Raw genomic sequence first — 115343 nt, forward strand, 5'->3', positions numbered from 1 at the left:
TCATTGAAACATTTTTTTGCTCAGGCTTTTCGTTTGGATTATCCTTTTTTCCAATACTGCATCCAGTTATTAATAAACAAACCATCAACATATATATTAAAATCTTCATTATTCTCACCACTTTACCATTCAAGTTTAATCATAAATTTTTTCAACAGCTTGCATTTTCTTCACTTTTTCTTCTGCTCCGCTATTTGCATTAATGAAAATTTGGTACGTATCTTTCCCTAAAGTACCTACAAATTCATAGCAAAGTACTTCATTATGCAAATCATTTACTACGACAGCTTTACGCTCTTCCATAACTTTAACATCTGGATTAATTTTCTTTCTTGCTTCTGCTGCAGTTAGCTTTGCTGATGGAACTGTTCGTTTTTGATGTGATGCTAAATATTCTTTTGCGGAGAATCCAACGATAGAACCATCATCTAATGCAATCTTCATTTGAATTGCCTCTGGATAAATTCGTACACCATTCTCATTTACTACATACGTAAATACACCAACATTATCATATTGTGAGCTATCATAAAGCTCCATATTATGAAACTTATGGTCCTTTAAGAATTTCAAACCTTTACTTCCTGCATCGTTTAAACTAATTTTCTGTTCTTTAATTTCTCGATTATTCATAACCCAAATTGGATATCCGCCTTTTCCGGTAATATCCATATAAAACTCATTATTCGTTGCCTCATCTTTAATTTTTACACTATAGAAAGATTCTTTCGCACCTTTTCCGCTTTTCTCGACTTCTACTTTTTCATTTCCTTTTAAATTTAAAAACGATTTTGCAATTTTCGCCGCTTCATCTTTTGAAATTGCTTTTCCTTCTGCTTCAAATCCACCTTTTTTATTTTTTTGTGCACTTGTAAAGGTAGGTCCGAAATTTGTAGATGAATACGATGTTACATTTTTTTCTACTGTCTTTAATCCGTCAATAATTGTATTGTCTGCAGGATCACGATTTGATGCGAGCGCCATCTCAACATCCATCCAGCGTAAATTGTTTTTCAAAACAAGATGTTGCACTTTTCTTAGTTCATCTTGTATATTTCCTGCATTAGAATATAAAGTTTGTAACGTTTTGTATTCTTGATCATTTAACGGCTCTTTTTCTAAATCACGAATAGCTGCACGGTAACTAAAATCACCGATATTCGCTAAAAATTCTTCCGTTTTATTAAAAGGCATTAATGTTAAAGGAAGTTGCCCTACATCTGAACGAGCTTCAGATGTTAATCTCCATACATCTGCTAATGCAGGTGATAAAGATTGACGTGAATTCATCGCAAGCGTTGTTCCAATTTTATCGTGCAATAAATCTACCTCGTACGCTAAATCGTGAAATGCACGTTGATAGCTATTTTCTGCCCGAATTAATACTGCATTCTTCTCTTGATGCTCTTTATAGCCCCAGTATCCTGTCCCAACTACACCAACTGTTAATAATACGATTATAATACCTCGTAACATAGTTCCACCTCCGCTCTATTTACAGAAAATATGTTTCCCGATCTTTTTAATTTGTGGACGAGTCCAAATCCATTTACTTGTTGCAGTATCTGGATTGAAATAATACAATGCGTTTCCTGTTGGATCCCATCCATTTATTGCATCTAATACAGCTTTTTTCGCTGTTTCATTTGGCGTTAAATATATTTGTCCGTCTGCTACCGCTGTAAATGCTCTTGGCTCAAAGATTACACCTGAAACTGTATTAGGGAACGAAGCGCTTGTAACACGATTCAAAATAACCGCAGCGACTGCAACTTGTCCTAAGTACGGCTCACCACGAGATTCTCCATATACTGCGTTTGCCATAAGCTGAATGTCATTTTGGGAATAACCATTTGGAACATTTGTCCCTTTATTTTGAGGTGGTTTATTTTCTTGTGCTGTACCACCACTATTTCCTTTATTCGTTGTCGTTCCTTTATTAGCAGTTGACCTATCATACTTCGTTGCCTTCACGAGCATTTGCTTCGTTTTAGCTCCAGCTAAACCATCAACCGGTAAACCAAATTTCTCTTGAAAATTCCGAAGTGCCCAGTATGTACCCCATCCAAAAACACCATCTACTTTTCCCGTATAAAATCCGTTATATTTCAAACGAGATTGCAGTTCAATGACATCTTCACCAGATGCTCCCCTTTGAATGACTTGATTAGAAAAGGCTTCTACATTTTTTAGTTGTATACTACTGACCATGAAAGACAGTCCTATGAACGCAAGCAAAACTGCTATTTTAAAAATAGCTTTTTGGCGCATAATTTTCCCTCCTTAATTACGGAAATGATTTCTTGGTTATGTTTTGTAAAAGCCTCGCTTTTATGTAAAGAAGACAAAAAAATCCAAACTAATATCGTAGAAAGAATATGTAAACAATATAAAAAAAGGATAAAAGGAGTTCATCATGAAGAATTTTTTTAAGAGTGTCGCACTCGTCCTTCTGTTCCTAACAACATGTTCAAATGTATATACAGGCTCATCAATTGTTCATGCACAGCCGCCGTATGCCAAATGGGGTAAGCTTGCTGTAGAGAAAACGAAAGAACAGTACCCAAAAGCGGAGATTATTGATTACCTTCATATAGGTAGAAAACCAAAAACCGTTCAAATAACAGTTGAAAAATTTAAATTGTGGCTACGTGAAGACGGAAAAGAATATGGTGTTTTTATTGATGTAGAATTTGAAACGAAGACGGAGAAATTTATTAAAATATCGTTTCAGAAAACGAGTAGATAAAATGAAAGAAACCCGGCTGTTATGAATTTAAACAGCCGGGTTTCTTTCATTTCTAAAATTTCGATTTCCTAAAAATCTTACCAATATACAAATAGCGCCAATTACAACTGCTATCCCTATACTGTATAAAAGTACTCTACCATATCCACCTATTCTCGGATCTAAAAATGGATAAGGATACCAATTCACGATTGGACCACGAATTAAGCTATATAAAACGTAAAAAAACGGGAATAAGAGCCAACTTGAAGCTTGTTTCCAAGTGATTTTCTTATTTGGTGAATTTAAAATCCAATCTAAAAGCATGGCAATTGGCATGATATAATGTAACACCGTATTTACCCATGGTATTGCGGTTTGAAGTGATTCTTCTAACCCTCTTAATAATAAAAAATAAATGAGTCCAGTCGTAAGAATGTATACCGTTGCTGCACCACGAAGTATACCAAACTGTTCTGATTGACCAAATGTAGCTATTCCGATACTACTTAAAAGGAGAATACATGCAACTAAAATGTTACTTTCGATAGTGAAGAAACTAAAAAAGTTAACTGGATTGAACGGTTTCACTTGTGCCGTATTATAAATTGCGTAATGATTGCACTAAATGCTAGAAGGCTTAAACATAGTCTAAATAAAGATAATGTTTTTCCATCTCCCATACAGTCCCTCCTCTTCTTATACAAACTTATAATTCTCCTGTACATGCTCGATAAATAACTTTAATGGAACGAGCCCACGTTTAGGCATATGACTACTTATTACAGCAACTACCTCTAACTGCGGAATGATAAAGATGTATTGCCCTCCATATCCCATAGCAAAGTATATACAATACGGTATGTGAAATCTTTCGTTATTCAATACCCACCAGTGATATCCATATACCCCGACATGTTCATACGTTTCAAATAGAGCCGCACTTGATTCTTCTAACCATTTCGATGATACAATTTCATTCCCCTGCCAATACCCATTCTGTAAACATAATATTCCTAACTTTAATAAATCTTTAGACTTCATTTTCATTCCGAAGCCGCCGACATGTATTCCTTGCGGATCTTGTTGCCACTCATATTCGGTAATTTCTAATGGATCAAATACATATCTTTTCGCAAACTGCTCTGTCGGCATTCCAGTAGCTTTTTGGATAATGTAACTAAGTAAATGCGAAGAACCAGAGTTATAATTCATTTTTGTAGCCGGTTCTTCAATTATTGGTTTTTCTAATATGTACTGCACCCAGTTATCCGATTCTACAAAATCATTTGGGAACACTACTCCATTTCCGAACTCTTTCCAATCCTCACCAGTAGTCATTGTTAATAAGTGATATAGTGTTAAAGCATGTTTTTCCCCAGGTACTTTTTCAATCCACTCTGTAATTGGTGTATGTATATCATTTATATAGCCCTTATCAATTGCAATACCAATTAATAAAGATACGATACTTTTTGTAATCGAATTTATTTTATATAAGTTATTTGCACATTCGGGTGTTTTATAATACTCAGTTGTTAATTCTCCTTTTTGATAAACAAGAAATGTATTCACTTTTTTCTTTTCGAATTTACTTTCTAGTTGCTTGAAATCCAAAAACTTTACCTCCATTTAAATAGTTACTCCATTTATTATATCTTGTTCCTTCATTTTAAACATAATTGTGCTCAAATAAAAATAAACCTGTCAGCCATAATGAACTGACAGGTTTATTTTTATAATTTCGTACGAACATTCCAAAGCTCTGGGAAGAATTGTTGATCAAGTACTCGTTTTAAATAAGAAACACCCGAGGATCCACCTGTACCCATTTTATGTCCAATAATTCTTTCTACTGTTTTCATATGACGGAAACGCCATTGTTGTAGCCAGTCTTCAATATCAATCAATTTTTCAGCAAGCTGATATAAATTCCAATATTTCTTCACGTCCGCATACACTTCTATCCAAGCTGCTTCCACAGTTGCATCTTCTTCATAAGGCTGCGTAATATCACGATTTAACACATCTTTATGAATAGGGAATCCTTCTTTTACAAGTGCTTGAATTGCGACATCATACAAACTTGGTGCATGTAGCGCCGTATGAAGTCGAGCATGTAATTCTGGATCTTTTTCATAAATTTTTAATGCATGTGGCGTTTTATAACCAAGCGCATACTCAATCATACGATATTGATACGATTGAAAACCTGAAGCTTGACCGAGCGAGTCACGAAACTCAATGTACTCAGATGGTGTTAATGTCGCAAGAATATCCCAAGATTGAATAATTTGAGACTGAATTTTTGATACACGTGCTAACATTTTAAAAGCAGGTTGTAATTTATCTTTTTTAATAGATTCAATCGCCGCATTTAGCTCATGTAAAATGAGCTTCATCCAAAGTTCACTTGCTTGGTGAATAACGATGAACAACATTTCATCATGGTGGTCTGATAATCTCTTTTGAGAAGATAGTAAACTATCTAATTGTAAATATTCCCCGTACGTCATATTCTCTTTAAAGTCCGTATGAATCCCTTTTTCCATAATTACCTTTTCATTTTCTTTCATATTAGCCAAACGCCCCTTTTATATATTTCTACTTATATTGGTCTAATAACTGCTCGAACTGGACTTCCATCTGCTTCTGTTAAGGCAAGAGGTAATGCGATTAATTCATAATCACCATCTGTTACGTGATCTAGTACGACATTTTCTAAAATGTGTATTCCATGTTTAAACAATTGATGATGCGCTGCTAATTCTTTATCATCTAACGGATCAACTGACGGTACATCTACCCCGATTAAACGTATACCTTTCTCTGAAAGAAACGGTGCTATATCCGCACGTAAATGCGGGATTACATCTGGGAATTCATTCGCTTTACCATGTGAAGATGTGCGTAACAACAAGCGTTCTACTCCTTCTAAATGAAAGTTTTCTAATTCCTTTTTCCCGATGCTTTCAAGATTAGAAACATCAATGATTCGCGTAGGTCCGACATAAACTTGAATATCTAAATCTATTACTTTTTTTCCATCATTATCAAAATGAAAAGGTGCATCAATATGAGTACCTGTATGAATACTCATCGTTAACTTTCCGACATTTACTGAGCCACTCTCTTCTTTTGACCATGATACTTCATACGAGAACGGTGTATCCCCTGGCCAAGTAGCAATATCATTATTTAGCGGTTGTGAAATATCAATCCACTCTGAAGTTTTCATACTTATGCCACAACCTCTCTCTTATTTTCAAACTGCTTATACTCTTCATCTTTCATGATTTTCTTTAATATTTGTACAGATTTCCACACTTCTTCGTATGTGTTATATAAAGCGACTGGAGCAAGTCTTACTCCATTAGGTGCACGAAAATCAGGGATAACTCCATTTGCTTTTAACGCTTTACATATACGTGCTGCTTCTGCATGCTCTAAATAAATATGCCCGCCTCGTTTTTCATCCTCTAATGGATTTCCAATTGTAAATCCAAAATCTTTTAATTCATGATCAATTAAATTAAGCATGTATCTTGTAATATGTAGGGATTTTTCACGTAAACGTTCTATACCAGCATCTTTAAAAATTTCAAGAGAACCGATTAACGGCGCTGTACTTAATACGTGAGGGGTACCAATTTGATACGCACCTGCATGATCAGCAGCTGTTAATGTATGTTCCATATCAAACTGCTTATCTTTTCTAGAACTAAACCAGCCAGACAAGCCCGGAAGTCTATTAAAATGTTTTTTATTTACATAAAGGCCGGCAACACCACCAGGTCCTGCGTTTAAGTATTTGTAATTACACCAAATAGCAAAATCAACATCCCATTCTTTGAAATGATGCGGAATAGAACCGATTGAGTGACATAAATCGAACCCGATATGAATACCACGCTTATGTGCTTCCGCTGTTAAACGTTTCATATCAAGTATTTGGCCACTTCTATATAGTACAGAAGGTAATAAAATTAACGCGATATCATCTGTCATTGCATGAATAATATCATCTTCAGAAAGTGTTCTACCATCTCGGCTCTTTACTCGTACTAAATGCTCATCTGGATCTAAGCCTTTTAAACGAATTTGACTTTGAAGTGCATATATATCAGACGGGAATGTTAATTCATCAGCAAGAATTTTTGTACGTATTCCTTTCGGTTCATAGAAAGTTGCGATTACTTGATGAATATTCGTCGTCGTGGAACCGGTTACAATCGTTTCTTCCGGTAAAGCTCCAATAAGGGATGCTGTCAATTCACCTAATTTCTCCGAAAGAAAAAACCACGGATGCTCACCCTCAGTCCAGCCGTCAATGCCATACTCTTTCCATGAATCTAGCAAAGTAAGTAACGATTTCTCTGCTCTTTTTGAAAGTAGCCCTAATGAGTTTCCATCTAAATATATAGTTCCTTCTTTTTTATAAAATTCAGTTTGAAAATCTTTCAGTTCATCATGTTTATCACATTCAAGCGCATACTCATAAGTTGGTTGGAATGGTTCTTTATACATGGTGTCACCTTCTTTTAATTTTCTTTTTATTCTAACTAATTGAAATATATCACCTTAGTTGATATAACGTCAATGATATTATGTCAGTTGACTTTATATATGAATTTCTTTTACAATACAGTTATATTTTCAGATATTTCAGTATAAAGAGGTGATTCTTTGAAAAACACTACTCTTTCAGCAAGAAAACACCGCTCCTTAGAAACAAAGAAAAAACTTTTACACTCTGGTTATACGACTTTTATACATAACGGATTTCAAAATACAACAATTACACAAATTATTAAACATGCAGAAACTGGTTATGGAACAGCATATGTATACTTTAAAAACAAAGATGATCTCCTCATCGTTTTAATGGAAGATGTTATAAATCAATTTTACGACATTGCTGAGCGCTCTTTTTCTCCTCAAACAAAAGAAGAAGCACGTAATATGATTCAAAACCAAGTGAGAGCATTCCTCCAACTAGCAGAGAAAGAACGGGCTATTTTACAAGTCGTAGAAGAAGCGATCGGGTTATCAAAAGAGATACGTCAAAAATGGGACGAGATCCGGGAACGCTTTATAAACAGTATTACGCAAGATATTACATACTCTCAAGAAAGTAAATTAGCGCATCCTGAATTAAACAAAGAAATTGTAGCACGTGCTTGGTTCGCAATGAATGAGATGTTTCTTTGGACGATTGTGCAAAATGATAAAAAGATCGACTTAGAAGAAATTGTGCAAACATTAACTGAGATGTATACGACCGGGTTATATAAATAACACACCTTCAATAAGTAAGGTGTGTTATTTTACATCTATAAAAATATACTATCTGGGTATGGTATTGCTAAAGTAGGCTTTTCAGAAAATGAGAAATATTGTAGTTTTAAAGATTCACCATCTATCGATTTCAGTTTTCCACTAGTAATTTCACATTCAAACACAACAACAATATATTCTACTTGATCGCCATTCGGATATATATGGCGGAACCTTTCCCCTCCAAATACCCCTTTTTGTTTTTTTACTTGCACTTTCAAACCCGTTTCTTCCCACACTTCCCGAACTACCGATTTTTCTGAAGTTTCTCCAGGTTCAATTGCTCCAGCTAGCAAGCTCCAGTATTCTCCGCCAGGATATTGAAATAAGATTTCCCCTTGCTCATTTTTAATAACAGCAGCTACACTCGGTATAAAAATTAGTTCATGACCTAATTTCTTCCAGATTTTTTATAATATAGCGACATAGACATATAATTCTCTCCCACTCCATTAATAAATACCTGTATTTTCAGATATCTATTGTATAATAATACCAAAAGTGATTTCTATATGGAAAGGATCAGAAAATGTCTCAAGAAAAACTAGTAAATAAATTTCTATCATTTTTAGGTACTACAAATCAACCTACTAGCTTAAAGTTTTTAAATGAATTTATTAAAGCTCATCAAGAAAAAGTAAAGTGGGAAACTCTTACTAAAATAATTGACTGGAAAAAGGTAATGAAACAGCGGATTATTTTCCTTCCGTTGAGACATATATAGGCCGTATTACAACAAAAGGTCTGGGCGGCACTTGTTGAGTGCACTCGATTGGATTTCATTGGTTATTATCAAACCTTGGTTTTGACGTTTATTATTTGTATATGAATCCCGGACATTTATGCTTGCGGGTTAACTTAGAGCAGCCTTACTATGTTGATGTTGGTTACTGTGCACCTTTATTCCAAGCTTATCCACTTTATGAATCATTTCAAGTAAGTAATGTACGAGAAACTTTCACTTATAAAGTCTCAAATAATAGGATAAAAATTACTAGAAATCCAGGTCCAGCAAAAATTTTACATACAGAGCCAATACATTTATCAAGTATGAAAGAACTCATTTTAAGGTCTAACGATTGGCGTACATCTACTGTATTAAAGAAAATTCAGATTTTCGGTTATATCGATGGCATTCCGACTTCTATTAATAATAATGTTTTAAAACAATATTCCCAAGTTAAGAAAATAGAACAAAGCCTTACATCTTCTGGACTTAATTATTGGATAACAGAAAGATTTTGTATTAATCAAGAAATATGTGAAAGAGCTATTGAGATTTTCAATGAAAAATCTTCAAATTTCTTCAGCAATGTCCTTAGAAATCTCACCACGATTTTCAATAATATCCCAAGCAATATTAATTGAAGTCCATCTCATCAATGAATTCTTTTCAAATTTTAAAAACTCTATTATTTCCTCCTCTTTCATTTCACTTAGAATTGCTTTTAATTCACTTTCTTCTAATTTGCTTCTTTGATCATAATCAGTTTGATTTTGTATTTTTACATATTCCTTACTTTCTTGATAAAAAGCAATCTTTACTTGTTCTGGTGATAAATCCGCTAATAGGTTTTCAATTTCTTCAGCGCCTATTTCTTTACCTTTATTTATACATTTGAAATAAATATGTTTTAATCCTGCTCGGTCTTCTTTGTGATACCAAGATAATATCCCACAACTTAATATCCAAATAGAAATTAGCTCTTCAATATCAGTAGCAATCTCCACAAAATCAAATAATTGATTATATATTAAATTTAAAGAGAAACGAAATTCTTCATCATGTTGTCTAACTTGCCATATATCATTAATCCCACTTTTTACTGCAGCAGTTGCAATTTCTTTTTGTATATCGTACGAGGCTCTATTACTCCCCTTTATATCTGCTACACTAGATAATTTATACAGTTCTAAACCTCGCGTTTTCCATTCTTGTGAATCTTGTTTAATTATCTTTTTAAAACATTTTAGTAGTGGCCATAAAGCATACTCCTTATGATCTACATAACTAACAACATCCCATTTTAACTTTTCATTAATTTCACTCATAAGTTCGGGTATTACTACTTAACCATATTTTTTAAAACATTCATGAGTTTCTTCGTAATTTTAAAATAAAGTTTGATTAAAAATATCGTGTTAGCCCGTATTCTATGGTAAATAAAAAGAATCCATTTTGAAAAAGATTGATCAAAATGGATTCTTATCCAGTAGGTTTATGTTTTGGTTTTATAAAAAGTTTGATCATTTTCTATCAATGAAAACAATTAATTGACTATTTTTATTATGAAAAGGTCGGAGCAGGAAATTCATCAATTTTGATACGAAGTAAACTATAAGGTTTCTGTCGTAAGTCTTTTCCATAATGAAATCTAGGCTGTCGATGTAATTGGTTCACAATGACATACAAATATTGATCCGGACCAATTGAAAAAGTATCCGGCCACAAAATTCTCGGATCATGTGCAATAGTTTCCATTATGCCATTTGGCAATATCTTACGGATACTGTTGTTTTCATAATCTCCAGCATAAACAGTTCCCTTTGCATCGGTAATCATTCCATCAGACGCACCTTTTTCTCCCCAATACTCCACATGATAAGGTAAATTCATGTCCGGTATCGTTCTGTCTCTCAGGGCTTCTGTTGAGATCGAGAACAAATGCCGACTGGTTAGTGGAGCAAAAAATAATATCTTTCCATCGGGAGAAATCGCAAGACTATCAGACGCCAACCTAAATGGAGAAGTTGAACCGTCTTTGTTTCGATTCATTAAAATTTGACCTTCTACTTTCGGTAAAAAATAGGGATCGGGTGAAGTTGAATTTGCTCCATTTAACCGTCTAAACGCGTTTCCATTTGATAAATCTACGACGATAATAGCTCCTGGTCCTCTTGAAGAAGAATCCGTTATATAGGCATAACCTGCTTTTCCAACACGAAAATCAAAACGGACATCATTCAGATAAGTTGTAGGCAGGACAACATCTTCTGTAAAGGTATATACTTTTCTTATTGTATTGGTTTCTAAATCAACAGCGACTAATTTTGCCCCCCCTTTAATAGGTTCAGAAAAATTAGGTGCCGCTGTATCTAATATCCAAAGCGTTCCCCTTCCATCAGCAACTACACTTTGGACACTGATGAAAGTCATGAGGATATTCTCGGGGTTAACCAAATTGGTTTGTAAATTAGGATAAGGCTGCAATTTATCCTCAAAAATTTCCGCCACCGTAAATTTAACATCGTCTCCCCATTTCGGAAAGCAAATGAAAATACGACCGGTTTCTGAAACAGTAACACCTGTAGGCATAGCCCCATAAAATGCATAAACTAGTTCTAAATTACCGAAATATTTTTCACTAGGTAACATAGGTTTCATAATATCCTCCTCAAGCATTCAAACGGGATATCTCCTATATATGATTTATATTTTTTCTAGTGCATGTTTCTTAATAAGTTTTTCTATACGAAAAGATGATTGAATTAATTGTTTTCGAAATTTAATAAGTCTGTCAGAAGAAAGGAAACATTTTAATTTAAAGGTCTCCAGATGAAGTAGAATTCAATTAGCATGTAGCGAAGTTCAATATTCCCGAATCACCGTTAAGCTGGTATAAAAAATGGGGAAATTTCTCCCTTTAAATTTGTGAAAAAATGTACTTCAGCTAATCTGCCCGTTAGTTTAAGTGTAACACTTCACAAACAATCTTTTGAGTATTCTTATTATTCCTGTTTCCTCAACAATCTGGCCCTTTAATTGAACGATACAACTGAAATTTAAGGGGGAAAAGAAAAACCTTATATTAATACAGGGTTTTATTAATCTTTTTTATAAATTATCAAACTTTATTTTAAATCAATACCACACTTCATTCCATGTACCATGAGTGACTAACGGGTGCTTTGAACAAGAAAATAAAGGTGAGTACATATTATACATGACTAATATGCGCTCACCTTTATTTTTTAGGATTTTTAGCTTTTAGGTCTTGATAATAATTTTTAGTGGTTTTATTTACAATTTATATTTAGTAAAATTGCTTTTCATGAATTGGATATAAGTCAAAAGAATTTCCTGGTCAATATAACTACGCGTGCTAGCCCATTTTTTCTTTATCCAGTCTACTTACAATTCCAACTATAAATTTATATTCAACCCTCTTCTTCTTAACCTTTTTAAACCCTTCTTTCGTATCAAAAATTAAACACGTTTTCCGAAACCACATTCGTACGTATAGTGACTCAAAATAAATAGGTTTTATAATTCCTCTTTCTTCAAATTCAGTTCCATCTTTATTTTCAGTTTCTGTTCGAACGAACCACCTATTTCCGAAGCCAATTTCAATATACTTCACATTAGTCCCCCTTTCGGAAATTACTTTCTAACTATTCTATTATTTCCCCGGTAAGCGCACATTCCGACAGAACATGAGCCCACAAAGAAAAAGTAGATTACAAAAATCTACTTTATAGCTTATATTTTTGCATTCGTTTATAAAATGTACTTCGAGGTACATCTAACAGTTTTGCAGCTAACGAAACATTTCCATTCGTCTTTTCTAGCGCTTCAATCATGCTGTCACGCTGTATTCTTTCGCGGAAATTTAATGTGTTCTCTATTTTATTTTCTGCTTGCAATGTAAGTTGATGTTGATTTCCCATCATTGTTTGTAATAAAAAAGGGATTTGTTTTTCGCATATTTCCTGTCCTTGCGATAAAATGTAAATGCGTTCTAATACATTTAATAATTCTCGAATATTTCCGGGCCATGTATGCTGATAAAATTGATTACAAATACTTTTTGGAAATACAACATTCCAATTCTTTTGTTCACAAAAATGTTTTATGAAGTACGGAATATCCTCTTTTCTTTCTATTAACGTTGGAACATAAAGCGGATAAACATGTAACCGATAATATAAATCTTGACGAAATTTCCCTTCTTCTACTAATCGCAATAAATCTTTATGTGTCGCAGTAATAATACGAATATTTACCGGTACCTCTTTTGAACTGCCAATTGGGGTTACTGTTCGTTCTTGCAAAACACGCAATAATGCGACTTGCATCTCTGGAGGCACTTCACCAATTTCATCTAAAAATATTGTTCCTCCGTCTGCTTGTTCGAATTTCCCTTTATATCCTTGGCGCCGTGCACCTGTAAACGCTCCTTCAGCATAACCGAACAATTCACTTTCCATTAATTCTTTCGGTAATGAACCGCAGTTAACAGCTATAAATGGACCATCTTTTCTTGGACTATTTTCATGAATCGCTCTCGCTACATATTCTTTCCCTACACCTGTTTCCCCGCACACATATACACTAGCGTCAGTTGGAGATACAAGCTTAATTTCTTCTAAAGTATGTTGAAATGCACTGCTTGTCCCAATAACTCCAGGGAAAGTAATTCCGTTTATAAGTGAGGCAGTTGAAAATAAATTTCCTTGTTTATTTTCCTTTACATAAATACATTTCCCTATCATTCTATCATTACTATATACCGGTACTTCTAATTTAGGTTTCAATCCATTTTGCATGAAATCTTCAAGTTTCATTCGTGACCAATTAGAAACTCGTTCTCGAACACTCTTGCTTGCAGAAACGATAACATCACGATGATTACAAATAACTACTTGTTCGTCACTATCAATGACATCTATAAAACGATGAATTAAGTGTAATTCATTTTGATGAACTCTTATGCTACACTCACGTTCTATCGCATGTGCAATTGAAGTTACCATACCGAGCATATATGGATGCGAAAATTCAATTGGACAGGAGAAATCTAGAACACCAATTAATTTCCCATCATCATTATGAATAGGAGCAGCTGCACAACTCCAGCTATGAGATGCCACGGAGTAATGTTCAGTACCACTTATCATAATAGCTTCTTCAATTTCTAGCGCTGTTCCAATTGCGTTTGTCCCCACAGCTGCTTCCGTCCATTTTACACCTTCAATAAAATTAATATGTTTTGCTCGCTTTAACGTTTGTTGATTTCCACTTAAGGATAGAACATAACCATCTGGATCGATTAATAATGCCATCATTTGTAGTTCATCAATGGTTTTTCTCATATTTTGTATTTGAGGTAGTGCTATATCAAGGAAAATTTCACTCTTTTTCTTTTGTTCTCGAAAAATACGAGAAGACAAAATTTTCTGACCTTTATTCATATGAGGATTCACATTTGCTTGTTTACATCGATGCCATGACTCTGAAATTCTTTTGTTTATACGGTTCGAATCAAGGACCCCTTCATCAACAAACTTTTTCCATGTATGTAAGTAAAACGGTGAAGCTAACATTGTATCATCTCCCTATTCATTATTTTGGAGATCTGTAAAAACATACTTTTATTATAAAACTGAATAAAAGCGTTTTCAATAAAACTAGAAAGACGACACAAATATGTTAATAATTTGAATATCTTAATGCGCTTCTTTGTGCTTTTTTAATAGCACTATGTTTTGTATAATGGACGCAAAGAAAATACATAACCAAAACCACTTTTGTGGATTACCGTTTATACAGAAAATAATCACGGCTATTGCAAATAAAATAGTGGATGCTACACTAAAATATAATTTTGTTTTCATTCCCCTTATCCCTCACCTCTCTATCACTTTATAGTACATACTAACTCTTCATTTTTCATCTCTACTATATACTCCTGTAAAACATATTCTTTCCCGCCATGTTTTTCATACCATTCATGTATTTTTTTAGTATGCTTCTCGTCACTTCTAATTTTTGATTCAATTTCTTTATACTGTTCATAACTATCATATTCCCATATGGCAAACACTTCAGTCGTACCATTCTTATTATCTTTCATCCAGCGTCCTATTAGCCTAGATCCATGCTTTAACTGATTTGGTAAGTTTGTTTTATTAAAATGCTCATTAAATATTTCTATAAATTCATTCTTTACTATATAGTACTTTCTTCTATAAAACATACATTTCCACCTCTTTTATAAGCACCTCAAATACACCTTCCCATTACTACCGTATTATAATACTTCCCATCCGACAGCCTTTTATCATTTTTTAAAATACCTTCTACTTCAAAACCAAATTTTTTATAAAGCAGAATGGCTTTTTCGTTTGTTTCTAATACTTGTAATGATATCTTTTTAATCTCATTTTCATCAGCCCAATGAATAGATTGTTGCAATAGACTTTTACCTATTCTATATCCCCAAAACTCTTTTAAAATACAAACGCCAAATTCTACTTTATGAGATAATCTCTTCAAATTTGACCCTTCGCATCTTGAAAACCCAATGATTCGGTTGTGCACTTCTGCAACTAAAAACAGATTCTTTGTCTCTTCACTATCTGTTTTTATTATTTTTTGAAACCCTGTCTTATCTATAAATCCCTCCCCAGCTTCTCTATCCATATTTTCAGTTTCTCCATCAATCTGAACTCTAATTTCCGATAACTGTTCCGCATCTGTTTCAGTTGCCGAACGAATTGTATAAACTAATCCATTTATGTGGAATTTTTGTCCTTTTATAATCATTTCAAGCTCCTTTTAAAAGTAGTCTATTGATGCTATTACAATCTCTTTACCTTGTTTCTCAAATTGTTGAATCGTTTCTTTACTAGTCTCTGAATCTGTTATTATAAGGTCAATTTCAATCAGTGATTCTCCTTTTATAAAGTAGTCTATTCCAAGTTTATTATGAGGAGCTAAACAAATATTTCGTCTAGCAATCTTATTTACTGTTTTACTAAAATAAGCAACTTCAGGCGTTGCAGTACTTATACCATTCAATGAAATGCCACCACCTGTAGAGAAATACAGATCAATAGAGAATCTACTTATCAATTCTGAGGCAAGTGTATCTGTCATATTTCCTGATGGTTTCACCTTTCCACCAATTAAGTACGTATCAATGTTCTTATATTCCCGTAACGTACTAGCAATTTCTATAGAATTTGTAACAACTGTAAATGATGTTTCAGGTAAATATTTTAACATGGCATAATGAATAGAAGTCCCACCAATAAAAACGGAATCTCCTTCTTGTATATAAGAAGCTGCGATTTTTACAATTGCGTCTTCATATACAGAACCATTACTATAACGCTCAAATCGCTCAGCAGCTAAATTCCTTACTCTAGCAAGTTCAATTGCACCTCCATGTGTTCTTTTTAACAAGCCATCCTTCTCCATAATAGACAAATCTCTTCTTATAGAATCGATAGACATATCGAAACTTTCCGCAAGATTCTTTGCGATTACCCTTCCATCTTTCTTAAGTAACTCTAAAATTTTCTCTCTACGCTCTTCAGTAAACATGTGCCCACCGCCGTTATTGAAGATTCTGAAATCTCATCCTTATTTTAATTATATGCATGTCTCTTCCGTTTTACAATATTTTCAATTCTTATTCACTCCGTTTTATTCAGCTTTTTCCCTCTTTCTATTCAGTTAACTGGACAACGAAATAAATGCATATTTGCATATTCCGCAAAGATACTTCCATTTATCTTCCTATTGATGTAAAATTATTCCTATGTTTTACTTTTTAACACAGAAAGGAATTACTATGAAATCTATAATGAAAGTAACTTGTACAGCATTATTATTTACAGGACTAATGGCAGGATGTAATGGGAATACTGCACCAAAACAAGAAAAGAGCGCTCTTGAAAAGAATGCAATGCACTATGGGGAAATATTTAAAAACGAATACTATAGAGCAACTGTTGAAAATGCTAAATTCGAAAAAATAGACAAAGAGTGGCGTCTCACAGCTCGCGTTACTATAAATAACGCTCGTGTTGACGGACAAACGATAGATCTTTCAGAAATAAAATATTTCATAAAAGATGACAAAACGGGTGAAAAATACGAAGGTGAAGTTATACAAAATGAAAATGCTAAAAAAGTTCCATCTGAATTTTCTTTAACTACTGACATTGAATTTAATATGAAAACTTCACCAAAAGATTTAAATAATATGTATTTATACATAGATAGCAAAGCCGCGCCGTTAACAGATACATATTGGAAACTTGATAATTTAGCAACTAGATAAAAAACAGTCAAATACGACTGTTTTTTTGTTTGTAAAGTAATCAAGTTTACTAGTAATCTATCTCCAGCAATACATCTTTTGCACAAATCGTTACTGCTTTAGCTTCCCTCCTAAAACATTTTAACATCCAACAAAAGCGATATATCTATTTATTATATCATTCCAATAACTATTTTTTCTAAAGAAAAAATGCAAAACTGTAAATATTCCATCTTTTATTTCTAAAACTTCAGAATATTTACAATAGTTGATAATTAGAATACATTTTACTAGTACAAAGATTCACCTGTACAAAAATCTAAACAAAAAGGGATGGTTATATGTTGAAGAAATTAGTAGCAGGTACATTAGTAGCGGGATTTGCATTAACTGGAGGACTAGGAGTAGCAAGTGCTGAAGAAAAAGGTAACACAATTAAGTCTTTTGATTATTTAAAAGTGGATGAACAGAATGTTAATTCTCTTACAAAATTAAGTGATCAAGATAAGAAAGACATTCAAATTACTATGGTATTACCAGAGCAAAATGAAAATGGAGATTGGCTAGCTTATGGTTTTACTAGCCGCGAAACATTAGATGCTTATATTGAAAAGGATAAAAAAGTACTTAAAAATAAAATTAATCCTTTAGGTAGCGGTGCTGGTAGTACTGATTTTTATGAACATAAAGATAAAGGTGGCCAATATATTTACTGGAGCAGCGGCTTTAAAAACTTACCATCTAGCTGGAACGACAGAATTTCCTCTGTAAGTACAGCATCACCTTCTGCAAGTTATTCAACGACACTTTGGGAGCATACTTCTACACAAGGATATGGAAAAGGTGTTATATTTAAACACGCTGATTGGTACGGTAAAACTGCTAATTTAGCTGCTGATTGGAACGATATTACTTCAGCGATTGACGTAAAAAAATAATAGGATATTCAATTTCTTCTGTAAAAATTCAAACCACTATTCTCTCATACATTTAGAGAATAGTGGTTTATTATAATTCAATTTAAGCATGTACAGCATGTCCTACCGCTTGCAATAGCGCTTCATGAATCGCTTCAGATAAAGTAGGATGCGCTGCAATATAATCTCTCATAATATCGGCAGTAACTTCTGTATGAATCATTACAGTTCCTTGTCCAATCAGTTCGGTTGCACGTGGACCAATAATAGAAATCCCTACAATTTCTTGATATTTAGGTTCCACAATGACTTTTACTTTACCCGTTTGTTCTCCAATAATAAGCGCTTTTCCATTTGCTGAAAAAGGAAACTCTCCGATAAGAATATCACCATATTGCTCTCTTGCTAATTTTTCACTTAAACCGACACTAGCAATTTCTGGAGCTGTATAAATACAGCGAGGTACAGCATGATAGCTTACTTTTACATCTTCTCCACTTGCATGTAATGCTGCTGTCGTTCCTTCATGGAAGGCAACGTGAGCAAGCTGAATTCCACCAATCACATCACCGGCTGCGTAAATATGTGATACGTTCGTTTGCATATGTTCATTCACAGCAATCCCTTTATTTGAAAATTGAACCCCTGCCTTTTCTAATCCTAATTGTTGCACTCGTGGTTTTCTTCCTACAGAAACAAGAACAAATTCTGGAGTTACCTCGTGAGTAATTCCCTCGTATTCAAATGAAGCTTGCTTCTTATAGTTATTTAAGCCTTTTAAAACTGCTCCCGTAAAAATTTTCACCCCATCTTTTTCTAATTTCTCTCTTAAAGTATTCGCAATATCTTCATCTTCACCAGGTAGTAATTGCGGTGCCATCTCAACTATCGATACTTTTGTGCCAAGTCTACTATAAATACTTGCAAACTCGCACCCTATTACACCACCACCAACGATTAACAATGAAGATGGTACACTCTCAAGAGACATGGCATGGCTACTATTTAAAATCCATTTTCCATCGAACGGAGCGAATGGTAATTCTGTAGGTTCGGAACCAGCTGCGATAATAAAGCTCTCTCCATCAATTACTTCTTCTTTATTTCCTTGTACAACTCGCACGCGATGATCTGTTTCGAATTTCGCTTTTCCTTTTACAACTTTAATTTTATTTTTCTTCATTAAATATTGTATTCCTTGGACGAGCTGCATTACGATTTGTGATTTCCTCGCCTGTATTTGATCCCAATCAATTGATATACTTCCTGTATTAAGCATAACCCCATAATCATTCGCTTTTCTCACAATGTCATGTACTTCAGCACTTTCTAACAATGATTTTGTAGGCATGCACCCAACAGTTAAACAAGTTCCGCCAAGATCAGCTTCATCAATAAGAGTCACTTCTTTTCCATTTTGAGCCGCGGTAATTGCTGCTACATAACCAGCAGGCCCACCTCCAATAACGACTAGTTTACTCATTCTCTCACCTTCTTTTTATAAAAGAATTGTTACAGGTTCTTCTAAATAACGTTTAATTGTGCGTAAAAATGCAGCTGCTGGTGCACCATCTAATACACGATGATCGAATGTTAAACTTAAAGGTAACATACTACCTTTTTTTAATTTTTTCCCTTTATATACAGGAACATGTTCAATTGCACCAATACCTAAAATACCAGTCTCAGGTGTATTTAATACAGGTGTGAAATATTCAATACCAAAGCTACCTAAATTACTAATTGTAAATGTCGTTCCATGCATATCATCACCACTTAAGCTACCTGCTCGTGCCTTTTGTGCCACATTCTTAATCTCTTTAGACAACTCTACTAAAGTTAAATTATTTGCAAAGCGAATAGCTGGAACGATTAACCCTTTTTCTAATGCGACTGCCATGCCTAAATGCACATGTTCAAATTGATGAATTGCATCATCTATATAAGAGCTGTTCATTTCTTTATGCTCTCCAAGTGCTAATACAGCAGCACGCGAGACGAAATCCGTAATGGTTAATTTATTATCATATCTTTTTTGTACAACTTTCGCTATTTCTTTATGTAAAGCAACTAAATCTGTAACATCTACTTTCATCGTTAATGTTAATTGCGCACTATTTTGTAAGCTTGCGTGCATACGATTTGCAATTGCTTTCCGCATACCAGTAACAGGAATGACTTTACTTTCTTTTTGTTCAAGTACTTCTGGAATTATTACTCTTTCTTTAATTGCTTTTAATACGTCTACTTTTGTAATCCTTCCGCCAGGTCCTGTACCAACTAATGCTTTGATATCTAGATTTTCAGACTTTGCAATTTTCTTCGCTACAGGTGAAATTTTGATTCTTTGTTTTGTCACATCTATCGCATATGATTCAGGATGTTGAACCTTTTTAGGCTCTAGATTCGGTGTTTTTTCTTGTACAACTTGAGTACTTTCATTTACTTCTACTTTTTCATTTGGTTTACCGATATAGCAAATTATAGTGCCAGGTGGAACTCCCTCATCTTCACTTATAGCTATATCAAGAACAGTTCCATCAGCTGGTGCTTCTATTTCCGTTTCGATTTTTTCCGAGTTAATACTAGCAATTAGTTCACCTTTTGCTACATGATCACCTGCTTTAATATTCCAGCTCGTAATAATACCTTCTTTCATCGCCATACCCAACTTCGGCATTACAACTTCTACAGCCATGTTTCTCTCTCCCTTCTCATCGTTTTATTACACATGTAATAAAGATTGGTCTCCAATCATTTCTGATACAGTTTCAATTACTTTTTCTGGCGTTGGCAAATACAACTTTTCAAGTGGTGGTGAGAACGGAACAGGTGTATGTGGTGCTGTAATTCGTTTAATAGGTGCATCTAGCAAATCAAATCCTTTATCCGCTACAATTGCTGCAATATCTGTTGCGATACTACATCTTGGATTTGCTTCATCAATAACAATAAGGCGATTTGTTTTTTCAACTGATGCTAAAATCGTATCTTCATCCAGTGGTGATAAAGAACGTGGATCAATCACTTCTACTTCAAGTCCTTTTTTCGATAATTGCTCAGCAGCTGCAAGTGCTGTATAAACTTGTTTTCCAATGGCGACGATTGTTACATCAGAACCTTCACGTTTTATATCTGCTTTCCCTAATGGAATTGTATAGTATCCTTCTGGCACTTCACCTTTCATATTGTAAAGTGTTTTATCTTCAAAGAAGATTACTGGGTCATCATCTTCAATTGCCGCTAATAATAAGCCTTTTGCGTCATATGGAGTAGAAGGAACGACAACTTTTATACCTGGAATGCTCGTAAATAACGCATACAAACTTTGTGAATGTTGTGCAGCTGCGCTAAAACCTGCACCATGCATCGTACGTACTGTAACTGGCACTTTCGCTTTACCGCCGAACATATAGCGGAACTTTGCACCTTGGTTTAATACTTGATCAAGACAACTACCGATAAAATCATTAAACATTAATTCAGCAATCGGACGTAGTCCTGTTGCCGCAGCTGCCATTGCTGCTCCCATGTAACCCGCTTCTGAAATTGGTGTATCTAAAATACGATTTCGGCCAAATTCTTGTACAAGGCCTTTCGTAACACCGAGTACACCGCCCCATGCTTCATCATCTTGCAAGTGATCAACTTGTGCACCACCTGCAACGTCTTCTCCTATTAAAATTACGTTTTCATCACGACGCATTGAGATTTTCATCGCTTCATTAATTGCAGTTGACATACTTACTGTTCTAGTCATTATTTTTCACCCTCCTCTTATTTGTAAGAAACGTATACATCTTTTAATAACTCTTCATCCTCTGGATATGGACTATTTTCACTAAATTCAATTGATTCTTGCACCGCTTCATCTACTGCCTTTTCCATATCTACAAGCTCAGATTCAGTTAATAAAGCTTCATGAATTAAATGCTTACGGAAATTCACAATCGCATCTTTTTCATTTAAATGTTCTTCTTTTTCTTCTGAAGTTTTATACGTTTGTGCTTCACCTTCGAAATGACCGTAATTACGATATGTCATACATTCAATTATTGTTGGACCACCGCCATTACGCGCACGTTCTACTGCTTCTTCCGCCGCTTTATACACTGCAAGCAAGTCCTTTCCATCCACTTGAACACCTGGAATATTGTAAGCTTTCGCGCGATCTGCAATGGAATTACAACTTGAAGCATATTCAAATGTCGTTGCTTCACCGTAACCGTTATTTTCTGCGATAAAAATAACTGGTAACTTCCAAATCGCTGCTAAATTAACCCCTTCGTGAAATGTTCCTTCATTATTTGCTCCATCACCGAAGAAACAAACACTTACATCTTTCGTTCCTTTATATTTAGCTGTTAATGCTGAGCCGCAAGCAAGTGGAAACCCCCCGCCTACAATCCCATTTGCACCAAGCATTCCTTTATCTAAATCGGCAATATGCATAGAACCGCCTTTACCTTTACATAACCCTGTCGCTTTCCCAAAAAGTTCAGCCATCATACCGTTTAAATCACAACCTTTTGCGATACAATGCCCATGTCCTCTATGCGTACTTGTAATACTGTCGCTATCCGTTAAGTGGGCACATACACCAACTGCTACCGCTTCTTCACCTGCGTATAAATGGACGAAACCTGGCAGCACGCCTTGCGCAAACACTTCATGTACCTTATCTTCAAACTTACGAATCTCTAACATTTTTTTATACATCCAACGAGCTTGTTCTTTCGTAATTTCATTCCCTTTACTTTCAGTTGTTTTTAACATGTCCAGCCCTCCTATTTTCTTGTTCATCTTTTATTTTGCAAGTACCGTGCCAAATTCTAATTCTTGATTTAATAGGTTTTCTCTTTTCTTTCAAAATAAAAAAGTGGACAAATTGAGACATCTGTCTCGTTTTGTCCACTTTTGTTCACCTAATTTGAGAATTATTATTTTATTCATGATCAAAACTCTTCTGTAACTTCCGAATGTAAATAATTTGACCAATATGATAAGCATTATGAGCTGTGACATTTGCTAGCACTTCCCACAACTTTGCACATACTGGAATACCAACCACATCACTTTCAACCTTTTCTTCATTTATGAGATTTTGCCATTGTAATAGTTTCTCAAGTAGTTTTTCTCGTAATTCATCGAAAGTTTGATTATCTGAAAGCATAAAACTTTTGTTATTATCACCAATAGCAGGCACGGCATTCACATTCGATTCTTTATACCTAGTTTGCCACGTAGAATTCCAATACAGTAAATGTTGTACAATTTCAGCTATACTGTTACTCTCTTCATTCGGTTTCCAGAAAGCTTCCCTCTCAGATAAATCTTTCACTGCATCTGAAAATGGGATATACCAACTAGGATCATTTGCATTCCAACAATTGATCTGCTAATACATCTTTCATATGGGCCATTTTTCTTCCCTCATTTCATAAACGTATTCATACTCACTTCTCTATATACGATAAGTTCGTATAATTCCCTCTTTAAAAACCATAGAATATAGAATTAACATGAATAGCTTTCAAAGAAAGTGTAAGAATAATAGATTTTCTTATCATAACTCGTTATGATAAAAGAAAAAGAAAGCTGGCAGAAAATGAATAAACAAATCGCAGTTATTACAGGAGCTTCAAGTGGATTCGGACTATTAACTACACTCGAACTCGCAAAAAAAGATTATTTAGTTATCGCAACAATGAGAAACCTTGAAAAACAAGGAAACTTATTATCTCAAGCTACTCAACTCAACTTACAGCAAAACATAAAAATTCAACAATTAGATGTAACCGATCAAAACTCTTTACATAACTTTCAATTATTTTTAAAAGAAATAAACAAAGTGGACCTCCTCATTAATAATGCAGGATATGCCAATGGGGGCTTTGTAGAAGAAATTCCAGTAGAGGAATACCGTAAACAATTTGAAACGAACCTATTTGGAGCTATTTCAATTACTCAGCTTGTTTTACCTTATATGAGAGAACAACAAAGTGGAAAAATTATTAATATAAGTAGCATTAGTGGCCAAGTTGGATTCCCTGGTCTATCTCCTTACGTTTCTTCAAAACATGCATTAGAAGGATGGAGTGAATCCCTTCGTTTAGAAGTAAAACCGTTCGGAATAGATGTTGCTTTAATAGAACCAGGTTCTTATAACACGAATATTTGGGAAGTTGGTAAACAACTAGCTACAAATCAATCTGATACTACTTCTCCTTACAAAGAATATATGGATAAAATACAAAAACATATTAATAACGGCAGTGATACATTTGGCAATCCGATAGATGTTGCTAATAAAATTGTAGAAATTGCTGAAGCTAAGCGTACGAATTTACGTTATCCAATCGGTAAAGGTGTAAAATTTATGATCTTTGCAAAGAAAATTCTTCCTTGGAGATTGTGGGAATATCTTGTTTTGAGAAGCTTTAAGAAAATGTAATTACTTTTATTGAAAACCATTTTAAAAGAGGTGCTAAACAAATGCTAGGTTTACCGTACGGGAAAGTATTTTTAGTTCCGTGGACTGAGGAATGGGAATTGGAGTTTATGAAAGAAAAACAATTCATTGAGAAACAAATTGGGAAACATATTTTAGCTATACACCATATTGGCAGTACTGCAATTCCACATTTAAGTGCAAAGCCAATTATTGATATTGCAATCGAATTAGAAGATTATAACGATGGTTTAAACTGTATTAACAAGTTAGAACTGCTAAACTATAAATATAGAAAAGATGTACTGCCTGAACGATATTATTTTAATAAAGGTGAGCCAAGAACTCATCAAATTCATATGTATGAACAAGGGAATTCATATTTAATAGAACAATTACAATTTCGAGATTACTTAATAGACAATAAAACTGCTCGTATACAGTATGAACAGTTGAAAATTCAACTTTCACAAGCTAATCCTAATGATAAACATCAATATGCAGAGGATAAAACAAATTTTGTTACATCCATATTAGCCAAAATAAATAATGAATTTAAATAAGAAACCATTTAGTAGTAAATGGTTTCTTATTTATCAGCTAAATCTGGTTTTGTGCCATCAATAATAAAATCTGTAAACTCATGTGGCTTATAACTTTCTACATACATATCTTCAGCAACCATCCAATTGTTTTCCCACATATCGCGCGCAGCTTCCCCGTCTCTAGCAATCCCTCTTTTTATCCGTGTTTCACGAGGACAATTCACCCATATTTTCAAATCATACACTTCAGCTAGCTCCTGACGCGTTGCATATACACCTTCTATAATAACAATTCCGTTTGCAGGGACAATATGAGATTCCACTAAAGAATCGGTTTCCCAATCGTAACGTTTATAACATCCTTCAACACCATTACTAATTGGATCTAAAACTTCTTGTAAAAGGCGTTTCCAATCAAAATCTGCACCAATCGATTTATTCGTAGGATGTTCATTTACAATTTGTGAAGATGGTAAATAAAAATCATCCATATGTACAACCGTTACTGTGGAAAACTTTCTTTTTATTTTATTAGCTAACGTACTTTTACCTGCACCGCCACAACCATCAATACCTATTATTAGTAGTGATTGTTCTTTCCATTTTTCTTGAACCCATTTTAAAATTAAGTCTAAATCCAAACTAACCCATCCCCTTATATCTCTTACATTCCATTATTAAAGTTTTAAGTTGCAGGTGGAACGAAATAAAATAGTATCGAGAGCATCAATATAAAAGAAACCATTCCCGTTATCGAAAGTATATATTCTTTTGATTCTCTATCATATTTCCATTCCATCCATGCTCTTAAAGTCCATGATATTCCTAAATAAGTGAACATGACATAAGCCATTTTAGCGTTTTCAAATTTAAACATATAATAACAACTACTTATTACATAAATAATAATAAGACCTATTTCTAATTTTACATGTAAACTATTCACATGCTTATATCCAAAGAAGCCTCTTTTCTCCATATTTAATGTTCTTCTTAAAAACTGTTCTAAAAAGTAACCACCTATACCCAGTCCAATAATAATAATTAAAATTGTAGAGGTATCCATTGTTATCCCTCCAATTACTTTATATATTTTTAGAAACAAAGTGGACTATATTATGGTTATTCTCTTCTAAATAACTTACAATTCCTTCAGGATATGTTGGCTTCTCCTTTAATTCCTCTATGCTCTTCCATATTAATATAATATTCTCATGTTCTTTATGCCTTATTTCATTTGTAACCATCTCTTGAACAGTTCCCCAATGTACAATGATGTCCTTTTTCGTTGTTCCACTCGAAAATATGCTCATTTACAACAGCTAGCCCTTGGACATCAATTTTCAAATCGTATTCTTCCATTAATTCTCGTATTATCGCTTCTTTTGCTGTTTCACCAAATTCAATAGAACCTCCTGGAAAACGATAAAACGTTTCACTTAAATCACATTGTACTAGTACTTTAGAATGATCTTTATTTACAATCATTGCTTCAGCACGTAATTTAGGCATTTTCATTTTGTCTCCCCATTCATTCCATATATAATTAAATCCAATATCTATAAAAGAAAAGATTAAGCATAATTCCTGTTATTATTAATAACGGAACCGTTCCGAAAGAAATGACATATTCCCTCGATTCTTTATCAAATTTCCATTCCATATATGATTGAAAGCAGTATAAGGTTATTAAAAATAAAATGGGTAAATTACTAATATAAATAGGATTTAAAGTAGCACATATCAGCGTAACAATTATATAAGAAATGATAAGAGCCCTAGTGCCCCATTTATGAGCGTTGTTTACATATTTACTATTCCAGTCTGTTTGTTTCGGTATATTTAATTTTTTTCTCACTACTTTTTCCAAAACAACTAAGAATATGATCCATACTATTAATAAAATTCCTTTAACTAAAAACAGTGATGTCTCCTCCTTTACTTTTTATCTGGCTGATCACTCGGATAAGTAGCTTTTCCTTTATTATCAATGTCCCAACTAATAATTGTCGCACTATCGCGTCCGAATTGATGATGAACGTGCTCTAATACATGATGAACACTTTCTTCAAGTTTTATATTATTTTTATTCATATCACTATACAGATTTACAGGAGTTTCATACCGACGTTCCCCGCATTCTAATACTCCATCTGTCACCATTACAATTCGATTGTTGCCATTACGTAATTCACGAATGCCTGTTGAATAACAAGGAACAGGTAAATCAAATGTGTTTACATTTCCAATCCATTCGTAAAAATGACGTTGATTTAATGCGTATTGTCCTAATTTGTGTAATTCATCATGAAATACATACACTAAACAGTCGCCAATAGATAACCACCATATGTAGTTTTCTTTTCTTACACATAGTAAGCAAGCTGTTTCACCTTTAATTCTTTGACACTTTTCCTTAAATGAAGAAGATTGAAAGATAGTAAGAATATGATTTTCAATAGACCGAAATACTGTATCAATCGATTCATTCATCATTTCTTTTATATTTTCATATTCTTTTTGAATTGTATTTACTACTAAATCAACACTTTCTGCACTATTATGTCCATCTAATATAGCTGCAAATTCCCAATCACCATTTGACCAAACTAACGCACCATCTTCGTTCTTTTTTGCTCCAGCACTTATATTCCCACCATATGTACCGAGCACGATGTCACCATATTGTTTTACTGAAACTTCGTCTAAACACATTTCACTACTTCCAACCCATGAATGTTGTCTATTATTTGTTGTATGCATATTCACTCACCATATACTTTCGTAATCTTTCGCATAGTTTTTTGATTTTTTCTGCGTCACCATAAGGCGCACCGTTCCATTTCGCTACTTCAGTCGGTGACCAAAACTCTTTTGGTGTATTTTCATAACGCGGTATGATGTGCATATGCATATGTGGTACACCATTTCCTGAAACAAAAGTGTAAATATGTTCCGCACCTTCACTTGCTTTTAGCGCTTTACTTACTCTACTTGTTATAAGTCCGAACGCTTTCGCTTCTTCATCTGTTAGTTCAGCGAGGCCAGGTACATGCCTTTTTATATCTATCATTACATAACCCAAGTATGTTTCTTCACTATCCCAGTGGACATGTCCAACGTAAACCAGTTCATCTTCGTAAATAGCTCCACCTGGAACTATAATATTTCCTTTATGCTTTTCACAAATAAAACAGTTTAGTTTTACTTGATCGTTTGTTGACATATTCATCACCATCCTTTTCATATATAATATCATAAAAAAAGGAAAAACAGGATTTATATTCCGAAGATTCACTCTTTTTATACAGCAATTTTTGAAATGAATTTAAACCTCATTATTTCTTCAAAAACGCAATCCCAATTACGATCCCAATCACAATTCCGATTACTAAATTATTTGTAAAATAACCTTGGACTACACCGATTACAACTCCTATACCAATACCTATTGCCAAAGCATCATTTTTATTATTTTTAGCCAAAATTACATCTCCTCCCATCATTTCTCGCTAAACAACATACACTTACTTGAATGTATTAATATATTCTCTATCTCACTTGAACATTTCTAATAAAATGTACTTTAACTTCACATATAACATTTTCCATTTTCTGTACATACTCCTTTTACACTAAAAAAATTTCAAGTAACCATTAAATGTATATAGACATTTACTATAAGAAAAATCAGTAATTTATTTAAGGGGGAACGATTAAAATACACCCTCATTGGAATCCAAATATAAATCAACAATATGTTTATTCTCCTCATCCCGTAAGGAATACATTGCATCATGATTCACAATATATGATGCAGCGTATTGCAAGTCTTGAAAATCAATTAGCGAAATTAATCTCATTAATTGAAGAAAATAATCATGTAATTGAATCAATGGAACAACAGCAAAACCAAGTTTGTGCGCCAGCTGGCGGTTCTGTTATTGTTTGTATGTAATCTTATTCAAACAAAAAAACACACTTTGTATAATAAAGTGTGTTTTTTTGTTATCTTCTTTTTTGATGAAATCCTTGTGTAATGCGGTCTAATATAATCGCAATGACAACAATAGCTAGTCCGGCTTCAAATCCCATTCCGATATTAACTTGTGTTACAGAGCGGTATACATCAACCCCAAGACCTGGTGCTCCTACAAGAGATGCTGTTACTACCATAGATAAAGAAAGCATAATGCTTTGATTCACACCAGCCATGATTGTTCCAGTTGCGAGTGGTAATTGTACTTTAAATAATTTTTGTGATGCGGTTGAGCCAAATGCATTCGCTGCTTCAATTAAATCCTCTGGAACTTGTCTAATTCCTAAATCAGTAAAACGAATTGTCGGTGGCATTGCAAAGATTACTGATGCAATAATCCCGGGTACTACACCTACTCCAAAAAATGTAATCGCGGGAATAAGATATACGAAAGCCGGCATTGTTTGCATAAAATCTAATGTCGGTTTTAAAAATTTTGAAAAACGTTCATTTTGCGAAGCTAAAATGCCAATTGGGATACCTACAATAATTGAAATAATAACAGATGTAAGTACAAGAGCTAATGTCTGCATCGTCTGTGCCCAGTAGTTAATATTCAAAATAAATAATAATCCGATGAGTGTAAAAATAACTAAAGATACTTTTCTCGTTGTGTACCAAATGAGGAAACACAAAATAATAATCATCAATATAGCCGGTATTATTGTTAAAAAATTAGTGAGTAAATCAACGAATCCGCCGATAATATAAGAGAATCCTCGGAATAAGCCTTCAAAGTGCTCATATAAACTTGCAACAAATGAGTCGACCCATTCCCCTAATGGAATACGCGGTATACTATTCATCGTCTTTCACCTCTTCTTCAATGTTTCCTGCAAGAGCTTGAATGACACTTTCACGTTTAATAATTCCTCTTAGCCTTTTTTTCTCATCGATTACTGGTAACGGATATTTCATCTCCGCCATTTTTGCATATGTCTCTTCCAGTAAAGTATCCAAATACACATGTGGAATATCATTAAGTAATAAATCAGCAATCGGCCACTGTTTTTGTACTGCTTTACTCGCATCATCCGCAGTTAATATACCTAAAAACTCATACTTTTTGTTTACAACATATACAGTTGAGACACCAGCATTCCTCATAATTTGAAGGGCTACACGAGGTCCACGATCAATTAATAAAGTTTCTGGTCGTTTTAAAATAGACTCCGCCGTAATTACTTTTCCTAAATTCACGTCCGCAACAAACTTTTCTACAAATTCATTAGCGGGGCTCATCATAATTTCTTCTGGTGTTCCAATTTGGACGATTTCTCCATCTTTCATTAATGCGATACGATCTCCAATTCGAAGCGCTTCATCTAAATCATGCGTAATAAATATAATCGTTTTTTCCATTTTATCTTGTAACTCTAACAATTCATCTTGCATTTCTTTTCGAATAAGTGGATCTAATGCACTAAATGACTCGTCCATTAGTAATACATCTGGATTATTCGTTAGTGCCCTTGCGATTCCAACGCGCTGCTGCATACCACCACTAAGTTGACTTGGATAATTATCTTTATGATGATCGAGTCCTACTAACTGTAGCGATTCTAACGCTTTTTTCTCTCGCTCTTCAACCGGAACTCCTTGTATTTCTAAACCATATGCAACATTTTGTATAACTGTGCGATGCGGAAATAGAGCAAATTTCTGAAATACCATACTCATTTTCGTTCTTCTTACTCTTCGTAACTCTTCTTTTCCCATCGTTGCGATGTCTTCACCATCTATGTATATATGACCTGCAGTTGGTTTAATCAATTGATTTAACATACGCACTAGCGTAGATTTCCCGCTACCAGACAACCCCATAATAACGAAAATTTCTCCAGAATATACTTCAAACGTTGCTTTTTTCACCCCAACGTTCATTCCTGTCTCTTTTAAAATTTCCGATTTACTTTTTCCTTCTTTTAATAAGGAAAGGGCTCTTTGCGGATGTTTCCCGAATACTTTTGTTACGTTTTCAACACGCACCTTTGTATTATCCATGTCACTACTCCTTTTCTACCCATCTATTCACATAGTGTTGCGATTTTACAAAGAAATATTACATAAAAATGACATTCATAAGATTTCTTTAAAATTCTCGTTTCCGTTCATAATAAGAATGCTTACTTATACATTTATTTTATAAGGCAAACGTTACTTAGGAGGTTTTCGATGCGAAAGAAAATTTGGTTTATATGCCTTGCATTATTTATTACTATGATTTTCACTTCATGTAATGCAACAAATGCAAATTCGAAAGGGAAAATTAAACTTGGTGTAACAAGTTGGAAAGAAAACATTGCAACTGCGAACATGTGGAAAGTTCTATTAGAACAAAAAGGCTACAAAGTTGAACTCATGTATTTAGAAAAAGCGGCAATTTGGACTGGTGTGGCTCGCGGTGATGTTGATGCTAATTTAGAAGTATGGCTACCCGTTACGGATAAACCACTAAATGATCGTTATAAAGATGATATTGTCTTAAAATCAAAATGGTATGAAGGAACCGGACTAGGTTTAGTTGTCCCTTCTTATGTAAAAAACATAAACAGCATTGAAGATTTAAATGCACATAAAGATGAACTAGATAACAAAATTGTCGGTATAGAACCCGGAAGTAGTCTTATGAATTTAACAAATAAAGCAATGAAAGAATATGATATAAAACTAAAACTTGTCCAATCTTCTGAAGCGGCGATGATGAGTGAATTAAAGAAAGCATATACGAAAAAGAAACCAATCGCTGTTACGCTTTGGAATCCGCATTGGGGCTTTTCAGAATTTGATTTAAAATATTTAAAAGACCCTAAGAAAGTATATGGTGAAAAAGATGACATTTATTACTCTGTTCGTAAAGGTTTCGAAAAAGATCATCCAGATATCATAAAATACTTTGACAAATGGAAAATGAACGATGAACAGCTTGGTACATTAATGGTCGAGTTAAATAAAACAAAAGATTCCGAAGAAGCGGCGCGAAAATGGATTAAAAAGAACCAAATGTTAGTTGATCAATGGATTAAAGATTAAAAAACCAGGCTAGAGAATGAGCATATTCTCTAGCCTGGTTTATGTTATTTTTTCTCAACGACCCCATCAACAATCCCATATTCTTTAGCTTCCTCTGCTGTCATAAAATAATCTCTTTCCGTATCATGTGCTATTTTTTCGATTGGCTGTCCTGTTCTATCAGCAATAATCTTATTAATGTCATGCTTTAATTTCAATATTCTTTTTGCTGTAATTTCGATTTCTGTTGCTTGCCCTTTTACACCGCCAAGTGGCTGATGAATCATAATTTCACTATTAGGAAGCGCGAATCTTTTTCCTTTTGCGCCAGCTAATAGTAAAAGGGCACCAAATGATGCTGCTAAGCCCATACATAGCGTTTGCACATCCGGTTTAATAAGATTCATTGTATCTAATATTGCAAATCCCGCTGTCGTTGAGCCACCAGGACTATTAATATACAGAAATATATCTTTCTCCGCGTCTTCCGCTTCTAAAAATAATAATTGCGCTACTACACTGCTCGCAACCTGATCATTAATCTCTGAACCGATTATAATAATGCGGTCTTTCAATAACCTTGAATATATATCATAGGAACGTTCTCCTAATTTCGTTTGTTCTACAACATATGGAATTGCATTCATTTTAAATTCCTCCAATAATTGTTATGCAACGCAAAGCATACAACTGTAGGAAGAAGGTTGTTTCACATTAAATAATAAGACTGGCTGTTTAGATGGTAACTTAGTAAAATCTATTGTCGGAAGAAGTTTCGTTAACAATTCTGGTCTTTCCTCACGAATAGATGTTACAACAACTTCCATATCATCTGTGAATTCGACTATCTCAATCCCTTCTTCACTTACAGTTTTCACCCTATTTCTACTCCGAAACAAAGAAGCTTTTACTGCCCCTTCCGATACGGAACATACTTTAGCAATATCAGCGATACTATATCGAAAAACATCCTTTAATAATAAAATCGTGGATTGCTGTACATTTAATGAAGATAATACTCTCCCTACCATTTCATGCAAATCTGCAATATTCTCTTGTGGCTCTTCAAAAGTGATTTGTTCTCTTATTTTTTCATGAACAGACTTAGACTTCATCTGATCTAACCAACGATTTCTTGCTATTTTATAGACGAGTGTCATACAAATATCTTTATTTCTATATTTTTGAAGTACTTTACACACTGTTTCTTGGGCGAGATCTTCCCCATCCCATTTGTTTTTCGTTAAAAAAGTACAGTATCTTTTTAACTCTCCATATTGTTCAATTAAAAAGTTTATATTTGAATGATTCATATCGATATGGTTCTTTAAAACATGAGTTACTTTTGTGCACAAAATAACCACTCCTTTTCAGCGCTTACTTAATAAACGATTCAACATTAAAAAAAGTTACGGGGATATAAAAAAATAATGTTTATGTTCAATAATTCGCGGTCATAAATATGTTATGTACCATTTTACGTGAGGAGGAACAAATTTGCCAAAATTAACAATTGAAGGTACGGGAACTTTTGATGTAAAAGAAGGCACAAAATTAGTATTAGCAATTGAAGACAACGGTGTAAACATACTCCATCGTTGCGGCGGAAAAGCACGTTGCACAACTTGTAGAGTAGAAATTATAGCAGGTGATTTTTGTGAAGCGAATGCAAATGAAAAAAATGCGATGACGGAAAAAGGGATTGAAGATCATTTACGATTATCTTGTCAAATGCGTGTACATAAGGATATAGTCGTTCGTCCGGTACTTACAGTTGAAAATTCAGGTCTTGATGCTGGACCACGCCCGGCGGAGTAAATCGATGAATTTAAAACAACTCGCTGGTGAATATGCTGCTTACTTTGTAAATGATGGAATGAAGATTGGGCTTGGTACAGGTTCTACCGTATACTGGACGATAGAAAAATTAGGTGAACGTGTAAAAGAAGGACTATCATTTCAAGCTGTCCCGACATCAAAAGAAACTGAAGTATTAGCTCAGCAACTAAATATCCCACTAATTTCATTAAACGACATACAAAGCCTTGATCTTACAATTGATGGAGCGGATGAAATTGATTCAAATTTACAATTAATAAAAGGAGGCGGTGGCGCATTACTTCGTGAAAAAATCGTTGCCTCCTCATCTAAAGAACTACTTATCATTGCTGATGAATCAAAACTTGTAACGCATTTAGGTACTTTTCCATTACCTGTTGAAATCATACCTTTTTCATGGAAACAAACCGAAAGTAAAATTCAATCTTTAGGATGTCAAACAACGTTACGCTTAAAAAATAATGAAACGTTTATAACCGATAATAATAACATGATTATCGATTGTATATTCCCTAATCATATTTCTAATCCTACCCATTTACACACTGAATTAAAAATGATTACTGGTGTAGTTGAAACTGGATTATTTATAAATATGACGAGTAAAGCAATTATCGGGACTGAAAATGGGATAAAGGAGTTATAACGAGGGCTGACTGTTTAAAGTCAGCTTTTTAATATGCTCTTCTTCTCTTAATAGCACTTTATTATGATATACTATGAAAACATACGCACATCACACTAGAAAGGACTGAACAATTTGCACTCCAAACTCATAACAGAACTTACAGATTTAGAAACTGCATTTCACATTCGAAAAGAAGTATTTGTAAAAGAACAAAATGTCCCACTTGAAGATGAATTCGATATGTTTGATGAAATCGGAGAGAAATGTAAACATATTTTAGTTTATTATAATGAGCTTCCTGTAGGTACAGGCCGTATCCGATTTGTTGATGGCGCTGGTAAATTAGAACGCATTTGTATTTTAAAAGACTATCGTAAATTCGGTTTAGGAAAAGTAATCATTCAAACGTTAGAAGAAATTGCTCGTAATGAACAAGCTACAAAAGTGAAACTACATGGTCAAACACAAGCTGAAGGATTTTATAAAAAACTAGGTTATCAAACTTCTTCTAATGTATTTATGGAAGATGGCATTCCGCATATACTTATGACGAAAATGTTATCATAATAAAAAGAGTAGTATATGAAACTACTTTATGTATTCATATACTACCCTTTTTTATTAATAGAAAAATGAATTCTCAAGATGTCCTTTTGCATCAAAGCCCATTATCTCTTAGTTTATATCTTAGTAAAGCTTATACTGTTTTCCATAATGATAAGGCATAAATCCAGTTTGGATCCCCATTTCCTTTATAACTCTGGACTGCTTCATATACTTTTCCCTCGTATAGAACTCTATCTCCCTTTTCATATGCTTTCGTTGCATTCCATTCTTCATATGAAGCGCTTTCAGTTTTTGTAGTAATTGTGAATATATCACTCTGTACAGATTCATTTCCAGCTACATCAACAGCTTTTACTACATATTTATAAGTAGTATTAGAGAGTAAATTTTTATCCATATAAGAAGTCGTATTGGATGTTGCAATCTTTTTCATTGATCCTTCTTCTTCTCTATAAATATCGTAATGGTCTACACCAATGTTATCGTCAGAAGGACTCCACATTAGATCCACACTTGAAGATGTTGTTCCCATACTATGTAATCCTTTTGGTTGTGTTGGTGCTTCTGTATCGGGAGCCTCAACTGCCGTTTTTACTGTAAGCGTTACACTTTCTTTCGAAGCATTTCCAGCTGCGTCAATTGCTTTTACAGTATAAGAATATTCCGTGCTTGGTTGTAATTTTTTATCAATAAAATGAGTGCCCGGTACTGTATCGATCATTTCTCCGTTACGGAAGATTTGATATCCTTTTACCCCTACATTATCCGTAGAATCGTTCCAAGCTAGTTCTATACTATTCGCTGTTACTTTTTGTGCCTGAATTCCATTTGGAATACTTGGAGCCTCCGTATCTGTTTTTATGTCATTGATGAGATTAACATCAATAACATTATAGAATGCATTTGCTGTATCAGCTACATCCCATACTGCTAAAATCACATGATATCCACTACGATCAGTAGGCACATTGATTTTGTGCGTTAAATGATTTGAAGCCGCAGAACCATCATGTTGTACAGTTCCAATTGGTTCAAAATCTGCTCTTGTTAGCGCTTTATTTGGGTTCCATCCTTTTTTAGTAATATAGTAATGCCATTTGCTCGTTAAGTGAGGCGCTGTATACTTCCAAGTAAATGTATTTTCTCCACCAGTGATTGTATTTTTAAACCAACGATCTGCTGTTTGTTGATCTAAAATACCACCAAATTTGCCACCTGCAGAAGCAATTTTTCCATCAATTGGGCCACCCTGCGGGAAGCCTTTTGGAGCTTCTAAACTTTGTGGTTCATACATAATACTTCCGCAGTTTACATTCAGTGCACCATAGGTTGGACTACATAAAGCAGATCGGCTGCCAGGCTTTTCAACAAAACCGTGCGCGTATGCGTTTTGAGGAATAAGTGTCGTGCCAATAATTCCAGCTGTTAATGCAACAGCTCCTAGACTTTTTTTGTTCATTTTCATGTTTTGTAGTTGTTTTAATAATCGATTATTCATATTCCTGTCCCCTTCTTGTTATACTTTGTAGTGTAATGTGGGCTTCGATGTAAAAGAATAACAAGAGACAATCTTGCATCGATGTATGTGTTACTTATGCATACACCGCAGTGAAAATATATTTCTTTTTATGTGAAACATTTCACTTAATGAATATATCATGACATAGAAATCACCAAAACATGTGCAGAAGTTGTGCAGAAACTGTGAAAGCATTACTAACATGTAAAACTATGGCCAGAATTTATAAAACAAGATATTTAATCTTTCAAAACAATTGATTCTCCGCTTCATATAACAGAAGAGTGTCTATATCATTTCATATAGACACTCTTCTCATGTATAATATTCCATTTATTACTGACCTATAAATGTAAAAATCTCATCAGTAGCTTCCTTATAGCCACCAGATTTTCGAAATGACTCCTTCAAATGCAACGCAGCTTCTTTATATGATGGATTATTTAATACAAGTTCTACACTTTTACGTAGTTGTTCTACAGTTAATTCTTTCATAGATAACTTAATTCCAGCTCCTAGATTCTCTACTTGCTTTGCGATTACTGGCTGATCTGCACTTTGCGGAATTACAATGAGTGGAATCCCGTTATATAGCCCTTCATGTGTACTGTTCATTCCACCATGTGTAATAAACAACTTTGTATATGCAAGTAGTTTCGTTTGTGGTACATAGTTTTTCACAATGAAGTTTTTAGGAATGTTACCTAAATCACTTATGTTCGTTTTATTACCAATAGACATCACAATTGTATGCTCGCTATTCTCGAACGCCTTCATACAAAGTTTATAAAAATCAAGCGCTTCATTAAAAACAGTGCCTAGCGAAATGTAAATCGGGCTTTTTTCTTCAATTGAAGTAAAATCAAAGTCTTCATTTTTTACTTGTGCAGAAATAGATGGGCCTACAAATTTATATGTTTCATTAAACGTATCACCGAAAGGTTGAAACTCTTTAACCGTATACACAATAGTGAGTGGCGCTGGGTTACAAAAAACTTCATACGGTGAGTTTATTTCAACACCATATTTTTCTGAAATTCCTTTTGTTAAGCGTTCAAAATCATTATGTATGTTATCTTGAACTTCCACTGGTATATTTTTAGACAAGTGATCTAACATTTGTTCAAATGATCTTTCATCCTGCGCAAAAGATGTACAAGAATTTATTGCTGGAAGCTTTAGAATTTGAGCAATTAAACGACCGCACCCAAACATCGAATCGTGAATGATGTAATCAAACTGCTCCCCTTCAATTTTCTCTAGAACACTAGGTATTACAATATCTGCTGTATATAAGAGACCATTTATTCTTTCTTGCAAATAATTTCGACCACCGGAAAGAAATGCTTTTATAAATCTTTGTTCGTCAATTGTTCTTACAATAGCCCCTGTTTTTTCAATACGTTCTCTGAAAGCTTCTATTGAAAAATAAACTACCTCTTCCCCGCGCGAAACTAATTCTTCTACAACTTGCAACGTTGGATTTATATGTCCTTCTGATCCAGTATTAATGAATAAAACACGTGCCACTTTAAACACTCCTTAATTTAAATCTTCTCTATATTATTTTGCTCTTATAATTCTTCTAAATGGACTTAGCGAGCCTAAATCCAAGGTCATCTATATAAAATGTTGGATGACTACGGCGACGACAAGTCGCGCCACAACCTCTAGCTTTTTCAGCCCAGCTACCACCTCGAAAAATCCGGTATGATCCATACACCTTTTCATCATACAAATCATAGCACCATTCCCAAACGTTCCCTACCATATCATAAAGTCCCCATGCATTCGGTTCTTTTTTACCGACGGCTTGAATTTCTCCATTTGAATTTTCATTATACCACGCTATTTTCTGGAGTTCGCCATATGTATATCCTGGTGTGCCTGCTTTACACGCATATTGCCACTCTGCTTCTGAAGGTAATCGGTACCCATTTGAATCTAAATTACAACTAACAATTTGACAACCGTCATTAATAGAATAATATTCTTTTAACCCCGCTTTTTTTGAAAGTAGATTACAAAACATAATGGCATCATTCCATGAGATATTTACAACTGGTTTGTTTTTATCTTTGGATAAATTTGAGGTATGATTTGTAATCGCATCATACAATTCCATCGTTACAACATACTTTGCAAGAAGAAACGAATTAACTTGGACTTTCCATTCTTTCTTTATTCGATCATCTCTTAATTCTACTTTTCCTGCTGGAATTTTCAACATATTAGAATCAACTAGCCTAATAAATCTATCCAATTCTATACCCCCAGGTTATTTCTTTTTATAATCTAACTATTTATAGCATCGTACTTCTCTAAAAATAGTCTTACTCCATTTGTAGATTTTAAAATAATAACATCTTTATCCTTACTCAATTGATTTAACTTCTTTAAAATTGTAGGTCGCTTCGTCTTACGATATTCCCATATCCATTTAAAAAATTGCAAATCAAACCTTTCTTCACACCCAGCCCCCATATCTGGTCTTGTTTTATTCCGATATTGTACAATCCTTTTAAAAGCTCGATATATACATATTGTTCTATGAATATCAAGAAAGATAATGGTATCAGCTGCGTTCATTCTTATGTCCATAGTCCCGCCATAATTCCCATCAATAATCCACTCATCTTCTTTAACTAATTCATTTTGAACCTTTCTTTGCTCTTCTTTCGGTACCCCTTCCCAGTTCGGTTTCCAAAATAGTGCATCAAGATGATGTACTTTAATATTTAGTTTATTTCCTAGCTGTTTTGCTAATGTAGATTTTCCTGAACCACCAGAACCAATTAATATAATTTTTTTCATTTTCGTACGACCCTTTCTATTGACTCTTCAATAGCCTCTTTATTTGCAAAAATCCAAAAAAATATCTCTTCATTTAACTTTAGTAAATCTTTTAGCTGGACAAAATAAGCAATAAATATAGCTTGAATAGAAAGCATGACATACCAAATAGATTGTAGTTCTTCTTTCGTTAAACTGTTTTGTTTATTATACCCTTCAAAGATTTTGCTGATGATATGTTTCCACTTCTCTCTTAATGCTTCATCACTATATAACTCACTCAAAATACTCGTACAGCAATAACATAAATCAAATAATCTTAAATTACTTTCTACTAGTTCAAAATCTATAAATCCTTGAAATTCATTATCTTTAAAAATCACATTCGATAAGTGCATATCACGATGAATAATTTGTTTTCGTAATGGGTGGACCTTTTCCTTAAAATCTGTATGTATTTGATTCATTTTTCGAATTACATCCTGATGAACATGCTCATTCTTTTCTAAATTAGGTAAAGCCCATTCGTATACCAATTTATACAAATCTCTTTTTGCCAACTCATTATTACTATTCACCGAATTAAGTGCTTGGTGTAGATTAGCTATTTCTTCTCCAATTAAGCTTCCTAGATTTTTCAGATTTTCTGGATCCTTTATTTCAAGTACACTTCCAACAACATATTCGTATAGACAATAATACCTCTCTTTATAAACTACATACTTTTCACTATTACTTGTTTTCACTAATTTTTGTACTTTAACCCCTTTTTCCTCAAGCTGTTCTAATGCGTTTATTTCAACTAAAAGCTGTTTTATCGATCCCTTCTCCTTTAAAATATAGGATTTATTATTACAATGAATCTTTATTACATTTGCTTTTATTTCAGTAGTTGTGACATCATAATCATGAAACCAAAATTTCACAATTTCTAATATATCCTTCATAATAAATATCCCCCATTTAAACTCACTTATTTCTTCCGTAAAATCAACTCAAAAAGAAATCCTATTCCAACACCAATTGTGTAAGCCACTAAATCACTCCACAAAAATCCATAACCTAACACGAGTCCACCTAAAGTCGTTGCACGAATGCTATCTATCCATTCGGCATGGTACAATTGGCTCACTTCAATCCCGTAGCAAAACATTAAACTAATAAAAGCCAATTTCTTCGTTTCTATTTTAGGAAATAAAAATCCGAATCCAATGAAAATCATTAACGCCCATAAAGCATCACCTAAATAATCATTTAATAGAGTCGGCAGCGCAAAAGCAAACTTTCTTGAACTAAGCCCTAAAATAATAACAAGGATTGTAAACGTTGCGTATAGTGTTGCGTATAGTAATCTATTTCGTTTCGTATTCATTTCAAAACTCCTAATTCATCATTTAAAACTGCAAAATAGCTAGTAAAATATAATCATTTTACTAGCTATTTATTAACTGCTTTAACAATAAGAAAATGTGGATTTGTATTTAAATAGTGATAAGATTTTTCATTTACTTCTTTCATCTTTTCAACTGGCCTCGGTTCAACCATTTTTTCTATCACAAAACAATTTGTTGTTTCATTAATTATGTCTTGAAGTGACCTTCTAAAAAAACTAACTTCTATTGTAATATTTGGTTTAACCCAAGTATCTACCAATAGTTGTTTTTCGAAATAATTTTCACAAGTAAACTTTGTAAAGTCCATAAAAGGATGATGAATAGAGTATATAAATTCTCCACCTGGCTTCAGTACGCGACGAAACTCCTGAAATACTTGATTCCAATTTTCTAAGTAATGAAGAGTTAACGAACTTACAATTACATCAAAAGTATGATCTTCAAACGGTAATACTTCTTGCAAGTCATGACAAAGAAACGTTGCCTTATCACCCATACTTTCCTTTGCAGCTTTTACCATTTCAGAACTTACGTCAATTGCTGTTACATTTGCTCCACTTTCTACAAATTGAGAAGTATACCATCCAGCTGCACACCCAGCATCTAACACACTCTTCCCTTCTAATTTCTTTGGAATCATCTCTATCATCGCTGGTCTTTCATAATAGCTGTTATATGGATTTGCGACATCTAGATTTTCTTTATATGTACTCGCTAATTTATCATATGTATCTTTAATCGTGTCTTTCAACATACCCACCCCTTATACATATTAATCTAATAACTCTTGCTGCTTTTTCTTTGAAAATGACTGCAGAACTAAATCATACGACCAATCAATCATCTTATTAATTTGCTCCTGCTCTACATCTTTATGTATATACACTGTATTCCAATGTTTTTTATTCATATGATACCCTGGAATGATTGTTTCTGAATACTCTTCTCTTAATCTTAGCGCAAGTTCTGGATCACATTTTAATGTTATTGCCGCTTTTTCGCCTTCTTCATGGTTCAATATCGCAAATATTTTATTGTTAAGCCTCATACATGTTGCATTCCAACCATCAGGAGAATCTTCTGTCGCTTTTCTTTTCGATAAACAATATGCTCTTGTTACCTTCATTCTAATTCGCACCTCATATTTCTTTCACTATTTGATTACGATGCATCACAATTTGTTTCGTCGCTTGAAATTGCTGTTGACCATAAAACTTTATAAGTTTCTCTCCACAAAATAGGCTCACAATATCGATATGAGATATCTCTTCAAGCAACATTGTAAGCATCTTCTCACCAATACCTTTATTTCTTACACTCTCATGCACAACAACATCTTCTATGTACGCTCGAAAAACACCATCTGAAACAACTCTAGCAAAACCAATTAACTCATTTTCTTTCCATACCCCAATTGCTATACTGTTTTTTAACATTTTTTGAATATCGATTTCTTTTCTTTCTGGCCACCAACCGACAGAATCGTAAAGCCTCTTTAATTTTTCTGAACAGATTGGTTTCTCATCTTGTAATTTATACGTATACATTTTCTTTCTCCCATTTAACATAATATAAATTATTATAAACGATTTTATAAATTTATATTATGGATTTTACAATTGCAATATAAACAATTCTCTAATACCTTTCCTATCTCCTCTATTAAGTTAGATTATTTCAAATTAACGAATTTATGGAAATACAAAACAACTAATAAAATATTTACCTATTAAACTTTGAATCACTTGTAAGAAATGGTAAAGTTAATAAGGTAAAAAATACATTAAGTGAGGCGATTTTTTGAAAAAGTTTAGTTTATTACTAACAGCATTTGTCATGATTTTAACATTGTTCATTCCAAATCTTACAAGTGCTAAAGCTTTCCCAGATGTCCAATCTAATCATTGGGCACTTAAGGAAATTAACTATTTATCGGATAAAGGTATCATTAAAGGTACACCAGAAGGAACTTTTAAACCGGGTGATGATGTAACTCGTGGACAAATGGCCTTAATGCTAGATTTATCATTAAAATTAGAAAAACCATCTAGCTATAATCATATTTTTTCCGATGTAGCCAAAGGTATCTATTACTATGATTCTGTACATAAGTTAGCACATAATAACATTGTACAACGTGAAACAAACTATTTCCCTGACCGTTCATTAACTCGTGCAGAAATGGCAGTAGTTTTAGTTAAAACTTTTAATTTGAAACCTACAGGTGCAGACGTCAATTTCCCTGATGTTCCATCTAATCACTGGGGTTACAATTATGTCAAAATTTTAGCGCAAAATAATATTACCGCTGGATTGCCTGATGGTACATTTGGTCCAGATGTAAAAGTAACTCGTGAGCAATTCGCTGCATTTTTAGCCCGTGTATTAGAACCAAATTTCCGTCCTGCTCTTCCTAAGCCTAAAGGAGAGTTAGAAGTTCATTATATTGATGTAGGACAAGGTGATGCTACTTTTATTAAATCTCCAAGTGGCGAAACGATCCTTATTGACGGTGGTAACAACGGAAAAGGTAAAGTAGTAGCAAATTATTTAAAAGGATTAGGATTCCAAACTATCGATTATATGATTGCTACTCATCCTGATGCCGATCATGTAGGTGGATTGGATGAAGTACTTTATGCTATGAATGTAAAAAACGTTTACGCACCTAAAGTAAGCCATACGACACAAACGTTTAAAGACTTTTTAACTGCAGTAGCTAACAAAGAGTTAACTATTAAAGAAGCGAAGTCTGGAGTAACTTTACCAATCAATGGTTTAAACTCACAATTTTTAGCTCCTGTTAAAGAATACGGTAACGATCTAAATGAGTGGAGTGCTGTATTAAAAGTAACACATGGCAGCAAATCTTTCTTATTTACTGGTGATGCTGAATCTAAAAGTGAAAAAGATATGCTTGCAACATATGGTTCTAACCTAAAATCTGATGTATTAAAACCTGGTCACCATGGAAGTAAGACTTCTTCTTCTCAACCATTTTTAGATGCAGTGAAACCAAGTATCGCTGTGATCAGTGCAGGTGCAGGTAACCGATATGGCCATCCCACACAGGAAACTTTAGCAAAGTTAAATGCAATGTCTGTTAAAATATACAGAACTGATTTAAACGGAACTGTAATTATTACTAGTGATGGTTCTAACATTTCTGTAAGAGCGGAGAGATAATTATGAAAAGAGGTATTATTGACCGTTTTGAAGGCGAACTAGTAGTTATTGAAGTGAATAACGTAACAATTGATGTACCTAAATCCAAACTCCCTTCCACTGCAAAAGAGGGTGATGTTCTTATAATAGAGGATGATACGTATACAATTGATAAGGACGAAACAGATAAAAGAAGACGTGAAATACAAGATTTAATGAATAAGCTATTTGAATAGTAAAAAAAGAAAATCCTTGTAATACGAATCGAACTATTTCTTCGCATAATTGCATCAGATTGATTAGTTTCTATAAACTAAAAAAAGCATCGCCCTATTGGCGATGCTTTTAAAATCCAATTTTCTTGCAAAACACGAATACTATAACCTCTTCTCTAAAAAGTGTTGACTATGCCCTTTAGGATGATCTTCAACAACACCATATTCTCGGTAGCCATGCTTTTTATAAAACTCTGGCGCTTGAAAACTAAATGAATCTAATAATATTAATCTACAACCTTTTTCCTTCGCAATGTCTTCAATTTTATGTAATAGTTGACTACCATAACCATCATGACGAACTGAATCATCAACCCATAAAAAATCTATATGAAGATGATAAAAATACATCGTTCCTGTTACTCCGCCAAAGATTTTCCCAGCCTCATCTTTCAGAACAAAACTTACTTGTTCCATCGGCTGTTTTGCTTCATCTGTTAAAATAGACATGTTATATTGAATGACTTTATTCTTTATATATTCTCCTTCTATGCGAGTACCATTCTCTATGCGTTTCATATATCTCTTCCTTTCAACTTAGTAAGCTACCTCTCATTTTTACTTTTCCTTTTTAAAATACTAATAAATACGAAACCACCATAAATAACAAAGCATGAAAAGCCAATTATACCTGGTACAGAAACATAGCCTATTCTTATGTAACTTATAACTGCAAAACAAGCGATAGACAGTAAAATAGATGGCCAAAATAAAAGAGCTGTTTTTCTTCGTCTCTCTTTCTTCTCAGAAACACGTGTACCAAAAAGTAATACAATACAAATGAGGATCGCTGCAAAATAAATAGTATCTAATGACAAATTGTGATCGTATAGTGCGATACCCACTTCAAGAGCAATAATCGTTACAATTAACATAATGATTGTTGATGTCTTTAAGTTTCTTTTCAATTACTCACTCCTAGCGTACTTTCACTATATTCTTTGTATATGTACTTCAAAGCTACTACAAAAGCTTCATCTACCTCTTTATTTTCACGTCGATTCGGTAAATCTTTTCCCCCAATAACATAAAGAAACGGGAATTCGTTAAATATTCCTATTATACCAATATTTATTGCAGCTGAAGATAGTCCACCTGTCATATGAGCTAAGTGATATGAATGTATCCCTTCATATTCACCTTGCTGTCTTACCATGCCGCTAATAATTGGTTCCCATAATTCTGCTTCTGATTTATAACCCTGAAAAATATGTACTAAAAGTGAAAGAACTTCATTTAATTCTCCAATATTTTTCTCATCTTTAGCGTCCTCTTGTATATGAATTTTTGACAAGTACGTTTGGGCATACATTTTCACAGCATCCCATCCACCACAGTACATTACAACTGACTGTGCAACGTAACTATCATGACATGCTATCATCACTTCTACTGCTTTACTAAGTGTTAAAGTCCTTCTTCCTTGTAAATGTGGATACAACTGCGCACTATCTTCATTTGGATTAAATTTAACATGATGAAGTATATCATGCCAATTACGTTTATTTTCCTTCACCATTTGCGCTACTACAAATCCGATTACTACTTTTGCTGCCGATGCTAACGGAATATTTAATTCACTATTATATGAAGCAACTATACGATTACTTTTTGTAGAATAAATAGCTATCCCAACATGATCAGATTGTATCTCTTTCATTTTTTGAATGACAGTTTCCATTTTCATTCCTCATTTCATATCGTTTTATCACCTTTAATCATTCAATATAGAATGTAAAAACCCCTTTTTTGCAGATTAAATAGGCTTTTACAATAAGAAAAAGGTAGCATGAATTACTCCTTGCTACCTAAAAGATACATGTTTACGAAAAATCTCTATTCTTCTAAAGGATTTTTAGGACCATTAAGCTCCAATTGATAAAAAGCTAAATCTAGCCATTTATTAAACTTATAACCAGCCTTTTTAATCGTCCCTGCATGAACAAATCCATAGTTTTCATGTAAAGCAATACTTTTCTCATTTTCCGCATCAATTCCAGCAATTAAAGTCATATATTCTCTTTCTTTTGCAATTGTGATCAATGCTCTCATCAAAGAAGTTCCAATCCCACATTTTCTATATTCCTTATCAACATACACAGAATGCTCAATTGAATATTTGTAGGCAGGCCAAGCTCTAAACGGACCGAATGTCGCAAATCCTACTACTTTATTATCTAGTTCGTATACAAAAATCGGATAACCATCAGCCTTTTTTTGTTCATACCAATCTATTCTATTTTCAAGGGTTACGGGTTTATACGTATATACAGCAGTTGTATTCAGTATCGCATCATTATAAATATCTAAAATGTATATTACATCTTTTTCCGTTGCTTCCCTTATCATCCTTTTCTTCCTTTCATATACGTTCTCTTTTTAACTACCTATTTGTTACACGAACACTAGCTTTTCGAAAGCCATCATAAATGTTTAATGCAGCAGATAAAACGTAAATGAGAATACCCCCACCAATTAGCCACTTTTTAAGTTCTTCCGGAGAAATAGTGAACACATTTGCCACAAACGTAATAAATCCATCGGTAAATATGTGTGGATTTACTACAATTATAATGAATACTATCGTTCCAGCTATTTGGAGAATAGTATTCCCGATTGCCAATCTTTTCGTCCATTGTCCCTGTACTAACTTATAAAGAGATATCGCTATTTCAAAAACAATTATCATCACAACGATTGGCCAATACTGAAGTAACACATCTTGATTAAACGTTGGTGCGACAAACTTCAATCCACTTCCCGTACCACTGTATACGCCAACGAGATGATTCGCATAAAAATAAAGTGTAGCCCATATTGCCGTCCACATTAACCCTCCAAAAACTTCAAACTTGGAGATTGCTTTTTTCTTCGGAATATGCGAAATGTTTTTCAAATCATCTGGCGTCCACTTTTTTAAATTTGTCGTCAACGGCTCGGTATCTTTGTTTTTATCCGTTCTTTCTAAAATAGCAAATACGAGTGTTAACCAGAAAAATACATGGAGGGCTACTTCAAAAATTTCTCCAATGCCTTTACCTATTACTTGTAAAATAACATTTAATACTGCTTGATCACCAGTATAACTTAAAAAATTTTCTGCAACCATTGCAATGAGGGCGATAACGGCTGCAATTGGAATGATCATTTTTAATAATGTCGTATATACATCAAAATAACGCGGTCCAATTAAATGCATCGGTCTATCCAAATATCCATTAGCTAATGAAACCGGACTCCCCAATTTTTCAAGAACTCTTTTTTCATCATCTTCATTATAATCATCAGGCAACATATCCTCAATTGTTGACCGTAGCTCAAGAATAATATCTTCACGATTTTTTTCAGGTAATCTCTTCGCTACTTCCTCGACATAAATATTAATCAAATTCATTCTTGTCCTCCTCCTTTAATAAGTTATAAAGTTCTTTCGAATCCTTTATCCATTCCTTTCTCAACTGCTGGAATATCTCTAATCCGTATTCAGTTAAAACATAATATTTACGAGGTCTACTCTCTGTTTTATCCCAACTACTCGTCACTAGCTCTTGCTTTTCTAACCGGCGAAGTAGTGGATATAAAGTACTTTGATCGATTACGATTCCTGATTTCTCTAATAATTGGACAAGTGAATATCCATACTGCGGCGTTCTTAATTGGCTTAAAACTGCTAATGTTAATGTACCTCTTCTTAGCTCAGTAATTAATGAATTTAATAAAGTATCCATGTATTCACCTCATTTCCATTACTATATGTCATACAGTATATGTTTTATACTATGTATCGTACAGTATTATCGTGACAAAAACAATAATTATTTACCAAAAAATAGATAATAAAAAGCACAAACTATACGATTTGTGCTTTTCTAACTAAATTATTAGTTTATACCATTCTTATTTTTGTACCTATGGTAAGGTAAACTCTCCGTTTTCTTTAGGTAATGTAACAACATCTATAATCGCATCAACATTAATTACTCCATATACGTGCGGATATTCTTGACCATTAGAAGCAGGTTCATATTTTGTTTCTGCTTTTACAAGGGCTGGATTAATTGTAAGTAATAAAACATCTTCTTCATGAACGAAATGTTTTTGAGCAACGTTTAAAGCTTGTTCTAAAGATGAACAGTGTATAAACCCCTCTTCTTTTAGTGAAACTTCATTAATCTCTCCATTTATCTTTGCGATTTCCCAATTTCTCTTTGTTATTACTTTTGTAATCATAGTTATTCTCTCCCCGTACCTGTATATAGAAAAACAAGTGGTCCTTCTTTTTGTTACTAGAAAAGCCTCTTGCGTTTCATTTTTATTTTAATCCGTTAATTAAAGACGATGCTTCTCCGCTATGGAAAATCCATAAATCATGAAGTGACCTTGTACATCCGACATACAATAACTTTGCATCGTGTTTTGTATTTTTGTAATGTTCTTCATCAACATCAATTAGTAGAACAGCGTCAAATTCTAGCCCTTTCGCCAAGTATACAGGTACTACTGAAATACCACCTTCATATTTACTTTGACCTGCTTCAATGACGTTTACAGCTACTCCTGCCTTTGTTAATTTCTCATATATATCGCGACATTCATCATCTGTTCTTCCTATTACCGCAATTGTTTTCACATCATCATTTTGTAAATGCTTTAACGTCTTCATAATCTCATTTAACTGATCTTCTGCTTGGATTACTTTGACCTCTTCACCACTACGAAAAACTGGTGTCGCAAGCCCTACTGGAATCTCGGCATTTTTAATTATTTCGTTCGCAAATTCAATAATTTCTTTTGTAGAACGATAGCTTCTCGTCAGTTCATAATAGCCTGTTTCTTGGAATACTTCCTTAAAAGCACTCCAATCGTCAATCCCTTGGTAATCATAAATCGCTTGAGATAAATCACCTAATATAGTGAAAGAATTACCTAGTGTAATTTCTTTTAATACATACACTTGGAATGGTGAGAAATCTTGCGCTTCATCAATAACGACGTGATGAAACTTTTGCCCAATTTCAATACCTGTGATGCGGTGATGTATGTATATTAAAGCTGGTAAATCTTCTACATACACTTCTTTTTTACGACAACTCTTTTCAGTTTCTTTCACAAGTTCTTCAGGTAATACTTCGAGTATTTCTTTACTTTTCAATATTGAACTATATATTGAAAGTGAGCTCATTTTCGGCCAAAACTTCATATAACTGTTCAATCTCTTTGTCGCTTCTTTTTTTAATAATTTCTTCTCGTTTGTTTCTCCATACTTTTTCAGTTCAATTTCAATCCAGCGTTTCATACGGCCAACTAAACGTTCTCTTCTTTTCTTTAATGGATAATGTTTATACTCAACTTGCATCCATTTTTTTATATCTTCCACTGGAATAACAGCGTTATCCCATGCCTCAAAATTACTTGTTGGTACTAGTTCTTTTTCAAATTGAACCATTTGCTCTTCAATAAAGGACTTAAATTCTAGCGTACCTTTCAATTTGCCAAGCATAACCTTTCTTTCATCACGATTAATAGAAAATGCTTCTTTCAATTTTTCATCTGTCTGCTTTAGTTTCACCGAATCATCTAACGTACGTAATGCCCAGTCCGGAAATGTTGTTTGACTAATATTCCCGACACCTAATTCAGGAAGCACACTCGAAATATAATCTAAAAACAAACTATTCGGAGCGAATACAATCATTCTTTCAGCTTCTAGCTGCTCACGATATTCATAAATTAAAAAAGCAAGGCGATGTAAAGCGATCGTTGTCTTTCCGCTCCCTGCAACGCCTTGAATTAATAATGGCAAGTTTCTTTCTGCACGAATAATATCATTTTGCTCCGATTGTATCGTCGAAACAATATCCTTTAGTTTATTATCTTTATTCTCACCTAATCGATATAGAAGAAAATCATCGGCATGCGAGACATCTTCATTTCCTTTTACATATGTATCAACAACACGTTCTAATTCTCTTTTTCGAATAGAGATATTTCGCTTTAAATAAACATCACCTTCTACTAATCCATCCGGTGATTGATAAAACGCTAATTCTTCACCGCCGGTAAATGAATAAAACATACTTGCGACAGGTGCCCGCCAATCAATTACAATTGGTTTCATCGTATCTTTATGTGAAACACCTACTTTACCGATATAAATCGGCATAACGTCTTCCTTTCCATCCTCCTGAAAATCTAATCTTCCAAAGTATGGCTCTTGTACACCGATACGTAAGTTTTGCCTATTAGATTCTCTCATACTTTCAAGAATTTGTTCTTTAAAATCATCTCCATAATAAACTGGAATTTTTTCAAGCTGTTCTAATTGATCATCCATCGTACGTAATGTATCTTTCATTTTTTGTAACTCTTCTTCAAAAATGTTGTTCATTTGATGATTCCCTCCTGTCCGTTCTAAATTTTCAGTCGAAATACAATTGTATTAAAAATCTTTTTATAAAGTCAAGGGTTTTAGTTAGAATTTTTCGAACAAAAAAGAGTAGAGATTAATCCCTACTCTTTTCTATTTTAATTCGATACGCCAAACATTCGTTTAAAGTTGCTAATTCTTTATATTTTCGCTTTTCAAAGTCATATGCTCCTCCTGGAAAGAATCCTACAATACTTAGACCAGCTTCAGCACATAAATTACTAATCTCATCTACCGTATAACAACGTAAAGACTGTGTAACTATATCATTTGGATTATTAGGATGCCACCAATGATCTAACATTCTTTCATTTATGCTATCATATTCATATTTTCGCATAGCTGAACTTAAGGGCATTTCTTGTCCACTTACCTTTTTCCAATACAATGGTTGATAAATATCAATAAGTGCACATCCATCATCCTTCATCCAATTTTTAATCCGTTTTAATAGAATCAATTGTTCATCATCTGTTCCTACACCAAACCCATCTAAATAACTAACAACATCAAACTTTTCTTCGAAATTAATTTTATAAAAATCAGCGCAATGAATAGCAATATCATTAGTAGAATGCTCTTTTGCAAACATAACTAACTCTGGTACAAGCTCAACAGTAGTCATCTTTACACGTAACTTAGACATCGCCCTTGCAAAACCGCCATTTCCTGCTCCCAGTTCTAACATCGACTGAAATGGATGTCCAATTTGCTCTTTAACTTCTTTCGCAAGCTGCTCTAACCAGCTTTCTGTATTTATATCGTAATTCGACAATTCAAATTGTTTTTGGTAAAATTCCCTCACATCTAATTCTTTCATTATTCTCCTCCTGCAATAAGTTTTCCCGTTGTAGGTGACCGACTAATTTTCTGACACCTATGAAAAAACATATTTTATTTCCCCATATTTACAATTTATCAAAATAATAAGAATTTTGGAAGTAGTAAAACGAAAAGCAGATAATAGGAAATCCCATTATCTGCTCTACGGCTGCTCTTATTGTCCTTTTTGATATTCTACCCAATCACCAGAAATGATAACTTTCTTCAGCATCTCTTTGTCTTGAGCAACATACACAAATGCACGTATTTCGCTATCACCTAAATATATTGTTTCGGTGATTCGGTCATATAAATCACTCTCTGCATTACCTGTGTATTCTTCCAATTCATCTAATTTTTGCAGAACATCATCATTTACTTCATAAACTTCTCCATATACCTTATCTTTATTTGAACAAATCATCGCTGGATACCCTTCGTTTGTATCAAATAATTTCCCATACGTCCATGCTTCGTCTGTAATGCATATTGCACCTTGCATATAATGAGCATTCGCTTGCTCTTTTCTTAACGTGCCATACACAAAAACGTGATGCATAAATCCCTATCCCCTTTACATGGCACTACTTTCTAATTTGTAAATAAGCACGAATCATAAAGTAACTCACTTCATTCGGAAGTTGTTCCTTAATCGATTTCAGGCCACCATCAGCATTTTGCACAGCAGTTTCAATCAGTTGTTCGTATTCTGCAGGAACAAAACTGTTCCAGTCTACTTCCATTCCATCTTCAAAACAACGAATTAAATGATTTTCAATCGTTTGTCTTGATAATCCACGTTCTTTCGCAATTTCATCTAGATTAATACCTTGTTTATACATTTCATACGTTTCCAAATGAGAATTTGCTGAAGCTTTCCCTGACTTCTTCCGCTCTGACACCACTTCTGTTTTAATAGTTTCAGCATAGTTTGGGTTTGCATCAATAAAGTGCTGAACTGCTTGTAAGAAATGCGAACCATACTTCACAAGTTTATGTTCACCAATCCCTTTCACAGTTAAAAGTTCAGAGTCACTTTGCGGCATTTTTGCGCACATATCTTTCAACGTTTGGTCAGAGAAAATAACGAATGGCGGTACACCTTCTCCTTGCGCAATTTCTTTACGTACTTCACGAAGTACTTCAAATAAAGGATGATCTTGAACGATTTGTCTTGTCTCTACTCGTTCTTTACGTAATACATTCTCATTACCTAGTAACACTTCTTTCCCTTTTTCCGTTACTTTTAATGTGGGATAAGTACCATGTTCAACTGCAATTAGCTCGTCTGAAATTAAAAACTCAATAAATTCACTCACTTCTTTTACACTACGATTTGATAAAAGTCCGTAAGTTGGCAAAGTATGAAAATTAAATTCAATGACTTTCTTATTTTTAGATCCAGTTAGTACTTGTGCAATCATTTGTTTACCAAATCGTTGGTTCGTCCTAATCATACAAGATAAAACCATTTGCGATTCTCTCGTCACATCGATACTTTCTCGGTCGTCTGTACAATTACCGCAGCGGCCACAATCTTCTTTCGGTTCTTCTCCAAAGTATTGTAAAATAAATGATTGTAAACATTGTTCTGTATGACAGTAATCAGTCATATTTTGCAGTTTTTCAAGCTCATTTGAAAAACGAGACTCTCCGGTCGATTGATCAATCAAAAAGCGCTGTACTTGCACATCTTGAGAAGAATACAGCAATATACATGCACTATCTAATCCGTCACGGCCAGCACGTCCTGCTTCTTGATAATAACTTTCCATATTTTTTGGCAGTTGATAATGAATAACATAACGAATATTCGATTTATCAATCCCCATCCCAAACGCAGATGTAGCTACCATTACACTCACTTCATCACGTAAAAAGAGTTCTTGCTGCTCATTTCGATCGTTATCACTCATACCGGCATGGTATTTTGAAACAGAAACTCCCGCTTTCATTAAATCCTCATACAACTGATCAACTACTTTTCTAGTAGCTGCATATATAATCCCAGACTCTTTTTGATTTTGACGAATATAATCCGCTAAATATGCATTACGATCTTGTCCTTTAATAACAGAAAATGATAAGTTCTCGCGCTCAAACGTTGTCATAATCGTGTTTTCTTGATTAATTCCAAGCGTGTTGCAAATATCATCACGAACTTGTGGTGTTGCCGTAGCAGTTAATGCTAATACGAGTGGCTTTTCTGGAAGATAATCTAATATACGGTGTATATGTAAATAGCTCGGACGGAAATCATGTCCCCACTGCGAAATACAGTGCGCCTCATCAATAGCAATCATCGGGATTTTCATATCGATAAGTTGGTCAACAAACTCCATTGAATCAAGTCGCTCTGGCGCTACATAAAGTAACTTATAATGGCCCTGTTTCGCTAATTGAATTCGTTGATTCGCTTCTGTAATCGAAATAGAACTATTAATGTATGTAGCTGAAATACCATTTTGTACTAATGTATCTACTTGGTCTTTCATAAGTGATATTAAAGGCGATATAACTAACGTTGTTCCTTCAAATACTAATGCGGGAATTTGATAACAAATTGACTTACCACCACCTGTAGGCATAATACAAACTGTATCTTTCCCATCTAATACATTTTTAATTGTTTCATCTTGTCCTCTTCGGAATGACGAATAACCGAAATAAGACGCTAAAAGTTCTTGTGCTTTTGTAAACAAAAAAGAGTCACCTGCTTTTCTTTATCTTTCATCTACTCCTATTATATCATCTCTTATGCGTCATGAAAGTGATGAATACACGACTAATTTCCTGCTTTTTCATTATTTTATGCTTCTTTACGTTTTAGAGATTGATTAACAACTATAACGAATTTCAAAATAAATACACATTTTATTGATTCTCCTTGAATACTACTAATCTTATACATATGAATTCAGGAGGTTACTTTATGAAGCATCGTAATATTAGTTCCATCAAACCGAAAACCGTATCGAACCAACTCCAATTCTCAAATAATGACGCATGGAAATATGAATCATATTATAAGTATCAACCATTATTTTCTTATAGAAAGCTTTTTCATTTTCTTTCTCACCTTTTTAAACCTTAATACACGTGCGAAATAGATCGTTCATAATAATTTTCTCAATATGAACCTTATAGACTTAATACAATACAGTTGTTAACATATAAAATATTCTGTTGGATAAATCCCTTAAGTTGACCTGCTTAATTGTGCAGGTCTTTTTTTATTTATATATATTTCAGTACACTTTTAGATGTGATTGTAAATCTTTTCTCCATTTTATAACCATACTCCACTCACAACAAATGATGATAATAGCAAGAAGTAAAATATAAGTTTTTAACATTTAATAAAGTAAATCTTTTTTTCTCAATACACAAAACGAATTTCACTTGTTACTATTAAAGTACTCCAGATGAGTTTTTGCTCATCGACATTATCTAGTTAAAGGGATCTGCCGCGGGAAGCAGATCCCTTTGACTTTATTAAAGATACACTTTCATTTGGACACATTTACCAGGTTTTTTCAAGCGAATTTTATGATAATATTACGTAGTCGAGTCCGACATCTCGGCAATACCCTTTTGATGCTCTGCAACTTCCCTTGCAGAGCATCTTTTACTTTATATTCGTTTTATCTATATATCAAAATTAAAACACTCATTTTTTAAAATAAGCGAGGACACGTAACTAAATATAAATTCCCATCATACTTTGAGTTATACATGTTCAAAGGAGTGTTACCGTTTATGTATCCTTATTGGCAATCGTATTACTCCCCCTATCATAACCCTTATGTACACTTTGATACATCTGTACGTAATTACCGAATTAGTAAAAACGAGAATTTTTTAAAAGGTTATATGCGTTCCTTATGGGAACAACACGTTGCTTGGACGAGATTAGCTATTATAAGTATTGTTTTCAATTTACCTGACGTAAACATTACAGTTGGGCGGCTTCTTCAAAATGCAACACATATGGGACTGTCACTTGAACCATTCTATGGTGAGGATGCAGTGAAAAAATATAGTGCACTAATTAAAGACCACTTAGTAATTGCAGCGGATCTTGTTAAAGCAGCAAAAGCTGGTGATCAAAATTCAGCTACTGCTATAGAGAAAAAATGGTACGCTAACGGAGATGAAATTGTTGCGTTTCTTACTAGCATTAACCCATATATTGATAAAGAAGCATTTAGAAAAATGTTTTATGAACATTTAGCACTAACTAAGGCAGAAGCACTGGCATTCCTAAATAAAGATTATGAAGCAGGCGTAAAACTGTATGATAAAATTGAAAAAGAAGCTTTAGAAATGGCCGACATGATAACAAACGCAATCGTAAAGCAATTCCCGCAAGTATTTCAATAACAATAAGCCGATTTGAAAACAAAATCGGCTTATTGAACTTTCTATCAATGATATTTCACCTGTCCTCTTTACATTTAACGTATATCGATATATTTTATTAATATCCGTTTTTTATAGGAGGAAACAGTTTGATTAACGCCATTGGTCTCGTATTTATACTCACAAATAAACATGAGAAAAAGAAGAAAGTTTATCTAAATGAAAAATTCGCATTAATAGACATTATTGATTCTAAGGAAGTAATTGATGATGAAGGAAACTCACTAGTAGAACTAACATGTAAATACAGTATATATTTAGATGAAAAATATTACTGTAAATCTCTTGATGATTATACTGGACAAGTCTTTCCTTTCTTAAGTGCTAAAATAGGAAAAGGAATTCTCAGAAACTTAAATTATTATTTTTCTTACGTTGATGTATACGATAAAAAACCACCAGTTAAAGAAATAAGACCGCTTATGAAACAAGTAACTAACAGATAGCAAAAAATACAAAAAAAGAAAGCATCTAACTTTGAACTGCACCTCCAACTGTTAGACACAGTCTAACAATTGGAGGTGCAGTTTTTCTATGGCTAAAATAACCTTGTCTAACTTTTAGGGGCACTTCACATGACGGCCTTTTATTTAGCAAACTATTCTGTTGTATAAAAATATTTGAGTCCCTTAGCATCTAACCAAGCTGTCGCTCGATCTAATTCATTCCCTTGGCGATATGCTGTTTCAAATCTAACTAATCCTTGTTTATCTCCATATGAGATAATACGAGATTCATACCCAAGAGCATCCATCATTCCTAACATTTCTACTACTAACGATGTACCAAATTCATACGTAACAACTTTACTAAATTTATTCACTATAATTCCAACTCCTTCTTGTTTTGTCGATTGTTCAACAGTTTGATTAGTAAACCAAACTAACGGTTTATTTCCCATTAACTTATTTAAATCACATTTTCCTATGCCGGCTACATTCCCTGTTTCTGTGTATTGCCAAATATCACATGGGTAGGATGGTTTGTTACCACCATAACGAGGAATCCATACAAAATCACAATTGACATTTGCCATTCCAAATAGAGCATACATATGATGAGCGATGTATAAACCGACTTTCTTAGCTCCTAATCTTCGTAATTCATCAATAAAGGCTTGTGTACCTGCCCTCATATCGTTCATTGTTTTTACTTCTACATCAGCTACCCAAACTGTCGCATTTTTATCACCACGGTTCCAAAAGTCTCTCGCCTCTATCCGTGCATCCTCTACTGAAACGAAACGACAGAACGCATAATTACCAAACGGAATATTTCTTACTTTCATTGCTTGTACATAATTTTCATATAAAGGATCTACATAATTTGAACCATCTTGCACACGTGCAATTACAAAATCTAATTGTGGAGCCGCGATATCCCAATTAATGTTGCCATTCCATTTCGAAATATCTACAATGTAACCCATTATTTAACATCACCTTTTTCGTTATTATATTCAAATCTTGTTTTTTTGCTAGTATCATCTAATAAATAGTATGAGAGGTATTGTATTATTTAGTAATCATTTAAAATTCGGCTTATGTATTGAGAAAATACAATATTATTACGGGTTTAATAAGTAAAGACTTACAAAGCTCTAAACTATAATCAGTAGGAGGCTACAAACAGTGCAATTCCCAGCTAATTGCTTAGCTTCATCCGAATTTTGAAGTATGAATTTTACTGCCCATTAAAGCGGGATACACAAAACCACCTTTCTGACAGGTGGTTTTGTGTACTACTTTACATATACATTATTCATATTTATAGTTACATAATTAGTAATTACTTAATATACTTGTTAACTAAAAATAAGACAATTTTTAGTTTTTAATCAAACTAATTTTCGTTTTATCTCAAGTACTCATAGTACCATTTACGTGCATCTAACCAAGCTGTAAATTTATCGATATTTCCGGACGGATAGCCATTCGTTATAGCATAACCAATGCCATCTTTCTGAACGACAATTTGTCCATCAATACCCGCATCAACCATCGCCTGAGCCAAAGCTTGTAAATTGCTAAATGCTACACCACCAGTTTTTACTTTGAGCATGTCCGTTGCACCTCCTCCAGTTTGTCCTGTAAGAGCAAATACAATAGAATTAGCGATTTTATCAACATTCCATTTTGCCATGTCAGATTCATTATCAATAAATCCTAATTCAATAAGAATAGCCGGTGCCTTCGTTCCATTTAATACTGCTAAATCTGTACGTTGTTTTGCACCTCGATCACGCCATCCAATATCTTTTGCTAGTTGAGCTGATATTTTAGCCGCCAAATCTTTCTGATCATAATACAAAACCTCAACACCCTGTCCATTTCCATCACTTGCATTAAGATGAAAAGAAATAACTAAATCCACAGCATGGGAATTGCTATTCCGAATGATATTATTTAAATTCTGCGATTGAGTTGTCCCTACCTCATCCGTATCGTCATAAACCGTGTGTCCTAGGGATCTTAACTTAGTCGCCACAGCATCTTTAACTTGCCTATCTAGAACGTGTTCTTTCCGATTCCCAAAATTAGCCCCTTGAACAATACTATTGTGCCCTCCGTGCAAACTATATCTGGCCATTATTTATCAACATCTCCTTTCTTAATATCATATTCAAAACTTGTCTTATTGCTATTCCCTCTTATAATCTTAACTGTCCCCATACATCCTACATTTTCTAAAGGTGAAGGCAAATCGTTTTCAATATAAAGTTCAACTAATAATCAGTGGGGGTTTTGTTCATCCCCCACTGATTATTAGTTGAACCAATCGGGCTTTTACAGGCAATTGATCTCCCACCTAACTTCTTTGCTTCCGCTGAATTTTGAGGTGGGGGTCTTACTGCCCGCAAATAGCGGAATGAAAAGTGATGTCACTTCACAAATCTGATGCTTCGTTCTCTAAATTGCATTAACTTGAATGATGACACGAACAAAAAGCATCACCTTTTTGGCGATGCTTAAAAACTCTATTTTACGTTTTAGCTCCCTAAATAAAATTTAAGATCATGGTGACTGAAACTATACTTATATTTCCTCCTCTTCCTTCACTGCCCCTTTCAACCTCTGCAACATATACCCAATCCCTTTACATCCTGCTAACGGATACGTTATGATTTCTTCTGGATATAATTGTGTCACTACTTTCTTATGCTTCTTCCCTGCAAGTAAAACAATTTCATCAAACTGAAGCAAGTCTTTTTCTATCAATTGTTGTTTTAATTGTTCCATACTAATAATTTCATCGCTCTTTGAATTAAAGGCAAGATCATAGTTTTCTAGTACAATATCACTCGGCCTTAAAAATCCATGCTTCGCCGATAATATAACCCAATTCTCGAAAAACAGAGTTGCATACGCCTGACACGCTTTTCCGAACGGGCTAATATATACATCTTTTGCCTCCATAGGCCCGTAATCCGGATACTTATCCCAAATTTTCTTCTTTCCGCATGGAATTATGCATAACCTTTTCATCGTTATTTCTTACCTCATTTCTAACTTTTTACATATAAAAATAGAGAATTCTCTACCTCTTCATACTCAGCTTCTATATCTCCAATCCCCACTACGTTCCAACCATTATTTGTTTCTATCGGTTTTTCATTCATTATAATATGAATTTGTGTCATATTTTTAAAATCTTCTTCAAAAGATGCTAAAACAGGCTGATTTAGCATATATGTTTTATAATGTATACTTACATTTAAAAATGTTTTATGTAATGCTTTATTTCCGTTTAACTTTACATTCATTGGATTAAACGAATTTAATTTTATATCCCCTACTATATACAGATCATACCCTTCTTCACCATAAAATTGCTTAATATCCTCGTCTCTTTCATTTTGAACAAAATGAAAGATTTGCTTCGTTTCTTTACTTATTGCAATTTCATTATTTAAACTTAAAACAACATTTATATTTTGTTTTAAAAAGGTATATAACGATTTATCACTATTAAAGAAGCTCATTTTCCATTCAGGAAGGATTTCGTCTAATATTAAACATAAAAGCATTCCTGAGCTATAGCAGCTCTTTCTAATGTTACAATTAGCATCATATGCATCTAAAATAAATCCGCTATATTTTCGTAATGTTTCGCTTGGATCATTTTTACATACTGCAATGTAAGCATTCATTTCAACATACCAAGCAGGCCCCTCTATGCTTTCAACCATACATTCATATGCTATAAACTCTTCTTTCATAAAACTAGCTCTTTGCTCCCTTAGTTCAATAAATTGTTTAATATAATTATTTTTCTCAGCTGGTGTTTTACAATGAACAGCATCATATAAACAAATTCGTTCTCTATTTCGTAATTCTATATTTTCTTCTGTTATTGGATATTGAAATCCTAAAGACTCATTTGGAAATCTACTTTCTTTATGCAAATATTGATAGCAATGAAAAAGTTCATGCACCACAATCGCAAGTAAACTTGCATAATCTTTATATCTATTCATATTTACGATGGCAGTTGGATAATCTTTGAATAGAATACAAATATCACCTTTAAATTGTTCATCCCACTTTAAAACTCTATACTCATCATTATCTTTCAAAAATAGAGGATGATGAAATACATACACATGTTCATCATCATATAATGCAAATGCAGCCCTCTTAAAACCAGGCCATAGCCCATTTAATAAATCCAAATCTACATCTTGCTTTATTCGATTTAGTATATTGTTCATAATATATAACACCCCTATATCATTCTACATACACCTATTCTATTCCACTTAAAAACAACCCTTTTATTTACATAAATATTAGAAAAACATATATGTTATCTCAAACTATAATGTATTATGTAAATGTACATGTGATGATTTTATGAAAAGGAGGTGAACAAATGAAAAATATAACCCCTGCACTAGTACTCTATATTATTGTTTGCATAATCGCTATGCTTGCTCCAGCGTCTGAAGGCTATAATCATGTGGGCTGGAAATTGTTTGTTGGGCAAGCGTATGCCCTACCTATTTTCCTAATTACAGCTATTATTACATTTTATATAAACAAGAAAAAATCTACGAATAAACAGTTATAAGGATAGCGAATGCTATCCTTATTTTAATTCGCTAATCAGTTCTAAAATAACGATTGCAGTACTTTCAATCCTTTCTTCCGAAAAATCAAACGTAACACCTGTATTTTCATATATTTCTTGTATAGGTAGGTTCCAATCTGCACTCGCTCCCTCTTTAAAGAAAGTAATCGCTTCTTCTGGATCCTCTCGATATGTTTGAAACAATTGCATTGCTCCTATTTGTGCAATTGCGTATTCAATTTTATAAAAAGGAAACTGAACAAAGTGAAATGTCTCTAACCAACTCGAACCAATTTCCTCCTCTAATCCTGCATTGTCAACTGATGAATATTGATACCTTTTGCATAGTTCTGCGTATTTTTTATCTCGCTCTTTAGATGTATGGTTTGGATTTGTATAGATCCAATGCTGGAATACATCTCCTGCAACTGACGATATTAATAAAGACAAAGTACGATATAATTGTACTCGCTGCACTTCTTTATATTCATCTTCTTGCTTGTAAAAGATATTAAGCTTATCCATTACTAGTAACTCAAGGCTGAGAGAATACAGCTCAGCCACCTCTTCACGAAGATATTTTTCTTGCATGCTACTTTCATTATTAAATTGTTTATAAAAATGAAATGCATGCCCCAATTCGTGTATCAGTGCATGAATTGCATAAAAAGATGGACTAAAATTAGAATACACAAAAACCTCTTTACTATGAGGCAAGGTAAAACAAGCAGCTCCTGGTGCTTTATTTTCACGTTCTTCTACGTCAATAAATCCAGCTTTCCTTATATGAATAAATTTCTCATAAAAATATAAATCAGTCTTCCGAAACATTTCTTCCACCCCCTCCAATAAATCAATGACATTTTGGAATGGGACTTTTGGTAAATTACATGGAGAAAGATCCCAAGGGCGATACGTTTTTACACTGAGATTCTTTTTAGAAATACTTCCTAACTGTTTCCAAATTGGTACAACATACTTTTCTATAGATTCATGGAGCTTATAGCAATCTTCAATACTGTAATCTCTGTTTTTTTGTTTAAAAGCATATTCACTATAATTATGAAACCCTGCATATAAAGCTATCTCATTCCGCAATTGAATGAGTTCATTCATAATACAATCTATTTCCATTTTCACTGCATTTCTTGCTTTACATAAAGCGTACCAAGCTTTTTCACGAATAGCTCTATTGGGATTATCTAGCTTTGCTTTAACGTATGCATACGTCTTTTGCTCGCCTTCCCAATTAATAGATATGTTTGACATTATTTCTCTATATTTCGTAATAAGCTCTTGCTCTTTAATAGAAAGAGCAATGTTCTTTTCATTAAACATTTTACTTTTTACTACTCTTACTTTTTTCATAAATCCATATTTCTGCTCATCTAATAAATTAGAAAATGGACACTCTCTAAATTTCTGGTCAAATTTTGCATTGTACCTTTTTAAAAGTGGTTGAATTGTATTTTGATTATTCATATGTAAATTACGTTTATTTCTGTCATTTGTATCTCTATACGTGGCGATTAAACTAGTTGTTATTTTCTCTTCTACTTCAGCGTTTACACACAATTCTTCCAAAAGCCAACGCTCTAACTCTGAAACAGAAGTAATATTTCGATCTAAAAGTGACTGTAATTTACTTTCTAAATTATTAAGCATACACAATCCTCCTGTTTTGAATTTTCTGTTTTTTGTAGATAAAAAAGGACAAGTAGCCAATCTGACTACTTGTCCTTTTTGTTAAACCATACCCAATTATATTAAGCTTGGAATGCTTCTGTTAATACTGGTACGATTTGTTTTTTACGCGATACAACACCTTTTAAAGTAGCAGTGTTGTTTTCTAGAGATACGTTGTATGCTTTCTCAACAACGTTTGCTGCTTTACCGATCGCAAGACCGACAGAATCGTTAGTTAAGATATCAGTTACAACGAATAAGAATAGGTCTAAACCTTTTTCTTCTACTACTGCAGAGATAACTTTTTCAAGTTCTGCTTGGTGTACAAGAACGTCGTTTGTATCAACAGCGTTTACTTGTGCGATTTCAACTTTCGCATTACCCATTTGGAATTCTTTAGCGTCAAGAGAGATTAATTGCTCCATTGTTTTTCCGCTTAAGTCAGCGCCAGCTTTTAACATTTCTAAGCCGTAGTTATCAGCATCTACACCAGCGATTTCCGCTAATTCACGAGCTGCTGCTACGTCTTGCTCTGTGCAAGTTGGAGATTTGAATAGTAAAGAATCTGAAATGATTGCAGATAACATTAAACCTGCAACTTCTTTACGAATTGTAATGCCGTTTTCTTTGTACATTTTGTTTAAAATTGTAGCTGTACAACCAACTGGCTCACAACGGTAGTAAATAGGATCGCTTGTTTCAAAATTAGCAATACGGTGATGGTCAATAACTTCTAATACACGAACAGATTCGATATCGTTAGCACTTTGTTGACGCTCGTTATGGTCAACTAAAATAACGTTGTCCACTTCGTTTGCTACTGTCTCAACAAAACGCGGTCCTGCTACTTTAAAATAGTCTAACGCAAATTGAGTTTCACCGCTGATTTCGCCTAAACGTACAGGCTCAGCATTCATTCCTAATTCTTTTTTCAATTCTGCATAAGCAATTGCAGAACAAATTGCATCTGTATCTGGGTTTTTATGCCCGAAAACTAGTACTTTTTCCATGTTTTCCACCTCTTCATGAAAAGGATATCTTAAAGAAGCAAATATGACAATATTTAAAGCATAATTTTTTATAAATAATTGCACTTTCTTCTATATTTTTCATCGTTTTTCGTAAAAAAGATCATCTAAAATGAATTAGATGATCGAAATGTATACTTTATTTAAAATAAAGTAGGAACTTGCGCTACATGATTTAGCACGTTATTTGGTGCTAAACCGTTATTTACAAGGTTAACATCTATAACTTGATAAAATGCATTTCCAGTATCTGCGATTTCCCACACAGCTAAAATAAGGTGATATCCATTTCTATCAGTAGGTACATTTGCTTCATGTGTTACGGAAGTTCCAGGTCTAGCTCCTCCATCATTTTTTACATAGAAAGGCACTAAATCTAAATCAGACCTCGTTAAAGGCTTATTTGGATTCCAATCTTTCTTCGTAATATAATATTTCCACTCTTTCGTACTATGTGGAGCCGTTAGTTTCCACTTGAATGTATTCGTCCCACCGTTTAACGTAACTTTCTTCCACCTATCTACAGTCTGTACATCTAAAGCAGGGAAATGGCCAGCTCCTGCAATTTGACCATCCGAAGGTCCTAATTGCGGGAATCCACCTATTCCTTCTACACTTTGCGGCTCATATTGAATCGGGCCGCAATTTACATTTACCCCTTGCTTACATAAATAAGAACGGCTCGCTGGTGATTCTACATATCCATGTGCTGAAGCTTTTTCTGAAAAACCGAAAGTTAACAATCCTGTAAGTAATATCCCACCACTTAATATAACTTTCTTCACCTTCTGTAAACCTTTCGTTTTCATCTCGTCATCCCCTTTCCCATAATAAAGCGAAAATAACTACAGTTGCCTAGTCATCTTCTCTACATCCATTATAAGTCGAGGAACATTACGAAAAGAACCCTCTAAAAACTTTCTCAAATTCAATTAGTACATTAAACAAATCCAAATAGCACAGCTACATAAATATAGCGGTGTTATTTGAATTTGAGCATAATAGCTATAAAATTTTATAATAAATAACTGTGGCATCTAAATCACCACTCGGAGAAATTGCGTATTCTGGTATTTTTCCAACTTCTTGATACTCTAATGATTTATACAATCTATTGGAAGGGTCTCCTTCTCTCGTATCTAGCACTATAAGGGACCTATTTTCTTGCTTTGCTCGCTCCTCTGCTTTTTGCATAAGTAAACGTCCAATACCATTACGTCTAAAGTTTGGATGCGTCATTAACTTACAAATTTCAGCTCTATGAATCCCATTGGGCTTTGTAACTAAATGTACTTGAACACTCCCTGCTACTTCATTATTTATTTTAGCAATATACAAGATCACTTCTGGTGCTAAGACGTTTTCCCAATACATCGCCGATTCTTTTTGTTCCAGTGGTGGTAAAAAACCAATTGACGCCCCATCATCTACAACCGTTTTCAAAAGTTTAGAAAGCTCCTCAACACCATCTTTTATTTGCTTAATCTCTTCAATTACTACATTTTGCATTACTAATCCCCCTTTTATTTCATTGTACCAAGTTTTAAGGAAGGAAAAACGAATTAATAAGATGAAATTATTTAAAGTACAATTTTTTAGAGAAAGGATACTTATATGAAGTATATATTAGATAGGACATATGCAAGAGAATTACTCGAGTGGGCATATGAACAAAACCCAGGTCCGTGGTTCGAACATTCATGTAATGTTGCCCTTGCAACTGAAAAGATAGTTGTAGAACTTATTCATAATGGGTATGACCTAAATGCTGACATAGCATATAATGCTGCCCTCCTGCATGATATAGGAAGGTATAAAGGTTTTACTAAATCTGTTATTCATTCCTATGATGGTTATATGTATATGAATGATTTAGGGTATAAAGGAAACGCGATTATTTGCGTTACACATTCATTCCCGTGTAAAAATAAGCATTTAGATATAGCAGCGGAGTGGTCCATTGTTCCTGATTATATGAAAAGACGATTAATTGAAATATTAAATGAAAATAGTGACTACGACTTATATAATAAGGTCATTACCCTTTGTGACGCACTTGCTGATGCGGATGGCTTTACTACTCTTGAAAAAAGATTGATTTCAGTTGGTTTACGACATGGAACAACCTCTCATTCTTCTTTACATTGGAAAGGTTTCTATACAATTAAGAATGAATTAGAATCTTTAATCGGTAAGAGCATTTACAGAGTTCTTCCTGACGTAGAAAAATCGATTTATAAAAACATGGAATGTTAAATTACATATAACTTAAAAAACGATAAAATCTGTATGCGTACTTCTAAAAACTCATTGAAAAGTGGAGGGATTAATCATTAGCAAAATAGGGTTTGAATTAATAAATCAAGAGGATCACTTTGATCTTGGATATGAAGATATCAAGGCGATATGTAAGAGATGTAAATTTTCTAACTGCTCCCACACAAATGAACCACACTGTGCAATTAAAAAAGCTATTTCCGATGGCATTATTACAGAAGACATGATGAATAGTTATTATAGAGATAAGAATGAATTCGAATATGTATGTAAACAAAAGAACAAAACAAAAGCTATTGATTACATGAAACAATTGAAACTTTTTCGGAAAACTTAAAACTAAATAAATAGTTGTTATTCCTCATTCCCACTAAATTTAAAATTCTTACTTTAATACATCACATACAAGGTAATTTTCATACTCAAATTTAATCTCACGTAAAAGAACGTTTTAAACATAAAGTTTAAAACGTTCTTTTTATATTCAATGATTTTGATTTTTCAGTTCTGTTAAACATTCCTGTACTAAAGTTACCGCTTGACTCATTGCAGCTCCGCCAGCAAATGCTGCTGATACACCACATGCTTCCAAAATCTCTTTATCTGAACACCCTTGATCAAGACAACCTTTTGTATGATAAATCGTACAATATTCATCTTGCGTTGCTAGACTAATTCCTAATGCGATAAGTTGTTTTTCTCTTTTTGTTAAAGCACCCTCTTGAAAACAAGCTTGCGTGAATGCATTATATGTCTCAGCAATTTCAGGAATTTGGTTTGTAAAACTACCGATTCCTTCTTTATAATGATGTAGAACGTCATTTACCGAACTATGATGTTGTTCGTATTCCATCTTATTATTACCTCCATTCAAATTATCTGTATCTATTGTAGTATGTGATGAAAATAAGGCAATATACCCTGATAAATAGAATGAATATTCAGTTTATTTTAGCTACAATTTCAGACTATCATCCACTACTGATTGTTCCTTATAGTTTTTCCTTTCAATCTCTTTACTTCTCTCTTCCCAAAAAACTAATTCTTCAATCCCTACATTTTTAGGATCAAATACGGGATCTTTTCCTTCTTTTTTCTGCGCTTCATAATCTTTTAACACTTTTAATGCAATTTTACTTAATAGTAAAATCGCGATTAAATTTAACCATGCCATACTACCAATTCCTAAATCTCCAAGATTCCATAAAAGTGACGCTGATTCTACGCTACCGATGTAAACCATAATTAAAAATCCAATTTTTAAAACTGGTTTTAACCAGCTATATTTAACCTCACGATCTAAATAAGTAAGTGTCGTTTCAGCGATATAGTAGTAAGCAAGTAAAGTTGTAAATGCGAAGAAGAAAATTGCGATTGAAATGAATAATGGACCAAATCCCGTCATAACAGTTTCAACTGCTTGTTGTGTATAGATTGGACCTGCATCAACATTCCCTATATTCTTTACAATAGCACCTTTTCCTTCAGGTATAACATTATACATACCTGTTATTAAAATCATAAGAGCTGTCGCTGTACAAACAACAATTGTATCGATATATACAGAAAACGCTTGAACTAACCCTTGTTTTGCAGGATGGGATACTTCAGCCGCAGCGGAACTATACGTCGCTTCTCCAACGCCAGCAACATTTGAAAATACAGCCCGCTTCACGCCCCATGCAATTGCTGCACCAACGATTCCACCAAACATTTCATTTACACCAAAAGCACTAGAGAAAATTAAAGCAAACATACTTGGAATTTCCGTTACATTCGCAATTAATACGATACATGTAACAATTACATAGCCAATTGCCATAAATGGAACAAGCATTTGCGAAACGCCAGCAATTCTCTTTACGCCGCCAAAAATGATTGCTGCTAATAATATGACTAACAATATACCAGTTATATATTTGCTAATACCGTTAGAGTTTTCGAATCCAACTGCGATACTACTTGATTGAATACCTGGTAATAAAACGCCATATGAAAGTGTTACAACGACTGCGACAATGACTGCAAACCATTTCATTTTTAAGCCTTTTTCGATGAAATATGGTGTACCACCGCGATATTCATTTCCGACTTTACTTTTATATACTTGAGATAATGTTGATTCAACAAATGCACTCGCTGCTCCTAATAGTGCCATTACCCACATCCAAAATACAGCTCCAGGTCCACCAAAAGCGATAGCTGTCGCAACGCCTGCAATATTACCTATTCCAACCCTACCAGATAACGCTAAACAAAATGCTTGAAAGGATGAAATTCCCGTCTCAGAGCTCTTCCCTTCAAATAATAGTTTAATCATTTCTTTAAAATAACGAATTTGTAGAAAACGAGTTGCAATTGTAAAATACACACCTGCTCCTAATGCGAAAATAACTAATCCAATACTCCATACTTGCCCTACTAACCACTCTACTAATTGCTCCATCCAAATCCCCCTTATCATTCTTTTGAAAACTATTTTATATATAAGAAAACGGACAACTATTATGAAATCTTCCAGTTGTCCGCCTATCTCATTATTTCATTCCTCTATTTATTAACAGTTAGATTCTCTATTACTTTATATTTACCCAAACACTTTTCACTTCTGTGTAATTATCAAGCGCATATGAACCTAACTCACGACCGATTCCAGATTGTTTAAACCCACCAAATGGTGCAGCTGCATTTTCTAAGTTATAATCATTAATCCATACTGTTCCTGCCTTTAATTTATTGGCAACTTGATGTCCGGTTTTAATATTTTGTGTCCATACACCTGCAGCGAGTCCGTATGACGAGCGATTTGCTCTTTCGATTACCTCTTCTATTGAATCAAATGGAAGTACAACGACAACTGGTCCAAAAATTTCTTCTTTCACAATTGTCATATCATCAGTAACATTTGTGAATACCGTTGGCTGTACAAAATAACCTTTTTCAAATGCACGTTCACCACCAACAGCAACAGTCGCGCCTTCAGCTTTTCCTTGTTCAATGTAATGTAGTACACGCTCTTGTTGCTTTTTAGATACGAGTGGACCCATTTCCGTTTCCTTCTCCATACCTGCTCCAAGTTTGACGTTATTCGCCATTTTCACAAGTTCAGTTACGACTGTTTCGTAATGTTTTCGGTGAACGAACACGCGAGAACCGGCACTACAATTTTGGCCGTGATTATACATAATGCCTTGGAATGCGCCGTTAATCGCTTCTTCTAAATCAGCGTCTTCTAAAATGATATTTGGTGATTTACCACCAAGTTCTAACGTTACATGTTTAATTGTTTCTGCAGATTGACGCATAATATATTTCCCTGTAACAGTTGAACCTGTGAAAGCTACCTTATCAATATCATGATGGTTTACGATTGCAGCTCCCGCTTCAGGGCCGAAACCTGGCACAAAGTTTACGACACCGTTTGGAAAACCGGCTTCTTTAAAGAGTTTCGCTGTATATAATAACGATAAAGGCGTTTGTTCTGCTGGTTTTAATACGATTGTACAACCTGTTGCTAATGCTGCTCCCATTTTCCAAGAAGACATAACGAGCGGAAAATTCCAAGGGATAATTTGACCTACAACCCCAACAGGTTCATGGCGTGTGTAATTTAAGTAATCTTTCGAAATTGGAATTGTTTGCCCAATAATTTTTGTAGCCCATCCAGCATAATAACGATAATTTTCTACAGTCGCTGCAATATCATCATCCAGTGCTACTTGATATGGTTTCCCATTATCTAAAGCTTCTAACTGTGCTAATTCTTCCCCATGCTCTTCAATTAAGTCTGCTAATTTATAAATAAGATGTGCTCTTTCAGCAGTAGTCATTTCTGCCCAAGGTCCTGATTCAAATGCAGCTCTTGCTGCTTTTACTGCAACATCAATATCCTCTTCTTGCGCTTCGCATACGACAGCTAGAACATCTTCTGTTGCTGGATTGTATGTCTCAAATGTCTTCCCGCTAATGGAAGGTACAAATTCACCATTAATAAACATTTTAATTTCTTCATTTAAAAACGCTTTCACTTTTGGTCTCAGCTCAATGTTTGTCGTTAACATATATGATCTCCTCCTTTTTTAAACAGCTGCTTGAGCAGCAATTTTTGAAATAATCATTTGAAGCTTTTGATCTTCTTCTTCAGTTAATCCGAGTCTTGGATAACGAGAAGGTCCCCCTGCTTGCCCGTGTAATTCCATTGAGCGTTTCACGATTTGTACATATTTTCCTGACCCTTCAAGAAACTCACAAAGAGGTAAAATCGCATCGTTTATTTCCCAAGCTTTTTCTAATTCACCATTTTGGAAATGCTCATACATTTTTGTAACAAGTCCCGGTATGATATTACCTGCTACTGAAACCCAGCCCGTCGCACCAACTAAATAAGATTCCATAACTAAATCTTCAGATCCACAGAATACTTGAAAAGCACCTTCGCCTTGTCTTACTAAATCTCTTGCTTTTCGAATATCTCCGCTAGATTCTTTAATATGTGTAACATTTTCACATTCTTTTCCAATACGTAGCATGAGCTCCGTACTCATATCAACACCAGATGTAAACGGGTTATTGTATAACATAATTGGTATATTTACAGCGTTTGAGATTTCTTTAAAGTGAAAATAAATTTCCTCTTCCTTCGGTTTACAATAGTATGAGTTAATAATTAATGCACAGTCCGCTCCGTACGCTTCCGCATGTTTCGTATATTCAATCGTTTCTTTCGTCGTTTCTGCTGCAGTCCCAACAATAACCGGAATACGGCCATCAACTTCTTTTAATACTGTTTCTACCATTTTAAACCGTTCTTCTTTTGATAAACTAACAAACTCTCCTGTACTTCCATTAATAATAATGCCAGCTACTTTTTGATTAATAAAATAATTTACGTTTTGCTTTACACCGTTCCAATTAATTTCTTGAAACTCATCCATCGGTGTGATTAATACTGGAAATGCCCCTTTAATATTTTTCATATTTATCTCTCCCTTTACTATTTTATTTTAATAAAAATCCTGTCGGAAACGGATCTGTAGGATCTAATAGAAACGTCTGCATCCCTGTAATAAATCCTCTACTTTCAAAACGGAAAATGTAACCCATTTCTTCCTTCTTCACTTTTTCAACAGTTATAAAGCTATTAAATATACTTTCATTTATAAAAGGTTTATCCGCTATATAATCATTTTTAAATAATGTATGAACAAAAGACACAATAGTAGAGACAAATCCTGGCGAACGTACGATAAAGTTATCTTCATGAAATGTAATCGACTTTATATGGTTCTTTTCTTTTTGCGTGGAATCTACTAAAATAAGTCTTTTTATAAGTGACTGTTTTTGTATAGCTTGAAGTGTAGCTTCTCCCCATCTTTTCAATTCTGAAATGTTTTCAATACGAATTTCTGGCGAATGCGCACCTTTTTCTACAACTGCGTATACTTTATCTGCCTGTATGAGAGAGTAACTTATATTACCAACTTGTAAATTTTTCTCAATCATATAACATAGTTTACTTTCAAACGAAACAGATACAACTTCATCATTCTCTACATACGCATAGACTGAGAATATGCCAGATAACGTTTCGATTTTGTATTGATTCGTCTCTCTCTTTTTTACATACCCGCTTTCTAGTAACATCGTTATGACTGCGACAATACCTCCGTAATGAAGAGGAATTGATCCTTCATGATTAAAAAATATTACAGCTGCATCGACTTCCGTATGAATAGAAGGAACGACGATACATCCATTTAAACCGATAAAACCACGCGGTTCATTTAATAAAAGCTTCATTTCTTCTGCTAATTCACCTGAAAATTGATCGTTTAATTGCTCTAAATTGTAGTAGTACTTACATGGTACATCTTTTATTACACGAAATGCCTCGCCATTTACGTGTACGTCTACTGCTGTATACATTTTTTGAATGTTCATTTTACATCCTCCGTTTCATGTTCCATCGGCGGAATTAGCAAAAAGCCTTCTTTAAGTGGATCCTTTTCATTGTAAAAAAATCTATGCATACCCATAAGCCAAGCTGAACCTGTAATTTTCGTTACGACCGCTTCAATATTTTCAACATTTGTCGTATTTATGACACACCCTTTAAATAAAGAACCAACGATACTCTCATGAACAAACTCTTCATTAATCTCTATTTTTTGATTTGCGAATAATACAGCTAACTTTGCTGATGTTCCTGTACCACATGGAGAACGATCGATTCCTCCTGGCGGAACGACAACTGTATTTTTTACATGAGCACTTTCATGAGTAGGATCTGTATAAAATTCAACATGGGTTAATCCTCTAATAAACGAATGCTCTGGATGAATGATTTCAAATTTCTCATTAATCGTATTTCTTATAAGGATCGCTTTATCGATGATTGTAGATGCGTTTTCTGGTACTAACTCTAACCCTACCGATTTCACATCGATAATGGCGTAAAAATTCCCTCCATACGCAATATCAGCCTCTACAGTTCCAATGTCTTCGACGTCTACAGTAATGTGTTTCAGTAAAAAAGCTGGTATGTTACAGAAAGAGACTTCTTTCGCTTTTCCATCTTGAACAAAAATATCCACTTCTACTAAGCCGGCTGGCGTGTCTAACTTTAACGAAGTAATCGGTTCAACTACCGGAATTAAACCTGATTCAATTAAAGCTGTACATACACCAATTGTATCGTGACCACACATCGGTAAATATCCACCTGTTTCTATGTAAATAACACCAATATCTGCTTCAGGATGACACGGATCTGTTAATAGTGCTCCTGACATTACATCATGACCACGCGGTTCATTCATTAACAATTTGCGAATCCAGTCATACTCCTTTTTCATATGTAACATCTTCTCTGCCATCGTCTCTCCTATTAACTTTGGAAGTCCGCTTATCAATGTCCTCGTTGGATTCCCGCCCGTATGTGTATCAATCGTCGTAAAGACTCTTTGTGACCTCATCCGTTTAACACCCTTTCTGTAAAACGACTCAAACGAAGTGGTTCAATTGGAATGATTGTTTCTTTTTCATTTAATAACTCTTCAATCACTTTTCCAGTAACCGCTGCAAGACTAATGCCATCCCCTTCATGCCCTGCTGCTATAAAGTAGTTCGGGATATGTTCCACACGTGAAATGATCGGCAAATGATCTTCTGTCCACGGGCGTAATCCGGCATAGGAACGAATCACCATCATATCCGCCATTTTTGGATAAAAACGTATCGCTCTGTTCGCAATACATTTAATAACCTCGTTGTTTATCTTCGTATGAAAACCTACAAACTCTCTACTACTACCAATTAAAAAATTTTGGCTTTCTGTCGGTTCAAACACAAGAGCTACCCCATATTTCTCAGTTAAAGCATCCACTTTTCGTTTTCCGCCAAATTTAGAAATTAAATAACCAAATTCCATTACTTTACGGCAACCAACGTGTTGTTGCCTTGAAGCTACAATAATATGTCCTTTTCTTGGTTCAATTGGGATATTTATATCCAACATTTCTCCGATTTTCGGAGCCCACACACCAGCTGCGTTCACCACTTGCTTCGCAGTAAACGTCCCGTTAGTTGTTTCTACAATAAAGGAACCGTTTATATCTCTTTTCATTTCTTTTACTTCCGTATGATTAAAAGCTTTCGTACCAAATTTCTTCGATTCTGCAAGAAGTGCAAAAGCAAGAAGATATGGATTTACAGTCGAATCTGTGGCGCATTCTAACCCGCCTAATAAATCATCTGCGAAAAATGGTGATTCTTCCCTTATATCTTTCCTATCAAGCATTCGAAACGGTAAGCCGGCTTCTTTTTGACGATTTACCCATTGCTGCGCTGCTTCCATCTCTTCATCCGACTCACATACGAGAATACTTCCTGGTGCCCTATATTCAAATGAGTGTTCTAACTCTTCGCTTAAACTAGTCACTAACTTTTGACTTACTAACGACATTTGACTATCGAATCCTGGGTCTTTATCAATAGCCAAAATATTCCCGTCACACCGTGAAGACGTCCCACTGACAAATTCTCCTTTTTCAATAATTGTTACGTCTCTTCCGTATTTTGATGTGTAATAAGCAATAGAACAGCCTATAATACCACCGCCTATTATTAAAACGTCACAGTGCCTCACGTAGCACCCCTCCCTTCTTTTTAATCCCTCACTTTCTTTATATGCAATTGACGTGCCAACTCTGCATATATACACTTTTTATAAATAATATTTTTATTTGTAAAAATATTTTAAATTCATCGTAAATAGGTGTATTATTTTTTTATCACTGTCAAAATTTTTATACATAATAGGAGGACAATATGGCATTCTCATTTCCCACAATAAAAGAATTTCTAAAAATTTTATCCATTGATCATACATACTGCTTGCAACATATTAAGCAAATTAACGAAAAGTATTATTACCGCCCTTCTACTACAGAAGAATATAACTGCGCAGTAATATATGAAGATGACTCATTCACCGCTTTAATTGACGCGTTTTCCAATGAAATAGTCGTTATCATAATGAACGAAAATAAGGAGCCTATATGCTGTATAACGACTCAGCAAATTATTCCGTTTCTTGTTAAGTCGTACAACGAACTGCAATCTTTTTATAAAGCCGTAATACAAACAACGGATTCCTCCGTTACAGTCATCGATGATAAAGAATGCGTTTGCACCTGGACAGATGGCGCCGAAAAGATCTTTTCAGTCAAGCATAATGAAATTATCGGGCAACCTATCACTCGTTTTTTTGACTATAAAGATTTGGAAATTTTGCAATCACTACATGACGGAAAAAGTATAATCGCTCAGTTCCATCAACCTCGTCCAGATTTGTTCGTATTAATTAACTCAAATCCAGTTTATTGTAACGGTGAAATTATAGGAGCAGTCGTTTCAGAAACTGACGTTACAAATCAAGTCGCATTAAATGAAAAACTATTCAATATGTCACATGAAATGCACCGTTTAGAACAAGAAGTAGCAAAGTATAAAGATGAATCAGATCCTTTTCTTGCGATGAACGGAAAGAGCCCTGTTATACAAAGAACAATACAATTAGCTAGAAAGGTTTGCTCGGTGAAATCAACTGTTTTAATACTCGGCGAAAGTGGTGTTGGAAAAGAAGTATTTGCGAAAGCAATTCATGAAGCTAGTGAGGCAGCGAAGGCACCTTTTATTTCAATTAACTGTGGTGCTATTCCAGAGGCGTTATTTGAAAGCGAATTATTCGGGTATGAGCGCGGGGCGTTTTCTGGTGCAAATAGTAAAGGAAAAAAAGGGAAAATAGAGCTCGCCCAAGGCGGCACATTATTTCTTGATGAAATAGGAGAAATGCCGCTCGATATGCAAGTGAAGCTTTTGCGCGTGCTACAAGAACGAAAATATTACCGAGTTGGTGGAGAAAAAGAGATTCATATTGACTTCCGTATTATCGCTGCCACCAATCGTGATTTACAAGAAGAAATGAGAAAAGGCACGTTCCGAGAAGATTTATACTATCGCCTAAATGTAGTTAGTTTGCATATTCCACCGCTGCGCGAAAGACGCGAAGATATTATTGAATTAACCTATTCTTTCCTAAACGATTTTTCAATCAACTATAACAGACCCATTCGCGACTTACCTTCAAGCATTATGCATGAACTGCTTCATTACAATTGGCCAGGTAATATTCGCGAGCTCCGTAACGTTATTGAAAGACTTGTCGTATTTGCGACTGACGGTATTATAAAGCAAGAATATTTACCATTTCATACAACTGAAACGTTAGACAATCATACGACTCATTCCCTATTACTCAGCAACAATCATACAATCCTCTCTTTGCAAGAAGAGATGGATGAACATGAGAAAAAAGTAATTGAGAGGGCATTACGTATTTTGAATGGAAATAAATTAGAATGCGCGAAACAGCTTGGTGTTACGAGAGCCACCTTATATAATCGTTTAAAAAAGCTTGGGTTACAATAAAATGAAACTTTAATCAACCGTCACCAATCGGGCTTTTATGGGCAGCCCGCCCCCACCTAACTTCTTTGCTTTCGCTGAATTTGGAGGTGGGGGTCTTACTTCCCTCCTCTATATTGGCATAGTTTTTGCATTATATAATTTGTGCAAACCGAACTAGAGGAGGAATTCATATGACGAATAAAGATCACTTAATTGTTTGTCGATGCGAAGAAGTTACATACGGTCAACTTCAATCGACAATTGCTGATTATAAATGCTCGGCAAGAGAATTAAAACTAAGAACACGTGCTGGCATGGGATTTTGCGGTGGCCGCACATGTAGAATGATGATAGATCGAATGATTGAAAATGCAAATCCAGGCGTAACTACAAATGCTATTCCATTGAAATATCAACCACCTGTACGAGCAGTTACTTTTGGATCGGTAGGTGAAGCTAAATGAGTAGAATTACACATCACCCTATTTTAGGGAGTTTACATAATCGTAATCGCATCACTTTTCAATTTAACGGTCAACAATATGAAGCATATGAACATGAAACGATTGCAGCCGCATTGCTTGCAAACGGAATAAGAACATTAAGAGTGCACGAAGATAGCGGGACACCACGAGGTATTTACTGTAATATTGGACATTGTTCTGAATGCCGCGTCACAGTAAACAATCAAGCAAACGTACGAGCATGCTTAACTGTTGTAGAAAACGATATGGTTGTTATTAGTGGCAAACAGCATCCAAATATCGTGAGAGAGATGGTGAAAAAGCGATGAATGATGTCATAATTATCGGAGCTGGACCAGCAGGTTTATCAGCGTCTATCTCTTGTGCTCGTTTTGGACTAAAAGTACTTGTTATTGATGAATTTATGAAGCCTGGCGGACGGTTGCTCGGACAATTACATCAAGAACCTACTGGAGAATGGTGGAATGGAATAAAAGAATCTAAACGACTTCATGAAAAAGCGAAATCACTTTCAGTCGATATTCGATGCGGCATTTCCGTCTATAATTTAGATAAAGATGAAAGTTCTTGGTTCGTTCATACGAATATCGGTACGTTAGAAGCACCTTTCGTTTTACTTGCTACTGGCGCTGCTGAGTACTCTATCCCTCTTCCTGGTTGGACACTTCCTGGGGTGATGTCAATTGGAGCAGCTCAAGTTATGACGAATGTACATCGTGTTCAAGTTGGGAAAAAAGGAATCATTATTGGTGCTAACATATTGTCATTTGCCATTTTGAATGAATTACAATTGGCAGGAATTAAAGTGGAACATATCGTACTTCCTGAAAAAAGTGAATTAAGTCAACAGGCTGGTAAACCAGAAGAAGTTTTAAATTCTCTCTTACACGCTGCACATCTTGCCCCGTCACCTTTATTACGTATTGGTAGTCGATTGATGCAATATAATTGGGCGAAACAAGCTGGATTAAAGTTTTATCCTAATAACGGTATGAAAATAAACGGTACACCTCTTCATCTTCGAAAAGCAGCTCTTGAAATTATCGGGACAGATCAAGTTGAAGGTGTACGCATTGCTAATATTGATACGAAAGGAAACATCATCACTGGATCGGAACAAATATATGAGGCAGACTTCGTTTGTATTGCAGGTGGCTTATATCCTCTTGCTGAGCTGGCTGCTGTAGCTGGCTGTCCTTTCCGTTACATTCCGGAATTAGGCGGGCATGTTCCTCTCCATTCCGAAGCGATGGAAACCCCTCTTCCCGGTTTATTTGTAGCCGGCAATATAACTGGCATTGAAAGCGGGAAAATTGCAATGGCACAAGGAACTGTTGCTGGATATTCAATCGTAAAACAGGCAAATAAAAAATCCCATTCGGTGGAACAACAATTGCAACAAGCAATCCAACATGTACATGCCGTACGTCAACAAGCTGCCATTCAATTTAGCCAGGGTGTTGATGTCGGTAGACGGAAAATGAATGAAATTTGGCGTGATTATTCCCTTGCATATGCACATACTAAAAAGAGCTGCTGAGAATACTCTCAACAGCTCTTTTCCTACTCATCTGAGTTATTAAATTTCGCTAACGCGTAAATACCTTCTTCATCATCTAATTCAAGTTGTAATCTCGCCGCAAATGAATTGACGTTATATTCTCTGTCAAGTAATAAGCGTAGTGCTTCGATTAAGTTCGCTTGAATTAAAATTTGCTGGCGACCATTTACCTCTACTTCAGCAGAGAAACCGTAGTCATCGTCGTACATGAGTTCAACTAAAACTTCTTCTGGACCAACTTGTCTTTTTTCAGCGATATATACGCAAAGCGCATTGATCAGTTCTTGTTCAGAAATTTTTATCGTTTCCATGCTACTTCATCTTCCTTTTTCTTGCGTTGATCTTTGAAGTATTTAAATGCACGAACCGCTAACATTACGATACCAGCCATTACTAACATATTTACCATAAACGCTAATACAGAACCAAGAGCTCCCATATTTGCAAATAAGCTACCCATTAGTAAACCACCAAGACCACCTAGTAATAAACCTTTCATAAAGCTTCCTTTATTACTTTTTGGTGCTGTGTTTGTTGCTTTTGTTTTTGAATCTGGAGTCGTTTTTTGAGAATTTACATTTGAATCTTTTTTGTTTAAATCAACTTTTGATTTTTGACCTGAACTTGGTGTAAATGATTTTTTACCAGATTTGTAACTTTTCGCTGCCGCATGATCTACGAACATAAAGCTACTAGCCCCAAAGATAACCATGAATGCTGTCATTACTGCTACAAGTTTTTTCAACATATTATATCCATTCTCCTTTTATATAGATATATGTGAAATCTACCTTTCTAGTAAATTTAGAATGATAGATTTATTTTTAAGAACATTTAAAGGTTCTTATGAACTTATTATATGAACTTTTGTCGAAATATGCAAGTGTTATTTACTTCCGACAGTTTGGTGACAAAGGAAAAATTAAGCAAAACAGAATTGACTTTAAATGAAACAAAACATATTATAAGTTCATAAGAACTTTTTATTATTTATGGAGGTGAAAAGATGGAAACATTTCATCTCACACGAAACGAAATGGCTACCCTTCTTCTATCATTAAGAGGATGGAATACGAAAAAGCCTCTCGGTATTTTACAAGAAGCTTGGGCAAAGTCACATAAAAAAGATATTGAAAGCGGACAAAGCGTAACTGCTTTTATTACGACCGCACTTTCACCTATTTTTGAAAAACTAATTAAGATTGAAGATACGGACGTTGGTTTTTCATTAAATGAAATCGTTGCGCTTGGAAATCAAATTGAAAATACAAGTTTCTCAGTAACGGCCATGCAGAACTGGGTGAAACGAGATATAAAAGAAATGATTGGCTCTCCTCAAAAAGGAAAAAAATACTCAATTGAACAAGCAGCCTTACTATTCATTGTTGAAGATTTAAAAACAGCACTTGATTTTGAATCCATTCGTAAGCTATTACGCCTTATCGTAAATGACCCAGCCGATCGAAGTGATGACTTAATCAATCCTGTTCATTTATATGGAGCATACTCTTCTCTATTTGAAGAACTCAATCAAGGGAATTGCTTACAATTAAATGCAACAGATACAATCCATACAATTGAAAACATCGTAAAAGAAAGAGCTGATAAAATTGCAAGCAAGTTCGATCAGGTTAATAACGAACAACGTGAAGCAATTCGTAACGCCATTATTATCGCCACACTTTCTGTACATACCGCATATGTACAAATGTTAGCGAAACGTTACGTAACAGCAACTTTATTTTTACAAAATTTAGATGTGAAACCGTAAAAAAACAAGCATCCCCCTATCTTATATGTAGAACTGGGAGATGCTTGTTTTTTATATCAATATAAGATGCAAAAACCGTTTATATATAAATTTTCATTTTACAATTGCTCTTGATTATGTAATTATCATTACTAATCTATAATTCATTCAACAATTTTCATTTCGTGCTATTAAATTCCTATTAGATTTTCTCGATAAACTTAATTACATCATCGTTGTAATTGTATTTATCATTAATTTCTCGCAATAATTCAATATCGTGAGTATGAGTTTTTCCGGTCTCGAGCAATTCGCAATATAAATCAATATAAGGCAGATTTTTACTAATAGCGTTTTTTAATTCCTTTTCTACATCATAAGAAACTTTTTTAAATCTCACCTCCGCAATCCCTGCCTCATCAATTTCAAGAATTGCATACTGCGCACGTAAGTCAGAGTTTAGCATATTCCACTTGTAAAAAGGTTGTCCAACTGTTCCTGGGTTAATAATTAATTGATCATTGCTACTATAGCGTAACAATTGATGATGGGTATGAGCGTAAATCGCGATATCATATTCACGATCAAATAACCGATCAAACTGTTCCTGATTATTAGTGGGCCACAAATCTCCTCCGTAATTTTTATTTTGTAGATTATGACTAATACTGATTGATAAATCATTAACCTGTTTTGTTATCTGTAATGGTAAATTTTTAATATGCTTAATATAGTTTTTATCCAAGTTTTCACATTGATACTGAACTAATCTAGAAACATAAATATCAGTTGCGTTATGAATATCAATGTTTTTATTAAGAACGTCAAGAAAGCTATCTTCCCAGTTTCCTTGTACATAAGTATCAACGTTAATACTTTCTAACATTTCAAATAAATCATTTGATCCAGGACCAGGCATAATTAAATCTCCTAAAAACCAATAATCAGTCACATCTTCTTTCATAGAATCTTCGATAACTGCTTTTAAAGCAGTTGCATTTCCATGTACATCTGCCAGTAATGCAATTTTATGTTTCATTTATTTTATTCACTCTCCCTAATTCACGCTATATTCAGAATTAAATACACGTGCTTTTTTTCTTTCTAAACTGTGTCCTCTTTCTTAACTCTAAGCATTTCGTACACTTCCACTTGATTCTCTACATACGATTTTACTTTTTCAAATCCAGCTTTCTCATAACAACGAATCGCCCTCTTGTTATCTTCCCTAACTTGCAATAGAACAGCTTCTATATCAGGGTCTAAAAATGATTTACTAATAAAATACTTTGTAATCTCCGTTCCAAGCCCTTTTGAATATAAATTCGAAACGCCAATGAGAATAGAGTATTCCATCACATATATATCATCATATTTCGTCTTTTTTAATCCAACTCTACCTATTACTTCATCCTTCACTACTATTACATGATAACTTGCATGAGACCGCGACAATTTTTCTGTCCAGTACTGACGAAGCTCTTCGATTGTATATCGCTTAAATGGTTTTATATCCGCTATTTTATGTAATTCTTCATCGTTATACCATTCTAATATAACTGGTAAATCATCCATTTCTAAAAGGCGTTCTTTCCAATCCACATTTCCACCTCATCCATTTTATGTTTTCAAACCAATTAAATTGAATATGCATATTCTTTTTTAGGTAACCTTACTATCTCTCGAATAATAGGGGATTTTTCTACAATATCCTCTAGCTGCCCCTCACTATAGACGTAAATACCACCTACATATGAACTGTACGCCTTTTTCTCAGTTATTATTGCTAAATTATTATTCTCCCTCTTAAAATCACCCTCTAGCCCTTTTTGAAATGATAAACTTTTAGCACCTGAAAAATAAAGCTGAATTAACGCCACTAATTGTTTGTCCTCTGATTTTGCAAAGCACTGAATTTCATGTAAAATCATTTCATCTTGTAATGGAAGAAAGTCCTCTACTAATAAATCCTCTTCTTTATGAAAGAAATTTTGTAATTCAGGAGTATAGAACTTAAGGTTTTTCTCAGTTATCTTTTGAAAAATGGATTGCAACAATAAATCTTTTCCTATTACAAACGGATGACCAAAGCCATTATTATAAAGTCCTTCTTTCATTTTCATTAGTTGTTCGATCAAAGGGATTCCCGATTCTTCAATGACAAGTTTACCGTTTATAAAACGCATACTAGCTATCAGTTCTTCTATCTGTAATCCACCTATCTCAAGCGATGAATAATATAAATCCCTATTCCAAAAATCTAATTGATCCATTCCTAATGAATTAAACAAGAGCTCATCTATAATTGGAAAAACACCATCTTCTGTTAAAGCTTTCGTTACATCATCTAATAATCCGGCGGTCTGATTTAAAATCGTTCGTATTTCTTCATCCTCTTGAATGATTCGTATAGTCCACTCACCATGATCTTCACCTGATATTTGTTGAAAACAATGCGAATATGGGCCATGGCCGACATCGTGTAGGAGTGCTACAACAGATAATAATTCCCTCTCATATTCTGATAAATGAATATCACCAATATCCGTAAGATGTTCTATCATTTTATTTACAAGTACATATACACCTATTGAATGTTCTTTCCTCGTATGTATTGCGTTTTCGTGTAAATAATATGTATGTCCCTGCTGTTTAATATAAGCCAACCTTTGAAATGCTTTTGTATCTATCAATCGAAGGATATGTCTATCACAAATAGTAATTGTTCCATAAATCGGATCATTAAATTGCATGTATTCTCCTCCTGTTTTTATAAATTAAAAACTCATATAATTATACTTAATTTTCAGTTTACTTTTATTAATATATGAGAAATTTTTAATAAACTTTTCATTATCTCTTCATGAAAATTGAACTTATATGCTTTACTATAAATACTTATAAAGGACATAAAAGAATTGAAATAGCAATCCCCTATACAAATAAGGTATAATATACACATAGTGAACCTTTTATGTAGTTAAATAAAGGGGCATATATTCAAAAATACATAAACTAGAAGGTGCAACAATGGTAAGTAGTTTTATTCATTCAGTATTAACGTTTTTTGAAGGATTAGGTTATTGGGGCATTATGCTTGGTCTTATGATTGAGATTATCCCAAGTGAGATTGTCCTTGCTTATGCGGGATTCCTAGTATTCAATGGTAGTATCTCATTTGTAGGTGCAGTTGTATTTGGTACAATTGGCGGCGTTATTGCTCAAATCTTTATTTATTGGCTTGGACGATACGGTGGACGACCTATATTAGAACGTTACGGAAAATATATTTTCATTCATAAAAAACATATAGATGCAGCAGAAGATTGGTTTAATCGTTACGGAACTGGCGTCATTTTTACAGCACGCTTCATTCCAGTAGTGCGTCATGCGATTTCAATTCCTGCCGGTATTACAAAAATGTCATTCCTACGTTTCACTACATTAACAGCACTTGCAATCATCCCTTGGTCTATCATTTTCATTTATTTAGGTGAAAAACTAGGCGAGAATTGGGAAAATATTAACGATGTTGCTGGACCTTATGTGAAATCGTTCGCAATAGGTGGCGTCATACTTATTGTTTTATACTTCGTTATAAAAAAATGGACAAAAAAGCGTAAAAAATTTGCTTAAGATAATAATAAAAACCGCTAATAATTCATTACGGACTTTAGCGGTTTTTATTATAGATTTGATTATGTATTAAAAATTGTATTATTTCTTCTTTATGCTTTAAGTCATGCTGAATGAGTGAGGAAAAATAATGGTTTAGCCTCACTTTTTTAGTACCAAATTGATAGTCATTATAAAAATATTGGGTTGGAATTCGCTCAATTTGATTTATTAATTTTTTACGAGTAACACTAAATTGATCTAATATTTCTTCTTTTGAAATACCAGATCTCGCATATTTTATTGCTCCCTTATTCATTTCCTCAACATCTATTGGAACATTTGGTACAGATTGTCCACTTATAAAGTATGGAATTCTATGCATTATTAAAAACGTATCCCAAACGATAAAATGTGAAATCACATCTGCAATTCCCCACGAACCATTTTTAAATGATTGAAGCCACATATCATCACTTAATCCCTTCAATGTTTGACACCATTCTATTAAATTTAATTTTTCTTCCAAAATATTCTCTTTCTTCATTATTCAATCCTTTCTCGCACTTATAATTCATTCATATTAATATCTTCTAGAAATTGTATAAAAAGCCTTCATAATTATATGGATAAGCTACAATTCACTCATTCATTTCGTATATTATCTCAAAAAGGAGTGATTCGCCTATGCATTGGCAACAAAAAATACAATACTTAATCGGAAGCCCTATCGGTATTTCCTTCATTAATGGGCAAGGAACCTCTGGTGTATTATGTTCAGCACATGATGGTCAATTGTATGTATATGAATACCTTTATCAAGCGCAGTTCGCAATGAAACATTATGATTTTAGACAAATTCAAGATATACATGCCTTTCCGAACTGCCCCCATCAAAATCCTCTATTCTAAAAAAAGGAACAGCTTATAGCCGTTCCTTTTTCTCCACACTTATTTTTCAGTATAAAAGTTTTGCACTGCTTCATCAAAGTAAATCCAGCCTTTCCAACCTAAATGAATTGTATCTTTTAAGAAATACTTATCATATTCATGGCCAGAAAAATCAACTACTGAGTATCCTGCTTTCTCAACTTGTTCCCGAACTTTTTTATAATACACTTCGCGGCGTTCTTTAGGGAAACCAGCGTAATCATACCACGGTCCATTTACAGGTACAGAAATAAATAGTGGCTTAACATTTTTCTCTTTAAATATATTTAAAACAATTTGTAAGTCATCATATTCTGGTGATTCTTCATATGATTCATTTGCTCTAAAGTTTTTTAAACCTTTTAATTTTTTCTTTAAATTATGTTTATAGTAATATGGATTTTCAATTCCGAATGTGTTTGTAGTAGATTCCGCTTTCCCTTCTTCTTCTGCATGTTTACGTGCATCTACCCAAGAAATTGAACGTAGTCCTACATTTGTTTTTTCTTTCATCGGCTCAATCTTAAATATGGAGTTAAATAAATCTCTATGATCTAAAATATTTCGATGCATATAAGCAAGTGGTTTAACTAAACCCGCTTTTATATTATGTTTCGTATCATTATATACAATACCTTCTAATGAATTTTTTAATATATCATCTTCTTGAACAACTTTATAATCTAAAAGTCGTTTCGCAATTTGCTTCTTCATTTCTGCATTTATTTTATCATTAAAAATAAAATGATATGCCTGTTGTTTGGAGAAATTGTTCGTAAAATCCCCTTGGGAAACCCCAGTCTTTGTAAACCATTGTGGCGATAAAACAAAGACTACTTTTTTACCTTCTAACTCATCCATAGTAGACGTCATATTTAATATATGAGCTAAACTTTGTGTACCGCCAATCCCGATTAAATATGGCGTAAAACCTGCAGGATTCACTTTGAAGTAATTAGATGGATGATATGCATCCATTCGTAAAAATTCAGATGAACCGTACATCGGTAAATACTGCGAATTCTCTAACATTTTCTGTTGCAAGAATACACTTTGTAATTTTTCTTTTTGTAAGGAAGTTGCCGCATCTTCTACCTTCTTATCACTAATAATTGATACTAAACTTTTCGATGGGATGAGTATGATAATGAAAAAAAGCACACACGCTAAAATTATCGGACCAAAAGCATGCTTCATTTTCATCGTCTCTTCCTCTTTCTCTCACAATTAAATTGTAACCCTTGTCTTTGACACGCCATCATTTCTCTCCTTTTTCTCTATACATGTTCCATTCTATTTATCTATTATATACATGTATGTATTTCTTTCCTTGTTCTATTAAGCCCTATATAATAACACAAGAAAATGTTTCCATAGAAACATGTTAATTATACAAGATTCTACATAAATTTCACACTGCAATTTTACTAATAATTTTATTTTTAAGACATGAAAAAATATATGAAATGTCCATAATCCATCAGGTGCTATATTGAATTCAAAATAAGATAAAAAATAAACCACTTAGACAAGTGTCCAAGTGGTTGGAAAGAGACGCTATAGCATCTCCTTTTTATTACTATCCTTTCAAATTCAGTATCATATGTAGTAGATAAGCCGAATTTAGAAAAAACTATCTGATATACATAGAATCAGGTACGGACATTAAATAATAGAAAAAGACTCCAATTATTCCACTAGTAAAAATAATAAATCCCATATTGCGTATGCCTTTAATTTTTGACTGTAAACCTATAAGCCCTGATAGTAGCCCAGTTAAAGAAAATAGGATCCAATATAACTCGGTTGGGACATCAAGATATCGACTACCCTCAACGCCCAGCCCCCCAAAAATATAGGGCAGTACGACAAAGGAAACACTGAGTAATCCCATAATACTCACGAGTAATTTATGATATTTGACCCCTGTTATTATTAAATAAATCCCACCCGCAAATCCGCATAATACGAGATAAGGTGTGTATAGTATCCAAAGAAGACTTAAGATGAGCATATGTAAGTTCCTCCTATTTTTTGGTCATTATAGTCTATTGATTTTCTGAATCTGCTACTAATTTTTCAAGATGACCGAGTGCTTCTTCTAAATCAAACGAGTTAAACAAACGATAATCTTGTTTATCTAAAATACGATAATGCTGACTAATTAAATTTTGTTGTAAACGAAAGTTCCCTTTTTCTTGAATCTGTTTCCACCATACTTTTCCTCCCAGTGTTTTCTGTTTGGTATTGCTCATGTTTTTATGTGCTAAAGTTGCAATGACTACTAATGGATCATCTCCTAGACTAGACTGTAAAACCTCGCTATCCCTAAACAATGCACAAATTGCTACGGTATTGGTCCACCCTGCATTTGTTCGTCCCTTCTCAATTTGAACGAGTGTTTTTTTTGAAATACCAAGAACTTCAGCCATTTTATCCTGTGTGTATCCTTTCTCCGTACGAATTAACTTTATTTTTGTTGATATGAGTTCGATTGTAAGCTCTTTATTCAATTCCTTAACCTCCGTAAGTAACTTTTGTTTTATTTAGTGTAATTTTACACCATATCTATTTTATTATCAACTTATTCTCTTTACGTTAGCTTTTGTCACTTCAATGTATTGAAACTAATTCTCATTTACGATTATCATCTTACTAATTATTCTTTTTACTCACATAAGCTCTATTGCATATTAAATGGATTTTTTTGCTACTTCTGACGCATATCCATTCCCCCAATATTTCGAATCAAGTAGATTATATCGCGAGCAATTTATATAACTTTACATAAGAAAAACAGACTACCACACACGTGGAGTCTGTTTTTTTCATCCTTTATTTTTGTACATCTGCCCACTTTAAACTTGTTGCTGGTCCAAATTGATGTACGTATAAATCTTTCACATACGGCTTTTGTAAGTAAGATAATCCACGCTGGAATACTGGCGCTATTACCGCATCATCCAGCAACATCTTTTCAGCATCTTGCAATGCTTTCCAACGAGTTTTTTCATCATTACCTAATTCTGTTTTAATCTTCTTAATTAACGCATCATATTCTGGATTTGCATATTCAGTATTGTTCACACTGCTTCCAGAAAGAAATACTTCTAAATATGTCATTGGGTCTGGATAATCTGGTAGCCAACGTGATAATGACATTTCATATTCTTTCTTCTTCTCTAGCGCTAGCTTTTGCGTATGTGGCTGTAATTTTACATTTACCTTTAAGCCTGGTAAGTTTTTCTCTAGCTGTTCTTTAATGTATTCTCCTACTTTCTTAAAGTTTTCTAAATCATAGTTTAATAACTCAAGCGTTACTTCATTTGTACCAGTCTCTTGCTTCGCCTTTTCCCAATATTCTTTCGCCTGTTTTACATCCGTTTTATTAAACTCACCTGCCGTACTTCTAAAATCTTTATTATCTGGACCTTTTAAAAATCCTTTTGGCACGTAATAGTTTGCAGCAACCGATCCATCATTTAAAAATGAAGTCGCAAGTCCTTTCTTATCAAACACTGTACTAAGCGCAAGCCTTGCATTTTTATTTTTAAGAATCGGTACATTTTCATTGAATCGGAAGAAGTACATAACCGGATCTGTATATTGTTTAAGCTCTTTATTATTTTTATATTTATCTACGAATTCAGTTGAAATGACAGCTCTATCAACTTTATCTGTTTCATATAAATTTACCGCAGTTGAAATTTCTTTAACAATTTGATAGTTTACTTCATCTAACTTCACATCTTTTTTATCCCAATACTTATCGTTTTTCTTCATTGTAAAGCTCGCTTCATGCTTCCAATCAGATAGTGTAAAAGGCCCATTATATACCGCTTTATTTGCTTCTAATCCGTATTTATCACCTTGTTTTTTCGCATATTTTTCGTTAATCGGATAGAACGATGGTAAAATAAGTAATTTTGTAAAATACGGTACAGGATGTTCTAACTCTACAACGAACGTTTTATCATCCTTCGCTTTCACTCCTAATTCCTCTAACCCTAGCTGTTTCTTATTTATTTTCTCCGCATTTTTCACATCGTATGCAATGTATGCATATTGAGAAGCAGTATCCGGATTAATAAGCTGCTTCCAAGCATATACGTAATCTTGCGCTGTTACTGGATCTCCGTTAGACCATTTCGCATCACGTAAGTGGAATGTATATGTTTTTCCATCTTTGCTCACTTCATATTTTTGTGCTCCAGCTTCAATCACTTCATCATTTTTCGATAAGCGGAATAATCCTTCCATTACGTTATTTAAAACGTTAAATGATACTGCATCTGTTACTTTCCCTGAATTCAATGACGGAATTTCACCCGTTTCTAGTAACTGTAATACTTTCTTCTCATCTTTTGGCTTTGTCGTTGTTTTTTCTTTTGCGCAACCAACTAAAATTGAAGAAACTAATAGAGTACTAACTAATGAGTAACGAACAACTTTTTTCATTAAAAAACCTCCCTCTATTTTTTAAGGTAAGTAACGACGCGCACCAGCGTATTCTTCTATATATCCTGGTGTATTTAGTGGTATAATCTCTACCGATCTTTCAGCTCTTGGTGAGTGAATCATATTTCCGTCACCAATATACATAGCAACGTGATGAACACTACCTTTCCCTTGATCATGTGCGAAGAAAATTAAATCTCCTTTTTGTAAATGTTCTTTATCAACTGCAACTCCATTTCTCGATTGCGGTCCAGAATCTCGCGGAATGGTAATACCGTGCGATTTATAAATTGTATGTGTAAATCCAGAGCAATCAAATCCGAAGCCACTTGTACCAGCCCATATATACGGTAATCCTAAAAACATTTTCCCTGTGTTTATTAAATCATCGGCTGCCGGAGTTGGAATATCATTTTCAGAACGGTAAACCGTTCCATCATTTTTTCGTAGCCAAGCTTTCTGTCCATTTGGTAACAACACGCGATATGAAATTGTATCTTCACTTAGTAACGGCAGTCGCGTATTATAGCTCACTTCAAGCGATTTATGTTTTTCAGAAGGATTTATATATAAAATTGCTGTCGGTTTCGTTACTAATACGAAAGGTTCATTTGTTTTATCTGCAAATTCTTGATTATAAGTTAACTGTTTTTCAGGCACCCACCCCGGGTAACCTTCCTCATTTCGTGGTGTTGGCTGACCATGGACTAACACTTTCACCCAGTCCCCTTTTTTATCCACAACTGTTACTTCTTGACCTAATAGCGCTTGCGTTTCTAATTTATTTGCATTTGTTAACCAAAGTTTCTCATCAAGCGTCATCGATTTCGTCCACTTCCACAAATCAACTGGATTTGTAGCGCTTGGTACATCAATTGGTCGTAATGAATCAGGCGTGGTCCAAAGTGTTGCGGCAGATACATCGATAAACGCTTTGCTATCTCGCTTCTCTTCAGCATGTGCTGATGTAAACGATGAAAATATAAATAAAGTTGTTAAAAATGCAGTTCCTACTTTTTTCATACATATCCCCCTTAAAAGATAGTTTACTAGTCTTTTCTCCTAAGATTTACTATTCACTGTCGATTGAAGGTTTACCTTTGACCCAGAATAAGTCATTCCTTCTGGTTCTTCCATTAACCAAAGCGGTGCATCGAGATCGAAGTAATGAATATTAGGATGTGCAGCTGCTAAATGGGCTACAGCACTAACGGAAAGTGAGGATTCCATCATACTTCCGACCATACATTTTACACCAGCTGTTTCTGCGATATCAGCAATACGCCACGCTTCACGTATACCACCGCATTTCATTAATTTTATATTGAGTAAGTCTGCATATCCTCCTTGAACGATTTTAAATGCATCGCTCGCTGAAAATATGCTTTCATCTGCCATAATAGGCGTTTGTACATGATTTTTGACGTACTTTAAACCATCCCAATCTTTCGCATGAACAGGTTGTTCAATAAATTCAATATTTAAATTACGATTTTCCATCTCTTTAATGATAGAAACTGCCTCTTTTGGATTCCACCCTTGATTTGCATCTAATCGTAACGTCGTATTTTTTGGTACGCTATTTCGAATTGCTTCAATACGTTCTAAGTCTAAAGGAGCAGATTTCCCCACTTTAATTTTTAAAGTTTGAAATCCTTTTTCTACATGTTGCTTTGCCTCTTTCGCCATAATGAACGGCTCATCTACACTTACGGTAATGTCTGTGTGAATTTCTTTTTTTCCACCTAATAATGCATAAAGTGGAACGTTATGATATTGACAATACACATCGTATAAAGCGATATCTACCGCCGCTTTTGCACTTGGATTTCCAATACAACTCATTTGAATGTGCTGTAGTAACTGCTGAAACTGAATGATATCTTGACCAATTAAACTTGAACGCATCGGCCCTAAAATTGCTTCTTCAATCCCGTTAGCGAAATCCCCCGTAATAACTGGTGTTGCAGCTGCAGCACCCTTGCCAACAATTCCTTCATCTGTATGAATATATACATCTATACTTTCTATTTCGGTGACAGTACGAAGCGCCGTTTTAAACGGTGTATGCAGATTTACACGTCTACGATTTACTTTTACATCGGTAATTTTCATTTTGTTCATCCTTTCGTTGTCTCGCAAAATGGAACCTTAATTCTCAATTATTTTTGGGCAATAATTCTCCTCTTTTGCTTACTTTTCTTGTAGAAGGTTAATGGGAAATAAAAAAATCCAGCCATAAGAAGATTCTTACGGCTGGATTTTGTCTATGAATGTGTAGACAAAGCAGCGATTTGATTATATTTTTTCTGTGCATCTTTTAATGCTACAAGTAGTGCTTTTTGAGACGAACCGAAATAACGATCTTTTATTTCCATTACTAATTCTGGGTCATTAATATTTTTATGTAGAAATAAATATTTAACAAATTGAGATGTTAATGCAATTGTCGCTGAGCAATCTGCATCTACAATTTCCCCAGTCTCCTTAACAAGTACAAACGCTACAAAATAGCTTTTAAACTTTTCGGTAATGGGATTATTTTGAGGTGCTTTCGCATCCCCTACGACATAAATTGTATTTGAAGCGTACACAGCTCACTTCCTTTCTAATACGGGATAACGGTTTTCTTAATAGTCGTATGAGTGATAAACTCAACATGGATTAAAAAATGTATCCGCTTACCTTGTATTATAGTACAATTGACAGAATTTTAACAACATTTATTTTCGTATATATTCCATAAGTATAAAAACAGCTCGAGCTCTTCATTTTTACAATATGTAATTGTTTCTTGTACCATGACATTCATACATGAAAAAACAGCTAGCTATTGCTAACTGTTCTATTACACTACTTCGGCAACACAAATATAGTTTCATTTGATTTAGAAAATTGATATTCTTTTCTCGCAAACTTTAAAATTTCTTCTTCATCGTCTGTTAAATTTTCTATGTTAGTCTTTAAAGAAGCCTCATCTTTCTTTAAAGAAACCAATTGTTTTTTTTGGTTCGTTATTGTATCTTTTTTTTCTACAATTACTTCTTGTTGTTTCGTTAAAATAAATTGAACGTACAAAGTAGCCGCCGCAATAAATATAAACATGAATATAAATCGCCTTAGTTTTTTCTTATTAATTGCTCGATTCTCATTAGACTGTGATAGTTGTTCTTGTATATTAGGAACATTTATTCGCTTGAGTTTCCTCATTATGAAATCCCCCTAACACATATATTTTCACTACCATCGGCATGATTTCTTATTAACTTTAATTCTATTCTTATAAAATAAGCTCCTTCACAAAAATATCTCACTAATTAACCAATTAAAGATAGCATTCGACGACATTTCTATATTTTTGTTGCATTTTTTTATGTATACTGCCATAAAATAGTAGTTTCTGTTATTCTTTTTCTACTATTGTAGAAGAGTTTTTTTACATACAAATTTCTCCTTGTTTTAACATGATTACAAGGAGAAAAAAATGCATTGTCGTACATTTGATAAAACCAGAATGACTATTTAAGAGCTTAATTTTAGAGCATCATAGATCATACCTATATACACTTAAAATAAGAAAAAAGCCCAAATTGGGCTTTTTTAATTTTGTAAATCAATATCATATTCCATACTTTTGGCCGTTTCTTCAGCAACCTCCACACCTAACAAATTTTTCACAATATGAAATGACATGTTAATCCCTGCTGAAATCCCTGCCGATGTAATGATGTGCCCTTCATCTACAAATTTCACATTCTCTATTACTTCTACATTCGGAAAATCTTTTTTGAAAGGTTGAATACTAGCCCAATGTGTTGTTGCTTTTACCCCTTCCAGTAAACCAGCTTTCGCAAGTAATAACGCTCCAGTACAAACTGAAGTCATTAGCTTTACTTCTTTCATTTGCTGACGAACCCAATTTATTATAATATCATTTTTCACTTCATTTTCCCGAACACCTTTACCACCTGGAATGATTAGAATATCTACTGGTGGTAAATCTTCAATACTATAATCGGGCTTTACCTTTAATCCGTTTCTTGCTGTAATCATTTCTCCATTTTGACTAACTGTATAAACAGTAAATGGTTTTTCTTCATCCGCTTCGGTTACAGAAAAAACTTCAAATGGCCCTGCAAAGTCTAACACTTCTACATCATCAAATAAAAATATACCTACACTCCATTTATTCATCCTATGTTCACTTCCTAGTGCAAATAATGTAAAAGGTGCTCATGTCCTTTTTCTAATGCAATATCATAGGCTGTTTTTCCATCATTTTTCTCAATCATCTTATTAGCTCCATTTTTAAGAAGCAATACAATAATTTCTTCATTCCCTAATAATGCTGCTTCGTGGAGACCCGTCCAACCACCACTTTGTATAACATTTACATCTGATCCTTTTTCAATTAAGAAAGCAACAAGTTCAATTTGCTTATTCGCTATTGCCGCTTGTAAAGGTGTATTTTCATTTTCGTTTTTTGCTCTAATATGTATATCTGCACCACTTTCTAAAAGGAAACTTGCTAGCTTTTTTTGTCCAAAATAAGCCGCTAAATGAAGTAGCGTCCACCCATCTTCACTAAATTCGTTAACTGCACTTGGATTCGTCTTTATAAACTCCACCACTTTTTCCTTATTACGACTTATAACAGCTTGTGTTATTGATTGTAAAATCTCCATAATAATCTCCCATCATCATTCAGAATATTTAATTACACTCTTCTATATGTTCTATTGATTATTATATTTTCCTCTTAAAATATCAGTTTACATAACAATATTATCTATCCCATTTCTATCTTTTATTTTAAATATTAAAATTTTCTGTTAAAATGGCGATAATCATGTTTTATAAGGAGGAGAAATTATGTTACAAGTAATGCCTTTAAATTGTGAAGACTATGATTTAATTACAGCTGCTGAGAAAATAATTGAAAAAAACTATAAATATGGCCGTCATCATATCGGTTCAGCCGTACGCACTAAAACAGGTAATATTTTTGCAGCAGTACATGTTGAAGCGAATGTTGGAAGAATAACAATATGTGGTGAAGCCATGGCAATAGGAAAATCTATTTCCGAAGGTGATCATGAATTTGATACTATTGTAGCAGTTGCACACCCACACCCTCATGAAGATATAGAAAATGTTGGATTGTTGCTCCATGTGGTATGTGTCGAGAATTAATAAGTAATTACGGAAAAAATACGAATGTTATACTCTCTTATAATGGTGAACTTGTAAAATGTAACGTAATGGAATTATTACCTGAAAAGTATACAAGTGAAGTAGAATAATCATTCCTGTTTTCCATTCATTAAATAATATTATTTCAATAAAAAAACAATCCATTTTAAAAACGGATTGTTTTTTATTTCTGTTTTTTGCAGTTTATTTTATTTTTCTATTTTCAATACCGATAGAATTACATTAATAAAAATGAAATTCAAATATGCAAGCGAGCCTCGCCCTGTATTTTTCATTTGAAAACCAAAATAGAATTTACCCTTACATTCAAAAAACATTAATATAAGATCTCTAAAATGAGGAATCTTATCACACCAATCTATAACAATTCTGTCTTCTTCCCTTGCCTGTTTCCTTTAGTACATATGATTTTAAAACTAGTGCTGTTAATGAATCCGTTAATGTTTTATATGATAAATTAGATAATGCTAATAGATCGTTCGTATATAACATTCTATGCTTCTCTAATAATAATAGTACTAATCGTTCAGACGGTTTTAATGCCTCATCACTTTCTAGTATAAAGTCGATATTTTTCATTTCTCTAATTATTACTCCTTATATAAAAAAATACTTACACAACTAATTTAATATAAAAATAATACACAACAAAATCTGAAATATATTAAAATAATATTGTTTTGAAACACTATTATACTATAACATAGAAAAAGCATTTCCCGAAATAGGAAATCCTTTTTTATATTACATATATAATCCTTCCAAACTTACATTATATTTCGAATTCGTATCCGTTCAATTTCCTCTTAATTTTTTATGAGCATCCTTATGTATTTGTAATAAAGTGATACTTCACCTCATCAATCAAGCTTTAATTAGCCGTTGATTCCCCACCTAACTTCTTTGCTTTCGCTAAACTTTAAGTTTACGGGCTTACTACCGATAAATCCAGTTTTTCTAAAATGATTTAAACAGATAAAAACAGTTAGTCTATCATGCTCTACACATGAATGACTAACCGTTTTTCCAGTGTTTTGTTCTACATTAAATATTTCTTGCGATATGCGGCTTACTGTAATGACTTGTTCCACCGCCACCTACTACTACTTTACCGCCTTTTTCAAAAATTAATAATTTACTTGAACCATCTGCAAGAAGTACTGTTACTTCCGCATTATTACTTGTTGCTACATAAATTACATAACCACTTTTTGAAATACACGTTTCCCAATTCGCATCAAATTCTGATCTTACTACACGATTTGAATACACTTGATTCTCAATTCTATCTTGTTCTACGTTTTCCAAATTTATCCCCCTATTTCTCCAAAATAACATTTATAGAAAAATAACAGTTCTATTTAAAATAGTGACTGTCTCTAATATAAATAGCATATGTAGTTAATAGAAAGATGCTTGGACGATGAAAACGAAATTGCATGTAAGTAATATACAATTAAAACAAGGCAATCGATATTATGTCGATCGCCTTGTTTTCTTAGATAATTCTTTATTTTTCTTTTCGCACGGCTTCAAAAGTAAACATTTGATTAGCATTTGACGGTTCTTTTTCATAAACATAATCAGCAGAGCAAGTAATGTTAGAGAAACCTATACTTTCTAACAGAAGTTTAAACTCTTCTATTCCATACCATCGCAGTGCGAAGCGTTGTAGTTCTGTTTGTACTAACTGTCCTTTACTCCATTTTTCATATTTTAAATACGATAGAGTAACTTGGTTTAGCCAATCTATTTCAATTGATTTATTTTCTAATGTAATTCCGTCTCCGCTTGGCAAAGAAAAAGTCGATGTATGAATTTCCCCAGTCTTCCAGTCATGCGGTAGCATAATATCTACAATTAATCGTCCGCCTGGATTAAGATGTTCATAAAAACATTTCAATGCGTTTATCGAATCCGTACGATTTTCAATTAAACAAAAAGATCCAGTTGGAATTATAATTGCCTCATATTTATGTGGCAGTGAAAATTGTTGTAAGCTTCCTTCATATAATTTAGGATGTAAGCATCTCTCTTTACATCTTATGCGGCACGATTCTAGCATTTCAGGTGAATAATCTATCCCATCTACTGTAAAACCAGCTTCAAGAAGCGGGATGATGACACGCCCTGATCCTACTGCCGCTTCGAGAATTCTTCCACTACAATTTTTTAAACGTTCTTCGTAATACTCAATATCACCATTTAAAGAATAACCGACAGGCTTTGTGTAATCATAAAGTTCCGTGCAAAGTGTACTATAAAAACTAAACATTTATTTTCTCCTCCGTTTTTTACGTACGGAAGATTTCCATTCAACTAATCTTCCTGTACCTTTATTTTTAATAAAAATTCGAAAGAGCTGACTGTCATAATATATCACTCGCTTCCCGTAAAATATAATTAAATTGTATAATATTACATTAAAAATTAACATATAAAAATTCAGACTTTTTACGAAAGGAGGATGTGATGAATTCATTAATTGGAATTATTTTTCTTCTTATATCTTTTAATACAATCATTTTCTTAATAGCAAAGCAGTATAAACGAATATGGAAAATATCCAGTGGCATTTTCATACTTTCTTCTCCCGTTGTTTTCTTTTCCACTTTACACGTTATTGGTGAAAAAGTAGGAGATGAATTCGCTGGAGGCTTTGCTTGCCTTACCTTTACTGGTCTATTAATTTTGAATGCAATTTTTTTATTTATTATAAGTATTTTTGTATCTTCCATTAGAAAATCATAATCCCTCCCTTTTTCAAAATGTAAAGAGCTTACTTTGCAGTAAGCTCTTTATTCATCACTATTTATTTTACAATTGGTAATATCACTTCACTTAATTTTACTGTAAGCTTCGTGCCCGCTTTCGGTCTAATTGTATAATCATAGTCGCTAGCAATTAAAACGACCCCTATTTGATGACCAGCTTTAAATACATAATCATCCGGTTGCATGTCCCATGTAAATGTATAATCTTTGCCTGGTTGAAGTGCTGTTGAATTTTTTATACTATTTAAGTTTTGAGGATCCATCCAACCTCTCGTAACGATTTCAGGTTTCACTCCGCCGTAATCAACAAGTAATGCTGTTAAATTTGATACAGAGCGATCAATATTGCCTTTAAATGAAATCTTCGGTGTACCGCTAATACGCATATCTTTTTGCAGCACAGGCATTGTGTACACTAATCGATTTGCTACCTCTAGCTCCGGTTTTTCTACTAATTGATTTGACTTTATTTTTGCGTCATCAACGAATGAGAAAACTTTATTAATAGATCCCATACCTAATGGTAAATTGACTGCTTTATTACTTAAATACATACGAATTTTTGACGGTACAGCAGCTGGATCTGGCCAGTTTTCTAATTTTTGCCATGTTTTATTTTCACGTTGTACATCAACCATTGGTTCATTCATAATGCCATTTTCAATTCCATACAACCAATAATCGAACCATTTATTTTGTGTTTTTTGCCAGTCATTACTTGACGTACCACCATGTCCACCTTGATGTAACCACATTTTACGAGGTACATTATTTTCTCCAAGCGCATCCCACCATTGCGCGAACTGCTTCGTTTTTACGTTCCAATCGTTTAAACCATGAACGACGAATACGCTTGCTTTTATATTTTTAGCATCTTTAACATAGTTTCGTTTATCCCAAAAATCATTATAATCACCAGTTTTCCGGTCTTGTCCAGCAGTGAGTTCTTTAATTATGGGAGCACAAACTTCTGGATTCTTTCTTGTTAGCACTGCTTCTGCCATATTATCTGTATCTTCCCCTTGATATCCACCTGGAGCAATGACTGCACCATTTGCGCGATAATAATCGTACCAACTACTAATCGCTGCGATTGGAATAATTGTTTTTAACCCTTCAACGCCTGTCGTTGCAACAGCATTTGGTAATGTACCATTGTAAGAAACCCCTGTCATACCTACATTTCCTGTAGACCAATCAGCCTTAACTTCCTCACCATTTTCTGTATAGGCTTTCGCACGTCCATTCACCCAATCAATAACCGATTTCGTCCCTAATATTTCTTGCTCATCCCCAGTCGTCGGACATCCATCTGATTTCCCAGTTCCAATACTTTCACCCAAAATGACTGCATAGCCTCTTGGTACATAATAATTTCCGTATGAGCCAAGATTAACAGCTCCATACGGTTTTCCTTCATATGCATACAATTCTTCATCTACATTATATACAGGAACGTCTTTTAAACCAGATCGATATGGGCTCATTTCATATATAACGGGCACTTTCACATTAGGATCTGTTTTTGGGCGCATAACTTTTACTGACACTCGGTCTTTTTTTCCATCTCGATCACTATCAACTTCTGTCTCTACAAATAAATTTTCAATAATTGCTTCATCAAGTGAGTAAATCGGTTTTGTCATCCCATTTTCTAATTCAATTTTCGTATTTGATTGTAACCCTTCTGCAACTTTCTCATTTATGTAGTTTTTTTCTTTATTGTCTGCATACGCAATCGTACTCGAAACTCCTGATGTAATTGATAAAGATAATATCGCTGATAGTGTAGCTATTTTCTTTTTCCCCATACTCTTTCCTCCCTATATATTTCTCCTTTTACTATACAATAAAATAACAGAAAATTCAGTTTATACTCATGCAACAACTTGAGAAATTTGTAGAACACTCTTTCAAGGTTATATAATCTGACTTACTACTCTCATATAATCAAAAAAACATCGCCTAATAATAGACGATGCTTCTAATAGTATTGAATTATACATTCTTCATATCAATATAAAATCGTATTTCTCCATCTAGAGTAGATACGCCATAGTCAAAACCATGTCTTTCTAAAATACTTTTCACAATCGCTAAGCCTAGTCCTGTACCCGAATGCTCTTTACTGCGAGAAGATTCTAAGACGTAAAAAGGTTCCCAAATTTTATCGATATCCTTCATATATTCAGCATTCATACCATTTTGAATTTGAAAATATACACTTTCATTTCGATCTTCTAAAGTAATTTTTATATTTTGATTTGTTGTATATTTTATCGCATTAGAAATTAAATTTTGTAATACCATACTCATTTTATTTACATCTGCGTAAATAATTGTATCGCCAACATTATAATTCACATGCAAATCAATTTCTTTCGACTCCAGTTCAATCTTATGCTTATCTATAATACTTTGGAGTAGTGATTCAATAGAGAATTCTTCTTTTTGCAAAACATCTCTTTCCAATTTAGAAAATCGTAATAATTCTTCAATTAAATTTGATATTTGATCTGTTTGTTTAATGATTGTATCTATGTACGTACCATCATCTAGATCATCTTTTATTCCCATAGAATATGCTTTTACTAGTGCTATTGGTGTTTTTAATTCATGCGTCACATCACCCATAAATCGTTTTAAATGTTCATTACGATCTGTTAAATCTTGATGTGCTTCATGTAGTTTTTCACTCATGATATTAATACTATTAGCTAAGTCTCCTATTTCATCATTTGTTTTCACTTTTGTTTTTTTAAACTGTAAACGTGAAATATCTTCTGCGACATCACTTAATTCTTTCAGTGGTGTTGTGATTGTTTTTGACAATATCCATACAAGTACAATAATAAGAAAAATCGTAATACCTAAAATGAATAAATAAAATGAATTCAACGTTTTTATTATTTCATTTGAATGTGCAATCGAAACCCCTACCAAAAACAACATATCGTCTTTCGCAATGTATTTCACAAAAAAGCTAGATTTGATTTTCTCTTGATCATATATTTTGTTAGATTGTCCGAAGTTCTTTACTTTCATTATTTCTTCTTTTGTAATCCAAAGTTTATTAAGGGCAACTCTTTTCCTTGTAAGTTGCATACGTAACTCATCATTAATTTGATCTTCCGAATTATTAATTGACGTATACGCAATCGTAACAGTTCCTTTATTTTCAGTGCTAGAAATTGCTTCATCTAGTTGTTCGCTCGGTATGGACTGTATTTGTGCTGTAATACCTTCTAAGCTTTCTCGCGTTTTGTAAATGTTATATTTCGGTAAAAGATAGTTGATTAATAATAAAGAAATCGTAAAAATAAGAATAACGGTTAAAGAAATGCTGAGAAATAGCTTTTTTCCAAGTTTATTCACTCTGTTCCTCCAAACTATATCCTAGCCCGCGATGCGTCTTTATAATATTTTCTCCAACTTTTTTTCGTAATCTTCTTACATGGGTATCAACAGTTCGCTCTTCTCCAAAATAGTCAAATCCCCATACGATATCTAACAATTTTTTACGAGTTAAAATCATGCCTTTATGATTTAAAAAACACTTTATTAATTCTAGCTCTGTTTTTGTAATATCTGTTTTTGTAATATCTAACTCTTTGTCATTTTTATAAACTTTATTTTTAGTAAAATCTATTTTCAAATCTTGAACTTGAATGACATTATCATGCTGTATAAGCTTTTTCGCCCTAGTGATTAATACGCCTGGATGAAATGGTTTTTTTACGTACTCATCTGCCCCGCTTTGAAGCGCTGCTAATTCATCTTCACTTTCACTTTTCGCCGTAAGCATTAATACTTTTACGCTTGAATTCTTTTTTATTTCCTTACAGACAGTAATGCCACTATGTTTCGGCATCATCCAATCTAAAATAGCTAAATCAATTTTCTCATCATAAAATATTTGAAGTGCTTCCTCTCCATCTTTCGCTAATAACACTTCGAAGCCTTCTTTTTCAAAATAAGCTTTTAAAATCCTTAACATATCTTGTTCATCATCTGCAATTAATACTTTCATGAATGATCCTCCATTGCTTTTAAACAAAAACCAATTGTATTATACAACTTCTTTGTTACATAAATGTGACAGAAAAATATTTGAACTTTTTAAGGGTATAGTAAAGACGAGGTGTTGTATTATGATTAAAAAAATCGGAGTCATTACTCTTCTTTGTTTCTTATTATCGACAAATGTGTTCGCAAATACAAATCAACAAATTGAAGTATTTGATTGTCAAAAAGAAATGGTCGTTCAAAAACAATCTTTAGATCCAGCTATTCAAAAAGAAGCTGTTCAATACGCTAAATCCATTACTGGTCCATTCAAAAACTTAAACGTCGTCCCAAAAGATGGTCACATGATAAAAATCCCTTTATCTAAACCAGTTTCTATTACAAATCAATGGTTACATACAACCATTGATGAAGTACTTATTCTTCTTCCACTTAATGAAAAATCTTATATTATGCTTTACGATGATGAAAATAATCCTCATTTCTATTATGTAAAAGGTGATCCGAAGGGATTATTGAAGAAAATGAATGTAAAAACATAATTGAATAAAAAAGAGATCTCATAAGCTTATCTTTAGAAACTGAGGTTTCTTTTTTATACCATCATTTCGGTAAATGAAATTAAAATTCCATTTTACGAATATTGGAACTCGAGACTAACAAAATATTGTTTTGACAGCCTTTTCTATAATACTTTATAGTGACTAGATCCTATATATAATTCCCCTTTCACAAATCCATTTGCAGTATAAAATGCATCGCCTTGCTTTGTATCTGTATGTAAAAGAACTATTTTAAAATTCTTTTCCGCATAAGATAATAGTTGGTTTAATAACAACTTCCCTAGACCTATACGACGATAGTCCTTTGAAATATAAAATCTCCTTAATCGGCCAATCTTATTATTTTCTGTATAAGGATCCTCATTCAACCCTCCTATTCCAATTAACTTTTCCCCTTGAAAAATACCATATAAACATTCACCAGTTTTATTAAATGTGTTTATTTTATTTTCATATTCACTTATTAGTTTTATTAGGAAATTAAATCCTTCTTCTTTGCTTTCCTGAACAAGGTAATTGTGTTCGTATATCATTAAATCTTCAATTTGTTGAATATGTATATCTTTCAAATAAATTCCCCCTTAATATGAAAATACATAAAAATGCTCAAGAATTATTTATTCTGAGCATTTTTATGATTGTTATCTTATTCAATTCGTAGTATGTGTATTCTTCACTTCAGATGTAAATCGATAATATAGTTGTCTAAGTCTTATTGAACTAAAGCAGCTGTTTGCTTAAATAAATACTCTTACATTTATAGTGTCTCTCAAAAATAATATCAGTTTATAAATTCACCATTCTACTCTAACATGTTCAAGTTAAGTTATAATTTGTTAATCTATATGTTTGTATAACCACTGTTCAAATACCTTTAACTGTTCCTCATTATGAAAATAATGTTCACCTATCTCCACGACCTCTAATTCACAACGATGCTTTTTTGTAAAATAGTCTATAGTTTCAAATTCACACAGTTCATCCTTAGCTCCATACATAATATATGTATCTGTATTCCATGTACTAATAGGATTCTCTTTTACATAGCATAAATAATCCCAATATAACTTTTGACCAATCGGTGTCTCTATAATCATTTCTTTTTGCAAAAGCTCTGATGTTACATTAAACCATTTCATCATATTTTCGATAACTCGTTCCATATTAACTACTGGTGATAAAAATAACGCCTTTTCTATCATATCATTTTGATAAGCTAAAAGGCTAAAATACGCACCTATACTACATGCAAACACACTTATTTCTTTCCAATGTTCTTCTGCATAATTCATAATTATAGATAATTCCCTAACACAAAACTGTACTTTGCAAGGAGTATCATCATTTTTTCTTTCTCCATGCTCAGGTAAATCAAAGCTTAATACTTGATAACCTTTTTGATTAGCTTCTTCAGCTAGTATTTGAATAACTGTATCTTCCTTATTTGACATATTTCCATGTACTGCAATAAAAATCTTCTCACTCTTATCTCCCCATAAAACTACAGGAATATTACTAATTTTAAAATTATTTTTAAGCATATTCCCTCCATAGAATAAGACATATAGAACTTGGTAAAAAACGCACACACTACATAATCCAAATCAAACTATTACTAATTTATCACAAATGAATTATACTATCTCTAATTCTTTATTACAGAGCCTACTTTGTATTTAACATCTTTCTTTTTTCCATTTCTTCAGAAGCCAAAAGTACTTTTTGGGGTTCCCTATTGAGCTAATCTATTCCGTTAGTGGAAAGAGGATTTTTAAACACATTTATTATCTCTGCACAGCAGATAATATCCCCTTCAACTCCATTAAATCATCTATTACTATATCCGCCTGAACAAGTTCATCTTCTTGTGCAAAATCAAAATTACAACCAACTGCAATCAAACCATTCTCTTTTGCTGCATTTATATCAGATAAACGATCCCCGACTACCGCTGCTTCTTTTATATCATATTTGTTTAAAATACTTTTTACTAAGTCGCTTTTATTAAGCGAGTTTATTTGTTCAATACTAAATGTTTCAGTAACCCATTGGTCTAAAGCATAATAAGATACGATTGCTCGTAAATATCCAGTTAAACCATTACTTGCAATATAAATGGAACAATTATTTTCTTTTATATATGTAAAAATCTCTTTTACATTCGGATATAAAGCACCTTTTCCACTCTTAATGTTTTCAATTAATCTTTCTAAAAAATATGCATCTGTTTGTTCTCTTACTTCAAGAGAATGATTCGGTAGTAACGCTTCCCAAACTTTCGGTAACGGCACGCCCATAATTTCACGGTACTTATCAATAGGTGTTACCGTATCCCATAATTGTAATGAACGTAAATAATCAAAAGTATCATCTAACGATAATTCTAAAATTTTATCTGTTTGAAATAACGTTCCGTCCATATCAAAAATTAATGCTTGTAACATTTCATTCTCTCCTTTTGAATTATAATACAGTTTTACTTGATATATTTTTAAGCATCTCAACGATAATTTCTGAACAATAGTTTGCGGCCGTTTTCGCGAAGTCATCATAAGAAATTTGTGCTTCATCGTCTGCACTGTCAGAAATACATCGTATTACGAGAAACGGTACTTCATTTATGTAGGCAACATGTCCAATTGCTGCACCTTCCATTTCTGTACAATGCGGTGCATATTCGTCTATTAATTTCGCTTTTAGTTTTGAATCTTCAACAAAACATTCACCACTTACAATTCTTCCTTCATGAACCTCTATGTCTAAATTACTACTATTGCATGCAATACGTGCTAACTCCATTAATTTCTTACTTGCGTAAAACTCCTCTTGGAACGGGAATAAGTTTTTCATTTGAGTCTTACTTACATCATGATGAGTTACATTCGTTGAAATAACTATATCGCCAACTTTTATATCTGGGTGTAATCCGCCAGCAACACCGGTATTTATGATAGCATCTACATCAAATTTATGAACTAACGTTTGCGTACATGCGGCTGCATTAACTTTCCCTACACCACATCTTGTAACAATTATTTCTGTTTCCATGAATTCACCAATATAAAAAGGCATTCCCGCAATTGTTTGTTCCTCTTGTATAACTAATTTTTCTAAAAGTAAGTCTATTTCAATTTGCATTGCTCCAATAATGCCGATTTTATTCATGAATATAGTCTCCTTTTTCACTTATAAGCCTGCCAATATATTATGTAATGCACCGTAATTTTCAGCTATCCAATTCATTTCATTCGCAAAACGTGAAGGTGGTACACTATGCTGATCCATATTGGCATGAATCCACCAAGTACTCTCCATGTACCAAAGCATTTGAATTGCCTGAACAATATTCCCTACTGGAAAGTCTAATTCATTGCGGTACCCTTCTAAAAATGATGCAACAAGACTCTTATTTAAATCCCCATCATGTAAGGCACAAGATATAACCGCACGCCCAATATCGAATTCTACATAATCATAATCCATACGATCAAAATCTAGAATTGCTGAGACTTTATCGTTATGAAATAAGAAATTATCTACCCATAGATCGCGGTGCACCCATCCCTTATTACTATTATAAAATTGATCTATATTTACTAATTGTGTTGCTTCTTGCTGTAATTTTATATGGGAGAGAATATGTTCTTTTCCTAGCTTTTCTGCTTCTCTCCTTTTCTCTTCCCAATGTGTTAACCTTTCCTCTTTAGTAGGCGGAACAAATTTAGGGACTCCTCCTTCTATTAAAGTTCCGTCATTTAATAATTTATGCATATGACCTATTGTCTGACCAAGAGAGTGGATTTTCTTTTCATTCACCTTTCCCGGTGAGACTAGATTACCTTCTTTATGTTCTAATACTACAAATCTTTCATCACTCTTTGATATATGCATTACATTATTTTTATAGGTTAACAACTTTGGACATCTTACACCATTATTATGTAATCTTTGCTGTTGTTGTAATGCTTGCAATAACGTCAATGGGTTATATAACTTATATCGTTCTTTATTATATTGCTTTAATACAAAGTTCCCTACATCCGTTTCGAGTTTCCACTTCAAGTTTAACCAACCACGATGAATTGGAATTACTTTTTGTATTTTAAACTCAAATAAAGATTCGCACTCTACTTGCAGCTCTTGTAATATCATTTTAGCTTTTTCATTAGATAACGGCTCTATCATCTTTTTTATCCTTTCTTAAGTTGCTGTTCCTTTCATTCTCTCTACCAAAACTGAAATTAAAAATTTCGGAAGTACAAGTTGTCTCTTAAATCTTTTCGGCTGCGAAAGTAACCTATACAGCCATTCAGTTCCAGTATCCCTCATAATTTTTGGTGCTCTTTTTACTGTACCAGATAATATATCGATCATACCTCCAATACCAATAGATAGTGGAACGTTTAATGTTTGTATGTTTTCATAGATGAATTCTTCTTGTTTTGGTGAACCTAGTCCTACTAGTAGTAAGTGCGGCTTGAATTGCTTAATTTTCACTTTCACTTCTTCTATTTCTTCGCCATTTACAAATCCATGCTTTCCTTTAAACTGTGCTCCCGGGAACTGCTCATTTAATTTTTTTAGTGCCTTTTTATTACTTTCTGGCGCAGCTCCAAAAAGAAAGACACGATATTCATTGTCATTACAATATTTTATTAAATCGTGAGTGATATCTGCCCCAGTAACACGTTCTTTCAAAGTTCCTTTTAATATTTTTGAGCCTATTATGACGCCAATCCCATCCGCTGTTATTAAATCTGCAGAAAGTAACATCTTTTTAAACTGTTTTGATTTAGCCGTGCTTTCCTTTGCAGACATAACAATTTCAGGATTTGCAGTTACTACAAATCTTGGTTTCTCTTGTTGTTCATGTAGCCAACGTTTTAATAAACTTATAGCTTTTTCATATTCTAAAGTTGAAAAAGGTATCCCCTTTATAAGTTGGTTATCCACTATACTCTCCCCTTACATCAGTTGCAAATATTCATCAACATCTTTAGAAATTTGTTTAAAAGCTTTATCCCAGAATACATAGCTTGTTATATCGATTTCAAAATGTTTTTTCATAAGCTCTTCCACTGGAGCTTTTCCTGTTTCTCGTAAAAACTCCTTATATTTCGAATGAAAAGTACTCTTACTTTCTTTAGCTATTTCTAATAAACTAAAACTAGCTAAATACCCAAATGTGTATGGATAATTATAAAAAGGAACATCTGCAATATAAAATTGAATGTATTTCATCCACACAAAGGGCTGATATTTTGATAACGCATTCCCATATGCTTTTTCTTGCGCTACTATAGATAATGTCTCTATTTCATCAGCACTTAATGGACCTTCTTTACATTTCTCGTAAAAGTTCTTCTCAAATTCGTACGATGCTCGAATTGCCATTACATAATTAAAACAGTTTCTTATTTTCCAACTAAACAATGACTTTTTCATATCTATACTATCTGTTGTTTGAATTAGATAATTTATAAGCACCGTTTCAAAGAAAATAGATGCTGATTCAGCTGTACTCATTGGCAAATAATCATCTAAAAAAGAAGAGGATTGTTCAAAACTCATATTATAAAAATGCCAAGCATGTCCTAGTTCGTGGGCAAGTACTCTTACACTATCAATACTTCCGTCGTAACGCATTGAGATTCGAGATTCTTTTTCACTGAAAAAAGGAGCACAAAAGCCACCTGGTGCTTTACTGTCACTTGGCTCCGCATCTACCCATCCATTTACAATTGCATCCCGTGCAAACTCTGCTAATTCTTCATCTATATTTTTAAATGCATCGTATATGTTTTGTATTGCTACTGAAAAAGGAATAATAGCCTCATTATTTTCCTTTACTGTCATAAGTTCATGCCACGTCATCGAAGCTTTCCCTTTCTTATACACGTTTAAAGCATTTACTAATTTATCAAGATTTTCTTCTGTCGTATTCCACATTTGCAATAATACAGTTTCAGAAATACCATTTGAATGTAGAGATTGGGTTAAAATCTCTCTATCTACTAATCCATTACTCTTTGTATTACGCAATCTCCCTATTTGATTCAATACAGTAGCAAAAATTTCTTTTTCCTTATGTAAGGCATTTGTTAATAACTCGAATACTTCTAATCTTTCCTTTTCATTATCACTATTCATTGCAATATGATTTGCTTGTCCAAATGATAATTGCTTATTATTGTACTCAATTTCTATCTTATTTCTTAATTGTATGTACATATTTTCCCATGCATTTAGTTCATCCTTCATTAACCGAGTATTAATATTATTAGCGGTTTCCACTTCACTTTGTTGTATTACCTGCTGTACTTCGCTTTTTAGTTCCTTTACCTTCACAGTCAATCTAGTATTGTCAGATGAAACACTTTCTTCAGCCGATCGACAATACAAATAGTATTCTGCTTTTTCAATAGCTTGTATAAGTTTTGAAAGAATCTCTACATTTTTTGTCACATAATATTGTTCTTTCAACCCCAGTATTGGAGTTAGAATATCCTCAATTGGATACAATCGATCTAAATCCCACCTAGCAATTTCGTGCATTTTTATAGCCGCCTCCTATTTTTACAAATAGTTACAGATATTTCTCCCTACACAATTATATATGAAATAGAAAAATTTTAATATCTTTAAATATTTAGATTTCCACAAACTCATTCTTATTTATATTCTTTTCTTCTGCTACTGAAACGCACATAAAATAAACATATGAATGCTACGGCTACTGGAATCAGTACTACTCCTCCAATAAAAGGGTAAACAACTACGCAACATGTAAAAGCTACTATAGAAAAAATTTTGCCTAACCTATTCTTTATTAATTTCATTCCAGCCGCAGTACCGACAATGTATGTAACAATCCCTAACGAATTCGGTATTAAAACAATTTTATCTATGCTAATATGGAAAACGAAACTTATTAGCAAACCAATTATTGCAATACAACCTACAACTTTTATTGCATTTGTTGGCGTTTTTCTTTTTATATTAATATGTGCTAAATAACGTGGCGCAACTTTTTCCTCCCCTAATGAATAACCTAAACGTCCCATACTTGCAATAAATGCATTTGTTGTCCCTAAACAAATAATAAAAGCTACAAATCCGGTTATCCATCCAAATTGGTCGCCTAAAGTTTGCTTGATTACAAGCACTAAAGCTGTAGTATTATCAGTGTTTATATGATAGGATTTCGTTCCAATTACTGATAATGCAATACCAATATATAAAAATCCAATAATAACAATTGCAAATCCTGTAGACAAAATAATATTTCTTTTCCTAGGTGTTTTAAATTCTGGAGCTAAACTTGCAATAGCTTCCCACCCAAAAAACGACCAAAAAATTAATAATGATGCATCTATAATTGGATTTATTTCTAGCATAGAAATATGTATATTTATATGTTTCATTTCAATATAAGGAAGTGAACTTATAATTGTTATGATTAAAATAAAGGAAGTTAATACACCTATACATACTTGAAACAATCCACTCATTTTTAACCCGTATAAATTGAAGCCAATTGAAATACTTAAAATAATTAGCGCTATAACGTATGAAAAATATGATGGTAAAGCAAATACTTTCACTATATACATGCCACCGGTCAATGATACAACGATTTGTCCAACGCTACCCGCTATAAAAAAAGACCAACCTATAATGGCACCTATATTTTTGCCAAAAGCTTTTTCTGAAAAAGTAGCAATTCCACCTGCACTTGGATACTCAATTGATAAAAAAGCAAATGTGAATGCAAGTGGAATACTAAGTGATATCATAGCAAGCCAAGAAACAATGGCATTCCCTTCTGCTACACTTGCTGTCATACCAGGTAATATAAGAACTCCTGACCCTAAAACCGCTCCGACATATAAAGCTGTTCCCTTTTTAATTGAAATTGTTTCATTAAAATGATTAGACATTACATGCACCCCCATTTATACTTTAATTATAGAAAGTTATCAGTCTATTCAACATTAAAAAGTGCATGTAATCTGGCATTATATTTTATATTATGTATTTATTTCGGAATTTTACTTTCACATTTGTAAAGGAGCATAATTCATGGATGAAATCGATAAGAAAATAACCCTATTATTACAAGAGGATGCCAGAATGACAATTACAGAAATGACTGAGCATCTACACCTCAGCCGTCCTAGTGTCACAGAAAGACTAAAAAGGTTACAAGATGCAGGGATAATTGAAAAGTATACTGCTCGGATCTCTCTAGATGTCATTGGAAAATCACTTCAAGCATTTTTAAGAATCGAAAATTTAAAAATTCCATGCAAAAAATTTGAGGAGAAAATATACGAAGAACATAGAATACTTGAATGTCATCGAGTAACAGGTGAAAGTAGCTATTACTTAAAAGTAGCAGTTCACTCTATGAAGGAATTAGAGGAATTAATTGATATTGTTATACAATTTGGTACAGTCAAAACTTCGATGATTTTATCTTCACCAATACCATATCGACCTGTAATTATAGAATAGCAATAAAAGAGGTTATCCAAAAAGTATAAAATACTCTACTCTTTTGGATAACCCTTTACAATTTATAAGAACTTTTAACTAAACTTCTTTATAAATCCATTTTATTTTCAGCTGATATTTTAAAATACTTCGCAGATAATTTATAAGAGCGATTTTCATTATAAAAGTTACCTAATTCATAGGATAATTCAGCAACTAAACGATGTTGTTTTTTTTCTACTCCCACTTCAATTGCCTTTTGCATATTTTTCTCATATTCATAATAATCCCCACGTATTTTGAAGACTTTAGCTTTCAAACCATATAGTTGAACATGTGCAATTGGTACATCATAAATTGATAAAAAATGAAATGCTTCATTCATAACCTTATTAACATTTTTCCAATCTTTAAGTTCTATGTACATCTCTAACATGTTTCGTAATGCATATACCTTTTGATCTTTCTCCGATAAAAATTCACTTAATTCCAAAGTTTCTTCATAGTATTTAATGGCATTCGCATAGTCTTTCAAACCTTGATAAATTTTGCCGTAATCATAAGAAATTATAGGTAAATACTTTGAATCACCATTAATAGCCAAACTATTTTCTACTTGTTGTAAACTTTCAAGTGCCTTTTCATATAATTCATCCATAATATACAATATTACAAGCATTAAAAGTGTATTTACTACGTTCTTCTGCATACCATTTTTTCTGTATATGTTGTAAGCTTTTAAGGCATACAAACGACTAATACTTTTATCTTTATAAAGCTCCTTATATACATGACATAAATTATAGTATATATGACCATGTTGTTCAGTTTCTTCTGCACCCAGTAAACTCTCAGCCTGTACATATATATCATGAGCAGCACTGTAGTCTTGTTTATTATAAAAATATAAACCTCGAGCTTTTAAATAATAAATATAATCTTCAGGATCTTCTATTTCAACCTGACTTGGTATCATTTGCGAAGCTTGAACTAGAAGCGACTTCACATATAACATATTTTTTTGCCGGGCATGATAGTATATAAGTACACCATATACCTTTAGTAATAAAGGGATTGAATCTACTTCACGAACGTAGAATTCTAACAAAGATAAGTCAGCTTCTGTAATACTTTTATCTTTTTTATATTTATTACATACTTTAAAAATAGTAATCTTTATTTCCTCATAATTTCCATTTATAAGATAATCGCTATCTACATCTAACTTCTTAGAAACTTTTTTTATAAAAGAAGATGACGGTTTTATTTTTCCACTTTCTATTCTACTTAAATATGTTATTGAACATATTCCTGATACGAGCTCCCCCTGTGTTAATCCTTTATGCATTCGAACATGGCGAATACGTTCCCCTATTTCCATCTTTCTACTCTCCCTGCTTAACCATTTCTTACTTTTTACCAAATCAGCCATTATGTATTGCTTAATCTTTCATATTAAGAAAATGTATAATTTCACAAATGTAAAAAAATGTATCACACATTGTAATTTTACATTCATACTATGATTATTTCTAGATGGCTTGTTAAATTTTATGGTTAAAATTTGGGTTTTTCGTCCATTTTTTTCATGAGATTTTACTACTTGTTATTAACAAAGACAGAGTCATATACTTGAATTACGATAAACTTAATGAAAAGGATTTAACTACATGTAAACTATTATTAAACTATTATTATTCATTTAAGATAGTTATAGTTCATTACATTTATCTAGTAGATAGAAGATATCTATTGTAAACAATAAAATCAAATAAATTTAATAGATGGATTATCAATATCAAATCCTAGAAATTAGTTTGTCGAATTATTTAATAAATACGAAAGGATGATACACATGTTTGTAAGACTTAAAGATGCATCTTCACGAAAAATAGTAAGATATGTTGGAGGCGCTGCTTTACTTTTAATATTCGCTTCTTTCATTTTTCAGTGGAAAAACGACTTAGTAATTGATCAAACTGAACGATTCGGCTTTGGACTAGCGATTATCACTTTCCTATCTACCTTCTTACCTTTTAAAGAGAAAGTTAATAAATAATTACATATAAAGTGAAACTTTAATCAGTGTGGGGTTTGTGTCTTACTGCTCGTTAAAGCGGGATAAATTAGATTAAAAAAGGATTGATCAAATGATCAATCCTTTACTCTACTTCATTTAAGAAAAACAACGTTATAACGCCAGGTCCTGTATGTGCTCCGATTGCTGCACCAATTGTATTTACGATAAATACTTCACAGCCAAATCTTTCTGTAATTAATGCTTTTAATGCTTCAGCTGTTTCTAAATCGTCACCGTGAGTTATACCGATTGTTTGACCTTTAAGTTCTTTTCCACGCTCTTCCATTATATCGACAATTCGGCCAAGTACTTTCTTTTTCCCTCTTACCTTTTCAAGTGGTACAAGTTTTCCTTCTTCCACGTTTAAGATCGGTTTAATGTTTAGTAAACCACCGATAAATCCTGCGACTTTACTTAAACGTCCACCTCTCACTAAGTACTGTAAATCAGCTACAGTGAAGATATGTTCCATATGGTTCATTAGAAAATCAACACGCTTTAAAATATCTTCTTTTGATGCACCGTTTTTCGCCATTTTAGCAGCTTCTAATACGACAAGCCCTTGACCGAGCGAGGCACATTTCGTATCGATAATTTCTAAATCTAAGTTAGCATATGTTTCTTTTACTTCCTCTTTAATGAGAACTGATGATTGATATGTACCAGACAGTTCAGATGAAAAAGCTAAATATATACAAGGATTACCTTCTTTTGCATAAGAAACAAATTTTTCCTGGAAAGTTTCAAGTGAAGGCAATGACGTTCTATAAACAGCGCCTTCTCTCATATTTTGCAATAATGTAACTGACTCTAATGTAACTCCATCTAAATACTCTGTTTCTGCTTCATCATAAACACGGAGTGGAATTAAATCAATATCATATGCTTGCAGCAATTCTACCGGTAAATCCGCCGCACTATCCGTAATGATTTTAACACCCATTTTTAAACCTCTATTCTGTTATAAATATAAAAAATATAAAATAAAAATAGTACTTTTAAATTATATACGTAAAACTTAAATGAAGAAAGGAAAACACTTTATATTGTATGCACTATTCTTCAAAACTTGAACTGTTAATGAAAATGATTCTATTTTAAACACCTTTTTCTTATTATTTTTCTAAAACACGAATAATTTTATAAGTATTTTGTATATTTACCTGTAAGATGCACTATATCTAAAAAAGGTTAAACATTTTATAAAATATTTAATTTTACTAGTAAAGCTAATAAAATTTGGAGAAGAATTTGAACATTTACTGCTATGTCTGTATCCGTAGTCGTAACTGTAACATTTCTAGAATTTCTAATAACAGTTTCTTGTTTATTAATTTGTTTAATAGATGATTTTTGAAACAATTCTTGTGCTACGCGGTCAGCTTTTTCACTATCTGCTATAGAAATACTTATTATAACCACGATAGCTGCTTGTAATGCTGCTTGAATAGATAAAGCAGCTTTTGTATCTGTAGTAGTAACTTCTACATCTGCTGAATCTACAATTGTAATAGATTCTTCAGAAATTTGGTAAGTTTTACTTTCTTGCGCAGCTGCTTCTGAAACGCTAGCATTTTTAAAAGACGGATGAGGATTTGAGGAATCTAATGCACTCCACTTTTTATTTTCATCTGAATGACATTTTTTGTCCATATGTTCACCCCCTTTCAATCTAAATAATTATTAACTTGTGATTGTATTTCAGAAACAATACTTTTAATTTGCTGCTTTTTTTCTGGTGATAAATTTTTTAATTTTTCTTCATTTATCCCATGCCTATTAAAAATATCTGAGAGTAAAAGGTCTATAATTATATTCTTTTGATCCTTATCAAACTTAAAGGAAGAAAATTTATTTAAATCATCCATTTACAATGTTCACTCCTATCAGTTTTCTATAAAAATTTCAATTAACTACCAGCATTATATGCATTTAAATAAAAATTGCTTGGACGAGTAACTTAATCTTCTATTTTCACTTCTTTTTACTAATAAAATCAAAAAGCTGTCTTCTAATACGAAGACAGCTTTCCTTTACTTCACATATATAAGTTTTATTCACTGTTAAATAATAAGTTCACCTTTGTTATTGTGTAGTTTTCCACACTTAATTTCCCATCAATCTTGAATATTAATTCAGCCATAATGAGAAGTCCAAGCTTGTACCACATATTACAACAAAAAATATTTACTTAGAGTGAACCCTTGTAGCTAAATATAAATGGGATAGACACTTTATAAAATGTTTAGTTTAACTAGTAACGCTAATAAAATTTGAAGGAGAATTTGAATATTCACTGCAATATCTGTATCAGTAGTTGTTACGGTTACGTTTCTGGAATTTTTAATAAATGTTTTTTGTCTATTAATTTGTTTAATAGATGATTTTTGAAATAATTCTTGTGTTATTTTATCTGCTTTTTCACTATCTGCTATAGAAATACTTACTACAACCACAATAGCTGCTTGTAATGCCGCTTGGATAGATAGTGCAGCTTTTGTATCTGTAGTAGTAACTTGTACATCTGCTGAATCAACTATTTCAATATATTCCTCAGAAACTTGATCGATTTCACCTGCTTGGATAGCTTCCTCTAACAAATTTGCATTTTTACTAAATGAATAAGAATTTACTGATTCGGAATCCTGATTTATTGGCTCAGAAACCTGTTTTTTTGGTTCAGAACCCCGATTTAATGGATCACGTTTTTTCTTTCTTCTACAAACTTCACAATCACACATAAAATCACCCCTTTTAGTCTTAAAAATTAGCAATATTAAAATATTGACTAACTAATAGCATTTTATGTATTTTTTAAAAATTTGTTTGGACAAGTAACCTAATCTTCTACTTCTTTTTCTAATAAAAGAAAGCTGTCTTCAAATAAGAAGACAGCTTTCTTTGTGATTACTCAATAATAGATTTCATACAATATAATTGTTCCTTCCTTATAACCTGAGTTCGTCACTTTAGTTATAAAAATGTGGGTATATCCTATAACCTTTTTTAGGGATCATCCATAATTTATTTCATAAAAAGTGCTTTGTTTTACTGAAAGGTGGTTGCGGAAACAACCGCCTTTTTATTCGGGACAAAATAAAACTTTTATATAAAAGGCCCATAATTAAATACACTTAACTTCATATGATATATTGCATCCTTTCTTTTTAGAATGAGTAGTCGTTACTGAAGGGCACTTTTCGAAGTGCTCTTATTTTTAAATCCCATTCCCTTTCTCAGAAGGAGTTTTTTACTAAATCCTAATACGATTTTTATCACTCGGACTGTTGATTATCATATTTCCTTACTAGTTCCAATAAATATAGTAGCTATCAATTAAAGTAAGTCTATAAACTCTATACGCTTAAACAATAATGCATTACCAAACACATGAACTACTATTCTTTTTGACTATGTAACACTATATTCAC

The 115343-nt window shown here is 33.5% G+C and carries 126 protein-coding genes and 8 pseudogenes (1 of these 134 running past the window's edge); 32 read left to right on the top strand and 102 right to left on the bottom strand.

Translation table 11 applies throughout. The features are described 5' to 3' along the window. The 3 genes in view from EKQ63_RS14580 to sleB are tightly spaced (at most 26 nt apart) and all read right to left on the bottom strand, a layout consistent with a single transcriptional unit that may run on beyond the window. A protein-coding gene (locus EKQ63_RS14580) for a YhcN/YlaJ family sporulation lipoprotein (RefSeq protein WP_087953507.1) crosses the window boundary here: on the bottom strand, window positions 1-109 show its 5' end (the start). Its footprint begins 488 nt before the window's first position; only the first 109 of its 597 coding nucleotides appear in the window; the start codon lies at window positions 107-109; its stop codon lies beyond the left edge, outside the window. 26 nt (window positions 110-135) lie between these two features. Beyond that, a complete protein-coding gene (gene ypeB / locus EKQ63_RS14585; RefSeq protein ID WP_087953506.1) occupies window positions 136-1476 on the bottom strand; it encodes a germination protein YpeB in 1341 nt (446 codons plus the stop codon). 15 nt (window positions 1477-1491) lie between these two features. Beyond that, window positions 1492-2271, bottom strand: coding sequence for a spore cortex-lytic enzyme (sleB, locus tag EKQ63_RS14590; RefSeq protein ID WP_087953505.1), 780 nt, complete (start codon window positions 2269-2271; stop codon window positions 1492-1494). A 145-nt stretch (window positions 2272-2416) separates the two neighbouring features. Here sleB and EKQ63_RS14595 point away from each other — a divergent pair, with 145 nt between their 5' ends. Next, window positions 2417-2749, top strand: coding sequence for a DUF3889 domain-containing protein (locus tag EKQ63_RS14595; protein WP_087997272.1), 333 nt, complete (start codon window positions 2417-2419; stop codon window positions 2747-2749). Between the two features lie 27 nt (window positions 2750-2776). Here EKQ63_RS14595 and EKQ63_RS14600 read toward each other — a convergent pair. The 5 genes and pseudogenes from EKQ63_RS14600 to kynU form a co-directional block, all read right to left on the bottom strand. Then, window positions 2777-3411: pseudogene (locus EKQ63_RS14600) on the bottom strand (Pr6Pr family membrane protein). Window positions 3412-3427: 16 nt separating this feature from the next. After that, entirely contained in the window at window positions 3428-4345 is a 918-nt protein-coding gene (locus EKQ63_RS14605; RefSeq protein WP_143881185.1) for a serine hydrolase domain-containing protein, read from the bottom strand. A gap of 119 nt (window positions 4346-4464) precedes the next feature. After that, on the bottom strand, window positions 4465-5304 hold the full coding sequence (gene kynA, locus EKQ63_RS14610) for a tryptophan 2,3-dioxygenase (RefSeq protein WP_087953501.1): 840 nt from the start codon (window positions 5302-5304) through the stop codon (window positions 4465-4467). 32 nt (window positions 5305-5336) lie between these two features. After that, entirely contained in the window at window positions 5337-5966 is a 630-nt protein-coding gene (kynB, locus tag EKQ63_RS14615) for an arylformamidase (RefSeq protein ID WP_087953500.1), read from the bottom strand. A 2-nt stretch (window positions 5967-5968) separates the two neighbouring features. Further along, complete coding sequence (gene kynU, locus EKQ63_RS14620) at window positions 5969-7255, bottom strand: kynureninase (RefSeq protein ID WP_143881186.1); 1287 nt, start codon at window positions 7253-7255, stop codon at window positions 5969-5971. Window positions 7256-7414: 159 nt separating this feature from the next. Here kynU and EKQ63_RS14625 point away from each other — a divergent pair, with 159 nt between their 5' ends. Continuing rightward, window positions 7415-8026: a TetR/AcrR family transcriptional regulator gene (locus EKQ63_RS14625; protein ID WP_143881187.1), complete on the top strand. Its 612-nt coding sequence runs from the start codon at window positions 7415-7417 to the stop codon at window positions 8024-8026. A 35-nt stretch (window positions 8027-8061) separates the two neighbouring features. Here EKQ63_RS14625 and EKQ63_RS14630 read toward each other — a convergent pair. Further along, window positions 8062-8498, bottom strand: a pseudogene (locus EKQ63_RS14630) (NUDIX hydrolase). Between the two features lie 96 nt (window positions 8499-8594). Here EKQ63_RS14630 and EKQ63_RS14640 point away from each other — a divergent pair. Next, window positions 8595-9433: pseudogene (locus tag EKQ63_RS14640) on the top strand (hypothetical protein). Here the strand turns inward: EKQ63_RS14640 and EKQ63_RS30265 are convergent. From EKQ63_RS30265 to EKQ63_RS14680, 7 genes are all read right to left on the bottom strand, one after another. Beyond that, complete coding sequence (locus tag EKQ63_RS30265) at window positions 9362-10117, bottom strand: hypothetical protein (RefSeq protein ID WP_206766435.1); 756 nt, start codon at window positions 10115-10117, stop codon at window positions 9362-9364. The pseudogene EKQ63_RS14640 and the gene EKQ63_RS30265 overlap by 72 nt on opposite strands. A gap of 235 nt (window positions 10118-10352) precedes the next feature. Then, window positions 10353-11450 carry an L-dopachrome tautomerase-related protein gene (locus tag EKQ63_RS14655; protein WP_143881189.1) on the bottom strand — a complete coding sequence of 366 codons (1098 nt, stop codon included), beginning with the start codon at window positions 11448-11450 and terminating at the stop codon, window positions 10353-10355. Window positions 11451-12168: 718 nt separating this feature from the next. Beyond that, the gene (locus EKQ63_RS14660) at window positions 12169-12426 is read right to left on the bottom strand and encodes a DUF3977 family protein (RefSeq protein WP_087953495.1); all 258 of its coding nucleotides are present in this window, start codon (window positions 12424-12426) and stop codon (window positions 12169-12171) included. Window positions 12427-12538: 112 nt separating this feature from the next. Then, entirely contained in the window at window positions 12539-14389 is a 1851-nt protein-coding gene (locus EKQ63_RS14665; protein WP_087953494.1) for a sigma-54-dependent Fis family transcriptional regulator, read from the bottom strand. Window positions 14390-14703: 314 nt separating this feature from the next. After that, window positions 14704-15042, bottom strand: coding sequence for an NIPSNAP family protein (locus tag EKQ63_RS14670; protein WP_087953492.1), 339 nt, complete (start codon window positions 15040-15042; stop codon window positions 14704-14706). Window positions 15043-15068: 26 nt separating this feature from the next. Then, a complete protein-coding gene (locus EKQ63_RS14675; RefSeq protein ID WP_087953491.1) occupies window positions 15069-15611 on the bottom strand; it encodes a GNAT family N-acetyltransferase in 543 nt (180 codons plus the stop codon). Window positions 15612-15623: 12 nt separating this feature from the next. Next, the gene (locus EKQ63_RS14680) at window positions 15624-16394 is read right to left on the bottom strand and encodes a DeoR/GlpR family DNA-binding transcription regulator (RefSeq protein WP_143881190.1); all 771 of its coding nucleotides are present in this window, start codon (window positions 16392-16394) and stop codon (window positions 15624-15626) included. Between the two features lie 250 nt (window positions 16395-16644). Here EKQ63_RS14680 and EKQ63_RS14685 point away from each other — a divergent pair, with 250 nt between their 5' ends. Next, window positions 16645-17136 (top strand): hypothetical protein, encoded by a 492-nt coding sequence (locus EKQ63_RS14685; protein WP_087953489.1) that lies wholly within the window; start codon window positions 16645-16647, stop codon window positions 17134-17136. Between the two features lie 320 nt (window positions 17137-17456). Next, on the top strand, window positions 17457-18053 hold the full coding sequence (locus tag EKQ63_RS14690) for a hypothetical protein (protein ID WP_087953488.1): 597 nt from the start codon (window positions 17457-17459) through the stop codon (window positions 18051-18053). A gap of 82 nt (window positions 18054-18135) precedes the next feature. Here EKQ63_RS14690 and lpdA read toward each other — a convergent pair whose 3' ends face one another. From lpdA to EKQ63_RS14715, 5 genes and pseudogenes are all read right to left on the bottom strand, one after another. Then, window positions 18136-19515 (bottom strand): dihydrolipoyl dehydrogenase, encoded by a 1380-nt coding sequence (gene lpdA, locus EKQ63_RS14695; RefSeq protein ID WP_087953487.1) that lies wholly within the window; start codon window positions 19513-19515, stop codon window positions 18136-18138. Window positions 19516-19530: 15 nt separating this feature from the next. Continuing rightward, entirely contained in the window at window positions 19531-20730 is a 1200-nt protein-coding gene (locus EKQ63_RS14700) for a dihydrolipoamide acetyltransferase family protein (RefSeq protein ID WP_143881191.1), read from the bottom strand. A 27-nt stretch (window positions 20731-20757) separates the two neighbouring features. Continuing rightward, window positions 20758-21792 (bottom strand): acetoin:2,6-dichlorophenolindophenol oxidoreductase subunit beta, encoded by a 1035-nt coding sequence (acoB, locus tag EKQ63_RS14705; RefSeq protein WP_143881192.1) that lies wholly within the window; start codon window positions 21790-21792, stop codon window positions 20758-20760. A gap of 17 nt (window positions 21793-21809) precedes the next feature. Next, the gene (gene acoA, locus EKQ63_RS14710; protein ID WP_143881193.1) at window positions 21810-22808 is read right to left on the bottom strand and encodes an acetoin:2,6-dichlorophenolindophenol oxidoreductase subunit alpha; all 999 of its coding nucleotides are present in this window, start codon (window positions 22806-22808) and stop codon (window positions 21810-21812) included. A 169-nt stretch (window positions 22809-22977) separates the two neighbouring features. After that, window positions 22978-23455 (bottom strand): annotated as a pseudogene (locus EKQ63_RS14715) (DinB family protein). A 185-nt stretch (window positions 23456-23640) separates the two neighbouring features. Between EKQ63_RS14715 and EKQ63_RS14720 the strand changes: the two are divergent. After that, a complete protein-coding gene (locus EKQ63_RS14720; protein WP_206766453.1) occupies window positions 23641-24486 on the top strand; it encodes an oxidoreductase in 846 nt (281 codons plus the stop codon). A gap of 41 nt (window positions 24487-24527) precedes the next feature. Further along, window positions 24528-25046: a GrpB family protein gene (locus tag EKQ63_RS14725; RefSeq protein WP_143881194.1), complete on the top strand. Its 519-nt coding sequence runs from the start codon at window positions 24528-24530 to the stop codon at window positions 25044-25046. 26 nt (window positions 25047-25072) lie between these two features. On the opposite strand, the gene EKQ63_RS14730 is transcribed toward EKQ63_RS14725, so the two are convergent. The 7 genes and pseudogenes from EKQ63_RS14730 to EKQ63_RS14760 all read right to left on the bottom strand — a co-directional run bounded on the left by EKQ63_RS14730 (window position 25073) and on the right by EKQ63_RS14760 (window position 28531). After that, window positions 25073-25669, bottom strand: coding sequence for a uridine kinase family protein (locus EKQ63_RS14730; protein WP_143881195.1), 597 nt, complete (start codon window positions 25667-25669; stop codon window positions 25073-25075). A 44-nt stretch (window positions 25670-25713) separates the two neighbouring features. Continuing rightward, a complete protein-coding gene (locus EKQ63_RS14735) occupies window positions 25714-26094 on the bottom strand; it encodes a DUF4181 domain-containing protein (protein WP_143881196.1) in 381 nt (126 codons plus the stop codon). A 19-nt stretch (window positions 26095-26113) separates the two neighbouring features. Beyond that, a pseudogene (locus EKQ63_RS14740) lies at window positions 26114-26546 on the bottom strand (NUDIX domain-containing protein). 28 nt (window positions 26547-26574) lie between these two features. Next, window positions 26575-26898 (bottom strand): DUF4181 domain-containing protein, encoded by a 324-nt coding sequence (locus tag EKQ63_RS14745; protein ID WP_087953478.1) that lies wholly within the window; start codon window positions 26896-26898, stop codon window positions 26575-26577. 68 nt (window positions 26899-26966) lie between these two features. Then, window positions 26967-27791 (bottom strand): PP2C family serine/threonine-protein phosphatase, encoded by an 825-nt coding sequence (locus EKQ63_RS14750; RefSeq protein WP_087997260.1) that lies wholly within the window; start codon window positions 27789-27791, stop codon window positions 26967-26969. Then, window positions 27775-28266 carry an HIT family protein gene (locus EKQ63_RS14755; protein WP_002021523.1) on the bottom strand — a complete coding sequence of 164 codons (492 nt, stop codon included), beginning with the start codon at window positions 28264-28266 and terminating at the stop codon, window positions 27775-27777. Before EKQ63_RS14755 ends, EKQ63_RS14750 begins: the two co-directional genes overlap by 17 nt. Before the next feature lie 100 nt (window positions 28267-28366). After that, window positions 28367-28531: a glycine zipper domain-containing protein gene (locus EKQ63_RS14760; RefSeq protein WP_140168773.1), complete on the bottom strand. Its 165-nt coding sequence runs from the start codon at window positions 28529-28531 to the stop codon at window positions 28367-28369. Between the two features lie 218 nt (window positions 28532-28749). Between EKQ63_RS14760 and EKQ63_RS14765 the strand changes: the two genes are divergently transcribed. Next, window positions 28750-28986 carry a hypothetical protein gene (locus EKQ63_RS14765; protein WP_087997259.1) on the top strand — a complete coding sequence of 79 codons (237 nt, stop codon included), beginning with the start codon at window positions 28750-28752 and terminating at the stop codon, window positions 28984-28986. A gap of 50 nt (window positions 28987-29036) precedes the next feature. On the opposite strand, the gene EKQ63_RS14770 is transcribed toward EKQ63_RS14765, so the two are convergent. Continuing rightward, on the bottom strand, window positions 29037-29873 hold the full coding sequence (locus EKQ63_RS14770) for an ABC transporter permease (RefSeq protein WP_001084762.1): 837 nt from the start codon (window positions 29871-29873) through the stop codon (window positions 29037-29039). Continuing rightward, window positions 29866-31071, bottom strand: coding sequence for a quaternary amine ABC transporter ATP-binding protein (locus tag EKQ63_RS14775; RefSeq protein WP_000370606.1), 1206 nt, complete (start codon window positions 31069-31071; stop codon window positions 29866-29868). Before EKQ63_RS14775 ends, EKQ63_RS14770 begins: the two co-directional genes overlap by 8 nt. 171 nt (window positions 31072-31242) lie before the next feature. Between EKQ63_RS14775 and EKQ63_RS14780 the strand changes: the two genes are divergently transcribed. After that, the gene (locus EKQ63_RS14780; RefSeq protein ID WP_143881197.1) at window positions 31243-32100 is read left to right on the top strand and encodes a glycine betaine ABC transporter substrate-binding protein; all 858 of its coding nucleotides are present in this window, start codon (window positions 31243-31245) and stop codon (window positions 32098-32100) included. A 44-nt stretch (window positions 32101-32144) separates the two neighbouring features. Here the strand turns inward: EKQ63_RS14780 and clpP are convergent, their stop codons facing one another. Together clpP and EKQ63_RS14790 are read right to left on the bottom strand one after the other, a co-directional pair. Further along, entirely contained in the window at window positions 32145-32726 is a 582-nt protein-coding gene (clpP, locus tag EKQ63_RS14785; RefSeq protein ID WP_001992188.1) for an ATP-dependent Clp endopeptidase proteolytic subunit ClpP, read from the bottom strand. 21 nt (window positions 32727-32747) lie between these two features. Then, window positions 32748-33434: an RNA polymerase subunit sigma-70 gene (locus tag EKQ63_RS14790; protein WP_143881198.1), complete on the bottom strand. Its 687-nt coding sequence runs from the start codon at window positions 33432-33434 to the stop codon at window positions 32748-32750. A gap of 142 nt (window positions 33435-33576) precedes the next feature. On the opposite strand from EKQ63_RS14790, the gene EKQ63_RS14795 reads away from it, so the two are divergent. From EKQ63_RS14795 to EKQ63_RS14805, 3 genes are all read left to right on the top strand, one after another. Next, window positions 33577-33897, top strand: a complete 321-nt coding sequence (locus EKQ63_RS14795) for a 2Fe-2S iron-sulfur cluster-binding protein (RefSeq protein WP_087953472.1) — start codon at window positions 33577-33579, stop codon at window positions 33895-33897. 4 nt (window positions 33898-33901) lie between these two features. After that, window positions 33902-34564 (top strand): ribose 5-phosphate isomerase A, encoded by a 663-nt coding sequence (gene rpiA / locus EKQ63_RS14800; protein ID WP_143881199.1) that lies wholly within the window; start codon window positions 33902-33904, stop codon window positions 34562-34564. Between the two features lie 114 nt (window positions 34565-34678). Then, entirely contained in the window at window positions 34679-35113 is a 435-nt protein-coding gene (locus tag EKQ63_RS14805) for a GNAT family N-acetyltransferase (protein WP_088328280.1), read from the top strand. Window positions 35114-35243: 130 nt separating this feature from the next. Here EKQ63_RS14805 and EKQ63_RS14810 read toward each other — a convergent pair whose 3' ends face one another. From EKQ63_RS14810 to EKQ63_RS14850, 9 genes are all read right to left on the bottom strand, one after another. Further along, a complete protein-coding gene (locus EKQ63_RS14810; RefSeq protein WP_087953469.1) occupies window positions 35244-36611 on the bottom strand; it encodes a lytic polysaccharide monooxygenase in 1368 nt (455 codons plus the stop codon). 357 nt (window positions 36612-36968) lie between these two features. Continuing rightward, entirely contained in the window at window positions 36969-38162 is a 1194-nt protein-coding gene (locus EKQ63_RS14815; protein ID WP_087953468.1) for a macrolide family glycosyltransferase, read from the bottom strand. 55 nt (window positions 38163-38217) lie between these two features. Next, a complete protein-coding gene (locus tag EKQ63_RS14820; protein ID WP_087953736.1) occupies window positions 38218-38862 on the bottom strand; it encodes a formylglycine-generating enzyme family protein in 645 nt (214 codons plus the stop codon). Window positions 38863-38927: 65 nt separating this feature from the next. Beyond that, on the bottom strand, window positions 38928-39446 hold the full coding sequence (locus tag EKQ63_RS14825; RefSeq protein ID WP_143881200.1) for a DNA topology modulation protein: 519 nt from the start codon (window positions 39444-39446) through the stop codon (window positions 38928-38930). After that, window positions 39443-40372, bottom strand: a complete 930-nt coding sequence (locus tag EKQ63_RS14830; protein ID WP_087953466.1) for a phosphotransferase enzyme family protein — start codon at window positions 40370-40372, stop codon at window positions 39443-39445. Before EKQ63_RS14830 ends, EKQ63_RS14825 begins: the two co-directional genes overlap by 4 nt. A gap of 26 nt (window positions 40373-40398) precedes the next feature. Continuing rightward, window positions 40399-40797, bottom strand: a complete 399-nt coding sequence (locus EKQ63_RS14835; protein ID WP_143881201.1) for a ribosomal maturation YjgA family protein — start codon at window positions 40795-40797, stop codon at window positions 40399-40401. A 65-nt stretch (window positions 40798-40862) separates the two neighbouring features. Next, window positions 40863-41570, bottom strand: a complete 708-nt coding sequence (locus EKQ63_RS14840) for a class I SAM-dependent methyltransferase (RefSeq protein ID WP_140168765.1) — start codon at window positions 41568-41570, stop codon at window positions 40863-40865. A gap of 21 nt (window positions 41571-41591) precedes the next feature. Further along, a complete protein-coding gene (locus tag EKQ63_RS14845) occupies window positions 41592-41945 on the bottom strand; it encodes an MmcQ/YjbR family DNA-binding protein (protein WP_048554798.1) in 354 nt (117 codons plus the stop codon). A gap of 13 nt (window positions 41946-41958) precedes the next feature. Next, the gene (locus EKQ63_RS14850) at window positions 41959-42366 is read right to left on the bottom strand and encodes a GNAT family N-acetyltransferase (protein WP_074602917.1); all 408 of its coding nucleotides are present in this window, start codon (window positions 42364-42366) and stop codon (window positions 41959-41961) included. Between the two features lie 253 nt (window positions 42367-42619). Here EKQ63_RS14850 and EKQ63_RS14855 point away from each other — a divergent pair, with 253 nt between their 5' ends. Further along, the gene (locus EKQ63_RS14855) at window positions 42620-44005 is read left to right on the top strand and encodes an S-layer homology domain-containing protein (protein ID WP_087953462.1); all 1386 of its coding nucleotides are present in this window, start codon (window positions 42620-42622) and stop codon (window positions 44003-44005) included. Between the two features lie 2 nt (window positions 44006-44007). Then, entirely contained in the window at window positions 44008-44220 is a 213-nt protein-coding gene (locus tag EKQ63_RS14860; protein ID WP_087997252.1) for a DUF3006 domain-containing protein, read from the top strand. A gap of 141 nt (window positions 44221-44361) precedes the next feature. Here the strand turns inward: EKQ63_RS14860 and EKQ63_RS14865 are convergent, their stop codons facing one another. The 11 genes from EKQ63_RS14865 to recQ all read right to left on the bottom strand — a co-directional run bounded on the left by EKQ63_RS14865 (window position 44362) and on the right by recQ (window position 54210). Beyond that, the gene (locus tag EKQ63_RS14865) at window positions 44362-44778 is read right to left on the bottom strand and encodes a GNAT family N-acetyltransferase (RefSeq protein ID WP_044792169.1); all 417 of its coding nucleotides are present in this window, start codon (window positions 44776-44778) and stop codon (window positions 44362-44364) included. Between the two features lie 26 nt (window positions 44779-44804). Continuing rightward, window positions 44805-45167, bottom strand: a complete 363-nt coding sequence (locus EKQ63_RS14870; protein ID WP_074567961.1) for a hypothetical protein — start codon at window positions 45165-45167, stop codon at window positions 44805-44807. Further along, on the bottom strand, window positions 45164-45940 hold the full coding sequence (locus EKQ63_RS14875) for a serine hydrolase (protein ID WP_000450775.1): 777 nt from the start codon (window positions 45938-45940) through the stop codon (window positions 45164-45166). Before EKQ63_RS14875 ends, EKQ63_RS14870 begins: the two co-directional genes overlap by 4 nt. A gap of 155 nt (window positions 45941-46095) precedes the next feature. Further along, window positions 46096-46608 (bottom strand): GNAT family N-acetyltransferase, encoded by a 513-nt coding sequence (locus EKQ63_RS14880; RefSeq protein WP_000617502.1) that lies wholly within the window; start codon window positions 46606-46608, stop codon window positions 46096-46098. A 34-nt stretch (window positions 46609-46642) separates the two neighbouring features. After that, window positions 46643-47653, bottom strand: coding sequence for an HAAS signaling domain-containing protein (locus tag EKQ63_RS14885; RefSeq protein ID WP_087997250.1), 1011 nt, complete (start codon window positions 47651-47653; stop codon window positions 46643-46645). Next, entirely contained in the window at window positions 47640-47987 is a 348-nt protein-coding gene (locus EKQ63_RS14890) for a PadR family transcriptional regulator (RefSeq protein WP_087953458.1), read from the bottom strand. Before EKQ63_RS14890 ends, EKQ63_RS14885 begins: the two co-directional genes overlap by 14 nt. A gap of 181 nt (window positions 47988-48168) precedes the next feature. Continuing rightward, window positions 48169-48489, bottom strand: a complete 321-nt coding sequence (locus EKQ63_RS14895; protein ID WP_140168764.1) for a DUF952 domain-containing protein — start codon at window positions 48487-48489, stop codon at window positions 48169-48171. Window positions 48490-48571: 82 nt separating this feature from the next. Beyond that, window positions 48572-50647 carry a HelD family protein gene (locus tag EKQ63_RS14900; protein WP_087953456.1) on the bottom strand — a complete coding sequence of 692 codons (2076 nt, stop codon included), beginning with the start codon at window positions 50645-50647 and terminating at the stop codon, window positions 48572-48574. A 115-nt stretch (window positions 50648-50762) separates the two neighbouring features. Beyond that, window positions 50763-51506: a class I SAM-dependent methyltransferase gene (locus EKQ63_RS14905; protein WP_087953455.1), complete on the bottom strand. Its 744-nt coding sequence runs from the start codon at window positions 51504-51506 to the stop codon at window positions 50763-50765. Between the two features lie 177 nt (window positions 51507-51683). Next, window positions 51684-52067: a gamma-glutamylcyclotransferase family protein gene (locus tag EKQ63_RS14910; protein ID WP_143881202.1), complete on the bottom strand. Its 384-nt coding sequence runs from the start codon at window positions 52065-52067 to the stop codon at window positions 51684-51686. A 25-nt stretch (window positions 52068-52092) separates the two neighbouring features. Further along, window positions 52093-54210 carry a DNA helicase RecQ gene (gene recQ / locus EKQ63_RS14915; RefSeq protein ID WP_087953453.1) on the bottom strand — a complete coding sequence of 706 codons (2118 nt, stop codon included), beginning with the start codon at window positions 54208-54210 and terminating at the stop codon, window positions 52093-52095. Between the two features lie 230 nt (window positions 54211-54440). On the opposite strand from recQ, the gene EKQ63_RS29925 reads away from it, so the two are divergent. The 3 genes from EKQ63_RS29925 to EKQ63_RS14925 all read left to right on the top strand — a co-directional run bounded on the left by EKQ63_RS29925 (window position 54441) and on the right by EKQ63_RS14925 (window position 56376). After that, a complete protein-coding gene (locus tag EKQ63_RS29925) occupies window positions 54441-54602 on the top strand; it encodes a hypothetical protein (RefSeq protein ID WP_173601600.1) in 162 nt (53 codons plus the stop codon). A 665-nt stretch (window positions 54603-55267) separates the two neighbouring features. After that, window positions 55268-55891, top strand: coding sequence for an acetylglutamate kinase (locus tag EKQ63_RS14920; protein WP_140168763.1), 624 nt, complete (start codon window positions 55268-55270; stop codon window positions 55889-55891). 128 nt (window positions 55892-56019) lie between these two features. Further along, a complete protein-coding gene (locus EKQ63_RS14925) occupies window positions 56020-56376 on the top strand; it encodes a hypothetical protein (protein ID WP_000606237.1) in 357 nt (118 codons plus the stop codon). Between the two features lie 152 nt (window positions 56377-56528). Here EKQ63_RS14925 and EKQ63_RS14930 read toward each other — a convergent pair whose 3' ends face one another. The 4 genes from EKQ63_RS14930 to EKQ63_RS14945 form a co-directional block, all read right to left on the bottom strand. Then, a complete protein-coding gene (locus EKQ63_RS14930) occupies window positions 56529-57359 on the bottom strand; it encodes a GH25 family lysozyme (RefSeq protein WP_143881203.1) in 831 nt (276 codons plus the stop codon). A gap of 425 nt (window positions 57360-57784) precedes the next feature. Further along, a complete protein-coding gene (locus tag EKQ63_RS14935; RefSeq protein ID WP_087953449.1) occupies window positions 57785-58519 on the bottom strand; it encodes an N-acetylmuramoyl-L-alanine amidase in 735 nt (244 codons plus the stop codon). Window positions 58520-58965: 446 nt separating this feature from the next. Beyond that, window positions 58966-59415, bottom strand: coding sequence for a DUF6884 domain-containing protein (locus tag EKQ63_RS14940; RefSeq protein WP_143881204.1), 450 nt, complete (start codon window positions 59413-59415; stop codon window positions 58966-58968). A 20-nt stretch (window positions 59416-59435) separates the two neighbouring features. After that, a complete protein-coding gene (locus EKQ63_RS14945) occupies window positions 59436-60641 on the bottom strand; it encodes a peptide ABC transporter permease (protein WP_143881205.1) in 1206 nt (401 codons plus the stop codon). Window positions 60642-60802: 161 nt separating this feature from the next. Here EKQ63_RS14945 and EKQ63_RS14950 point away from each other — a divergent pair, with 161 nt between their 5' ends. Next, window positions 60803-61000 carry a DUF4017 family protein gene (locus EKQ63_RS14950; RefSeq protein WP_087953447.1) on the top strand — a complete coding sequence of 66 codons (198 nt, stop codon included), beginning with the start codon at window positions 60803-60805 and terminating at the stop codon, window positions 60998-61000. Between the two features lie 18 nt (window positions 61001-61018). Here EKQ63_RS14950 and EKQ63_RS14955 read toward each other — a convergent pair whose 3' ends face one another. The 4 genes from EKQ63_RS14955 to EKQ63_RS14970 all read right to left on the bottom strand — a co-directional run bounded on the left by EKQ63_RS14955 (window position 61019) and on the right by EKQ63_RS14970 (window position 65223). Then, window positions 61019-62665 (bottom strand): M3 family oligoendopeptidase, encoded by a 1647-nt coding sequence (locus EKQ63_RS14955; RefSeq protein ID WP_143881206.1) that lies wholly within the window; start codon window positions 62663-62665, stop codon window positions 61019-61021. 101 nt (window positions 62666-62766) lie between these two features. After that, window positions 62767-63696 carry a manganese-dependent inorganic pyrophosphatase gene (gene ppaC / locus EKQ63_RS14960; protein WP_087953445.1) on the bottom strand — a complete coding sequence of 310 codons (930 nt, stop codon included), beginning with the start codon at window positions 63694-63696 and terminating at the stop codon, window positions 62767-62769. A 161-nt stretch (window positions 63697-63857) separates the two neighbouring features. Then, window positions 63858-64523: a lytic polysaccharide monooxygenase gene (locus EKQ63_RS14965; RefSeq protein ID WP_087953444.1), complete on the bottom strand. Its 666-nt coding sequence runs from the start codon at window positions 64521-64523 to the stop codon at window positions 63858-63860. A 196-nt stretch (window positions 64524-64719) separates the two neighbouring features. Beyond that, a complete protein-coding gene (locus tag EKQ63_RS14970; RefSeq protein ID WP_143881207.1) occupies window positions 64720-65223 on the bottom strand; it encodes a GNAT family N-acetyltransferase in 504 nt (167 codons plus the stop codon). 105 nt (window positions 65224-65328) lie between these two features. On the opposite strand from EKQ63_RS14970, the gene EKQ63_RS14975 reads away from it, so the two are divergent. Beyond that, window positions 65329-65970 carry an HD domain-containing protein gene (locus tag EKQ63_RS14975; protein ID WP_143881208.1) on the top strand — a complete coding sequence of 214 codons (642 nt, stop codon included), beginning with the start codon at window positions 65329-65331 and terminating at the stop codon, window positions 65968-65970. A 61-nt stretch (window positions 65971-66031) separates the two neighbouring features. Then, window positions 66032-66328: a P-loop NTPase family protein gene (locus EKQ63_RS30270; RefSeq protein WP_087953441.1), complete on the top strand. Its 297-nt coding sequence runs from the start codon at window positions 66032-66034 to the stop codon at window positions 66326-66328. A gap of 147 nt (window positions 66329-66475) precedes the next feature. Here the strand turns inward: EKQ63_RS30270 and EKQ63_RS14985 are convergent, their stop codons facing one another. From EKQ63_RS14985 to EKQ63_RS15015, 7 genes are all read right to left on the bottom strand, one after another. Continuing rightward, window positions 66476-66844: a carboxymuconolactone decarboxylase family protein gene (locus tag EKQ63_RS14985; RefSeq protein ID WP_087953440.1), complete on the bottom strand. Its 369-nt coding sequence runs from the start codon at window positions 66842-66844 to the stop codon at window positions 66476-66478. Window positions 66845-66946: 102 nt separating this feature from the next. Beyond that, on the bottom strand, window positions 66947-68437 hold the full coding sequence (locus tag EKQ63_RS14990) for an alanine/glycine:cation symporter family protein (RefSeq protein ID WP_087953439.1): 1491 nt from the start codon (window positions 68435-68437) through the stop codon (window positions 66947-66949). 130 nt (window positions 68438-68567) lie between these two features. Then, complete coding sequence (locus EKQ63_RS14995) at window positions 68568-70052, bottom strand: aldehyde dehydrogenase family protein (RefSeq protein WP_143881209.1); 1485 nt, start codon at window positions 70050-70052, stop codon at window positions 68568-68570. 18 nt (window positions 70053-70070) lie between these two features. Further along, window positions 70071-70967 carry a 4-hydroxy-tetrahydrodipicolinate synthase gene (gene dapA / locus EKQ63_RS15000; protein WP_061182933.1) on the bottom strand — a complete coding sequence of 299 codons (897 nt, stop codon included), beginning with the start codon at window positions 70965-70967 and terminating at the stop codon, window positions 70071-70073. A 22-nt stretch (window positions 70968-70989) separates the two neighbouring features. Next, window positions 70990-71931, bottom strand: coding sequence for a proline racemase family protein (locus tag EKQ63_RS15005; RefSeq protein WP_087953437.1), 942 nt, complete (start codon window positions 71929-71931; stop codon window positions 70990-70992). Next, a complete protein-coding gene (locus EKQ63_RS15010) occupies window positions 71928-72965 on the bottom strand; it encodes a proline racemase family protein (RefSeq protein ID WP_143881210.1) in 1038 nt (345 codons plus the stop codon). The genes EKQ63_RS15005 and EKQ63_RS15010 overlap by 4 nt, the downstream gene beginning before the upstream one ends. Next, window positions 72962-74137, bottom strand: a complete 1176-nt coding sequence (locus tag EKQ63_RS15015) for an NAD(P)/FAD-dependent oxidoreductase (protein ID WP_061182930.1) — start codon at window positions 74135-74137, stop codon at window positions 72962-72964. The genes EKQ63_RS15010 and EKQ63_RS15015 overlap by 4 nt, the downstream gene beginning before the upstream one ends. Before the next feature lie 182 nt (window positions 74138-74319). On the opposite strand from EKQ63_RS15015, the gene EKQ63_RS15020 reads away from it, so the two are divergent. The 4 genes from EKQ63_RS15020 to EKQ63_RS15035 all read left to right on the top strand — a co-directional run bounded on the left by EKQ63_RS15020 (window position 74320) and on the right by EKQ63_RS15035 (window position 77985). Further along, entirely contained in the window at window positions 74320-75981 is a 1662-nt protein-coding gene (locus tag EKQ63_RS15020) for a sigma-54 interaction domain-containing protein (protein WP_143881211.1), read from the top strand. Between the two features lie 170 nt (window positions 75982-76151). Continuing rightward, a complete protein-coding gene (locus EKQ63_RS15025) occupies window positions 76152-76424 on the top strand; it encodes a (2Fe-2S)-binding protein (RefSeq protein ID WP_087953433.1) in 273 nt (90 codons plus the stop codon). Next, window positions 76421-76753 carry a (2Fe-2S)-binding protein gene (locus EKQ63_RS15030; protein WP_087953432.1) on the top strand — a complete coding sequence of 111 codons (333 nt, stop codon included), beginning with the start codon at window positions 76421-76423 and terminating at the stop codon, window positions 76751-76753. The genes EKQ63_RS15025 and EKQ63_RS15030 overlap by 4 nt, the downstream gene beginning before the upstream one ends. After that, window positions 76750-77985 carry an NAD(P)/FAD-dependent oxidoreductase gene (locus EKQ63_RS15035; protein ID WP_087997239.1) on the top strand — a complete coding sequence of 412 codons (1236 nt, stop codon included), beginning with the start codon at window positions 76750-76752 and terminating at the stop codon, window positions 77983-77985. Before EKQ63_RS15030 ends, EKQ63_RS15035 begins: the two co-directional genes overlap by 4 nt. Before the next feature lie 23 nt (window positions 77986-78008). Here the strand turns inward: EKQ63_RS15035 and EKQ63_RS15040 are convergent, their stop codons facing one another. After that, entirely contained in the window at window positions 78009-78317 is a 309-nt protein-coding gene (locus EKQ63_RS15040) for a YxcD family protein (protein ID WP_000447759.1), read from the bottom strand. Beyond that, the gene (locus tag EKQ63_RS15045) at window positions 78305-78754 is read right to left on the bottom strand and encodes a hypothetical protein (RefSeq protein WP_000914479.1); all 450 of its coding nucleotides are present in this window, start codon (window positions 78752-78754) and stop codon (window positions 78305-78307) included. Before EKQ63_RS15045 ends, EKQ63_RS15040 begins: the two co-directional genes overlap by 13 nt. Before the next feature lie 258 nt (window positions 78755-79012). Here EKQ63_RS15045 and EKQ63_RS15050 point away from each other — a divergent pair, with 258 nt between their 5' ends. Next, window positions 79013-79777 carry a DUF1836 domain-containing protein gene (locus tag EKQ63_RS15050; protein ID WP_000447235.1) on the top strand — a complete coding sequence of 255 codons (765 nt, stop codon included), beginning with the start codon at window positions 79013-79015 and terminating at the stop codon, window positions 79775-79777. A 181-nt stretch (window positions 79778-79958) separates the two neighbouring features. On the opposite strand, the gene EKQ63_RS15055 is transcribed toward EKQ63_RS15050, so the two are convergent. The 3 genes from EKQ63_RS15055 to EKQ63_RS15065 form a co-directional block, all read right to left on the bottom strand. Continuing rightward, window positions 79959-80795: a metallophosphoesterase family protein gene (locus EKQ63_RS15055; protein ID WP_143881212.1), complete on the bottom strand. Its 837-nt coding sequence runs from the start codon at window positions 80793-80795 to the stop codon at window positions 79959-79961. Window positions 80796-80860: 65 nt separating this feature from the next. Then, the gene (locus EKQ63_RS15060) at window positions 80861-81358 is read right to left on the bottom strand and encodes a GNAT family N-acetyltransferase (RefSeq protein ID WP_088328242.1); all 498 of its coding nucleotides are present in this window, start codon (window positions 81356-81358) and stop codon (window positions 80861-80863) included. Between the two features lie 35 nt (window positions 81359-81393). After that, complete coding sequence (locus tag EKQ63_RS15065) at window positions 81394-82509, bottom strand: HD domain-containing protein (protein WP_087997236.1); 1116 nt, start codon at window positions 82507-82509, stop codon at window positions 81394-81396. A gap of 277 nt (window positions 82510-82786) precedes the next feature. Here EKQ63_RS15065 and EKQ63_RS15070 point away from each other — a divergent pair, with 277 nt between their 5' ends. Beyond that, the gene (locus EKQ63_RS15070; protein ID WP_087997235.1) at window positions 82787-83392 is read left to right on the top strand and encodes an undecaprenyl phosphate transporter UptA; all 606 of its coding nucleotides are present in this window, start codon (window positions 82787-82789) and stop codon (window positions 83390-83392) included. Window positions 83393-83429: 37 nt separating this feature from the next. Here EKQ63_RS15070 and EKQ63_RS15075 read toward each other — a convergent pair whose 3' ends face one another. Continuing rightward, complete coding sequence (locus tag EKQ63_RS15075; protein WP_143881213.1) at window positions 83430-83918, bottom strand: DinB family protein; 489 nt, start codon at window positions 83916-83918, stop codon at window positions 83430-83432. A 140-nt stretch (window positions 83919-84058) separates the two neighbouring features. On the opposite strand from EKQ63_RS15075, the gene EKQ63_RS15080 reads away from it, so the two are divergent. Beyond that, a complete protein-coding gene (locus EKQ63_RS15080) occupies window positions 84059-84283 on the top strand; it encodes a hypothetical protein (protein ID WP_143881214.1) in 225 nt (74 codons plus the stop codon). A 39-nt stretch (window positions 84284-84322) separates the two neighbouring features. Here EKQ63_RS15080 and dltD read toward each other — a convergent pair whose 3' ends face one another. From dltD to EKQ63_RS15135, 11 genes and pseudogenes are all read right to left on the bottom strand, one after another. Continuing rightward, window positions 84323-85504, bottom strand: a complete 1182-nt coding sequence (dltD, locus tag EKQ63_RS15085; RefSeq protein WP_087953426.1) for a D-alanyl-lipoteichoic acid biosynthesis protein DltD — start codon at window positions 85502-85504, stop codon at window positions 84323-84325. A 430-nt stretch (window positions 85505-85934) separates the two neighbouring features. Further along, window positions 85935-86315 (bottom strand): ammonia permease, encoded by a 381-nt coding sequence (locus tag EKQ63_RS15090; RefSeq protein WP_143881215.1) that lies wholly within the window; start codon window positions 86313-86315, stop codon window positions 85935-85937. A 34-nt stretch (window positions 86316-86349) separates the two neighbouring features. Further along, window positions 86350-86814 (bottom strand): helix-turn-helix transcriptional regulator, encoded by a 465-nt coding sequence (locus EKQ63_RS15095; RefSeq protein WP_087953424.1) that lies wholly within the window; start codon window positions 86812-86814, stop codon window positions 86350-86352. Window positions 86815-86976: 162 nt separating this feature from the next. Beyond that, window positions 86977-87057: pseudogene (locus EKQ63_RS30275) on the bottom strand (N-acetyltransferase); the annotation flags it as partial. Window positions 87058-87136: 79 nt separating this feature from the next. Then, on the bottom strand, window positions 87137-88759 hold the full coding sequence (locus EKQ63_RS15105; RefSeq protein WP_143881216.1) for a peptide ABC transporter substrate-binding protein: 1623 nt from the start codon (window positions 88757-88759) through the stop codon (window positions 87137-87139). Window positions 88760-88780: 21 nt separating this feature from the next. Next, a complete protein-coding gene (locus EKQ63_RS15110; RefSeq protein WP_087953422.1) occupies window positions 88781-89782 on the bottom strand; it encodes a C40 family peptidase in 1002 nt (333 codons plus the stop codon). Between the two features lie 39 nt (window positions 89783-89821). Continuing rightward, complete coding sequence (locus tag EKQ63_RS15115) at window positions 89822-90883, bottom strand: dipeptide epimerase (protein WP_143881217.1); 1062 nt, start codon at window positions 90881-90883, stop codon at window positions 89822-89824. A gap of 143 nt (window positions 90884-91026) precedes the next feature. Continuing rightward, window positions 91027-91353 (bottom strand): DUF3870 domain-containing protein, encoded by a 327-nt coding sequence (locus tag EKQ63_RS15120; protein WP_000271328.1) that lies wholly within the window; start codon window positions 91351-91353, stop codon window positions 91027-91029. 259 nt (window positions 91354-91612) lie between these two features. Continuing rightward, window positions 91613-91969 (bottom strand): FtsB family cell division protein, encoded by a 357-nt coding sequence (locus EKQ63_RS15125; protein ID WP_087953420.1) that lies wholly within the window; start codon window positions 91967-91969, stop codon window positions 91613-91615. A gap of 390 nt (window positions 91970-92359) precedes the next feature. Further along, complete coding sequence (locus EKQ63_RS15130) at window positions 92360-92953, bottom strand: DJ-1/PfpI family protein (protein ID WP_088328237.1); 594 nt, start codon at window positions 92951-92953, stop codon at window positions 92360-92362. A 14-nt stretch (window positions 92954-92967) separates the two neighbouring features. Next, a complete protein-coding gene (locus EKQ63_RS15135; RefSeq protein WP_087997227.1) occupies window positions 92968-93444 on the bottom strand; it encodes an ankyrin repeat domain-containing protein in 477 nt (158 codons plus the stop codon). Window positions 93445-93631: 187 nt separating this feature from the next. On the opposite strand from EKQ63_RS15135, the pseudogene EKQ63_RS15140 reads away from it, so the two are divergent. Further along, window positions 93632-94062 (top strand): annotated as a pseudogene (locus EKQ63_RS15140) (cytidine deaminase). Window positions 94063-94321: 259 nt separating this feature from the next. Here EKQ63_RS15140 and EKQ63_RS15145 read toward each other — a convergent pair. From EKQ63_RS15145 to EKQ63_RS15155, 3 genes are all read right to left on the bottom strand, one after another. Continuing rightward, window positions 94322-94552: a hypothetical protein gene (locus tag EKQ63_RS15145; RefSeq protein ID WP_000789031.1), complete on the bottom strand. Its 231-nt coding sequence runs from the start codon at window positions 94550-94552 to the stop codon at window positions 94322-94324. 465 nt (window positions 94553-95017) lie between these two features. Then, on the bottom strand, window positions 95018-95281 hold the full coding sequence (locus tag EKQ63_RS15150) for a hypothetical protein (protein WP_000432426.1): 264 nt from the start codon (window positions 95279-95281) through the stop codon (window positions 95018-95020). 202 nt (window positions 95282-95483) lie between these two features. Next, window positions 95484-96248, bottom strand: a complete 765-nt coding sequence (locus tag EKQ63_RS15155) for a class I SAM-dependent methyltransferase (RefSeq protein WP_087953416.1) — start codon at window positions 96246-96248, stop codon at window positions 95484-95486. Between the two features lie 197 nt (window positions 96249-96445). Here EKQ63_RS15155 and EKQ63_RS15165 point away from each other — a divergent pair, with 197 nt between their 5' ends. After that, entirely contained in the window at window positions 96446-96724 is a 279-nt protein-coding gene (locus EKQ63_RS15165; RefSeq protein ID WP_087953415.1) for a hypothetical protein, read from the top strand. A gap of 61 nt (window positions 96725-96785) precedes the next feature. Here the strand turns inward: EKQ63_RS15165 and EKQ63_RS15170 are convergent, their stop codons facing one another. From EKQ63_RS15170 to EKQ63_RS15180, 3 genes are all read right to left on the bottom strand, one after another. Further along, window positions 96786-98558, bottom strand: a complete 1773-nt coding sequence (locus tag EKQ63_RS15170) for a Xaa-Pro dipeptidyl-peptidase (RefSeq protein ID WP_087953414.1) — start codon at window positions 98556-98558, stop codon at window positions 96786-96788. Window positions 98559-98745: 187 nt separating this feature from the next. Continuing rightward, a complete protein-coding gene (locus EKQ63_RS15175; protein ID WP_087953413.1) occupies window positions 98746-100122 on the bottom strand; it encodes a sensor histidine kinase in 1377 nt (458 codons plus the stop codon). Then, entirely contained in the window at window positions 100115-100777 is a 663-nt protein-coding gene (locus tag EKQ63_RS15180; protein WP_143881218.1) for a response regulator transcription factor, read from the bottom strand. The genes EKQ63_RS15175 and EKQ63_RS15180 overlap by 8 nt, the downstream gene beginning before the upstream one ends. Window positions 100778-100898: 121 nt before the next feature. On the opposite strand from EKQ63_RS15180, the gene EKQ63_RS15185 reads away from it, so the two are divergent. After that, a complete protein-coding gene (locus EKQ63_RS15185) occupies window positions 100899-101315 on the top strand; it encodes a hypothetical protein (RefSeq protein ID WP_143881219.1) in 417 nt (138 codons plus the stop codon). 143 nt (window positions 101316-101458) lie between these two features. On the opposite strand, the gene EKQ63_RS15190 is transcribed toward EKQ63_RS15185, so the two are convergent. From EKQ63_RS15190 to EKQ63_RS15225, 7 genes and pseudogenes are all read right to left on the bottom strand, one after another. Continuing rightward, window positions 101459-101905, bottom strand: a complete 447-nt coding sequence (locus EKQ63_RS15190) for a GNAT family N-acetyltransferase (RefSeq protein ID WP_143881220.1) — start codon at window positions 101903-101905, stop codon at window positions 101459-101461. A 267-nt stretch (window positions 101906-102172) separates the two neighbouring features. Next, window positions 102173-102877 (bottom strand): alpha/beta hydrolase, encoded by a 705-nt coding sequence (locus EKQ63_RS15195; protein WP_087953409.1) that lies wholly within the window; start codon window positions 102875-102877, stop codon window positions 102173-102175. 243 nt (window positions 102878-103120) lie between these two features. Further along, window positions 103121-104501 (bottom strand): annotated as a pseudogene (locus EKQ63_RS30705) (5'-methylthioadenosine/adenosylhomocysteine nucleosidase). Between the two features lie 21 nt (window positions 104502-104522). Next, the gene (locus EKQ63_RS15210; RefSeq protein ID WP_143881221.1) at window positions 104523-105521 is read right to left on the bottom strand and encodes a phosphotransferase; all 999 of its coding nucleotides are present in this window, start codon (window positions 105519-105521) and stop codon (window positions 104523-104525) included. A gap of 15 nt (window positions 105522-105536) precedes the next feature. Then, complete coding sequence (locus EKQ63_RS15215) at window positions 105537-106289, bottom strand: WecB/TagA/CpsF family glycosyltransferase (RefSeq protein ID WP_087953407.1); 753 nt, start codon at window positions 106287-106289, stop codon at window positions 105537-105539. Window positions 106290-106301: 12 nt separating this feature from the next. Further along, window positions 106302-107891 (bottom strand): M3 family metallopeptidase, encoded by a 1590-nt coding sequence (locus tag EKQ63_RS15220; protein WP_143881222.1) that lies wholly within the window; start codon window positions 107889-107891, stop codon window positions 106302-106304. Between the two features lie 116 nt (window positions 107892-108007). Beyond that, window positions 108008-109276, bottom strand: coding sequence for an APC family permease (locus EKQ63_RS15225; protein WP_087953405.1), 1269 nt, complete (start codon window positions 109274-109276; stop codon window positions 108008-108010). A gap of 142 nt (window positions 109277-109418) precedes the next feature. On the opposite strand from EKQ63_RS15225, the gene EKQ63_RS15230 reads away from it, so the two are divergent. Further along, entirely contained in the window at window positions 109419-109853 is a 435-nt protein-coding gene (locus tag EKQ63_RS15230; RefSeq protein ID WP_087953404.1) for an Lrp/AsnC family transcriptional regulator, read from the top strand. Between the two features lie 88 nt (window positions 109854-109941). Here the strand turns inward: EKQ63_RS15230 and EKQ63_RS15235 are convergent, their stop codons facing one another. Then, a complete protein-coding gene (locus EKQ63_RS15235) occupies window positions 109942-111213 on the bottom strand; it encodes a helix-turn-helix domain-containing protein (protein ID WP_087953403.1) in 1272 nt (423 codons plus the stop codon). 474 nt (window positions 111214-111687) lie between these two features. Here EKQ63_RS15235 and EKQ63_RS15240 point away from each other — a divergent pair, with 474 nt between their 5' ends. Next, window positions 111688-111891 carry a hypothetical protein gene (locus tag EKQ63_RS15240; protein WP_000498065.1) on the top strand — a complete coding sequence of 68 codons (204 nt, stop codon included), beginning with the start codon at window positions 111688-111690 and terminating at the stop codon, window positions 111889-111891. Between the two features lie 103 nt (window positions 111892-111994). Here EKQ63_RS15240 and EKQ63_RS15245 read toward each other — a convergent pair whose 3' ends face one another. From EKQ63_RS15245 to EKQ63_RS15260, 4 genes are all read right to left on the bottom strand, one after another. Further along, window positions 111995-112855, bottom strand: a complete 861-nt coding sequence (locus tag EKQ63_RS15245) for a DegV family protein (protein WP_087953402.1) — start codon at window positions 112853-112855, stop codon at window positions 111995-111997. A gap of 257 nt (window positions 112856-113112) precedes the next feature. Next, entirely contained in the window at window positions 113113-113565 is a 453-nt protein-coding gene (locus EKQ63_RS15250; RefSeq protein WP_087953401.1) for a spore coat protein, read from the bottom strand. 14 nt (window positions 113566-113579) lie between these two features. Then, window positions 113580-113780: a spore coat protein W gene (locus tag EKQ63_RS15255; RefSeq protein WP_000342253.1), complete on the bottom strand. Its 201-nt coding sequence runs from the start codon at window positions 113778-113780 to the stop codon at window positions 113580-113582. Window positions 113781-114146: 366 nt separating this feature from the next. After that, window positions 114147-114653, bottom strand: coding sequence for a spore coat protein (locus tag EKQ63_RS15260; RefSeq protein ID WP_087953400.1), 507 nt, complete (start codon window positions 114651-114653; stop codon window positions 114147-114149). Window positions 114654-115343: the final 690 nt, after the last annotated feature.

Origin of the sequence: Bacillus sp. BD59S (assembly GCF_007363175.1) — a bacterium.
In the GTDB taxonomy this organism is placed as follows: Bacteria; Bacillota; Bacilli; order Bacillales; family Bacillaceae_G; genus Bacillus_A; species Bacillus_A pacificus.

Excerpts from the sequence above, each read along its gene's own strand:
- ypeB (WP_087953506.1), bottom strand. The coding sequence starts at position 1,476 with ATGTTACGAGGTATTATAATCGTATTATTAACAGTTGGTGTAGTTGGG.
- sleB (WP_087953505.1), bottom strand. The coding sequence starts at position 2,271 with ATGCGCCAAAAAGCTATTTTTAAAATAGCAGTTTTGCTTGCGTTCATA.
- EKQ63_RS14595 (WP_087997272.1), top strand. The coding sequence starts at position 2,417 with ATGAAGAATTTTTTTAAGAGTGTCGCACTCGTCCTTCTGTTCCTAACA.
- kynA (WP_087953501.1), bottom strand. The coding sequence starts at position 5,304 with ATGAAAGAAAATGAAAAGGTAATTATGGAAAAAGGGATTCATACGGAC.
- kynB (WP_087953500.1), bottom strand. The coding sequence starts at position 5,966 with ATGAAAACTTCAGAGTGGATTGATATTTCACAACCGCTAAATAATGAT.
- kynU (WP_143881186.1), bottom strand. The coding sequence starts at position 7,255 with ATGTATAAAGAACCATTCCAACCAACTTATGAGTATGCGCTTGAATGT.
- EKQ63_RS30265 (WP_206766435.1), bottom strand. The coding sequence starts at position 10,117 with ATGAGTGAAATTAATGAAAAGTTAAAATGGGATGTTGTTAGTTATGTA.
- EKQ63_RS14655 (WP_143881189.1), bottom strand. The coding sequence starts at position 11,450 with ATGAAACCTATGTTACCTAGTGAAAAATATTTCGGTAATTTAGAACTA.
- EKQ63_RS14665 (WP_087953494.1), bottom strand. The coding sequence starts at position 14,389 with ATGTTAGCTTCACCGTTTTACTTACATACATGGAAAAAGTTTGTTGAT.
- EKQ63_RS14670 (WP_087953492.1), bottom strand. The coding sequence starts at position 15,042 with ATGTTTTATAGAAGAAAGTACTATATAGTAAAGAATGAATTTATAGAA.
- EKQ63_RS14675 (WP_087953491.1), bottom strand. The coding sequence starts at position 15,611 with ATGATTATAAAAGGACAAAAATTCCACATAAATGGATTAGTTTATACA.
- EKQ63_RS14680 (WP_143881190.1), bottom strand. The coding sequence starts at position 16,394 with ATGTTTACTGAAGAGCGTAGAGAGAAAATTTTAGAGTTACTTAAGAAA.
- EKQ63_RS14685 (WP_087953489.1), top strand. The coding sequence starts at position 16,645 with ATGAAATCTATAATGAAAGTAACTTGTACAGCATTATTATTTACAGGA.
- EKQ63_RS14690 (WP_087953488.1), top strand. The coding sequence starts at position 17,457 with ATGTTGAAGAAATTAGTAGCAGGTACATTAGTAGCGGGATTTGCATTA.
- lpdA (WP_087953487.1), bottom strand. The coding sequence starts at position 19,515 with ATGAGTAAACTAGTCGTTATTGGAGGTGGGCCTGCTGGTTATGTAGCA.
- EKQ63_RS14700 (WP_143881191.1), bottom strand. The coding sequence starts at position 20,730 with ATGGCTGTAGAAGTTGTAATGCCGAAGTTGGGTATGGCGATGAAAGAA.
- acoB (WP_143881192.1), bottom strand. The coding sequence starts at position 21,792 with ATGACTAGAACAGTAAGTATGTCAACTGCAATTAATGAAGCGATGAAA.
- acoA (WP_143881193.1), bottom strand. The coding sequence starts at position 22,808 with ATGTTAAAAACAACTGAAAGTAAAGGGAATGAAATTACGAAAGAACAA.
- EKQ63_RS14720 (WP_206766453.1), top strand. The coding sequence starts at position 23,641 with ATGAATAAACAAATCGCAGTTATTACAGGAGCTTCAAGTGGATTCGGA.
- EKQ63_RS14725 (WP_143881194.1), top strand. The coding sequence starts at position 24,528 with ATGCTAGGTTTACCGTACGGGAAAGTATTTTTAGTTCCGTGGACTGAG.
- EKQ63_RS14735 (WP_143881196.1), bottom strand. The coding sequence starts at position 26,094 with ATGGATACCTCTACAATTTTAATTATTATTATTGGACTGGGTATAGGT.
- EKQ63_RS14750 (WP_087997260.1), bottom strand. The coding sequence starts at position 27,791 with ATGCATACAACAAATAATAGACAACATTCATGGGTTGGAAGTAGTGAA.
- EKQ63_RS14755 (WP_002021523.1), bottom strand. The coding sequence starts at position 28,266 with ATGGTGATGAATATGTCAACAAACGATCAAGTAAAACTAAACTGTTTT.
- EKQ63_RS14760 (WP_140168773.1), bottom strand. The coding sequence starts at position 28,531 with ATGGGAGGAGATGTAATTTTGGCTAAAAATAATAAAAATGATGCTTTG.
- EKQ63_RS14770 (WP_001084762.1), bottom strand. The coding sequence starts at position 29,873 with ATGAATAGTATACCGCGTATTCCATTAGGGGAATGGGTCGACTCATTT.
- EKQ63_RS14775 (WP_000370606.1), bottom strand. The coding sequence starts at position 31,071 with ATGGATAATACAAAGGTGCGTGTTGAAAACGTAACAAAAGTATTCGGG.
- EKQ63_RS14780 (WP_143881197.1), top strand. The coding sequence starts at position 31,243 with ATGCGAAAGAAAATTTGGTTTATATGCCTTGCATTATTTATTACTATG.
- clpP (WP_001992188.1), bottom strand. The coding sequence starts at position 32,726 with ATGAATGCAATTCCATATGTTGTAGAACAAACGAAATTAGGAGAACGT.
- rpiA (WP_143881199.1), top strand. The coding sequence starts at position 33,902 with ATGAATTTAAAACAACTCGCTGGTGAATATGCTGCTTACTTTGTAAAT.
- EKQ63_RS14810 (WP_087953469.1), bottom strand. The coding sequence starts at position 36,611 with ATGAATAATCGATTATTAAAACAACTACAAAACATGAAAATGAACAAA.
- EKQ63_RS14820 (WP_087953736.1), bottom strand. The coding sequence starts at position 38,862 with ATGTTGAAAATTCCAGCAGGAAAAGTAGAATTAAGAGATGATCGAATA.
- EKQ63_RS14825 (WP_143881200.1), bottom strand. The coding sequence starts at position 39,446 with ATGAAAAAAATTATATTAATTGGTTCTGGTGGTTCAGGAAAATCTACA.
- EKQ63_RS14830 (WP_087953466.1), bottom strand. The coding sequence starts at position 40,372 with ATGAAGGATATATTAGAAATTGTGAAATTTTGGTTTCATGATTATGAT.
- EKQ63_RS14835 (WP_143881201.1), bottom strand. The coding sequence starts at position 40,797 with ATGAATACGAAACGAAATAGATTACTATACGCAACACTATACGCAACG.
- EKQ63_RS14845 (WP_048554798.1), bottom strand. The coding sequence starts at position 41,945 with ATGAAGGTAACAAGAGCATATTGTTTATCGAAAAGAAAAGCGACAGAA.
- EKQ63_RS14850 (WP_074602917.1), bottom strand. The coding sequence starts at position 42,366 with ATGTATACGTATAAATTACAAGATGAGAAACCAATCTGTTCAGAAAAA.
- EKQ63_RS14860 (WP_087997252.1), top strand. The coding sequence starts at position 44,008 with ATGAAAAGAGGTATTATTGACCGTTTTGAAGGCGAACTAGTAGTTATT.
- EKQ63_RS14865 (WP_044792169.1), bottom strand. The coding sequence starts at position 44,778 with ATGAAACGCATAGAGAATGGTACTCGCATAGAAGGAGAATATATAAAG.
- EKQ63_RS14875 (WP_000450775.1), bottom strand. The coding sequence starts at position 45,940 with ATGGAAACTGTCATTCAAAAAATGAAAGAGATACAATCTGATCATGTT.
- EKQ63_RS14880 (WP_000617502.1), bottom strand. The coding sequence starts at position 46,608 with ATGATAAGGGAAGCAACGGAAAAAGATGTAATATACATTTTAGATATT.
- EKQ63_RS14885 (WP_087997250.1), bottom strand. The coding sequence starts at position 47,653 with ATGAATTTGATTAATATTTATGTCGAGGAAGTAGCGAAGAGATTACCT.
- EKQ63_RS14890 (WP_087953458.1), bottom strand. The coding sequence starts at position 47,987 with ATGGATACTTTATTAAATTCATTAATTACTGAGCTAAGAAGAGGTACA.
- EKQ63_RS14895 (WP_140168764.1), bottom strand. The coding sequence starts at position 48,489 with ATGATTACAAAAGTAATAACAAAGAGAAATTGGGAAATCGCAAAGATA.
- EKQ63_RS14900 (WP_087953456.1), bottom strand. The coding sequence starts at position 50,647 with ATGAACAACATTTTTGAAGAAGAGTTACAAAAAATGAAAGATACATTA.
- EKQ63_RS14905 (WP_087953455.1), bottom strand. The coding sequence starts at position 51,506 with ATGAAAGAATTAGATGTGAGGGAATTTTACCAAAAACAATTTGAATTG.
- EKQ63_RS14910 (WP_143881202.1), bottom strand. The coding sequence starts at position 52,067 with ATGCATCACGTTTTTGTGTATGGCACGTTAAGAAAAGAGCAAGCGAAT.
- EKQ63_RS29925 (WP_173601600.1), top strand. The coding sequence starts at position 54,441 with ATGAAGCATCGTAATATTAGTTCCATCAAACCGAAAACCGTATCGAAC.
- EKQ63_RS14920 (WP_140168763.1), top strand. The coding sequence starts at position 55,268 with ATGTATCCTTATTGGCAATCGTATTACTCCCCCTATCATAACCCTTAT.
- EKQ63_RS14930 (WP_143881203.1), bottom strand. The coding sequence starts at position 57,359 with ATGGGTTACATTGTAGATATTTCGAAATGGAATGGCAACATTAATTGG.
- EKQ63_RS14935 (WP_087953449.1), bottom strand. The coding sequence starts at position 58,519 with ATGGCCAGATATAGTTTGCACGGAGGGCACAATAGTATTGTTCAAGGG.
- EKQ63_RS14940 (WP_143881204.1), bottom strand. The coding sequence starts at position 59,415 with ATGAAAAGGTTATGCATAATTCCATGCGGAAAGAAGAAAATTTGGGAT.
- EKQ63_RS14945 (WP_143881205.1), bottom strand. The coding sequence starts at position 60,641 with ATGAACAATATACTAAATCGAATAAAGCAAGATGTAGATTTGGATTTA.
- EKQ63_RS14950 (WP_087953447.1), top strand. The coding sequence starts at position 60,803 with ATGAAAAATATAACCCCTGCACTAGTACTCTATATTATTGTTTGCATA.
- EKQ63_RS14955 (WP_143881206.1), bottom strand. The coding sequence starts at position 62,665 with ATGCTTAATAATTTAGAAAGTAAATTACAGTCACTTTTAGATCGAAAT.
- ppaC (WP_087953445.1), bottom strand. The coding sequence starts at position 63,696 with ATGGAAAAAGTACTAGTTTTCGGGCATAAAAACCCAGATACAGATGCA.
- EKQ63_RS14965 (WP_087953444.1), bottom strand. The coding sequence starts at position 64,523 with ATGAAAACGAAAGGTTTACAGAAGGTGAAGAAAGTTATATTAAGTGGT.
- EKQ63_RS14970 (WP_143881207.1), bottom strand. The coding sequence starts at position 65,223 with ATGCAAAATGTAGTAATTGAAGAGATTAAGCAAATAAAAGATGGTGTT.
- EKQ63_RS14975 (WP_143881208.1), top strand. The coding sequence starts at position 65,329 with ATGAAGTATATATTAGATAGGACATATGCAAGAGAATTACTCGAGTGG.
- EKQ63_RS14985 (WP_087953440.1), bottom strand. The coding sequence starts at position 66,844 with ATGGAATACGAACAACATCATAGTTCGGTAAATGACGTTCTACATCAT.
- EKQ63_RS14990 (WP_087953439.1), bottom strand. The coding sequence starts at position 68,437 with ATGGAGCAATTAGTAGAGTGGTTAGTAGGGCAAGTATGGAGTATTGGA.
- EKQ63_RS14995 (WP_143881209.1), bottom strand. The coding sequence starts at position 70,052 with ATGTTAACGACAAACATTGAGCTGAGACCAAAAGTGAAAGCGTTTTTA.
- dapA (WP_061182933.1), bottom strand. The coding sequence starts at position 70,967 with ATGAAAAATATTAAAGGGGCATTTCCAGTATTAATCACACCGATGGAT.
- EKQ63_RS15005 (WP_087953437.1), bottom strand. The coding sequence starts at position 71,931 with ATGAACATTCAAAAAATGTATACAGCAGTAGACGTACACGTAAATGGC.
- EKQ63_RS15010 (WP_143881210.1), bottom strand. The coding sequence starts at position 72,965 with ATGAGGTCACAAAGAGTCTTTACGACGATTGATACACATACGGGCGGG.
- EKQ63_RS15020 (WP_143881211.1), top strand. The coding sequence starts at position 74,320 with ATGGCATTCTCATTTCCCACAATAAAAGAATTTCTAAAAATTTTATCC.
- EKQ63_RS15025 (WP_087953433.1), top strand. The coding sequence starts at position 76,152 with ATGACGAATAAAGATCACTTAATTGTTTGTCGATGCGAAGAAGTTACA.
- EKQ63_RS15030 (WP_087953432.1), top strand. The coding sequence starts at position 76,421 with ATGAGTAGAATTACACATCACCCTATTTTAGGGAGTTTACATAATCGT.
- EKQ63_RS15035 (WP_087997239.1), top strand. The coding sequence starts at position 76,750 with ATGAATGATGTCATAATTATCGGAGCTGGACCAGCAGGTTTATCAGCG.
- EKQ63_RS15040 (WP_000447759.1), bottom strand. The coding sequence starts at position 78,317 with ATGGAAACGATAAAAATTTCTGAACAAGAACTGATCAATGCGCTTTGC.
- EKQ63_RS15045 (WP_000914479.1), bottom strand. The coding sequence starts at position 78,754 with ATGTTGAAAAAACTTGTAGCAGTAATGACAGCATTCATGGTTATCTTT.
- EKQ63_RS15050 (WP_000447235.1), top strand. The coding sequence starts at position 79,013 with ATGGAAACATTTCATCTCACACGAAACGAAATGGCTACCCTTCTTCTA.
- EKQ63_RS15055 (WP_143881212.1), bottom strand. The coding sequence starts at position 80,795 with ATGAAACATAAAATTGCATTACTGGCAGATGTACATGGAAATGCAACT.
- EKQ63_RS15065 (WP_087997236.1), bottom strand. The coding sequence starts at position 82,509 with ATGCAATTTAATGATCCGATTTATGGAACAATTACTATTTGTGATAGA.
- EKQ63_RS15070 (WP_087997235.1), top strand. The coding sequence starts at position 82,787 with ATGGTAAGTAGTTTTATTCATTCAGTATTAACGTTTTTTGAAGGATTA.
- EKQ63_RS15075 (WP_143881213.1), bottom strand. The coding sequence starts at position 83,918 with ATGAAGAAAGAGAATATTTTGGAAGAAAAATTAAATTTAATAGAATGG.
- EKQ63_RS15080 (WP_143881214.1), top strand. The coding sequence starts at position 84,059 with ATGCATTGGCAACAAAAAATACAATACTTAATCGGAAGCCCTATCGGT.
- dltD (WP_087953426.1), bottom strand. The coding sequence starts at position 85,504 with ATGAAAATGAAGCATGCTTTTGGTCCGATAATTTTAGCGTGTGTGCTT.
- EKQ63_RS15090 (WP_143881215.1), bottom strand. The coding sequence starts at position 86,315 with ATGCTCATCTTAAGTCTTCTTTGGATACTATACACACCTTATCTCGTA.
- EKQ63_RS15105 (WP_143881216.1), bottom strand. The coding sequence starts at position 88,759 with ATGAAAAAAGTTGTTCGTTACTCATTAGTTAGTACTCTATTAGTTTCT.
- EKQ63_RS15110 (WP_087953422.1), bottom strand. The coding sequence starts at position 89,782 with ATGAAAAAAGTAGGAACTGCATTTTTAACAACTTTATTTATATTTTCA.
- EKQ63_RS15115 (WP_143881217.1), bottom strand. The coding sequence starts at position 90,883 with ATGAACAAAATGAAAATTACCGATGTAAAAGTAAATCGTAGACGTGTA.
- EKQ63_RS15125 (WP_087953420.1), bottom strand. The coding sequence starts at position 91,969 with ATGAGGAAACTCAAGCGAATAAATGTTCCTAATATACAAGAACAACTA.
- EKQ63_RS15130 (WP_088328237.1), bottom strand. The coding sequence starts at position 92,953 with ATGAATAAATGGAGTGTAGGTATATTTTTATTTGATGATGTAGAAGTG.
- EKQ63_RS15135 (WP_087997227.1), bottom strand. The coding sequence starts at position 93,444 with ATGGAGATTTTACAATCAATAACACAAGCTGTTATAAGTCGTAATAAG.
- EKQ63_RS15145 (WP_000789031.1), bottom strand. The coding sequence starts at position 94,552 with ATGAAAAATATCGACTTTATACTAGAAAGTGATGAGGCATTAAAACCG.
- EKQ63_RS15155 (WP_087953416.1), bottom strand. The coding sequence starts at position 96,248 with ATGTTTAGTTTTTATAGTACACTTTGCACGGAACTTTATGATTACACA.
- EKQ63_RS15165 (WP_087953415.1), top strand. The coding sequence starts at position 96,446 with ATGAATTCATTAATTGGAATTATTTTTCTTCTTATATCTTTTAATACA.
- EKQ63_RS15170 (WP_087953414.1), bottom strand. The coding sequence starts at position 98,558 with ATGGGGAAAAAGAAAATAGCTACACTATCAGCGATATTATCTTTATCA.
- EKQ63_RS15180 (WP_143881218.1), bottom strand. The coding sequence starts at position 100,777 with ATGAAAGTATTAATTGCAGATGATGAACAAGATATGTTAAGGATTTTA.
- EKQ63_RS15185 (WP_143881219.1), top strand. The coding sequence starts at position 100,899 with ATGATTAAAAAAATCGGAGTCATTACTCTTCTTTGTTTCTTATTATCG.
- EKQ63_RS15195 (WP_087953409.1), bottom strand. The coding sequence starts at position 102,877 with ATGCTTAAAAATAATTTTAAAATTAGTAATATTCCTGTAGTTTTATGG.
- EKQ63_RS15210 (WP_143881221.1), bottom strand. The coding sequence starts at position 105,521 with ATGATAGAGCCGTTATCTAATGAAAAAGCTAAAATGATATTACAAGAG.
- EKQ63_RS15220 (WP_143881222.1), bottom strand. The coding sequence starts at position 107,891 with ATGCACGAAATTGCTAGGTGGGATTTAGATCGATTGTATCCAATTGAG.
- EKQ63_RS15225 (WP_087953405.1), bottom strand. The coding sequence starts at position 109,276 with ATGTCTAATCATTTTAATGAAACAATTTCAATTAAAAAGGGAACAGCT.
- EKQ63_RS15230 (WP_087953404.1), top strand. The coding sequence starts at position 109,419 with ATGGATGAAATCGATAAGAAAATAACCCTATTATTACAAGAGGATGCC.
- EKQ63_RS15235 (WP_087953403.1), bottom strand. The coding sequence starts at position 111,213 with ATGGAAATAGGGGAACGTATTCGCCATGTTCGAATGCATAAAGGATTA.
- EKQ63_RS15240 (WP_000498065.1), top strand. The coding sequence starts at position 111,688 with ATGTTTGTAAGACTTAAAGATGCATCTTCACGAAAAATAGTAAGATAT.
- EKQ63_RS15245 (WP_087953402.1), bottom strand. The coding sequence starts at position 112,855 with ATGGGTGTTAAAATCATTACGGATAGTGCGGCGGATTTACCGGTAGAA.
- EKQ63_RS15250 (WP_087953401.1), bottom strand. The coding sequence starts at position 113,565 with ATGGACAAAAAATGTCATTCAGATGAAAATAAAAAGTGGAGTGCATTA.
- EKQ63_RS15255 (WP_000342253.1), bottom strand. The coding sequence starts at position 113,780 with ATGGATGATTTAAATAAATTTTCTTCCTTTAAGTTTGATAAGGATCAA.
- EKQ63_RS15260 (WP_087953400.1), bottom strand. The coding sequence starts at position 114,653 with ATGTGTGATTGTGAAGTTTGTAGAAGAAAGAAAAAACGTGATCCATTA.